The sequence below is a fragment of the Agrobacterium sp. K11 genome (genome assembly GCF_059429395.1).
The window spans coordinates 1-96,154 of the sequence record NZ_JCAHRB010000015.1; the positions used below are offsets into that span (position 1 = coordinate 1).

At 58.8% G+C, this 96,154-nt stretch carries 101 protein-coding genes, 2 tRNA genes and 1 pseudogene; 52 read left to right on the forward strand and 52 right to left on the reverse strand.

What is annotated here, in order from left to right; all coding sequences use genetic code 11:
• Nucleotides 1–52: 52 nt before the first annotated feature.
• Nucleotides 53–1,657: pseudogene (locus AC5SEO_RS24325) on the forward strand (OmpA family protein); the annotation flags it as partial.
• Nucleotides 1,658–1,859: 202 nt separating this feature from the next.
• On the opposite strand, the gene AC5SEO_RS24330 reads toward AC5SEO_RS24325, so the two are convergent.
• Both AC5SEO_RS24330 and AC5SEO_RS24335 read right to left on the reverse strand, forming a co-directional pair.
• A complete protein-coding gene (locus AC5SEO_RS24330) occupies nucleotides 1,860–2,783 on the reverse strand; it encodes a pseudouridine-5'-phosphate glycosidase (RefSeq protein WP_003516064.1) in 924 nt (307 codons plus the stop codon).
• 31 nt (nucleotides 2,784–2,814) lie between these two features.
• Nucleotides 2,815–3,756, reverse strand: coding sequence for a PfkB family carbohydrate kinase (locus AC5SEO_RS24335; protein WP_112497475.1), 942 nt, complete (start codon nucleotides 3,754–3,756; stop codon nucleotides 2,815–2,817).
• Nucleotides 3,757–4,002: 246 nt separating this feature from the next.
• On the opposite strand from AC5SEO_RS24335, the gene recA reads away from it, so the two are divergent.
• From recA to AC5SEO_RS24350, 3 genes are all read left to right on the forward strand, one after another.
• Nucleotides 4,003–5,094 (forward strand): recombinase RecA, encoded by a 1,092-nt coding sequence (gene recA, locus AC5SEO_RS24340; RefSeq protein ID WP_003516062.1) that lies wholly within the window; start codon nucleotides 4,003–4,005, stop codon nucleotides 5,092–5,094.
• 231 nt (nucleotides 5,095–5,325) lie between these two features.
• Nucleotides 5,326–7,989, forward strand: a complete 2,664-nt coding sequence (gene alaS, locus AC5SEO_RS24345; RefSeq protein WP_111799514.1) for an alanine--tRNA ligase — start codon at nucleotides 5,326–5,328, stop codon at nucleotides 7,987–7,989.
• A gap of 75 nt (nucleotides 7,990–8,064) precedes the next feature.
• Nucleotides 8,065–8,448: a VOC family protein gene (locus AC5SEO_RS24350; RefSeq protein ID WP_174068487.1), complete on the forward strand. Its 384-nt coding sequence runs from the start codon at nucleotides 8,065–8,067 to the stop codon at nucleotides 8,446–8,448.
• A 77-nt stretch (nucleotides 8,449–8,525) separates the two neighbouring features.
• Here the strand turns inward: AC5SEO_RS24350 and AC5SEO_RS24355 are convergent, their stop codons facing one another.
• A complete protein-coding gene (locus tag AC5SEO_RS24355; protein WP_003516054.1) occupies nucleotides 8,526–9,152 on the reverse strand; it encodes a glutathione S-transferase family protein in 627 nt (208 codons plus the stop codon).
• 335 nt (nucleotides 9,153–9,487) lie between these two features.
• Nucleotides 9,488–10,702: an NADP-dependent isocitrate dehydrogenase gene (locus AC5SEO_RS24360; RefSeq protein WP_174068486.1), complete on the reverse strand. Its 1,215-nt coding sequence runs from the start codon at nucleotides 10,700–10,702 to the stop codon at nucleotides 9,488–9,490.
• 216 nt (nucleotides 10,703–10,918) lie between these two features.
• Here AC5SEO_RS24360 and AC5SEO_RS24365 point away from each other — a divergent pair, with 216 nt between their 5' ends.
• The 7 genes from AC5SEO_RS24365 (at nucleotide 10,919) to AC5SEO_RS24395 (ending at nucleotide 17,542) form a co-directional block, all read left to right on the forward strand.
• Nucleotides 10,919–11,449 carry a hypothetical protein gene (locus tag AC5SEO_RS24365; protein WP_003516050.1) on the forward strand — a complete coding sequence of 177 codons (531 nt, stop codon included), beginning with the start codon at nucleotides 10,919–10,921 and terminating at the stop codon, nucleotides 11,447–11,449.
• Nucleotides 11,450–11,623: 174 nt separating this feature from the next.
• The gene (locus AC5SEO_RS24370; RefSeq protein WP_003516049.1) at nucleotides 11,624–12,466 is read left to right on the forward strand and encodes an RNA methyltransferase; all 843 of its coding nucleotides are present in this window, start codon (nucleotides 11,624–11,626) and stop codon (nucleotides 12,464–12,466) included.
• On the forward strand, nucleotides 12,450–13,271 hold the full coding sequence (gene murI / locus AC5SEO_RS24375) for a glutamate racemase (protein WP_080798285.1): 822 nt from the start codon (nucleotides 12,450–12,452) through the stop codon (nucleotides 13,269–13,271). Before AC5SEO_RS24370 ends, murI begins: the two co-directional genes overlap by 17 nt.
• Nucleotides 13,272–13,651: 380 nt before the next feature.
• Complete coding sequence (locus AC5SEO_RS24380) at nucleotides 13,652–13,891, forward strand: DUF1127 domain-containing protein (RefSeq protein ID WP_013636401.1); 240 nt, start codon at nucleotides 13,652–13,654, stop codon at nucleotides 13,889–13,891.
• Nucleotides 13,892–14,334: 443 nt separating this feature from the next.
• On the forward strand, nucleotides 14,335–14,973 hold the full coding sequence (locus AC5SEO_RS24385) for a LysE family translocator (protein WP_174068485.1): 639 nt from the start codon (nucleotides 14,335–14,337) through the stop codon (nucleotides 14,971–14,973).
• A 37-nt stretch (nucleotides 14,974–15,010) separates the two neighbouring features.
• On the forward strand, nucleotides 15,011–15,898 hold the full coding sequence (locus tag AC5SEO_RS24390; RefSeq protein WP_013636398.1) for an O-acetylserine/cysteine exporter: 888 nt from the start codon (nucleotides 15,011–15,013) through the stop codon (nucleotides 15,896–15,898).
• Nucleotides 15,899–16,024: 126 nt separating this feature from the next.
• Nucleotides 16,025–17,542 carry a helicase HerA domain-containing protein gene (locus AC5SEO_RS24395; RefSeq protein WP_025593912.1) on the forward strand — a complete coding sequence of 506 codons (1,518 nt, stop codon included), beginning with the start codon at nucleotides 16,025–16,027 and terminating at the stop codon, nucleotides 17,540–17,542.
• Nucleotides 17,543–17,580: 38 nt separating this feature from the next.
• On the opposite strand, the gene AC5SEO_RS24400 is transcribed toward AC5SEO_RS24395, so the two are convergent.
• Nucleotides 17,581–18,564, reverse strand: coding sequence for a TerC family protein (locus AC5SEO_RS24400; RefSeq protein ID WP_038491393.1), 984 nt, complete (start codon nucleotides 18,562–18,564; stop codon nucleotides 17,581–17,583).
• Between the two features lie 451 nt (nucleotides 18,565–19,015).
• On the opposite strand from AC5SEO_RS24400, the gene rpsD reads away from it, so the two are divergent.
• From rpsD to AC5SEO_RS24425, 5 genes are all read left to right on the forward strand, one after another.
• A complete protein-coding gene (gene rpsD / locus AC5SEO_RS24405; RefSeq protein ID WP_003516040.1) occupies nucleotides 19,016–19,633 on the forward strand; it encodes a 30S ribosomal protein S4 in 618 nt (205 codons plus the stop codon).
• Nucleotides 19,634–19,702: 69 nt separating this feature from the next.
• Nucleotides 19,703–20,632 carry a glutaminase gene (locus AC5SEO_RS24410; protein WP_003495341.1) on the forward strand — a complete coding sequence of 310 codons (930 nt, stop codon included), beginning with the start codon at nucleotides 19,703–19,705 and terminating at the stop codon, nucleotides 20,630–20,632.
• Nucleotides 20,633–20,695: 63 nt separating this feature from the next.
• Nucleotides 20,696–21,610, forward strand: a complete 915-nt coding sequence (ttcA, locus tag AC5SEO_RS24415) for a tRNA 2-thiocytidine(32) synthetase TtcA (RefSeq protein WP_003516038.1) — start codon at nucleotides 20,696–20,698, stop codon at nucleotides 21,608–21,610.
• A 16-nt stretch (nucleotides 21,611–21,626) separates the two neighbouring features.
• On the forward strand, nucleotides 21,627–22,454 hold the full coding sequence (locus AC5SEO_RS24420) for an inositol monophosphatase family protein (protein ID WP_038491388.1): 828 nt from the start codon (nucleotides 21,627–21,629) through the stop codon (nucleotides 22,452–22,454).
• A gap of 30 nt (nucleotides 22,455–22,484) precedes the next feature.
• The gene (locus AC5SEO_RS24425; RefSeq protein WP_003516036.1) at nucleotides 22,485–23,309 is read left to right on the forward strand and encodes an inositol monophosphatase family protein; all 825 of its coding nucleotides are present in this window, start codon (nucleotides 22,485–22,487) and stop codon (nucleotides 23,307–23,309) included.
• 72 nt (nucleotides 23,310–23,381) lie between these two features.
• On the opposite strand, the gene AC5SEO_RS24430 is transcribed toward AC5SEO_RS24425, so the two are convergent.
• The 4 genes from AC5SEO_RS24430 to AC5SEO_RS24445 all read right to left on the reverse strand — a co-directional run bounded on the left by AC5SEO_RS24430 (nucleotide 23,382) and on the right by AC5SEO_RS24445 (nucleotide 25,881).
• Entirely contained in the window at nucleotides 23,382–24,590 is a 1,209-nt protein-coding gene (locus tag AC5SEO_RS24430) for a multidrug effflux MFS transporter (protein ID WP_026331057.1), read from the reverse strand.
• A gap of 138 nt (nucleotides 24,591–24,728) precedes the next feature.
• Nucleotides 24,729–25,064: a Grx4 family monothiol glutaredoxin gene (grxD, locus tag AC5SEO_RS24435; RefSeq protein ID WP_003516034.1), complete on the reverse strand. Its 336-nt coding sequence runs from the start codon at nucleotides 25,062–25,064 to the stop codon at nucleotides 24,729–24,731.
• Nucleotides 25,065–25,201: 137 nt separating this feature from the next.
• A complete protein-coding gene (locus AC5SEO_RS24440; RefSeq protein ID WP_003516022.1) occupies nucleotides 25,202–25,633 on the reverse strand; it encodes a hypothetical protein in 432 nt (143 codons plus the stop codon).
• Nucleotides 25,630–25,881, reverse strand: coding sequence for a hypothetical protein (locus AC5SEO_RS24445; RefSeq protein WP_013636391.1), 252 nt, complete (start codon nucleotides 25,879–25,881; stop codon nucleotides 25,630–25,632). Before AC5SEO_RS24445 ends, AC5SEO_RS24440 begins: the two co-directional genes overlap by 4 nt.
• Nucleotides 25,882–25,990: 109 nt before the next feature.
• Here AC5SEO_RS24445 and AC5SEO_RS24450 point away from each other — a divergent pair, with 109 nt between their 5' ends.
• Nucleotides 25,991–27,139 carry a hypothetical protein gene (locus AC5SEO_RS24450; RefSeq protein ID WP_174068484.1) on the forward strand — a complete coding sequence of 383 codons (1,149 nt, stop codon included), beginning with the start codon at nucleotides 25,991–25,993 and terminating at the stop codon, nucleotides 27,137–27,139.
• Between the two features lie 136 nt (nucleotides 27,140–27,275).
• On the opposite strand, the gene AC5SEO_RS24455 is transcribed toward AC5SEO_RS24450, so the two are convergent.
• From AC5SEO_RS24455 to AC5SEO_RS24470, 4 genes are all read right to left on the reverse strand, one after another.
• Nucleotides 27,276–27,509 carry a BolA family protein gene (locus tag AC5SEO_RS24455; RefSeq protein WP_003516012.1) on the reverse strand — a complete coding sequence of 78 codons (234 nt, stop codon included), beginning with the start codon at nucleotides 27,507–27,509 and terminating at the stop codon, nucleotides 27,276–27,278.
• A 16-nt stretch (nucleotides 27,510–27,525) separates the two neighbouring features.
• Nucleotides 27,526–29,760: a phosphoribosylformylglycinamidine synthase subunit PurL gene (purL, locus tag AC5SEO_RS24460; protein ID WP_003516011.1), complete on the reverse strand. Its 2,235-nt coding sequence runs from the start codon at nucleotides 29,758–29,760 to the stop codon at nucleotides 27,526–27,528.
• A gap of 114 nt (nucleotides 29,761–29,874) precedes the next feature.
• Nucleotides 29,875–30,465, reverse strand: coding sequence for an acyloxyacyl hydrolase (locus AC5SEO_RS24465; protein ID WP_013636389.1), 591 nt, complete (start codon nucleotides 30,463–30,465; stop codon nucleotides 29,875–29,877).
• Between the two features lie 107 nt (nucleotides 30,466–30,572).
• On the reverse strand, nucleotides 30,573–31,991 hold the full coding sequence (locus AC5SEO_RS24470; RefSeq protein ID WP_003516009.1) for an aminotransferase-like domain-containing protein: 1,419 nt from the start codon (nucleotides 31,989–31,991) through the stop codon (nucleotides 30,573–30,575).
• A 93-nt stretch (nucleotides 31,992–32,084) separates the two neighbouring features.
• On the opposite strand from AC5SEO_RS24470, the gene AC5SEO_RS24475 reads away from it, so the two are divergent.
• Entirely contained in the window at nucleotides 32,085–32,390 is a 306-nt protein-coding gene (locus AC5SEO_RS24475) for a DUF1127 domain-containing protein (protein WP_003516008.1), read from the forward strand.
• A gap of 132 nt (nucleotides 32,391–32,522) precedes the next feature.
• Here the strand turns inward: AC5SEO_RS24475 and AC5SEO_RS24480 are convergent, their stop codons facing one another.
• The 14 genes from AC5SEO_RS24480 to AC5SEO_RS24545 form a co-directional block, all read right to left on the reverse strand.
• A complete protein-coding gene (locus tag AC5SEO_RS24480; RefSeq protein ID WP_003516006.1) occupies nucleotides 32,523–32,930 on the reverse strand; it encodes a hypothetical protein in 408 nt (135 codons plus the stop codon).
• 85 nt (nucleotides 32,931–33,015) lie between these two features.
• Nucleotides 33,016–33,687: a phosphoribosylformylglycinamidine synthase subunit PurQ gene (gene purQ, locus AC5SEO_RS24485; RefSeq protein ID WP_003516005.1), complete on the reverse strand. Its 672-nt coding sequence runs from the start codon at nucleotides 33,685–33,687 to the stop codon at nucleotides 33,016–33,018.
• Nucleotides 33,688–33,707: 20 nt separating this feature from the next.
• A complete protein-coding gene (gene purS, locus AC5SEO_RS24490) occupies nucleotides 33,708–33,950 on the reverse strand; it encodes a phosphoribosylformylglycinamidine synthase subunit PurS (RefSeq protein ID WP_003495372.1) in 243 nt (80 codons plus the stop codon).
• Between the two features lie 55 nt (nucleotides 33,951–34,005).
• Entirely contained in the window at nucleotides 34,006–34,770 is a 765-nt protein-coding gene (gene purC, locus AC5SEO_RS24495; RefSeq protein WP_003516002.1) for a phosphoribosylaminoimidazolesuccinocarboxamide synthase, read from the reverse strand.
• Nucleotides 34,771–34,953: 183 nt separating this feature from the next.
• Nucleotides 34,954–35,517 carry an alpha/beta hydrolase gene (locus tag AC5SEO_RS24500; RefSeq protein WP_003516000.1) on the reverse strand — a complete coding sequence of 188 codons (564 nt, stop codon included), beginning with the start codon at nucleotides 35,515–35,517 and terminating at the stop codon, nucleotides 34,954–34,956.
• 69 nt (nucleotides 35,518–35,586) lie between these two features.
• Nucleotides 35,587–36,894 carry an adenylosuccinate lyase gene (gene purB / locus AC5SEO_RS24505; RefSeq protein ID WP_025593893.1) on the reverse strand — a complete coding sequence of 436 codons (1,308 nt, stop codon included), beginning with the start codon at nucleotides 36,892–36,894 and terminating at the stop codon, nucleotides 35,587–35,589.
• Between the two features lie 107 nt (nucleotides 36,895–37,001).
• Nucleotides 37,002–37,538, reverse strand: a complete 537-nt coding sequence (locus AC5SEO_RS24510; RefSeq protein ID WP_013636387.1) for a hypothetical protein — start codon at nucleotides 37,536–37,538, stop codon at nucleotides 37,002–37,004.
• 61 nt (nucleotides 37,539–37,599) lie between these two features.
• On the reverse strand, nucleotides 37,600–38,277 hold the full coding sequence (rpe, locus tag AC5SEO_RS24515) for a ribulose-phosphate 3-epimerase (protein ID WP_003515995.1): 678 nt from the start codon (nucleotides 38,275–38,277) through the stop codon (nucleotides 37,600–37,602).
• Between the two features lie 132 nt (nucleotides 38,278–38,409).
• Nucleotides 38,410–39,489 (reverse strand): branched-chain amino acid ABC transporter substrate-binding protein, encoded by a 1,080-nt coding sequence (locus AC5SEO_RS24520; RefSeq protein ID WP_050923875.1) that lies wholly within the window; start codon nucleotides 39,487–39,489, stop codon nucleotides 38,410–38,412.
• An 884-nt stretch (nucleotides 39,490–40,373) separates the two neighbouring features.
• Nucleotides 40,374–40,793, reverse strand: coding sequence for an NUDIX domain-containing protein (locus tag AC5SEO_RS24525; RefSeq protein ID WP_003515990.1), 420 nt, complete (start codon nucleotides 40,791–40,793; stop codon nucleotides 40,374–40,376).
• Nucleotides 40,794–40,825: 32 nt separating this feature from the next.
• Nucleotides 40,826–42,340, reverse strand: a complete 1,515-nt coding sequence (locus AC5SEO_RS24530; RefSeq protein ID WP_174068483.1) for a DEAD/DEAH box helicase — start codon at nucleotides 42,338–42,340, stop codon at nucleotides 40,826–40,828.
• Nucleotides 42,341–42,559: 219 nt separating this feature from the next.
• On the reverse strand, nucleotides 42,560–43,876 hold the full coding sequence (locus AC5SEO_RS24535) for a peptidoglycan DD-metalloendopeptidase family protein (protein WP_038491369.1): 1,317 nt from the start codon (nucleotides 43,874–43,876) through the stop codon (nucleotides 42,560–42,562).
• 89 nt (nucleotides 43,877–43,965) lie between these two features.
• Entirely contained in the window at nucleotides 43,966–44,796 is an 831-nt protein-coding gene (locus tag AC5SEO_RS24540) for a DUF455 family protein (RefSeq protein ID WP_113291074.1), read from the reverse strand.
• 14 nt (nucleotides 44,797–44,810) lie between these two features.
• Nucleotides 44,811–45,278, reverse strand: coding sequence for a peroxiredoxin (locus AC5SEO_RS24545; protein ID WP_025593886.1), 468 nt, complete (start codon nucleotides 45,276–45,278; stop codon nucleotides 44,811–44,813).
• A 118-nt stretch (nucleotides 45,279–45,396) separates the two neighbouring features.
• Between AC5SEO_RS24545 and AC5SEO_RS24550 the strand changes: the two genes are divergently transcribed.
• Entirely contained in the window at nucleotides 45,397–48,780 is a 3,384-nt protein-coding gene (locus AC5SEO_RS24550; RefSeq protein ID WP_174068482.1) for a YhdP family protein, read from the forward strand.
• A gap of 45 nt (nucleotides 48,781–48,825) precedes the next feature.
• On the opposite strand, the gene tyrS is transcribed toward AC5SEO_RS24550, so the two are convergent.
• The gene (gene tyrS, locus AC5SEO_RS24555; protein WP_003515978.1) at nucleotides 48,826–50,079 is read right to left on the reverse strand and encodes a tyrosine--tRNA ligase; all 1,254 of its coding nucleotides are present in this window, start codon (nucleotides 50,077–50,079) and stop codon (nucleotides 48,826–48,828) included.
• Between the two features lie 151 nt (nucleotides 50,080–50,230).
• On the opposite strand from tyrS, the gene AC5SEO_RS24560 reads away from it, so the two are divergent.
• Nucleotides 50,231–51,352, forward strand: a complete 1,122-nt coding sequence (locus AC5SEO_RS24560; RefSeq protein ID WP_112154609.1) for an anhydro-N-acetylmuramic acid kinase — start codon at nucleotides 50,231–50,233, stop codon at nucleotides 51,350–51,352.
• Between the two features lie 114 nt (nucleotides 51,353–51,466).
• Here the strand turns inward: AC5SEO_RS24560 and AC5SEO_RS24565 are convergent, their stop codons facing one another.
• Nucleotides 51,467–52,144, reverse strand: a complete 678-nt coding sequence (locus AC5SEO_RS24565; RefSeq protein ID WP_003507952.1) for an alpha/beta hydrolase — start codon at nucleotides 52,142–52,144, stop codon at nucleotides 51,467–51,469.
• Between the two features lie 211 nt (nucleotides 52,145–52,355).
• Between AC5SEO_RS24565 and AC5SEO_RS24570 the strand changes: the two genes are divergently transcribed.
• The 7 genes from AC5SEO_RS24570 to sufA all read left to right on the forward strand — a co-directional run bounded on the left by AC5SEO_RS24570 (nucleotide 52,356) and on the right by sufA (nucleotide 59,471).
• Nucleotides 52,356–53,525 carry a cysteine desulfurase family protein gene (locus tag AC5SEO_RS24570; protein ID WP_174068481.1) on the forward strand — a complete coding sequence of 390 codons (1,170 nt, stop codon included), beginning with the start codon at nucleotides 52,356–52,358 and terminating at the stop codon, nucleotides 53,523–53,525.
• 200 nt (nucleotides 53,526–53,725) lie between these two features.
• Entirely contained in the window at nucleotides 53,726–55,195 is a 1,470-nt protein-coding gene (gene sufB / locus AC5SEO_RS24575) for a Fe-S cluster assembly protein SufB (protein WP_003507956.1), read from the forward strand.
• A 72-nt stretch (nucleotides 55,196–55,267) separates the two neighbouring features.
• The gene (gene sufC / locus AC5SEO_RS24580) at nucleotides 55,268–56,023 is read left to right on the forward strand and encodes a Fe-S cluster assembly ATPase SufC (protein WP_003507958.1); all 756 of its coding nucleotides are present in this window, start codon (nucleotides 55,268–55,270) and stop codon (nucleotides 56,021–56,023) included.
• Nucleotides 56,024–56,047: 24 nt separating this feature from the next.
• Complete coding sequence (sufD, locus tag AC5SEO_RS24585) at nucleotides 56,048–57,319, forward strand: Fe-S cluster assembly protein SufD (RefSeq protein ID WP_003515974.1); 1,272 nt, start codon at nucleotides 56,048–56,050, stop codon at nucleotides 57,317–57,319.
• Nucleotides 57,312–58,562, forward strand: a complete 1,251-nt coding sequence (locus AC5SEO_RS24590) for a cysteine desulfurase (RefSeq protein WP_003515973.1) — start codon at nucleotides 57,312–57,314, stop codon at nucleotides 58,560–58,562. The genes sufD and AC5SEO_RS24590 overlap by 8 nt, the downstream gene beginning before the upstream one ends.
• 23 nt (nucleotides 58,563–58,585) lie before the next feature.
• A complete protein-coding gene (locus AC5SEO_RS24595) occupies nucleotides 58,586–58,969 on the forward strand; it encodes an SUF system Fe-S cluster assembly protein (RefSeq protein ID WP_003515972.1) in 384 nt (127 codons plus the stop codon).
• A gap of 112 nt (nucleotides 58,970–59,081) precedes the next feature.
• Nucleotides 59,082–59,471, forward strand: coding sequence for a Fe-S cluster assembly scaffold SufA (gene sufA, locus AC5SEO_RS24600; RefSeq protein ID WP_174068480.1), 390 nt, complete (start codon nucleotides 59,082–59,084; stop codon nucleotides 59,469–59,471).
• A gap of 21 nt (nucleotides 59,472–59,492) precedes the next feature.
• On the opposite strand, the gene AC5SEO_RS24605 is transcribed toward sufA, so the two are convergent.
• From AC5SEO_RS24605 to AC5SEO_RS24620, 4 genes are all read right to left on the reverse strand, one after another.
• The gene (locus AC5SEO_RS24605; protein WP_003515970.1) at nucleotides 59,493–59,774 is read right to left on the reverse strand and encodes a hypothetical protein; all 282 of its coding nucleotides are present in this window, start codon (nucleotides 59,772–59,774) and stop codon (nucleotides 59,493–59,495) included.
• Between the two features lie 62 nt (nucleotides 59,775–59,836).
• Nucleotides 59,837–61,045 (reverse strand): ABC transporter permease, encoded by a 1,209-nt coding sequence (locus tag AC5SEO_RS24610; RefSeq protein ID WP_003515968.1) that lies wholly within the window; start codon nucleotides 61,043–61,045, stop codon nucleotides 59,837–59,839.
• Nucleotides 61,035–61,754 carry an ABC transporter ATP-binding protein gene (locus AC5SEO_RS24615; RefSeq protein WP_038491350.1) on the reverse strand — a complete coding sequence of 240 codons (720 nt, stop codon included), beginning with the start codon at nucleotides 61,752–61,754 and terminating at the stop codon, nucleotides 61,035–61,037. Before AC5SEO_RS24615 ends, AC5SEO_RS24610 begins: the two co-directional genes overlap by 11 nt.
• A 14-nt stretch (nucleotides 61,755–61,768) precedes the next feature.
• Nucleotides 61,769–63,067 (reverse strand): efflux RND transporter periplasmic adaptor subunit, encoded by a 1,299-nt coding sequence (locus AC5SEO_RS24620; RefSeq protein WP_174068479.1) that lies wholly within the window; start codon nucleotides 63,065–63,067, stop codon nucleotides 61,769–61,771.
• 236 nt (nucleotides 63,068–63,303) lie between these two features.
• On the opposite strand from AC5SEO_RS24620, the gene AC5SEO_RS24625 reads away from it, so the two are divergent.
• Nucleotides 63,304–63,459 carry a hypothetical protein gene (locus AC5SEO_RS24625; RefSeq protein WP_003515963.1) on the forward strand — a complete coding sequence of 52 codons (156 nt, stop codon included), beginning with the start codon at nucleotides 63,304–63,306 and terminating at the stop codon, nucleotides 63,457–63,459.
• A gap of 16 nt (nucleotides 63,460–63,475) precedes the next feature.
• Nucleotides 63,476–64,261 carry a DUF429 domain-containing protein gene (locus tag AC5SEO_RS24630; protein WP_313594894.1) on the forward strand — a complete coding sequence of 262 codons (786 nt, stop codon included), beginning with the start codon at nucleotides 63,476–63,478 and terminating at the stop codon, nucleotides 64,259–64,261.
• A gap of 7 nt (nucleotides 64,262–64,268) precedes the next feature.
• On the opposite strand, the gene AC5SEO_RS24635 is transcribed toward AC5SEO_RS24630, so the two are convergent.
• Together AC5SEO_RS24635 and AC5SEO_RS24640 are read right to left on the reverse strand one after the other, a co-directional pair.
• Nucleotides 64,269–64,345 (reverse strand) — tRNA-Arg (locus AC5SEO_RS24635).
• A 51-nt stretch (nucleotides 64,346–64,396) separates the two neighbouring features.
• Entirely contained in the window at nucleotides 64,397–64,702 is a 306-nt protein-coding gene (locus tag AC5SEO_RS24640; protein WP_003495468.1) for an ETC complex I subunit, read from the reverse strand.
• A gap of 265 nt (nucleotides 64,703–64,967) precedes the next feature.
• Between AC5SEO_RS24640 and AC5SEO_RS24645 the strand changes: the two genes are divergently transcribed.
• Nucleotides 64,968–65,044, forward strand: a tRNA-Pro gene (locus AC5SEO_RS24645).
• Between the two features lie 54 nt (nucleotides 65,045–65,098).
• On the opposite strand, the gene AC5SEO_RS24650 is transcribed toward AC5SEO_RS24645, so the two are convergent.
• Complete coding sequence (locus AC5SEO_RS24650) at nucleotides 65,099–66,241, reverse strand: ceramide glucosyltransferase (RefSeq protein WP_013636347.1); 1,143 nt, start codon at nucleotides 66,239–66,241, stop codon at nucleotides 65,099–65,101.
• A 582-nt stretch (nucleotides 66,242–66,823) separates the two neighbouring features.
• The gene (locus AC5SEO_RS24655) at nucleotides 66,824–67,093 is read right to left on the reverse strand and encodes a DUF982 domain-containing protein (protein ID WP_003515956.1); all 270 of its coding nucleotides are present in this window, start codon (nucleotides 67,091–67,093) and stop codon (nucleotides 66,824–66,826) included.
• A gap of 211 nt (nucleotides 67,094–67,304) precedes the next feature.
• Between AC5SEO_RS24655 and AC5SEO_RS24660 the strand changes: the two genes are divergently transcribed.
• Nucleotides 67,305–67,553: a BON domain-containing protein gene (locus AC5SEO_RS24660; protein WP_003515953.1), complete on the forward strand. Its 249-nt coding sequence runs from the start codon at nucleotides 67,305–67,307 to the stop codon at nucleotides 67,551–67,553.
• Nucleotides 67,554–67,612: 59 nt separating this feature from the next.
• Here AC5SEO_RS24660 and AC5SEO_RS24665 read toward each other — a convergent pair whose 3' ends face one another.
• Nucleotides 67,613–68,098: a DUF192 domain-containing protein gene (locus AC5SEO_RS24665; RefSeq protein WP_019567113.1), complete on the reverse strand. Its 486-nt coding sequence runs from the start codon at nucleotides 68,096–68,098 to the stop codon at nucleotides 67,613–67,615.
• Complete coding sequence (locus AC5SEO_RS24670; protein ID WP_013636345.1) at nucleotides 68,098–68,676, reverse strand: cold-shock protein; 579 nt, start codon at nucleotides 68,674–68,676, stop codon at nucleotides 68,098–68,100. The genes AC5SEO_RS24665 and AC5SEO_RS24670 overlap by 1 nt, the downstream gene beginning before the upstream one ends.
• 190 nt (nucleotides 68,677–68,866) lie before the next feature.
• Between AC5SEO_RS24670 and AC5SEO_RS24675 the strand changes: the two genes are divergently transcribed.
• The 3 genes from AC5SEO_RS24675 to AC5SEO_RS24685 all read left to right on the forward strand — a co-directional run bounded on the left by AC5SEO_RS24675 (nucleotide 68,867) and on the right by AC5SEO_RS24685 (nucleotide 71,608).
• A complete protein-coding gene (locus AC5SEO_RS24675; RefSeq protein WP_003515949.1) occupies nucleotides 68,867–69,307 on the forward strand; it encodes a VOC family protein in 441 nt (146 codons plus the stop codon).
• A 157-nt stretch (nucleotides 69,308–69,464) separates the two neighbouring features.
• On the forward strand, nucleotides 69,465–70,721 hold the full coding sequence (locus tag AC5SEO_RS24680) for a YcbK family protein (RefSeq protein WP_495364099.1): 1,257 nt from the start codon (nucleotides 69,465–69,467) through the stop codon (nucleotides 70,719–70,721).
• A gap of 143 nt (nucleotides 70,722–70,864) precedes the next feature.
• Entirely contained in the window at nucleotides 70,865–71,608 is a 744-nt protein-coding gene (locus tag AC5SEO_RS24685) for a glycosyltransferase family 25 protein (protein ID WP_174068408.1), read from the forward strand.
• Between the two features lie 11 nt (nucleotides 71,609–71,619).
• Here AC5SEO_RS24685 and AC5SEO_RS24690 read toward each other — a convergent pair whose 3' ends face one another.
• The 10 genes from AC5SEO_RS24690 to AC5SEO_RS24735 form a co-directional block, all read right to left on the reverse strand.
• Nucleotides 71,620–72,129, reverse strand: coding sequence for a pyridoxamine 5'-phosphate oxidase family protein (locus AC5SEO_RS24690; protein WP_236735813.1), 510 nt, complete (start codon nucleotides 72,127–72,129; stop codon nucleotides 71,620–71,622).
• A 527-nt stretch (nucleotides 72,130–72,656) separates the two neighbouring features.
• Entirely contained in the window at nucleotides 72,657–73,238 is a 582-nt protein-coding gene (locus tag AC5SEO_RS24695; protein WP_019567118.1) for a DUF1003 domain-containing protein, read from the reverse strand.
• Nucleotides 73,239–73,749: 511 nt separating this feature from the next.
• Complete coding sequence (locus AC5SEO_RS24700; protein WP_495364100.1) at nucleotides 73,750–74,799, reverse strand: tyrosine-type recombinase/integrase; 1,050 nt, start codon at nucleotides 74,797–74,799, stop codon at nucleotides 73,750–73,752.
• Nucleotides 74,789–75,031 carry a helix-turn-helix transcriptional regulator gene (locus AC5SEO_RS24705; RefSeq protein WP_174067251.1) on the reverse strand — a complete coding sequence of 81 codons (243 nt, stop codon included), beginning with the start codon at nucleotides 75,029–75,031 and terminating at the stop codon, nucleotides 74,789–74,791. Before AC5SEO_RS24705 ends, AC5SEO_RS24700 begins: the two co-directional genes overlap by 11 nt.
• Nucleotides 75,015–75,959, reverse strand: a complete 945-nt coding sequence (locus AC5SEO_RS24710; RefSeq protein WP_495364101.1) for a hypothetical protein — start codon at nucleotides 75,957–75,959, stop codon at nucleotides 75,015–75,017. The genes AC5SEO_RS24705 and AC5SEO_RS24710 overlap by 17 nt, the downstream gene beginning before the upstream one ends.
• Nucleotides 75,959–76,171 carry a hypothetical protein gene (locus AC5SEO_RS24715; RefSeq protein WP_025593854.1) on the reverse strand — a complete coding sequence of 71 codons (213 nt, stop codon included), beginning with the start codon at nucleotides 76,169–76,171 and terminating at the stop codon, nucleotides 75,959–75,961. Before AC5SEO_RS24715 ends, AC5SEO_RS24710 begins: the two co-directional genes overlap by 1 nt.
• A 58-nt stretch (nucleotides 76,172–76,229) precedes the next feature.
• Nucleotides 76,230–76,364, reverse strand: a complete 135-nt coding sequence (locus AC5SEO_RS24720; RefSeq protein ID WP_280113911.1) for a hypothetical protein — start codon at nucleotides 76,362–76,364, stop codon at nucleotides 76,230–76,232.
• A complete protein-coding gene (locus AC5SEO_RS24725; protein WP_495364102.1) occupies nucleotides 76,361–76,714 on the reverse strand; it encodes a hypothetical protein in 354 nt (117 codons plus the stop codon). Before AC5SEO_RS24725 ends, AC5SEO_RS24720 begins: the two co-directional genes overlap by 4 nt.
• Nucleotides 76,715–76,818: 104 nt before the next feature.
• Nucleotides 76,819–77,604, reverse strand: a complete 786-nt coding sequence (locus tag AC5SEO_RS24730) for a S24 family peptidase (protein WP_025593851.1) — start codon at nucleotides 77,602–77,604, stop codon at nucleotides 76,819–76,821.
• Between the two features lie 619 nt (nucleotides 77,605–78,223).
• Nucleotides 78,224–78,826: a S24/S26 family peptidase gene (locus AC5SEO_RS24735; protein ID WP_029658783.1), complete on the reverse strand. Its 603-nt coding sequence runs from the start codon at nucleotides 78,824–78,826 to the stop codon at nucleotides 78,224–78,226.
• A gap of 103 nt (nucleotides 78,827–78,929) precedes the next feature.
• Between AC5SEO_RS24735 and AC5SEO_RS24740 the strand changes: the two genes are divergently transcribed.
• The 11 genes from AC5SEO_RS24740 to AC5SEO_RS24790 all read left to right on the forward strand — a co-directional run bounded on the left by AC5SEO_RS24740 (nucleotide 78,930) and on the right by AC5SEO_RS24790 (nucleotide 85,924).
• A complete protein-coding gene (locus AC5SEO_RS24740; RefSeq protein ID WP_495364103.1) occupies nucleotides 78,930–79,274 on the forward strand; it encodes a hypothetical protein in 345 nt (114 codons plus the stop codon).
• Nucleotides 79,271–79,552: a hypothetical protein gene (locus AC5SEO_RS24745; protein WP_495364104.1), complete on the forward strand. Its 282-nt coding sequence runs from the start codon at nucleotides 79,271–79,273 to the stop codon at nucleotides 79,550–79,552. The genes AC5SEO_RS24740 and AC5SEO_RS24745 overlap by 4 nt, the downstream gene beginning before the upstream one ends.
• On the forward strand, nucleotides 79,552–80,655 hold the full coding sequence (locus AC5SEO_RS24750) for a hypothetical protein (protein WP_495364105.1): 1,104 nt from the start codon (nucleotides 79,552–79,554) through the stop codon (nucleotides 80,653–80,655). Before AC5SEO_RS24745 ends, AC5SEO_RS24750 begins: the two co-directional genes overlap by 1 nt.
• Nucleotides 80,656–80,714: 59 nt before the next feature.
• Nucleotides 80,715–80,915, forward strand: a complete 201-nt coding sequence (locus tag AC5SEO_RS24755) for a hypothetical protein (RefSeq protein WP_174011553.1) — start codon at nucleotides 80,715–80,717, stop codon at nucleotides 80,913–80,915.
• On the forward strand, nucleotides 80,915–81,142 hold the full coding sequence (locus tag AC5SEO_RS24760; RefSeq protein WP_174011550.1) for a hypothetical protein: 228 nt from the start codon (nucleotides 80,915–80,917) through the stop codon (nucleotides 81,140–81,142). Before AC5SEO_RS24755 ends, AC5SEO_RS24760 begins: the two co-directional genes overlap by 1 nt.
• Nucleotides 81,143–81,231: 89 nt before the next feature.
• Complete coding sequence (locus AC5SEO_RS24765; RefSeq protein WP_174011547.1) at nucleotides 81,232–82,047, forward strand: AAA family ATPase; 816 nt, start codon at nucleotides 81,232–81,234, stop codon at nucleotides 82,045–82,047.
• A gap of 182 nt (nucleotides 82,048–82,229) precedes the next feature.
• Nucleotides 82,230–82,814, forward strand: a complete 585-nt coding sequence (locus AC5SEO_RS24770; RefSeq protein WP_495364106.1) for a DUF669 domain-containing protein — start codon at nucleotides 82,230–82,232, stop codon at nucleotides 82,812–82,814.
• A 60-nt stretch (nucleotides 82,815–82,874) separates the two neighbouring features.
• On the forward strand, nucleotides 82,875–83,927 hold the full coding sequence (gene dnaN / locus AC5SEO_RS24775) for a DNA polymerase III subunit beta (RefSeq protein WP_495364107.1): 1,053 nt from the start codon (nucleotides 82,875–82,877) through the stop codon (nucleotides 83,925–83,927).
• Nucleotides 83,927–84,214, forward strand: coding sequence for a hypothetical protein (locus tag AC5SEO_RS24780; RefSeq protein ID WP_495364108.1), 288 nt, complete (start codon nucleotides 83,927–83,929; stop codon nucleotides 84,212–84,214). Before dnaN ends, AC5SEO_RS24780 begins: the two co-directional genes overlap by 1 nt.
• Nucleotides 84,215–84,455: 241 nt before the next feature.
• Nucleotides 84,456–85,385, forward strand: a complete 930-nt coding sequence (locus tag AC5SEO_RS24785) for a PDDEXK family nuclease (RefSeq protein WP_495364109.1) — start codon at nucleotides 84,456–84,458, stop codon at nucleotides 85,383–85,385.
• A 20-nt stretch (nucleotides 85,386–85,405) separates the two neighbouring features.
• Nucleotides 85,406–85,924 carry a sigma-70 family RNA polymerase sigma factor gene (locus tag AC5SEO_RS24790; RefSeq protein ID WP_495364110.1) on the forward strand — a complete coding sequence of 173 codons (519 nt, stop codon included), beginning with the start codon at nucleotides 85,406–85,408 and terminating at the stop codon, nucleotides 85,922–85,924.
• On the opposite strand, the gene AC5SEO_RS24795 is transcribed toward AC5SEO_RS24790, so the two are convergent.
• Nucleotides 85,921–86,472, reverse strand: a complete 552-nt coding sequence (locus AC5SEO_RS24795; protein ID WP_495364111.1) for a hypothetical protein — start codon at nucleotides 86,470–86,472, stop codon at nucleotides 85,921–85,923. The two genes, AC5SEO_RS24790 and AC5SEO_RS24795, sit on opposite strands and share 4 nt — an antisense overlap.
• On the opposite strand from AC5SEO_RS24795, the gene AC5SEO_RS24800 reads away from it, so the two are divergent.
• Together AC5SEO_RS24800 and AC5SEO_RS24805 are read left to right on the forward strand one after the other, a co-directional pair.
• Nucleotides 86,471–88,225 carry a DEAD/DEAH box helicase gene (locus AC5SEO_RS24800; RefSeq protein ID WP_495364112.1) on the forward strand — a complete coding sequence of 585 codons (1,755 nt, stop codon included), beginning with the start codon at nucleotides 86,471–86,473 and terminating at the stop codon, nucleotides 88,223–88,225. The genes AC5SEO_RS24795 and AC5SEO_RS24800 overlap by 2 nt on opposite strands.
• A 78-nt stretch (nucleotides 88,226–88,303) precedes the next feature.
• Complete coding sequence (locus tag AC5SEO_RS24805) at nucleotides 88,304–88,831, forward strand: siphovirus Gp157 family protein (RefSeq protein WP_495364113.1); 528 nt, start codon at nucleotides 88,304–88,306, stop codon at nucleotides 88,829–88,831.
• Here AC5SEO_RS24805 and AC5SEO_RS24810 read toward each other — a convergent pair.
• Nucleotides 88,828–89,463 carry a hypothetical protein gene (locus AC5SEO_RS24810; RefSeq protein WP_495364114.1) on the reverse strand — a complete coding sequence of 212 codons (636 nt, stop codon included), beginning with the start codon at nucleotides 89,461–89,463 and terminating at the stop codon, nucleotides 88,828–88,830. The two genes, AC5SEO_RS24805 and AC5SEO_RS24810, sit on opposite strands and share 4 nt — an antisense overlap.
• 194 nt (nucleotides 89,464–89,657) lie before the next feature.
• Here AC5SEO_RS24810 and AC5SEO_RS24815 point away from each other — a divergent pair, with 194 nt between their 5' ends.
• Genes AC5SEO_RS24815 through AC5SEO_RS24830 form a run of 4 tightly spaced genes read left to right on the forward strand, consistent with a single transcriptional unit; the run spans nucleotide 89,658 to nucleotide 93,572 of the window.
• Entirely contained in the window at nucleotides 89,658–90,203 is a 546-nt protein-coding gene (locus AC5SEO_RS24815; protein ID WP_495364115.1) for an MT-A70 family methyltransferase, read from the forward strand.
• Entirely contained in the window at nucleotides 90,203–91,591 is a 1,389-nt protein-coding gene (locus AC5SEO_RS24820) for a DUF4942 domain-containing protein (RefSeq protein ID WP_495364116.1), read from the forward strand. The genes AC5SEO_RS24815 and AC5SEO_RS24820 overlap by 1 nt, the downstream gene beginning before the upstream one ends.
• Nucleotides 91,588–91,962 (forward strand): DUF6511 domain-containing protein, encoded by a 375-nt coding sequence (locus AC5SEO_RS24825; protein ID WP_078054197.1) that lies wholly within the window; start codon nucleotides 91,588–91,590, stop codon nucleotides 91,960–91,962. The genes AC5SEO_RS24820 and AC5SEO_RS24825 overlap by 4 nt, the downstream gene beginning before the upstream one ends.
• Nucleotides 91,962–93,572 (forward strand): DNA cytosine methyltransferase, encoded by a 1,611-nt coding sequence (locus AC5SEO_RS24830; protein WP_495364117.1) that lies wholly within the window; start codon nucleotides 91,962–91,964, stop codon nucleotides 93,570–93,572. The genes AC5SEO_RS24825 and AC5SEO_RS24830 overlap by 1 nt, the downstream gene beginning before the upstream one ends.
• Here AC5SEO_RS24830 and AC5SEO_RS24835 read toward each other — a convergent pair.
• Nucleotides 93,544–93,732, reverse strand: a complete 189-nt coding sequence (locus AC5SEO_RS24835; RefSeq protein WP_025593806.1) for a hypothetical protein — start codon at nucleotides 93,730–93,732, stop codon at nucleotides 93,544–93,546. The genes AC5SEO_RS24830 and AC5SEO_RS24835 overlap by 29 nt on opposite strands.
• Before the next feature lie 20 nt (nucleotides 93,733–93,752).
• Here AC5SEO_RS24835 and AC5SEO_RS24840 point away from each other — a divergent pair, with 20 nt between their 5' ends.
• Nucleotides 93,753–95,996, forward strand: coding sequence for a bifunctional DNA primase/polymerase (locus tag AC5SEO_RS24840; RefSeq protein ID WP_495364118.1), 2,244 nt, complete (start codon nucleotides 93,753–93,755; stop codon nucleotides 95,994–95,996).
• Nucleotides 95,997–96,154: the final 158 nt, after the last annotated feature.

Here is a 96,154-nt window from a genome sequence, read left to right on the forward strand (position 1 = left end):
GCTATGCCTTCCGCGCCCTTCGGGCTGACCGCATTGGCCCGGAACAGGCTTTCCCCCGGCGAAACAGCGCGAGCCCGCCGCCGAGAAAAAGCCGGTAGAGGAAAAGGCGCCCGCTCCAGCACCGGAACCGAAATCGGAACCCGCCGAAAAGGCCGTTCCGGAGAAAAAGCCAGCGGCTCCTGAGCCAGCTGTAAAGGAGGCTCCTGTTCCAACGGAAGCGCCGACACCGGCACGGCCACCGGCTCCGGAAGCTCAGCCCAATCCTGCGCCCGGCCAGCAGCCTTCTGAAAAGCAGCCGGTAGAAGGCCAGGGCAAGACGGAGCCTGCAGCGCCGCTGCCGGGTGCTCCGACACCTCCGCCGCCAAGCGGTGCCACGACAGGACAGGCGCCTGCCGGCGAAGCCGTTCCCAATCAGGTCGCCATTCCGCAGACGGAAGCGCCTCCGACGACGAAGCAGGAACTGGACAAGGCCAAGGCTATCGCCAAGGACCCGTCCAAGACTGCCGACACCGTCATTCTGCCCGTCGACAAGGGTGCCGCCGTTCTCGACAGCGACAAGGAAGTGGAGCGCTCCGGTAACAACCAGGCACGCGAGCAACGCCGCCGCGAGCGTGAGCAGGCCGGTGACGTGAAGGTGCCGACTTCCGACGCCGAAGCGCAGCGCGCCGGTGCTGCCGGAGGCAAGGCTCCGCCGCCCGTGAAGATGGAGGCGATTACCTCTCAGCAGGGCGAGCGTGTCGACCGCCGTCCGCAATATGACCGGCCGGAAGGCGCGCGGGAATGGCAGCCGCGCGAAGGCGGCCGGCGCGATCAGGATCGCGATGCGCCGATCATCCTGCAGTTTGGCGACCGCGTGGTTGTGCGCGGCGACGACAATCAGCGCTTCATCCGCGATGGCGGCGAGCCCTATTACGAGCGCCTGCCCGGCGGACGTGTCCGCGAGACCGTCGAGCGTCGCGACGGCACGCAGGTGGTGACGATCCGCAACCGCTATGGCGACGTCATCCAGCGTTCGCGCATCGATGACCGTGGCCGGGAATATGTGCTGTTCTATGCGCCGGAACTGATGGACGAACCGGACCGTGAATATGTCTATCGCGATCCCGGCCTCGACCTGCCGCCGATGCGTCTGCGCATTCCGGTTCGTGACTACATCATCGACACGTCGAGCGATCCGGACCGCGATTACTACCGCTTCCTGGAGCAGCCGCCGGTCGAGCCGGTGGAGCGTGTCTACTCGCTGGATGAAGTGCGTTATTCGGCCCGTATCCGCGACAAGGTGCGCCGTATCGACCTCGATACGATCACATTTGCCACTGGAAGCGCTGATATTCCGATGGCGCAGGCCCGTTCGCTGCGGAAGGTAGCGGATGCGATCAACAAGGCGCTGGCAAAGAACCCGGCGGAAACCTTCTTGATCGAAGGCCACACCGATGCCGTTGGTTCGGATGAAAGCAACCTCGTTCTTTCCGACGAGCGTGCCGCTTCCGTCGCCAATGTCCTGACCGATGTTTACGGCATTCCGCCGGAAAACCTGGCGACGCAAGGCTACGGCGAGCGTTACCTGAAGGTTCAGACACTCGGCCCGGAACAGCAGAACCGCCGCGTCACCATCCGCCGCGTGACACCGCTGGTAAGACCGGTCGCCCAGAACTGATAAGGTTCAGGAACTGAAAAATGAAAGCCCGGAAAGCGCAAAGCTTTCCGGGCTTTTTTATTGGTAGCAAAGTTCCCAGTCCGACACATTATCCGTAACGCCGGACCAGATCCGGGGGCCAGCGTGATCAAATCCGGCATGACTGGGATGCTTCTCACCCTGCCATCATCCTCAAATTTGAGGATAATCCAGCCTCTAACGCTTAGTTAAGCGCCACAGCAATCTCTGCTGCGAGCTGGGCATTGTTGCGTACCAGCGCGATATTGGTCGCGAGGCTGCGGCCGTCGGTCAGGCGGAAGATATCGCCGAGCAGGAAGGGCGTGACGGCCTTGCCGGTGATGTCCTCGCGCTCGGCGTGGGAAATGGCGCGATTGATGTAGATTTCCATCTCCTCGCGCGGAATTTCGTCCTCTTCCGGCACGGGATTGGCAATCAGCATACCGCCATCGATGCCGAGCTGTTCGCGAGTCGTCTGGAAATTGGCGATGGCTGCAGGGCTGTTGAGGGACAGCGGGCTGGGAAGGCCCGAAGAACGCGACCAGAAAGCCGGGAACTCTTCCGAACCGAAAGTCACGACAGGCACGCCGTTGGTTTCGAGAACTTCCAGCGTCTTTGGGATGTCAAGAATGGCCTTGGCGCCGGCGCAGACGACGATCACGCCGGTTTTGGCAAGCTCGGTCAGATCGGCGGAAATATCGAAGGTCTCCTCCGCGCCCTTGTGCACACCGCCGATGCCGCCGGTGGCGAAAACGCGGATGCCGGCGCGGGCAGCGGCAATCATGGTGGCTGCCACTGTCGTGGCACCGGTGCGGCGCTCGGCAATCGCAAAGGCAATATCTGCGCGCGAGACCTTCATGGCGTCGGTGGTCTGGGCAAGCGCTTCGAGCTGCTCCTTCTCGAGGCCGATATGCAGCGTGCCGTGAATGACGGCGATGGTTGCCGGAACGGCTCCCTGATCGCGGATGATCTGTTCGACGCCTTCAGCCATCTCGATATTGCCGGGATAGGGCATGCCGTGGGTGATGATGGTCGATTCCAGCGCGACGATCGGCGCGCCGCGCTGTTTGGCAGCGGCAACCTCTTGCGAATAGACGATGGGCAGGAGCGGGGAGATGGGGCGGGTCATTCTGTTTGTTCCAGACTATAAAAAAACGGGTTCATGCCAGCATTTCGGCCTTGGGGACAAGCCCCAACATGGTCTCGACACTATCTTTTGACAGGTCTTGGGCGGTGGCGAAAGGCGATTGCACGGTGATGGCGGCCGCGGCGGCACCCAATCGCAGGGCCTCAGTGATGGTTTTGCCCTCCGTAATCGCCGCGAGATAACCGGACGCCATGGCGTCTCCGGCCCCGGTTACGTCTTTCACCTCGCGGATGATGGGTGGGTGGAGGCTTGCGGTTTGCGTTGCGTTGAAGGCTACCACTTCGCTTGCGCCACGGGTGATGACGCCGCCGGCAAGGCCTGCCCTGCGGAGAATGCCCGGCCAGTCGCGAACATTGTCTGCCGTCTGTCCCGTCAGCGCGCGCGCCTCTGCCTCGTTCATGAAGAGAATGTCGATATCGGCGAGCATGTCCTTCAGCTTCACCGCCTTGGCGGGCGAAATGGCGATGGCCGCGAGCGGCTTTTGGCAGGCGCGGGCAATGAGACCGAGCGCCTTCAACGTATCCTCCGGCAGATTGGCATCGCAAAGCAGAAGGTCGCTCGCGGTAATCGCGTCACGCACCGCGCGAACTTTGAGTCGGCGCGGCGAAAACAGCTTGTAAAGGTCCATATCCGCAAGTGCGATGACAAGATTGCCGTCGCGCTCCAGAATGGCGGTGTAGCTTGGCGTGCGGCGATCGAGGAAAACGAAGGGCGTATCTTCCACGCCCGCCTGCCTTGCTGCCTCCGCCACCGCTTCGCCGGTCACGTCGCCGCCGCGCGGTGCGATGATACGGACGGCAAACCCGAGCCGGGAAAGATTGCGCGCCGCGTTGAAACCGCCGCCGCCAGCCTCTTCCATCCATGAGCCAGGATTGCTGGCGCCGGGCGCCGTTTCAGTCTCGATCATGCCGCGCCTGTCTATATGCGCGCCGCCCAGAACGAGTATTTTCTTCACGCTTGTGTTTCCCTCTTTCGCGGATGGAAAAGGTGGACGATTCGTCCCAATCTTTTGTTTGTTCCCCTTCACATCCGGTCCGCAGCGATAGGCCGGACGCGGAAAAACGAAAGCAGAACAAACCACTTATCGCTATTTGTTTTCAATATGCTGGCTGCGCCTTGCGATATGAGAACAAATAGAGTACATCCTATTTCCATACTGCTTCATTGCCTGTGCGGCTTCAATAACCTAAAGGTGGATCGGATGGCACAAAATTCTTTGCGTCTCGTAGAGGATAAATCGGTGGATAAAAGCAAGGCACTGGAAGCGGCGCTCTCCCAGATCGAACGGTCGTTCGGCAAGGGATCGATCATGAAGCTCGGTTCCAATGAAAACGTGGTTGAAGTAGAGACCATTTCGACGGGTTCTCTCAGCCTGGATATAGCGCTCGGTATCGGCGGTTTGCCGAAGGGGCGTATCGTTGAGATTTACGGCCCGGAAAGCTCCGGTAAGACGACGCTTGCGTTGCAGACGATCGCGGAAGCCCAGAAGAAGGGCGGCATCTGCGCCTTCGTGGATGCCGAGCACGCGCTCGATCCGGTCTATGCCCGCAAGCTCGGTGTGGATTTGCAGAACCTTCTGATCTCGCAGCCGGATACGGGCGAGCAGGCGCTTGAAATCACCGATACGCTGGTGCGATCCGGTGCCGTCGACATTCTGGTCGTGGACTCGGTTGCGGCGCTGACGCCGCGTGCTGAAATCGAAGGTGAGATGGGCGACAGTCTGCCGGGCCTTCAGGCACGTCTGATGAGCCAGGCGCTGCGCAAGCTGACCGCCTCGATCTCCAAGTCGAAGTGCATGGTGATTTTCATCAACCAGATCCGCATGAAGATCGGCGTCATGTTCGGTTCGCCGGAAACGACGACGGGCGGTAATGCGCTTAAATTCTACGCCTCGGTGCGTCTCGACATTCGCCGTATCGGCGCCGTCAAGGAGCGTGAAGAGGTTGTCGGCAACCAGACCCGCGTAAAAGTCGTCAAGAACAAGATGGCACCGCCTTTCAAGCAGGTGGAATTCGACATCATGTATGGAGAAGGCGTTTCCAAGACCGGCGAGCTTGTCGATCTCGGCGTGAAAGCCGGTATCGTCGAGAAATCCGGTGCATGGTTCTCCTATAATAGCCAGCGTTTGGGGCAGGGGCGTGAAAATGCCAAAACCTTCCTGCGCGACAATCCGGAAATGGCAAGCGAGATCGAACTGGCGCTGCGCCAGAACGCCGGTCTGATCGCCGATCGGTTCCTGCAGAATGGCGGCCCGGAAGCCGGCGAAAGCGACGACGGTCCCGACGAGGGCTGATGCATTCGAAGGTCCGGGCGTTCGCGTCCGGTGGCTTTGCCGGCATGAGCCGGTATGGATCAAAAGGGTCGCGCGATTTTCCTCGCGTGGCCCTTTTTCTTTGCCTAGACGCCTTGGTGCGCCTCCATGGCTGGACAGGGCAGGATGCGGACGATAAAAGCCTTTGATTTTGCAAGATAGCCATCATTCGGGATGGCGGTGATGGACTCCAGCTGTGAGCGGTGTGTGGGCATGAGCGGTGTGAATGAAATTCGGTCGACCTTTCTCGACTACTTCAAGAAGAACGGACACGAGATTGTGCCCTCCAGCCCGCTGGTGCCGCGCAACGATCCGACGCTGATGTTCACCAATGCCGGCATGGTGCAGTTCAAGAACGTCTTCACCGGTCTCGAAAGCCGTCCTTATTCCACGGCCGCTTCCGCGCAGAAATGTGTGCGCGCCGGTGGCAAGCATAACGACCTCGACAATGTCGGTTATACGGCCCGTCACCATACGTTCTTCGAAATGCTCGGCAATTTCTCCTTTGGCGACTATTTCAAGGAAGAGGCGATTACCCATGCCTGGAACCTGATCACCAAGGAATTCGGCATCGATCGCAACCGTCTGCTGGTCACGGTCTATCACACCGACGACGAGGCTTTTAATCTCTGGAAGAAGATCGCCGGTTTCTCTGACGATCGCATCATCCGTATTCCGACCAGCGATAATTTCTGGGCCATGGGCGATACCGGTCCGTGCGGTCCCTGCTCGGAAATCTTCTATGACCACGGCGATCATATCTGGGGCGGACCGCCCGGCTCGCCGGAAGAGGATGGCGACCGTTTCATCGAGATCTGGAACCTCGTCTTCATGCAATATGAGCAGCTGACGAAGGAAGAGCGCATCGATCTGCCGCGCCCGTCTATCGACACCGGCATGGGTCTCGAGCGCATTTCGGCGCTGTTGCAGGGCAAACACGACAATTATGACACCGATCTGTTCCGGGCGCTGATTTCGGCCTCCGTCGAAGCGACCGGCGTTCCGGCAGAGGGCGAGAAGCGCGCCAGCCACCGCGTCATTGCCGATCATCTGCGCTCCTCCGCTTTCCTGATCGCCGATGGCGTCCTGCCGTCGAATGAGGGCCGTGGTTACGTTCTGCGCCGCATCATGCGCCGCGCCATGCGCCATGCCGAGCTTCTCGGTTCGCGCGAGCCGCTGATCTACAAGCTGCTGCCGGCGCTGATACAACAGATGGGCCGCGCCTATCCGGAACTGGTTCGCGCCGAGGCGCTGATCTCCGAGACGCTGAAGCTTGAGGAAACCCGTTTCCGCAAGACGCTGGAACGCGGCCTGTCGCTGCTGTCTGACGCGACTTCGACCCTGCACAAGGGCGACATGCTGGACGGCGAAACCGCCTTCAAGCTTTACGACACCTATGGCTTCCCGCTCGATCTGACGCAGGATGCGCTGCGCGCCCGTGAGATCGGCGTCGATATTTCCGGCTTCACCGATGCCATGCAGCGCCAGAAGGCGGAAGCACGCTCGCACTGGGCTGGTTCCGGCGATAAGGCGACCGAAACGGTGTGGTTCGAACTGAAGGAAAAGCTCGGCGCGACCGAATTCCTTGGTTACGACACTGAAACCGCCGAAGGCGTCATCCAGGCGATCGTCAAGGACGGCAAGTCGGTGGACAGTGCCGCCGAGGGCGAGACGGTTCAGATCGTCGTCAACCAGACGCCATTTTATGGCGAGTCCGGCGGTCAGATGGGCGATACCGGCATAATCTCTGGCGATAACGGCACCTTTACCGTTTCAGAAACCCAGAAGAAGGGCGAGGGCCTTTTCGTGCATTCCGGCACGGTGTCCAAGGGTGGATTGAAGCTCGATGACGCCGTGCAACTGACGGTCGATCACGACCGCCGCTCGCGTCTGCGCGCCAACCACTCCGCCACCCACCTGCTGCATGAGGCGCTGCGCGAGGTGCTTGGTACGCACGTCGCACAGAAGGGTTCGCTGGTCGCACCCGAGCGTCTGCGCTTTGACGTTTCGCATCCGAAGCCGATGTCGGCAGAGGAGCTGAAGGTCGTCGAGGAAATGGCAAACGAGATCGTCTTGCAGAACTCGCCTGTCGTGACGCGTCTGATGAGCGTTGACGACGCCATCGCCGAGGGTGCTATGGCACTGTTTGGCGAAAAATACGGCGATGAAGTCCGCGTTGTCTCCATGGGCACCGGTGTTCACGGTGCGAAAGCCAACCGTCCGTACTCGGTCGAGCTTTGCGGCGGCACCCATGTTGCCGCAACCGGCCAGATCGGCCTTATCCGCATTCTTGGCGAAAGTGCCGTCGGTGCGGGCGTGCGCCGTCTTGAGGCCGTAACGGGTCAGGGCGCGCTTGCCTATCTCTCCGAGCAGGATGAGCGCGTAAAGGCACTGGCCTCGTCGCTGAAGGTTCAGCCGGGCGATGTGCTGTCGCGTGTCGAGGGACTTCTCGACGAGCGCAAGAAGCTGGAGCGCGAGCTTGCGGATGCCCGCAAGAAACTCGCAATGGGCGGCGGCTCGTCGGATGCCGGCGCAAACGACGTACAGCAGGTTGCGGGCGTCAATTTCCTCGCAAAATCCCTGTCCGGCATCGATGCCAAGGACCTCAAGGGTCTTGCAGATGAAGCCAAGGCCAATATCGGCTCCGGCGTCGTGCTGCTGATCGCCGTGTCCGAAGACGGCAAGGCAAGTGCTGTTGCTGCCGTGACCGAGGATCTAACTGGCCGTTTCAGCGCCGTCGATATCGTCCGCACGGCCTCTGCGGCCCTCGGCGGCAAGGGCGGCGGTGGACGCCCGGATATGGCGCAGGCCGGCGGCCCCGATGGCGCCAAGGCACAGGACGCCATCAACGCGGTGGCGGCAGCGCTCGCGGCCTGATCTGGATGAATTGAAAAAAGGCGGGGTTCTACCCCGCCTTTTTGATTCTGGATGTTGAAATCCGAAAGGAACGTGATGCGCTTTGTAAATCCCATCCCTTTCGTGTGCGATATCAACCGCTCCAGGGAGTTTTATCGTGACAGGCTCGGCCTGAAGGTCTTGGACGATTTCGGAAATTTCGTCCTCTTTGAAAGCGGCTTTGCAATCCATGAGGGGCGTTCGCTCGAACAGACGGTCTGGCGGACATCGCCGGACACGGACGAACCTTACGGCAGACGGAATCTGCTGCTCTATTTCGAACATGAGGATGTCGATGCGGCATTTCGGAATATTGCGCCGCATGTGGAGTTGATCCATCCCTTTGAGCGGCAGGCATGGGGACAGAGAGTGTTCCGTTTTTATGATCCGGACGGGCATGCAATCGAGATCGGCGAACCACTCGCCCAGTCCAACGAATAAGCCCGCTTCCAAAATCCGTTTTGTGACCCTTGCGAGCGCTGGTGCTCCGCTGTCAGGCGAAATGCCTGTCAGTTTCTTCAACCCGCCGCCTGCATATCCTTCGCTGCCGCTTCATCAAGCTGGGTGGCCCGCTTGAAGGCGGGGCGGTCGGTCAGATGCGCCATATAGTCCGTGAAGGCCGGACGTTTTTCGATTGTGCCGAACTGCAGGCCCCAGCCGACATGGGCACCTACATAGACATCCGCCGCAGTGAAGTGATCGCCGGCAATGAAGCGGTTTTCGCTGACGGCACGTTCGAGCGTGTTGATCGCATCCGCATAGCTGCCGCAGCCAGCCATACGCAGCTTTTCCTGCGGCACCTCGAAACCCATCGCCTTCATGCTGGTTGTCATTTCCAACGGACCGGCAGCAAAAAACATCCAGCGGTAATAAAGTCCGCGCGCTTTCGGCGTCGGCGCAAGGTTGGCGCCCGGAAAGGCATCCGCCAGATAGGCGCAGATCGCTGCCGCTTCGGTGACAATGGTGTCGCCGTGTTTTATGGCGGGCACCTTGGCCATCGGGTTGATCAGCCGATAGGCCGGCGATTTCATCGACGTCGAGAAGCCCAGTATCTCTGTCTTGTAGGGAACGCCCACTTCCTCGAGCATCCATCGCGCAATGCGTCCGCGCGACATGGGATTGGTGTAGAAGATCAATTCACTCATTGCTTTGCCTCCCCAAGCAAAATTGCAAAAGCATCATTGAAAACCCGCGCGCAGTTCGCGCTGACACGGTGCGTTTTTATAGTCCACAGCATTATCTGTTTTCGCGAAGGATCGCGCTGTTAACCACATGAATTTTTGACTGTGCCGGACAAGTTATGTGTCGTTTTATGCTGTTTCAGCTATATATTTTTATTTTTCTGACTGCGGCACGCTGTGGAATCGAAGTCTGCGCCTAGTGCAACATCTAAGCAAGATACTGTGAACAAAAAAAGAAACCCGGCGTTGCGGCCGGGTTTCCTTTTGTCGATATTTCAAACGGGCAGTGCGCTGTTCTTTTAAGCCGCCATCGCCGTCTTGAGGTTTTCATCGATCTTGTCGAGGAAGGCGGTGGTGGAGAGCCAGGGCTGGTCCGGACCGATGAGGAGCGCGAGGTCCTTGGTCATGAAGCCGCTTTCGACGGTGTCGACGCAGACGGTTTCGAGCGTTGCTGCGAACTTTGCGAGTTCTGCATTGTCGTCCAGCTTGGCGCGGTGGGCGAGGCCACGGGTCCAGGCGAAGATCGAAGCGATCGAGTTGGTCGAAGTTTCCTGACCCTTCTGATGCTGGCGGTAGTGGCGCGTGACCGTGCCGTGTGCCGCTTCAGCTTCAACCGTGCGGCCGTCCGGCGACAGGAGAACGGAGGTCATCAGGCCGAGCGAACCGAAGCCCTGGGCAACCGTATCAGACTGCACGTCGCCATCGTAGTTCTTGCAGGCCCAGACGTAACCGCCGGACCACTTCAGAGCGGAGGCGACCATGTCGTCGATCAGGCGGTGCTCATAGATGATGCCGATTTCATCGAACTTCGCCTTGAACTCGGTCTGGTAGACTTCTTCGAAGATGTCCTTGAAGCGGCCGTCATAGGCCTTCAGGATGGTGTTCTTGGTGGACAGGTAAACCGGCCACTTGCGCATCAGGCCGTACATCATGGATGCGCGGGCGAATTCGCGGATGGATTCGTCAAGGTTGTACATTGCCAGCGCAACGCCTGCGCTCGGCGCGTCGAAGACGTCCTTTTCAATGACCTGACCGTCTTCGCCGACGAACTTGATCGTCAGCTTGCCCTTGCCGGGGAACTTGAAATCGGTTGCCTTGTACTGGTCGCCGAAGGCGTGGCGGCCGACGACGATCGGCTTCGTCCAGCCGGGAACGAGGCGGGGAACGTTCTTGCAGATGATCGGCTCGCGGAAGATGACGCCGCCCAGAATGTTGCGGATCGTGCCGTTCGGGCTCTTCCACATCTGCTTCAGGCCGAATTCCTCGACGCGCTGCTCATCCGGCGTGATCGTCGCGCATTTGATGCCGACGCCGTGCTTCTTGATGGCATGTGCCGCATCGACGGTTATCTGGTCGTTGGTAGCATCGCGGTTTTCGACCGAGAGGTCATAATATTCGATGTCGAGATCGAGGTATGGCAGGATCAGCTTGTCCTTGATGAGCTGCCAGATGATACGGGTCATTTCGTCGCCGTCGAGATCGACGACTGGATTGGCTACCTTGATCTTTGCCATGAATTCCTCACCTTCGAAGCTGTGGCGCCTGGTGACGCCGGTATTCGGAAAAATATCCGGTGCGGCTATAGCATCGCGCGCGCCTGAGGCAAAGCCATGGGGGGCGCTTTTTTGGCGCGGTGCAATAACGCTTTGCGCATTGCCAAACCATATTGCCGGAATACAGTCAGGCGAATCGCTTCGCCCGCGCGTCGGGCCTACCTCCGGGATCACATCATGCGGAATATTCTGCTTCTGACTGCCGCCGTCCTCTTTTCCCACAGCGCCCTTGCGGCCGGCCCTGCCGATCCCGTCCAGAAGGTGATGGACATTACCGTCAAGAACTGGTCCGGCGATGCGGAAAACTGGAAATACATCTTCGACGAGGACATGCTGACCAGCCTGTTCAGCAAGGACTTCGTTGCCCAATACCGCGAAGCTTCCAAGAAGCCGGCTTACGAGGCGGAAAGCGGCGAGACCGGCGATCCCTTCGGCTACGATGTGGTGACCAACTCGCAGGATGGCTGTCCGCTGGTGGATGTTTCGGTAACGCCCGGTGAGGTGAAGGACGGCGTGACTGACGTGACGGCGAAGTTCAAGCTCTGGGCCTGCATGGATGAGGCAGAGATGAAGGCAACGGTCGACGAGGTGCATTTCGATGTCATCGAGGAAAACGGCCAGCCTGTCATCAGCGACATTCACCGGGTTGGAGACGAGGGCAGGGATTCGCTGCGCGCAGAGATGGCGGCGATCATCAAGGGCGAATAACAGGGCGTTCTGCCTGCCCCGGCTTTGATTTTGGCGCCGATCTGTGCCAGTGAAGCGCGCTTTAGAGCATTTTCAGGAAAAGCGGCGACCGGTTTTCAGTCTGGAAATGCGCGAAAACCATAAAACGCATCGGCCTGAAAATCGATGCGGCGCTTCAGAAACTGGAAAACGACGATGGCAGGCACAAACAGCGAGCTTGAACTTGTGGCGGAAGGCCCGGCGATCATTCTGGTCGAACCGCAGCTCGGCGAAAATATCGGCATGGTGGCACGGGCAATGGCCAATTTCGGTCTTGCCGAACTTCGCCTCGTCAAGCCGCGTGACGGCTGGCCGAACGAGAAGGCGCGCGCCGCCGCTTCCAAGGCCGATCATGTCATCGACGGGACTAAGGTGTTCGAGACGCTGGAAGAGGCGATCAAGGATCTCAATTTCGTCTATGCCACGACCGCGCGGGAGCGTTACGGTTTCAAACCGGTTCGTGCCCCCGTTACCGCAGCCGGCACGCTGCGCGCGAAGTTCAAGGCGGGTGAAAGAACCGGCATCCTGTTCGGGCGTGAGCGCTGGGGCCTTACCAATGAAGAAGTGGCGCTGGCCGATGAGATCGTGACATTTCCGGTCAACCCCGCCTTCGCCTCGCTCAATATCGCGCAGGCCGTGCTTTTGATGTCCTATGAGTGGATGAAATCCGGCATGGACGATCTGGACGAGACGCTTTTCCAGCCCATCGAGCAGCGGCCCTCGACCAAGGAACAGGTCTTCGGCCTGTTCGAACACATCGAGGAGGCGCTCGATGCGCGCGGATATTTTCATCCGCCCGAAAAAAAGCCGAAAATGGTGGACAATCTGCGTGCAGTGCTGTCGAGACGCGGCTTTTCCGAGCAGGAAATCAGTGTTTTCCGTGGCGTGATCAGGTCACTCGATCGTTTTCCCCGGCAGTGGCCTAAGCAGGCAGGCCGGGCCGGAACGGCGGAGGGACCATTGTCGGAGAGGGCTGGGGAGAATGCTGAAGACGACTGAGGCTCTGGCCGATGTTCTCAAACCGGTGCTGGTATTCGATTCCGGCATTGGTGGGCTCACGGTACTGCGCGAGGCGCGCGTGCTGATGCCCGAGCGCGGTTTCATCTATGTGGCCGACGACGCCGGTTTCCCCTATGGCGGCTGGGAAGAGGAGGCGCTGAAAGCGCGCATTCTTTCGCTCTTCGAAAAGCTGCTTGAAAACTATAGCCCTGAAGTCTGCATCATTGCCTGCAACACCGCCTTCACACTGGCAGGCGCCGATCTTCGGGCGCGCTTTCCTGATATGACTTTCGTCGGCACCGTTCCAGCTATCAAACCCGCGGCCGAACGCACCCGTTCCGGTCTCGTTTCCGTGCTGGCAACACCCGGCACCGTCAAGCGCGCCTATACGCGCGATCTCATCCAGTCATTCGCCACGCAATGCCATGTTCGCCTCGTGGGATCGGAAAATCTGGCGCGTATGGCCGAAAGCTGGATCAGGGGCGAACCGATCTCCGATGAAGCCGTGCTGGCGGAAATCGAGCCCTGCTTCATCGATAGCGACGGCAAGCGCACCGATATCGTTGTTCTCGCCTGCACTCATTATCCCTTCATGGCCAATGTGTTTCGCCGGCTGGCGCCATGGCCGGTGGACTGGCTCGATCCGGCGGAAGCGATTGCCCGTCGCGCGCGCCACCTGGTGCCGCTGCCGCAGGATGCGGAGCATCCAGATGGTTTCGATTTCGCCGTCTTCACTTCCGGCAAGCCGGATTTCGCCACACGGCGGCTGATGCAGGGTTTTGGCCTCAGCGTCTCGCTGAGCTGAACGGCTTGTTGCATTTTTGCATCTATTCTGCCTGACTTTTGCAATTCGAGATTGCGACCTCTTGTCGCGTCCGGCATCTCGTGTAAGATGCATCTTGTCTGTAACCGCTATAAAAAGGAGGCGTGGAATGACTGACTATATGAATATGCGCCTTACCGGCATGTCTGGCTTTTCCGGCATGGTCGTCGGCGGTCACATGTCCCGAGGCATCGACCTCCGATAAGGCTTCCTGCCTGATTTCCCTGCCGTTTGGCATCTTCACTTCGTCTGACAGCTGAATTGTGCGTCCGCGCTACCGCGTGTTGCGCCCGCCGTTCGCGCCTGTCGTTTTATCATCGATAAAGGACCTGGCTGCTTCGCCGCGCCGGGACGGATTCCCCATGCAGAAAAATCAACCATTGGTAGCATATGCGCTGCCGGATGCGGTCGACCGCCTGTTCGTCACATTCGGCGTCTGGAAAACCCTGAAAGCGGTTCTCGTCGCGGCAATGGTGCCGCGCCCGCCGCCGACCGATCTTTCCGATCTGCCGGAGCGTCTTCTGGACGATATCGGCCTGGAGCCGTCCGACCGCAAAATGCGGCGGGAGTGGGCCCCTCCTTACTGGGCGCCGCGGTTTTGATGGCGACAGTCTCTCCGGCGAGAAAATGCCGGGGAGGCTCCGTCGTCCGTTTCCACATCTAATGATGTTCGAAATGCGCCTCCGTCATGCCGGACTTGACCCGTCGTCCACCCACGGCGCGTCTGCGAGGAGTTCATCGCCGCACTTCAGTTTTCCGTAACGGAAGCTGCGGAAAGGCCTGGCATATAGCGCGTTGCACTATCCTCCTGAACGTCCGGGCGGGCGTTACCCCTGATCTTGCCCTGCGGCTGGAGCGGGCAGGGGTCAGCGCGGCGCGGCATGGCTTGCCATGCCGTCAAATTACGATCTTGCGCAGGTGATGAAACGGCAGCAGCAGCCTGTTCGTCCGCTGGATGACAAAGCGGCATAGTCTCCGAAAATTTGGCTTGATACCGGGCGCTTTTGGTGGCTTGCTCCAAAGACCGAACGGGGGAGATTGCATCATGCCACTGGAGAACTGGCTGGCCTTCGTGGCCGCATCCGCCATCATGCTTGCCATTCCGGGGCCGACGATCCTGCTGGTGATTTCTTATGCTCTGGGGCATGGCCGTAAGGCGAGCACCGCGACGGTGACGGGTGTGGCGCTTGGTGATTTCACTGCGATGACGGCCTCCATGCTGGGGCTCGGCGCGCTGCTTGCGACATCGGCGGCCCTTTTTACCGGTCTGAAATGGATCGGTGCGGCTTACCTCATCTATCTCGGCATCAAGCTGTGGCGTTCGCCGGTTGGCGGTGAAGGTGGTGAAGCCGCAGGCGTGACCGGCCTTGACCGGCCGCTCAAAATCTTCCTGCATGCCTATGTCGTCACGGCGCTGAACCCCAAGAGCATTGTCTTCTTCGTCGCCTTCCTGCCGCAGTTTTTGGTGCCGACGCTGCCTTTCTGGCCGCAGGTGCTGATTTTCGAAGCGACATTCCTTGTGCTTGCCAGCTGCAATGCGGCCCTTTATGGACTTCTGGCAAGTGCCGCCCGCAACACGATCCGCAAACCCGGGGTTCAGCGCATCGTCAACCGCACGGGCGGCGGTCTCCTGATCGGCGCCGGTCTCATTACATTTGGCTGGAAGAGGGCGGTTTCGGCGTAAAACGCCCGTCGATCGCCTGAAATTCGGACATAACAAAATGGCGTTGCCGCACATTCTTCTTGCCCTGATCACCGTGTTTTTGTGGGGCTTCAACTTCGTTGCCATCAAGATCGGCGTCGCCGACATGCCGCCTCTGTTTCTGACGGGGGTGCGCTATCTGTTTGCAGCCGTGCCGTTGGTATTCTTCCTGCCCAAACCCAATGTGCCGTGGCGGCATATGATCGTTTACGGCATGGCGATGGGTTTCGTCCAATTCGGCCTGCTTTACCCGGCCATCAAGCTCGGCCTGCCGGCTGGGCTTGCTTCGCTCGTCATGCAGTCGCAGGCCTTCTTCACGCTGGCGCTGGCCGTGGTGTTTCTCGGCGAGCGGCCGTTGCCGTCACAGATCGTCGGCGCAATCGTTGCCTTTGGCGGGCTGGCGGTCATCGGCGTGGAGCGCATGACGGCTGCAGCGTTGATACCGCTGCTGATGGGCGTCGGCTCGGCCATTGCCTGGGCCTGCGGCAACATCGTCAATCGCCGCATCGGCCAGGTGAATGCGGTCTCCTTTGTCGCATGGACGAGCCTTGTTCCCGTTCTGCCGTTGGTGCTGCTTTCGCTGGTGGTGGAGGGACCTGATGCGATTGCGGAAGGGCTGCACAATGCGACGCCTACGATGGCTCTCGTGGTGATCTACATGGCCTATGGTGCGACCATCGTCGGCGCGGGTATCTGGAGTTACCTGCTTCTGCGTTATCCGGCCGGAACGGTGGCGCCGTTTTCGCTGCTGGTGCCGATTGTCGGTTTCGTCAGCGCCTATCTCGCTTTTGCGGAGCATATTACCGTCTTCGAAGTGGTCGGTGCCGCATTGGTCATCATCGGGCTGATGCTGAATGTGTTCGGCAGGCGGCTATCATTTTCGCGCGTCTCGTCCGGGGCCGCATAGATGTGGCGCAATTGCCTGTGCATTATCGGCACGGGGCAGACGCAATCGGTGATTTTTTGGTAAAGAGCATGTTCGGCCGCCGTCACGGGAATCGGCCGGATGACATGCAGCACGAGGAACGGAACATTGCAGGTCGGCATCGACATGGGAACCCTATCGGGCGGGCAGCAGGCCAAGCTCGATATTGAGGAATTGCTTGCAACGCGTTTGCTGGTGCAGGGCAATTCCGGGTCCGGCAAGTCACACCTTCTGCGCCGGCTCCTGGAGCAATCGGCGCAATGGGTGCAGCAGGTCATTATCGATCCCGAGGGTGATTTCGTCACGCTGTCCGACAAGTTCGGCCATGTGGTGGTGGATGGAGAGCGCACGGAAGCCGAGCTTGCGGGCATTGCCAACCGCATCCGCCAGCACCGCGTTTCCTGCGTGCTGACGCTTGAAGGTCTTGATATCGAACAGCAGATGCGGGCCGCTGCCGCTTTCCTCAACGGCCTGTTCGATGCGGATCGCGAATTCTGGTATCCCGTGCTTGTCGTTGTGGACGAGGCGCAGATGTTTGCGCCCTCCGTCGGCGGCGAGGTGACCGAGGATGCGCGCAAGGCGTCGCTGGGCGCCATGACCAATCTGATGTGCCGTGGGCGTAAACGCGGGCTCGCGGGCGTCATCGCCACGCAGCGCCTTGCCAAGCTTGCCAAGAACGTAGCGGCGGAAGCCTCGAACTTTCTGATGGGCCGCACCTTTCTCGATATCGATATGGCGCGCGCTGCCGATCTGCTCGGCATGGACCGGCGGCAGGCGGAAATGTTCCGCGATCTGCAGCGCGGCAATTTCGTGGCGCTTGGACCGGCGCTGTCGCGCCGCCCGTTGCCCATCGTCATCGGTGCGGTGGAAACCTCAGCGCGGTCTTCCTCGCCGAAACTCATGCCGCTGCCGGATGCACCGCAGGATGTGGAGGATCTGATCTTCACGCCGGACCCGGAAGAGTTCACGCGACCCGCCACGCGCCGCACGCCGCCAGCGCCGCGCCCGACAACCGATATTCTCGCTGAACTCTCCCGCTCCACCCCCGCCGCCGCCGGTCCTTCACCGGAGCAGTCGGCGCGTGCAGGTCAGCCGGAGCTGACGCCGGAGGAGCGCGAAGAGAAGATCGCGGCAGTGCTGGTCGAAATTCTCGACGATCCGCAATCGGCCTATCGTACCGACGCCGTGCTGTACCAGGATTTTCTGGTGCGCGCCCGCATGCGCCGTATTCCCGGCACGCCGATGACGCTGGCGGATTTCCGCCGGCAGGTGGCGATTGCCCGCTCCGGCGTGGATGCGGCAATGGCGGCCAGCGAAGGTTGGGAGAAGGCGCTGGAATTGTCGATGTCGGTCTCCGACGATCTGCAGGGGGTTTTCCTGCTGTTGGTCAAGGCGGCGCTCAATGAGGAGCCTTGCCCATCCGACGCCCGTATTGCCCGCGCTTACGGTACCCATTCCGCCCGCCGTGCGCGCCGTCTTCTCGGTTATTTCGAGGAGAAGGAGCTTGTGGTGGTACACGCCGATTTCTCCGGCAAGCGCATCGTGGCGTTCCCCGATCTCGACGCGAAGACCGCACCCGGCGATGCGGATGCGGCTGAGGATGATGCGAGGCTGGCGGCGGAGTAAGTTGGGGCAGGGTTTCCTGCCGCCAACATTTTCAGGTGTTACTCGATAGCCTTTGTTTCCTTGCGCGTCGCAATCAGCGAACCGATGATGCCGGTTGCGAGGATGGCGACGGTGACGCCGAGCGAGACGGCGGGCGGGATCTTGGCGATGCCCAGCATATCCGCGACGAAAATCTTCGAGCCGACGAAGACCAGAACTGCCGCCAGCGCGTATTTCAGATAGGCGAAGCGGTGGATCAGGGCGGCAAGTGCGAAATAGAGGGCGCGCAAGCCGAGGATCGCGAAGATGTTAGAGGTGTAGACGATAAACGGATCGGTGGTGATCGCGAAGATCGCCGGGATCGAATCGACCGCGAAGATGAGGTCGGCGATTTCGACCATGATAAGCGCCAGAAACAGCGGCGTCACGAAGGTCTTCAGCTTGCCTGTGGCAGCATCGGTCTCCTTGACGAAGAACTTCTCGCCATGCAGCTTCTCCGTTACCGGAAGGCGGCTGCGCATGAATTTCAGGATGCGGTTATTGCCGATGTCGTTCTCGTCATGGTCGGATGAAAACAGCATCTTGAGGCCCGTGAAGACGAGGAAGGCCGCAAAGAGATAAAGCACCCAGTGGAAGTTTTCGACAATGGCGGCGCCGCCGGCAATCATGATGCCGCGCAGAACGATCACGCCGAGGATGCCCCATAGCAGCACGCGGTGCTGATATTGGCGGGGAATGGCGAAATAGGAGAAGATCATCGCGATGATGAAGATATTGTCCATGGCGAGGCTTTTTTCGACCACGAAGCCGGTGACATATTCCATCGCTGACTGTTCACCGGACTGGTACCAGATCCATCCGCCGAAGGCCAAGCCGATGGCGATATAAAAGCCGGACATCAGCAAGCTTTCACGGATGCCGATTTCCTTGGAATTCTTGTGCAGCACGCCGAGATCGAGCGCCAAGAGGCCAAGGACGAGAGAAATGAAGACCGCCCACATCCATGTGGGGGTACCGAGAAAATCGTTGAGGAGGAACTCCATCAGTCAACCTTTAGCCGGACGAGGTTGGCTTTGCGGATGGGGACGCGTATCAGGAATAAACGTGGGCCCCAACCTTCAAGAGACTCGACATCGCGTGTTGTCCGGTAACACGCCAGAGGGGCCCGAGTCCTGATTACGGCTTAGAAGTGGGTGGGCCTTCCAGCTTTTCAAGGGGTGGTTCGAGAAAAAAGCGGCGGGCTTTGTTTGACAAATTTGTAAAACGTGTTTAGAAGCCGCCCCAACGCCGGGCAGTCATGTCCGGTGTGTTTCGTTGACTGCCTTGCAGTTTATAAGCTGACGTTCGGCGGTCAACATCACCGACATGTCCCGTGGTCTCTCCATTCGCATGTGAGAAACCTGTCAGAGGTCCTGAAACGGGCTTCAGAGGAGGGCGTGTTTCCTCAAACCGGTTTGGCAACAAACCGGCATAACCTATTGAGAAGGAAATACGATGAGCAAGCGCGAATCGGCTAAGTATAAAATTGACCGCCGTATGGGCGAAAACATCTGGGGCCGTCCGAAGTCCCCGGTAAACCGCCGCGAATACGGCCCGGGCCAGCACGGTCAGCGCCGCAAGGGCAAGATGAGCGACTTCGGCACGCAGCTGCGCGCCAAGCAGAAGCTCAAGGGCTACTACGGCGAACTGCGCGAAAAGCAGTTCCGCGCCACCTACGACGAAGCAAACCGTCGCAAGGGCGATACCTCCGAGAACCTGATCGGCCTGCTCGAGTCGCGTCTGGACGCCATCGTCTACCGCGCCAAGTTCGTTCCGACCGTTTTCGCATCGCGTCAGTTCATCAACCATGGCCACGTCACGGTTAACGGCGTTCGCGTCAACATCGGTTCTTACCGTTGCAAGCCGGGCGACGTTATCGAAGTTCGCCAGAAGTCCAAGCAGCTGGTGACCGTTCTCGAAGCTGTTCAGCTCGCAGAACGCGACGTTCCTGATTACATCGAAGTCGATCACAACAAGATGGTTGCGACCTATGCTCGCATCCCGGCTCTGTCTGACGTTCCGTACCCGGTCGTCATGGAACCGCATCTGGTCGTCGAATTCTACTCGCGTTAATCGGCGCGTTTCAGTATTGAGAAAGCCGCCCCTCGGGGCGGCTTTTTTGTTTGCTGGGGAAGGCTTTGCATGCAGGACATTCAGGCGATCGTCGATTCCATTTACGACAGCATGGTGCCGCGCCTGGGCGAGGGCAAAGTTGCGGATTACATTCCGGAACTCGCCAAGGTCGATCCGAACCAGTTCGGTATCGCCATCACCACTGTCGACGGAACCACCTATACAGCCGGCAATGCGCTCACGCCGTTTTCGATCCAGAGCATCTCCAAGGTCTTCATGCTGACTCTGGCGCTCGGCAAGGCAGGCGAGACGGTATGGAACCGGGTGGGGCGTGAGCCGTCGGGGTCGTCCTTCAACTCCATCGTCCAGCTGGAGCATGAGCACGGCATTCCGCGCAATCCCTTCGTCAATGCCGGTGCCATCGTGGTGACGGATATCGTTCTTTCCGGCCACCAGCCGCGCGAGGCGATTGGCGAGCTTCTGCGTTTCGTCCGTTATCTCGCTGATGATGACACGATCAGCATTGATGACACCGTGGCGAAATCCGAGCAGGCGACGGGTTTCCGCAATTTCGCGCTTGCCAATTTCATGCGGTCCTTCGGCAATCTGCATCACCCTGTTGAATATACGCTGGGCGTCTATTTTCATCAGTGCGCGCTGTCCATGACCTGCGCGCAGCTTTCACGGGCCGGTCTTTTCCTTGCCAATCGCGGCCGCAATCCGCTGAGTGGTCATACGGTTGTGTCAGACCGACGCGCGCGGCGCATCAATGCGCTGATGCTGACCTGCGGCCATTATGACGGTTCGGGCGATTTCGCCTATCATGTCGGCCTGCCGGGCAAGAGCGGCGTGGGCGGCGGCATCATGGCAGTCGCGCCGGGCAAGGCGTCGATTGCGGTCTGGTCGCCGGGTCTGAACAAGGTCGGCAATTCGGCGCTTGGGTCGCATGCGCTGGAAATGCTGGCGACGAAAACCGGCTGGTCGGTATTCGGGGCTTGATATTGCGGGCGGATGCGGGCATTTCCTGCATTGAAAATGGCTGAATGCCAGAGCGGGCTAATCATGAACATTGTCACCAGCATCGCAGATGAGGTCGAGGCCGATCAGGACCTGGCCGGAGAAAATGGCGCTTCGCATCCGCTGTTCGACGCGGCACCCCGTTCTGTCTCCTTCAACAAGCTGCGCAAGCGGCTGTTGCGCAATGTACGTCAGGCCTTCGGGGATTTTGGCATGCTGAACGGTCAGAAGCGCTGGCTGGTAGGCCTTTCCGGCGGCAAGGACAGCTACGGCCTTCTGGCGCTGCTGCTTGATCTGAAGTGGCGCGGCCTTTTGCCCGTGGAACTCATTGCCTGCAATCTGGATCAGGGCCAGCCGAATTTCCCCAAGCACGTCCTGCCGGAATATCTGGCGAAGATCGGCGTCGCACATCGCATCGAATATCGCGACACTTATTCCGTTGTGAAGGAAAAGGTGCCGGCGGGTGGCACCTATTGTTCGCTCTGTTCGCGGCTGCGGCGCGGCAATCTCTACCGTATTGCGCGGGAAGAGGGCTGCGACGCGCTCGTGCTCGGCCATCACCGCGAGGATATTCTCGAGACCTTCTTCATGAACTTCTTCCATGGCGGCCGTCTGGCTGGCATGCCGGCAAAGCTGATGAACGACGAGGGCGACCTGATGGTGCTGCGCCCGCTTGCCTATTGCGCCGAAGAGGATATGGCGAAATTCGCGGCGGCGATGGAATTCCCGATCATTCCCTGTGACCTTTGCGGCTCGCAGGACGGGCTTCAGCGCAATGCCATGAAGGAGATGCTGGCTGACATCGAAAGGCGTATGCCGGGCCGCAAGGACGTGATGCTGCGGGCGCTTGCCCATGTCAATCCATCGCATCTGCTCGACCCGAAGCTTTTTGATTTCTCGGCGCTTTCTGTCACCGGGGCGTCACCTGAAGAGCGTACGGAGGCCAGCCCTCCCTTATGAAGAAGTGCCCTTAGCGATGACCCTTTCCGATAAAGATATCGACTTTCTGATTTCCACCGTTGCCGCTGCCGGCCGCCAGGAAATCATGCCCCGCTTCCGCAATCTCGACGCAGGCGCGATTTCCGAAAAGACCTCTGCGGTCGATCTCGTCACCGAGGCGGATATTGTGACGGAAAAGGCGATAACCGCCGCTCTTCTGCAACGGTTTCCTAAGGCCCATATTGTCGGCGAAGAGGCCTATGACGCGGATCAATCCGTTATTCCTGCCCTTGCCGATGCACCATTTGCCTTCGTGATCGATCCAATCGACGGCACTTTCAACTATGCTTCCGGTTTCCCAGCTTTCGGCACGCTGCTCGCCGTCACCGTCAAGGGTGAGACGGTCGCAGGCATCATCCACGATCCTGTCATGGGTGATACCATCCTTGCTCTCAAAGGCGAGGGCGCTTATCTCCACCGCAAGGACGGCTCACAGGCAAGGCTCAAGGTTGCCGATCCCCTGCCATTGTCCGAAATGGTCGGCATATTTTCCTGGGGTCACAGCCATGAAGATCGCCGCCCGGTGATCGCCGCCAATATGGCCAAGATCAAGATGGCGCTTTCAATCAATTGCTCGGCCCATGAGTATTGGCTTGCCTCGACTGGCAAGCTGCACTTCATCGGCCATGAAAAGCTGATGCCCTGGGATCATCTCGCTGGCGTTCTCATTCATCAGGAAGCGGGCGGCTACACGGCCCGTTTCGACAATACGCCCTACCGGCCGGGACAGACGACAGGCGGCATCCTGTCGGCACCCGACAAGGAAAGCTGGAAGATGCTGCGCCGGGAAATCGTGGCCTTATAATATTGATGCTTAAATAGAAGGATATCGCCCATGGCTATCGAACTCGACATCGCCTCTCTCGCCAATGCGCTTCAGGAGGCGGCGGCAGTGGAAATCCTGCCGAGGTTCCGTAATCTGGGTGAGGGCGACGTCAGGATAAAGAGCGAGGCGATAGACCTCGTAACCGAGGCTGACGAGGCTGCTGAGCGGCTGATCCGCGCCCGCGTGCAGGAAATCATGCCGCAGGCGCTGTTCATCGGTGAAGAGGCCGTTGCGGCGGATGCCTCGCTGCTTGGCAAGCTTGCGGATGCGGATCTTGCCGTGGTGGTCGATCCGATCGACGGCACCTACAACTTCGCGTCGGGCCTGCCGCTGTTTGGCGTGATGATGAGCGTCATCTCCAAGGGCGAGACCGTTGCCGGTCTCATCTTCGATCCGATGGGCAATGACTGGGCGATTGCCGAAAAGGGTTCCGGCGCATGGCTTTGTGCCGCCGATGGTTCGCAGACGCAGATGTCCGTCGTGCCCGCACCGGCACTGTCGCAGATGGTCGGCATCGCCAACACCGGTTATTTTGACGTGGAGACCCGTCGCAAGATTCTCATGAACCTCGCGGATGTGCGGCTCTTCACCAGCTACCGTTGTGCTGCGCATGAATACCGCGTGTTCTGCGGCGGCCACATGCATTTCCTGATGTACAACAAGCTTATGCCCTGGGATCATCTCGCTGGCACCCTGCTTTCGCAGGAAGCGGGCGCCTACGCCGCCCGTTTCGACGGCTCGCCTTACCTGCCGCGCCACCTTGAGGGTGGCCTGCTGCTTGCGCCTGATCAGGAGACATGGGAATTGCTGCGCGAGAAGATTTTCACGGTTTAGTGAAGTTCAGCTTTTATCAACAAAAAGGGCGCGGAACCGAGTTCCGCGCCCTTTTTATTTGTCTGTCTGCCCTTAGTGCGTCGGCTTGTTGTGGGCCTGAAACAGCACGCCCTTTTCTCCGATCAGCACGAAGACGAGGCCGATAATGGAGACGGCGAAGAAGCCGGCTACCATTGGCAGCGCTGTGCCATCGAAAGCCTGACCGATAACGGCACCGATCAGCGAACCGCCGACGGTTCCCATGAAGCCAATAACGGACGAGGCCGTGCCGGCGACATGGCCGAGCGGCTCCATGGCGAGCGAGTTGAAGTTCGAGCCGATCCAGCCGAACTGGAACATGGCAAGCGCGAAGAACACGATGAAGATCGCAAAGGGCATCGGTTCCGGCCCGACCATCTGTACCACCAGCCACACGAAGGTGATGGCGATGAAGCCGAGCAGCGAACCGTGCGACAGCTTGCGCATGCCAAACCTGCCGACAAGCCTTGCATTGATGAAGGACGAGAAGGCCATGAACAGGGCGACGCCCGCAAAAGCGGCCGCAAACCATGCGCCCAGCCCGTAGATGCCCTTATAGACCTGTTCGGCGGAATTGATGAAGCCGAACAGCGCACCGAAGATAAATGTGCTGGAGAGCGTGTAACAGAGCGCGATACGGTTGGTGAGCACGATCTTGAAGCCACCGAGGATCGAACGAACCGTGAAAGGCCTGACGTCATCGGCATGGAGGGTTTCCGGCAGGCGGAAATACATCCAGGCGGTTACGACGGCGGCAATTCCGGCCATGAAGGCGAAGATAAGGTGCCAGTCACCGAAAAACAGCACGATCTGGCCAGTGCCGGGTGCGATGACCGGAACGACCATGAAGACCATCATGATCAGCGACATGACTTCCGCCATCTGACGGCCGCCATAGATGTCGCGCACGATCGAAATGGTGATGACGCGCGTCGCCGCAGAGCCGATGCCCTGAATGAAGCGCAGAACCAGCAGGCCAGTGAATGACGGTACGAAGACGACGGCAATGGCCGAGACGATGTAGATTGCCAGCCCGACGAGCATCGGCTTGCGGCGCCCGAAACGGTCCGAGATCGGTCCGTACAGAAGCTGGGCAATGCCGAAGCCTAGAAGATAGCTGGAAATGACGTATTGACGGTGGTTTTCATTCACGACGCCAAGTGACGCGCCGATTTCCTGAAGGCCGGGAAGCATGATGTCGATGGCAAGCGCATTCAGCGCCATCAGCATCGCGGCAAGCGCGATGAATTCCGTGCGCCCCATCGAAACGGCGCGCGAAGTTGTGGATTGTGAAAGTTCTGTCACAGGATTGCCCCAAAAAGAACGGCAAAGGCGTTGCATGAAGCAACGCCTGGCATAAGTTTTCTGACAATCAGGGTGGGCCGGATGAACCGGCCGAAATCAGGCCGCGCCGCGGACGCTGATACCCTGTTCTTGGAAGTGATTTTGAAGTTCACCGGACTGGAACATCTCTCTTACGATGTCACAGCCGCCGACGAATTCGCCCTTGACATAGAGCTGCGGGATGGTCGGCCAGTTGGAATAATCCTTGATGCCCTGACGGATGTCGGCATCGGCGAGCACATTGACGCCCTTGTAGTCGACGCCGAGATAATCGAGGATCTGTACGACCTGACCGGAAAAACCGCACTGCGGGAATTGCGGGGTGCCCTTCATGAAAAGAACGATGTCGTTGCTCTTCACTTCGCTGTCGATCATATCGTGAATGCCGCTCATAGGCCTATTCCTTTCACATGCGGTTCAAGGCCGCTGCTCTGACTTTGTCCCTAAATAACATGTCACGGCGCGATTTCCACCCGGGAAGCGTAAAAAATACGCTGGTGTGGTATCGCTAAGTGAAGGTCGCAACCCCGCTACCAGCGCGTCGTCCCGGGCGGGTAAGAAAAGTTGAGCATTATCTTCCCGATAGGCTCCCGCCGCCTGAAGACTGATTTTATTATCGGACCTGATCTGCCGTTATAAATATTGAGTTCCTGTTTGTTGTCGAACGTCATGGTTTCGTGCCCGCTATTCAGTGAGCAGTCATCCTTGCACTTGATTTCGATCTCGCTAGAGAAGCGACCCGCTTTGATATCGATAATTAGTTTTGGACTTTTCTGGTCCACCAGGCGGCAGGTGTTGCCGGTTTTGCAGAAGGCTGTGCCGGATATCCGATCAGCACCATCAAGCTCCACGACGAAGCCGATCTTGATCTCTTTGCTGCTCTTAACCTCGGCGGCACCTTGTAGCGGCCCCGAAATCGCCAACACCAAAAAGGTTGGAAGCACGCTGAGGTGATGCATCATCGAAGCCGCTGTCTGCTGCGGGCGGCGGCGGTGCGTCTTTTGCTCACCTGTTTTTTGGCCGGCTTGGGTTTGACGGCTGCTTTGATTGCCGCTTCCAGCACGGAGCCGACGATGCCGCCTGCGAGGGACGTGTTGCTTTTGGTCCGGCGGCGGATGCGGCGGGTTTTGCGAAGGCCTGTCTTGGCGAGGACTTCGGACAGAGCGCCTTTGACGACGCCGTTTAGCAATTGATCGACGATCCCAGACAAAATTCCCTCGCAACAAATAAATCATATTTCCGTCGCGTTTTTTACTATACGTGCATCGCCCACTGTATCAAGCGATCCTTTCGGGTGTCTCCAGCCCGAGGGTTTATGCATGCCGACCGTCAAGTCACGACTTGTTCTTTATTTCCCGGGCTTCGATCCGCTCGATGCGGCTGCGCATCATCTGCGCTATCAGCGGGCGGCAGCGCTTGCTGGCAAGACGTGGGATGTCAATTATGCCGTGGGTGCGCTGGAGAACTCGCCGGCTGGCGAAACATTCACGGTTGAGGCCTCGGCGGGCGATTGGCGGACGCGTTCCACCATCTTCGTCTACGACCACAATGCGGTGATATCGCGCCTGCGGGATGCGCCACTCTGGCGGCAGATCGCACTGGGCTTTGCGGCTGCGGCCGGTATCGTCGCGGAAGGTGGGGCAGGGCGTTACCTCCGTCATGCCTGGCGTTTCGGCCTGTTCTTCATTTTCCCATTTCTGCTGATGCTGGTGGGTGGTGCGCTTGCGGCGGGGATCGCGCTCTCGCCATGGCTGTTCGGTTTGCCGCTCTGGCTGCTTGCGATCAGTCTTCCCGCTGCGGCCTTGTTCTTCGTGAAGGCGTTTCTGCCTTTCGCCGAGCGGTTTCATACGTTGCATCTTTATGCCGACTGGCGCTTTGCGCTGGCCGTAGGGCGCGATGAGCCGATTGCCCGCAACTGGATCGAAGAGAAGGCAGCCCTCGTTCTCAAGGCGCTGGAGCAGCCGTCTGAGGAGGTTCTGGTCGTGTCGCATAGTATGGGCGCCAGCCTGGCGCTCGCCGTGATAGGCCGTGTGCTGGAACTGCGGCCAGATGCGCTGGATGGCCGGAAGCTGTCCTTTGCGACGCTTGGTGGCGCTGCGCTGCAATGCGCGCTGCTGTCGAGTGCGGACAGGCTTCGCCAGAGCGTCGGCGTGATTGCGCGTCACCCTGAAGTGACATGGTTCGATATCCAGTGCCTGACGGATCCGATCCACCTCTACCGCTGCAACACCGTGGCGCTGACCGGGCACAAGGATGCGCCGCAGCCGAAGATCGTGCCGATCCGTTTCAAGCACTCGCTTTCACCCGATCGCTACAAAAAGAACAAGCGCAACTTCCTGCGCATGCACCGGCAATATGTTCTGGGGCCGGACCGCAAGTCCGGTTACGATTTTACCCTGCTGACGGCTGGGCCGTTGCCGGCTGCCTCCTTTGCCGATCTGGAATCGCAGCAACCACCTGTTTTGTAAGCGGCACGCGCCATTTGCCGGAAAAGAAAAGGCCCGCGTGACTGTCTCACGCGGGCCTTTTTCAATCCATAGCTTCAAGCGTTGCCGCGGCAAGGACAGTGAAACCGTTCTGCCGGAGACGCTTTTCCGGGCGCAGTCATTCGGGAGCCGAGGTCTGCAGGGCAAGGGCGTGCAGAACACCGCCCATATTGCCCTTCAGCGCGTCATAGACCATCTGGTGCTGCTGCACGCGGGTCTTGCCCTTGAAAGCATCCGCGACGACTTCCGCAGCGTAATGATCGCCATCACCGGCCAGATCGCGGATCGTGACCTTTGCCCCGGGAATTCCCGCCTTAATCATGTCTTCAATGTCGCCGGGTTTCATGGGCATGGTGTATCTCCTTAATTCATTCTGCGGCGATTAGAGTTTCGCCATCCATGAATTGAGGGAACCACGATTCATAGGCCAAGTGCAATTCTTTAATCTCGATAGCGCGTGCCGTGCCCAGCTTTACGCTTGAGCCGCCGGTGACGCCGATCGCCGGGCAGGAAACGCCCGCTGCCTTCGCTGCCGCGCGCACTTCATCCAGATCGCTCTTCTTGACGGTCAGCACATAACGTCCCTGATCTTCGCCATAGAAGGTGAGGACGGGGTTATGGCCCTCGACCGCGTCGATCGTCGCGCCGATGCCGGAGGAAATTGCCATTTCGGCAACCGCGAGAGCCAGGCCGCCCGAGGAGCAATCGTGAACCGCTGTGGCAAGACCGTCTGCGATAAGGGCGCGGACGAAATCGCCATTTCTCTTTTCAGCTTCCAGATCGACATGCGGTGCCGGACCATCGATGCGGCCATGCACGTCGCGCATGTAGACGGACTGGGCAATATGGGTGCCAAGACCGGCAGGCGCGCCCGCCAGCAGCACGACTTCGTCCGCGGCGGCAAAGCGGATGCGCGCCATACGGCCCCAGTCCTTCAGCAGGCCAACGCCGCCGATGGTGGGGGTGGGCAGGATCGCCTGACCGTTGGTCTCGTTGTAGAGCGAGACGTTGCCGGAAACGATCGGGAATTCCAGTACGCGGCAGGCTTCGCCGATGCCCTTGATGGCATGGACGAGCTGGCTCATGATCTCGGGCTTTTCCGGATTGCCGAAATTGAGGTTGTCGGTGGCCGCGAGCGGCAAAGCGCCGGTTGCGGTGATGTTGCGCCAGCATTCGGCCACGGCCTGCTTGCCGCCTTCAAAGGCGTCTGCCTCGACATAACGCGGTGTCACGTCGGAGGAGAAGGCGAGCGCCTTCTTGTCATGGCCTTCAACGCGGACAACGCCGGCATCGCCACCCGGCAGCTGCAGGGAATTGCCCTGGATCAGCGTGTCATACTGCTCGTAGACCCAGCGGCGCGAGGAGTTGTTGGCCGAACCGACCAGTGACACCAATGCGTCGGCAATGTCTGCATCAGGAACGTCGTTCTCCGCAAGCGGAGCCTGAACCTTGGCGGGCGTCCACGGGCGGTCGTATTCCGGAGCCTGATCACCGAGATCCTTGATCGGAAGGTTGGCGACTTCCTCGCCATTGTGCAGCACGCGGAAACGCAGGTCGTCGGTGGTCTTGCCGACGATGGCGAAGTCCAGGCCCCATTTGACGAAGATCGCCTTGGCGACTTCTTCCTTGGAGGGCTCGAGAACCATGAGCATGCGCTCCTGGCTTTCCGACAGCATCATTTCGTAGGCCGTCATGCGCTCTTCGCGCACCGGTACGGCGTTGAGATCAAGTTCGATGCCGAGATCGCCCTTGGCGCCCATTTCGACGGCCGAGCAGGTAAGGCCTGCGGCACCCATGTCCTGAATGGCGATGACCGCGCCTGTTTTCATCAGCTCGAGGCAGGCTTCCAGCAGGCACTTTTCGGTGAAGGGGTCGCCGACCTGAACGGTTGGGCGCTTTTCTTCGATCGACTCATCAAATTCGGCAGAGGCCATGGTCGCGCCGCCGACGCCGTCGCGGCCGGTCTTCGCACCGAGATACACCACCGGCAGGCCGACGCCCTTGGCTTCCGAAAGGAAGATCGCATCGGACTTGGCAAGTCCGGCGGCAAAGGCGTTGACGAGGATGTTGCCGTTATAGCGGGGATCGAATTCCACTTCGCCGCCGACGGTCGGCACGCCGAAGGAGTTGCCGTAACCGCCGACACCGGCGACGACGCCAGCCACGAGGTGGCGGGTCTTCGGATGGTCGGGTGCGCCGAAACGTAGCGCATTCATGGCTGCGATCGGGCGTGCGCCCATGGTGAAGACATCGCGCAGGATGCCGCCGACGCCGGTTGCCGCACCCTGATAGGGCTCGATGTAGGACGGATGGTTGTGGCTTTCCATCTTGAAGACGACGCAGTCGCCATCATCGATATCCACCACGCCGGCATTTTCGCCGGGGCCTTGAATGACACGCGGGCCCGTGGTGGGCAGGGTCTTCAGCCATTTCTTGGAGGACTTGTAGGAGCAGTGCTCGTTCCACATGGCCGAGAAAATGCCAAGCTCGGTAAAGCTCGGCTCCCGTCCGATCAGGTCGAGGATACGCTGGTATTCGTCGGGCTTCAGCCCGTGGGATGCAACGAGTTCCGGGGTGATCTTGATGGAGTTTGGAATCGACATAGGTCTCACGCGGTTCGAGCCGAGGAAAGTTTCCGGTTCTTTAGCGCAAGAGGCCTCTCCGTGCGACAGGAAAATGCGCAGTTTTGCCAGCAAAACGCTGCTTTGTTGGGTTATTCAGAACTTGTAGCCGACCATAAGTCCGACACGCGTCAGCCCGTCATTGGGGCCATCGCACAGATTGGCATGGGAGGCATGTTCGATCTGGGTCGAAATATTCCAGTTGCTGTTGAAGCGATATCCGATGGCGGCATATTCATGAAAAAGCACGCGGCAACCGAATTCCGCGCCAGTTTCGCCCGGACCGTTTCGCAGCCTGCCGTCATGCCACAGGCCGCCAAAGCCGAGGTCGACGAAAATCTTCGGATTGAGATCGAAGGTCCAGTTGATACCGCCGTAAATGGTATTTGCTTCGCCCTCGGTGCCGATTTCCGCACCCAGATGCAGACGCGGTCGGGCAAGCTTTTCGCCAAAGGTGACCGCCGAGGCGCTCGCGAAAGGATCGAAATAGGCAGTGAAGGCCGGGAATACACCATCTTCGCCGCCACCATTGCGATCGGCGAGCGAGGTTGTGACCCCGAAACGCAATTCATCGAACACCGTGCCGTCTGCGGCGGCGGCCGGTGTCATGTCACCCAACACATATGCTGCGAAAACCATCGCGAGAGCAATAAATGCCCTGGCGGATATGGAACTGAATGCTGCCATCGAATCATTCCCCGCTCCGAAGTAGGGAAAGGATGGCAGATTCGTCGGCGTGGTAAATAATGAGTTACTGAATTAGGGGGCGTGTTGCAGGAAAGACTCGTTCCCGCTCACGCCTCGCTTTCGTAGCCGGCTGAACCATTGTCGAGCAAATGCCGCAGGATACCCAGGGCATGCTTCAGTTCTTCCTGGTTTGACGGCCCGGAAAGGCTGATGCGGACACGGTGGTAAACCTTCTCCGTGCGCCCGGCCTTGAACTCGTCCTCGTCGTCTATCAGCACACCTTCCTTCATGGCAGCGCTGCGGAAGGTTCCAGACAGCCACGGTTCAGGCAGCCTCAGCCACAGAAAGGCGATGTCCGGCAGGGAGTTGAATTCCAGCCCCGCAAAGATGCGTCTGGCGAGGGCCTCGCGCTGGTTGATCTCGGCGATACAGTCCTTGCGGATGTCGTCTGCGTCGCCGCTGTTGACGAGGCGTGCATTCAGTTCGGCCAGCATAAACGGCAGTCCGCCGGTTATCATCGAATGCGAAATGCGAATTCTCGAGGCGAATTGCGCCGGGCAGGCGACCCAGCCACCCCTGACGCCGGCGGAAACGGATTTCGACAGGCCGCCGACGACGAAAGTAAGATCGGGCGCGAATTCCGCAATGAGTGGGATCGCATCCCGCGTCATGGCGCCATAGAGATTGTCCTCCACGATCCATACGCCGTATCTGCGGGCGATATCGGCGATCGCCCGCCGCCGCTCCTCGGGCAGGGTGGCGCAGGTCGGGTTCTGGCCCGCCGACATCAGGAAGATCATCTTTGGATGCTGTTGGGCGCAAACGCGCTCGAAATCATCGGGGATAATGCCTTTCTCATCCACTTCCACCAGTGTCACCCGCCGTCCGGCAAGGGCGGCGCTGCGGCTGATATGGGAATAGGTGAGGGGTTCGAAAACGATACGGTCGCCCGGCGCGGTCATTGCCGTTACCACACTCATCACCGCAGCATGGGCGCCAAGCGTCGAAACGATGTTTTCCGGTTTCGGCGACCAGCCATTCTGGGAAAGCCAGCGAACGCCCGCCATGCACCAGTTGTCGGGAAAGGAGCGGGTGTAGTTGGAAATTTCGAACGGATGCTCTCTCGTCACGGCCTCGACGTGTTTGCTGACCAGCGCGCTCTGCCCGACATCGGGAGCAGCCGTGGTGTTCAGGCGGAATTCGGCGCTGGTGTCCACCGCGTAGCGCGTGCCGCCGAATGCCGATGCCGTCGGTTCCACGCGTGATAACGGGGCGGCAGCCTTACGCTCGTTGACATAGGTGCCACGGCCGACTTCGCCGCTGACGAGGCCGCGTTCGTGGATTAGGGCATATGCCCGGCTGATTGTACCGATTGTAACGCCCAGATCGAAAGCGAGATTGCGTTGCGGCGGCAATTTCGACCCGGCCTGCAAGATGCCATCCGAAATTGCGCCTTCGATCTTGTCCGCGAGTCGAAGGTAGATGGGGCCGTTGCCCTCGGTGATATCAGGAAGCCAATTTGTCATGGTGACAATTTATGCATTGTATCTGTCCGCAAGTCAATTGTATTTATCGGATGCAGTCAATGAGATCAAACGCACGGAGACAATAGGTGCAATATGCGCAAGATGGATCAATACCTTTCGACAGCGGATACGCTTTATCCTGACGGCTACGAACGGGAACGCGTGTTCCGCGATACCGGCGACATGGTCGCACCGTCGCCCTTTCCGGCCCGGATCGCTCACACGCTTATTGGCCGCCTGATTGCGGGATTGTCCAACTGGCATGGCAAACGTCAGGGACGGCTTGCCTTGCGGGAATTGTCCGACGATCTTCTGGACGATATCGGCGTTACGCGGGACGAGGCCTTGAAGGAGGCCGCGAGATCGCAGCTGTTTTCATGGCCGTCGCGGCCGCTTTGATTTTCTGCCGGAGAGCGGCGCCATCTTTCCCCGGTGCCTGAACAGCCATTCGGCAGGCCCGCCACGCCAGTCCCAACCGGCGTCGGCGGGTCTTTTTTGTATTTGGCCGGCTTTTAGCGCAGTTTTGCCCGATCAGCAGCCCTTGCCGCCATTCGCCCAGCGTTTGACGTCGGTTGCGATGCGGCCGGAGATGGCTTCGTTCATAACGGGGCCGAAAGCGTCGAGCTTTGCCGGGTTGCCTTCTGCCTGAATAACCAGCATCGGGCGCGATTCCGGGCTGTTGCGCGGTACGAGCAGAATGCGCGGACGGCCCGAGAAGGAGTTGAGTTCGGGCGCCAGGCGATAGGCCTTGAACGCCGGATCGCCCGATTTGAACCAGCAGGCATTGGCGCCAAGCGCGATTCGCTCCATCGTCGGTAATGCCGCACGGGATGCGGAGGACGATGCCGGTTGCGGCTTGGGCTGGCACGCAGCAAGCGCTGCTGCGGCGAGAAGCAATCCAGCGGCCTTCGGGGCGTGGGAACGGAGCAGGCGGTTCATCGCGTCATCCAAGGTAAGGGCCAAAAACTGGAGCCATAAAAAGCATCATCGGGAAGAGGGCAGGCGGGGATGGCCCGCCCGCTTGTCAGGCTGCGATAACGCCAAGCGCCGAGGCGAAGAGGCCACGGCCGTCATTGCCGCCATGGGCAGCTTCGATCAGGTTTTCCGGGTGCGGCATCATGCCGAGAACGTTGCCCTTGGCGTTGATGACGCCGGCAATGTCGTTCAACGAGCCGTTCGGATTGGTGCCATCTGCATAACGGAAAACGACCTGACCGTTGTCTTCGACGGACTTAAGCTCATCCGTATCGAGGAAATAGTTGCCATCGTGGTGGGCGACTGGGCAGCGCAGAACCTGACCCTTGTCATAGGCGCGGGTGAATTCGGTGTCGTTGTTGACGACTTCGAGTTTCACTTCGCGGCACACGAATTTCAGCGAGGCGTTGCGCATCAGCGCGCCCGGCAGCATGCCCGCTTCGACCAGAATCTGGAAGCCGTTGCAGACGCCGAGAACCTTGACGCCCTGTTCAGCCTTTTCGCGAATGGCCTGCATGACCGGCATCCGTGCAGCAATCGCACCGCAACGCAGATAGTCGCCATAGGAAAAACCGCCCGGAATGACGATCAGGTCGACATCCGGGATAGTCGTCTCCGTCTGCCAGATGGTGACGGGCGCCTTGCCGGAGATTTTCGTGAGTGCCGCGATCATGTCGCGATCGCGGTTGAGGCCGGGAAGTTGGACGACAGCGGATTTCATGGTCGGCGGCTCCTGCGGCTTTAGAGAATGGCGATAGAGTAGTTTTCGATAACCGTATTGGCCAGGAGCTTTTCGCACATCGCCTTCAGGTCGGTCTCGGCCTTGGCCTTGTCTGCACCTTCCAGTTCCAGATCGAAGACCTTGCCCTGACGGACATGGCCGACGCCACCGAAACCGAGGCTGCCGAGTGCGCCTTCGATTGCCTTGCCCTGCGGATCGAGAACGCCGTTCTTCAGCGTAACAGTCACCCGTGCCTTGATCACCTGATCTTCTCCTGATTTTACCTTGCTAGGCCGATATTATTTCACGAGGCCGAAATTACTTTACCAGGACAGGGCCGGTGCCGCGGATCGGTTCGTTTTCATTGATGATGCCGAGACGGCGTGCCACTTCGGAATAGGCTTCCACGAGGCCGCCCATGTCGCGGCGGAACAGGTCCTTGTCCATTTTTTTCTGGGTCTCGATGTCCCACAGGCGGCAGCTATCGGGCGAAATCTCGTCGGCGAGGATGATGCGCATCATGTCGCCTTCGAACAGGCGGCCGCATTCGATCTTGAAGTCGACCAGCTGGATGCCGACGCCCAAGAACAGGCCGGACAGGAAGTCGTTGACACGGATCGCCAGTGCCATGATGTCGTCAAGCTCGGCAGGGTTGGCCCAGCCGAAGGCCGTGATGTGCTCTTCGGAGACCATCGGGTCTTCCAGCTCGTCGGACTTGTAGTAGAACTCGATGATGGAGCGCGGCAGAACCACGCCTTCATCGATGCCGAGTCGCTTAGACAGCGAGCCGGCGGCGACATTGCGCACGACGATCTCGAGCGGGATCATCTCGACTTCCTTGATCAACTGCTCGCGCATGTTGAGGCGGCGGATGAAGTGTGTGGGAATGCCGATCTTGTTCAGATGCGTGAAGACATATTCACAAATCCGGTTGTTCAACACACCTTTGCCGTCGATGACTTCGTGTTTTTTCTTGTTGAAGGCAGTCGCATCGTCCTTGAAGAACTGGATAAGCGTGCCTGGCTCCGGACCTTCGTAGAGGATCTTGGCCTTGCCTTCGTAAATACGGCGGCGACGGTTCATAATGGCAGGTCTCTTGGTTCACGCCGATTCTGGTGGCGTTGCGTTTCTGTCTTTGAGCGGTCCCATAAAGGAAAAGAGTGCATTCTACAATGCGGCTCGCATATCTTCCCTTCAATTCTTGTGTCGGGCGGAAGAATGTTGCCCGGCCGAAAATCGACCGGCTTCAGCGGCTGGCCGCGATGGTCAGGGCTCGTTCACCTTGAGGCGGCTCAGGAACTGGGCAAATACCATGCCACCCTCGGGCCAGGGGCCATGGCCAGACTCGGCGTTGATATGGCCAGACATGCCTGCATCCACCAACATCGCACCCCAGGCGGCGGCAATATCGTCGGCATGTTCGTAGGATCCGAAGGGATCGTTGCGGCTGGCAATTGTGATTGCCGGAAACGGCAAGGGATCGCGCGGATAGGGACCGAAGGTCATCAGATGTTTCGGCCTGATATCGGGATTGGCGACATCCGGTGGCGCCACCAGAAGCGCGCCTGCAACCTTCTTGCCGATTTCCGGAAGGGCGTGGATGACGGTCGGCACACCCAGCGAATGGGCGACGATGACAACGGGCTTGGTCGAGGCGTTAACCTCTTCCACCAGCCGCGCGATCCAGTCTTCCTTCACCGGTTTTGACCATTCAGCCTGCTCGACGCGGCGCGCTGTCGAAAGCTTGCGCTCCCAGCGTGTCTGCCAGTGGTCAGGACCGGAATTGGTGTAACCCGGTACGATGAGAATATCTGCTTCTGAAACTTTCATGGGCCCATATCTGTGGTTTCATGCCGTCGCGATCAAGGTCGCGATGGCATTAACTTCGGGAGCCTCGCCTCAGGCGTTGCCGAAGACGCGGGCGAAGATCGTGTCGACATGCTTGGTGTGGTAACCGAGGTCGAATTTTTCGCGGATGACGCTTTCGGGAAGGGCGGCGCGCACTTCCTCGTCGCCCAGCAGTTCCTCAAGGAAATCCGCACCCTGTTCCCAGACCCTCATGGCGTTGCGCTGCACCAGACGGTAGGCGTCCTCGCGGGAAACGCCGGCCTGCGTCAGCGCCAGAAGAACGCGCTGCGAGTGCACGAGGCCGCGGAACTTGTTCATGTTCTTCAGCATGTTGTCGGGATAGATCACCAGCTTTTCGATGACGCCGGCAAGGCGGTTCAGCGCAAAATCGAGGGTGACTGTGGTGTCGGGGCCGATGGCGCGCTCCACGGAGGAGTGGCTGATGTCACGCTCATGCCAGAGCGCCACGTTTTCAAGCGCGGGAACGACCGACATGCGCACCAGGCGGGCAAGGCCCGTGAGGTTTTCGGTGAGAACCGGGTTACGCTTGTGCGGCATGGCCGACGAACCCTTCTGGCCGGGAGAGAAGAACTCTTCCGCTTCCAGAACCTCGGTGCGCTGCATGTGGCGGATTTCGATGGCGACGTTTTCGATCGACGAGGCGATGACGCCGAGGATGGCGAAGAACATGGCGTGGCGGTCACGCGGGATGACCTGCGTGGAGACCGGCTCGGGCACGAGGCCGAGCTTTGCGCAGACATGTTCCTCGACGCGCGGATCGATATTGGCGAAGGTGCCGACAGCACCGGAGATCGCGCCCGTGGCGATTTCCGCGCGCGCATTGACGAGACGCTCGCGGTTGCGATGCATCTCGGCGTAGAAGCGGGCGAAGGTCAGGCCCATCGTGGTCGGCTCGGCGTGGATGCCGTGGCTGCGGCCGATGCGTACCGTGTTCTTGTGTTCGAAAGCGCGGGTCTTGAGCGCCGCCAGCACGCGGTCCATATCGGCCAGCAGCAGATCGGCAGCGCGGACGAGCTGGATGTTGAGGGTTGTGTCAAGCACGTCGGACGAGGTCATGCCCTGGTGGATGAAGCGGCTGTCGGGACCGACGAATTCCGCAAGGTGGGTGAGGAAGGCGATGACGTCGTGTTTGGTGACGGCCTCGATCTCGTCGATACGGGCGACGTCGAAAGTCGCGCTGCCGCCTTTTTCCCAGATGGTCTGTGCGGCCGATTTCGGAATGACGCCGAGCTCGGCCAGCGCGTCACAGGCATGCGCCTCGATCTCGAACCAGATGCGGAATTTTGTTTCCGGCGACCAGATGGCGACCATTTCCGGCCGGGAGTAACGAGGAATCATGGCAATGACTTTCTTTGTGGAGGAATTTTGCTGCCCGTTTAGCAAAGTGTTCCGCGAATCTCAATCTATCAAGCCTTCGCATCGGCTCGATGCGTACATTCAAAATGCTAGAGCGTCCGGTGTACGTCCGAACGGACGCGTGGCGCTCTGTGCGCACGGCGGCAAAGGATGGCGCCTGCCAGCGCAAGCGGAATGGCGGCAAACGGAAAATAGAGGCCGAGGCCGAGAATGCAGAACTGGTAGATCGCGCCAAGCGAGGTGAAAAATTGCTGGAAAAACCAGATGCGGGAAAATGCCGGCGCGTGCCATTGCGCATAAAAGATGCGGTACTGGAGCGCGAAAAATGCCGCCGCGACCGCGATCGTGAAAAAAGCGATGGCAAGACAGCTTGCCGCAAAACGCAGCGGCAGGCTGGTGGATGCGGGCAGGAAGCGCAAGGCAACCATGGCCAGCGGCCAGCCCAGGAGACCGCCGAAGAAGAACAGCACGGCGATATCGGCGGCATGGTCGGTTTCCAGCCGGTTGCGGAGATAGAGGCCGAGGGTAGCGGTGGCTGCCGAGATGGCGGCCCAGACAAGCGGAGCGAGGAGCGAAAACAGCGCTGCCGGGATGACGTCGTGGAAATTCCGCCTGTCGCTGTTCATCAAAGCCCCCACCCAAACGTCCTGCCGTCCCGTCTCCGGTGTATCCGGCTGCTGTGGCGGGTCAGGACCGGGCGGCTTCCGACACCGAGCGCAACAACGAAACCGTCTTGCGATAGTCTGCGACGCCATCACCCTTGAAGACGGCCGAACCGGCCACCAGTGCGTTGGCACCGGCTGCGACGATGGCGCCGGCTGTCTCCGCCGTCACGCCGCCGTCCACTTCAAGTTCGATCGGCCGGTCGCCGATCATGGCCTTTGCCGCACGGATCTTGTCGAGCATGGCCGGAATGAATTTCTGTCCACCGAAACCGGGATTGACGCTCATGATCAGTACGAGATCGACATCGTCAAGCACGTTTTCGATGACCGAAAGCGGCGTGGCGGGGTTGAGCGTCACGCCGGCCTTCCTGCCGAGCGTGCGGATGGTCTGGAGTGAGCGATGGAGATGCGGGCCTGCCTCCGCATGGACGGTAATGCCGTCGCAGCCGGCCTTGGCAAAGGCTTCGAGGTAGGGATCGACGGGGGCAATCATCAGGTGGCAGTCGAAAAAGGCATTGCTGTGCGGGCGGAGCGCCTTGATGACGTCAGGACCGAACGAGATGTTTGGCACGAAATGGCCATCCATGACATCGAGGTGGATCCAGTCTGCTCCCGCTTCCGTCACATCGGCGACTTCCTGTCCCAGCTTGGCGAAATTGGACGCCAGAATGGACGGTGCAATCCGGATGGGCAGGGACATGGGGCAAACTCCTCTCGACGCGTTGCGTAAGCTGCCTTTAGCATCAAGTATCAGGGTTTGAAACGGCTTGTCGCGCGGTTGCCGCCGGTTTTCAGCCGCAGCTTACTGAATTTCCAGCGATACCGGCTTCACCTATTGTCTTTCGGCCTTGTCCGCCTGTTCGAAACGCTGGCCGTTCCAGCGCTGCAGGCGATAGGGATTGTCTGCAAGCTCATGCGAAGGGTTGAAAGCGATATCGCCTAGCACGGTTTTGAAGACGGTACCGTTCGCCAGTATCTCCGGTGCGGGTTTCCCTTGGGATTGGGCTGCTTCGGCAAGCGCCGCAGTCAGTTCCGCAGCCGCATAGGAGGGCAGGACGTAACCTTCCGGCTCGATATTGGCGGCACGCAATTCGCCGGCGACGGCCTGTGCCGAAGGCAATGTGTCATAGGCCGGGCGCGTGACCGCTAGCACATTTGCCGCAAGTGGCACGGGGTTGTTTGCCGCATTCATGGCGTCGCCGCTCATGATGGTGAGCGGAATGTTTTCGGAGCCGGCGTCTCTGGCGACAATCGCCACGTCGTTGCGTTCCGCGCCGATGAAGACATGGGTGATGCCGGTGCGCCCCAGCCGGCGTACAAGCGCCACCTGTTGCTCCTGTGCCGGGCGCAGCGTATCGGTGAGTGTCGGTTTCAGCCCGTTCTCCTCCAGCGCCGAACGGATGCGATCTACTAGATCGCGACTGAAGATCGTGCCGTCATCCACGAGCCCAATGGAATGTCCCTTCCAGTCGCGCAGGATGATTTCTGCGGCCCGGTCCGATTCGGCCTTGTCCGATGGCGCTAGGCGGAAAAGCGGCCAGCTGTATTTCAGAGCGTCTTCCATCAGGATCGGGGCACGGCTGGAAAGCGTGATTGCTGGAATGGCGGCTGACTTCAGAGGCGGCAGAACGCCCTGAAGCGTTTCCGTGCACAAAAAACCGATTGCCGCGCTGACCTTGGCGGCCACGAGACCATCGGCAATCGCGCCGCCGCTGCCGTCTTCGCAGCTTTCATGGATTTCGACGACATCTAGCCCGAGCTTGGCGGCCGCGGCCTTCGCGCCCTGCCTGACCTGTTGCCCCAGCAGTTCGTATGGGCCGTTCTGTGGGGCAACGATGCCGATCGACGCCGCGCATGCTGAGCCCGCAAAGGCAAAACCGGCGATGATCGTTAGCAGGCGAAGTGAAAGCATGACGTGCGCGAAATCCTGTTGTCCCGGTTTGATGTTTATCGGCAACAACTGGTTTTCCAAAGGAAAAATCGCTGATACCCATCATAATCGCACATCATCTGTCACGGCACGGCGGTTTTGATCGCAACTCATCCAATTTGAAACAACAGTCTACAATGACGCGTTATGGTTGTATATATTCAATATGATCGCGCGCGATTGTTTTTTGCCGAGATTCATCTCTTTTAAGGTCGGCAATTCACTCTGTAATTTCATAAGAGCGGAAGTACTGCTCGTCATGGTTTAGAGCATTTTTACTTTATAAAACTGTAACATGCAGTGCGTATAAGCACAGTTTTATAAGGGCGGGTTTGCGATTTTGCCTTTTATAGTGCACCCCAATAAAATGCACATTTTATTTCCACTCATCTAATTTATTGATATAAAAAGATAATATACATATTTCCCTGCGCTTTATTTGTGCTTTGCCATGTTTTTTTCGCATTTGCGAGAAGATCTGCTTGACGAAAAGTAAATGGTTAGATTAGATATAGGTGTTTCAGGGGACGACTGAAATTGGCTGTAACAAGCCTCGGAAGTGTTCCGAACGTAAGCACTGCCAAACTATATTACATTCTATATTCTATTATTTTCATTACGTATAAACCGCTTCGGGCAACCGGGGCGGTTTTTTATGTGATGCTAATTTAAGCAATTTTAAATTGCATTCGAAAAGCTTCGCGAAAAGATATTCTTCCAGCATTGGGTTTTCCGAAAGCAAATCGCGCAGGAGCGTCGCGTCTGTCGCAGGCGAGGCCTGTTTTTAGTGTAGCTCAAGACGCCTTTGAGTGCCGCGAAAAGCCCACGCCGGTCAGCGCTGATGCCGCTTCCGTTCGCTAGCGGCTTTATTTTGTCAGAGCAGCCAGCGCGTCTTTTGCAAAGGCAGAGATGGGTTCGGGAAGGTTATCGGGGTCGAACCAGCCGATATCGGAAAGCTTGTCCGGTTCTGTCAGTACCGGCTCACCCTGCGTGTCGCGGGTGACGAAGATCAGCGAGACCCAATGGTGCCGGTCTGCGACATTGATATATTCGCTATGACAGAGAAATTCGACCTTGCCGATTGTCAGCCCGGTCTCTTCTTCAGCTTCTCGCCGTGCTGCGGCGAGGGATGATTCAAGGTGATCGACTTTGCCGCCCGGAATATTCCAGTATCCGGCTTCCGGCGCTTTCAAGCGCCGGCATAAAAGCAGGCGGCCATCACGCAATATGGCAAGCCCAACGCCGACGCCTGGAAAATCTTGTCCTGGCTTGATCGTCGGCGTCATGCGTATTGTTTCCTGCGTCAGGCCGTCGGGGCTCAGCCCTTGGCGTTTGCCACGATCAGCATGAAAGCGGGAATGTCATCGCCGAAACCAACAGGCGTCGGACCATCGTCATGGTCACGGTAATGGCGGCGACGGTCGCGGTTGTCGTCATTGGCGTGCAGCGGGTTCAGGTTGCGGCTGTTGCGCTCGGAATTGCGCGGGGTCTTTTCCGGTCTGCGTTCTGCCTTCACCTTGTCTTCTCCGTGAGCCGCGATGTCCGTATCCACAGTGGTGGATTGTGCACCCTGATTGATGTTTTCGACCGGCGATGCAGGTGCATCGCGACGGGTTCTGTCGCGGCCTCTGCCGCCACGTTCCTTGGTGCCCCGGCGGCCGGTATTGCTTTCAAAGCTTTCCATGGGCGCGGGGAGGGAGGACAGGTCACCGTTCAGCCATTCGACCTTCTCGGTGATCAGCTTTTCGATCGCGTCGAGATATTTCGCATCGCTCTTGGTGACTAGGGTGAAGGCCTTGCCCGAACGGCCAGCACGACCGGTACGGCCAATGCGGTGGACATAGTCTTCGGCATGAATGGGAACGTCGAAGTTGAAGACGTGGCTGACATCGGGAATATCAAGACCGCGGGCTGCAACGTCGGAAGCGACCAGCAGCGTCAGCTGACCGTCCCGGAAGTTCTGCAGCATGGTCGTGCGCGAACGCTGGTCCATGTCGCCATGCAGCGCGCCAACGGAAAAGCCGTGACGATCCAGCGAACGGAAGAGGTCGGCAACGTCCTTTTTGCGATTGCAGAAAATGATCGCGTTCTTGAGTTCGGCTTCTTCAGCACGGACGAGATCGCGCAGGACAGCGCGCTTCTCATAGTCCTTGTTGTGCGAAGCGACGATGCGCTGGGTAACGGTCTTCGCCGTGGAGGAGGGCTTGGCAACCTCGATACGGGTCGGGTTCTGCAGGAACCTGTCGGCAAGCTTCTGGATTTCCGGCGGCATGGTGGCCGAGAAGAACAGGGTTTGCCGGGTAAAGGGAATCATCTTGGCGATGCGTTCGATATCGGGAATGAAGCCCATATCCAGCATGCGATCGGCTTCATCGATCACGAGGATTTCAACGCCGGTCATCAGGAGCTTGCCGCGTTCGCAATGGTCGAGAAGGCGGCCAGGCGTGCAGATGAGAACATCGGCGCCGCGCTCAAGCTTGCGGTCCTGATCTTCAAAAGAAACGCCACCAATCAGAAGGGCGACGTTCAGCTTGTGATTCTTGCCGTATTTCTCGAAGTTTTCGGCTACCTGAGCCGCCAGTTCGCGGGTCGGCTCGAGGATCAGCGTGCGCGGCATTCTGGCGCGTGCGCGGCCTTTTTCCAGCAGTGTGAGCATCGGCAGAACGAAGGATGCGGTTTTCCCCGTGCCGGTCTGTGCGATACCGCAGATATCACGCTTTTCGAGAGCGGGCGGAATTGCGCCAGCCTGAATGGGTGTCGGCGTCGTGTAGCCGGCATCTGCAATAGCGGAAAGAACTTTTTGGCTCAGGCCAAGATCAGAGAATGTTGTCAAAGGAAGAACTTTTTCCGTTCTGGTTCGGTAAGAATACCTGCGTGCCGCTGCGACACTTGCAAAGACTTGGCGCGGGGATATGCCCAAATTGCCAGAAAGTCAAGGAAACAACCGGAAATGCGCGCGAAACGGCGAGACGTTGGCGAGGCTTTTGAGCCTTGGACGCGGTTTCGGGCGATTTATCGCAAAAAGGGCGAAAAAAGCGTTAAAATCGGACTGCTATTTGAGATAGGTTTTAAGCTCGGCCCCGGCGACCAGAAACCGCATCGGATCAACAGGCGTGTCGTTGCGGCGGACCTCGTAATGTACGTGCGGACCGGTGGAGCGGCCGGTGCTCCCAGCACGGCCAACAATGTCGCCGGCCTCCACCTTGTCGCCGGCTTTGACCAGAATGGTGGAGAGATGGCCGAATCGCGTCGATACGCCCTGGCCGTGATCGATCTCGACCATATTGCCGTAGCCGCCGGAATTTTCCGCAACCGTTACCTTTCCAGCGCCCGTCGCCTTGACGTCGGCGCCTGTTTCGGCGCGAAAATCGATGCCGGTATGTAAGGCAGGCCGTCCAAGGAAAGGGTCGAGCCGGTTTCCGAATCGGCTGGTGATCGCCCTGCCGGGGGCCGGATTGCCAAAGGGCAGGGCGGTTGCGGTTTCCTTCACGATATCCAGCCGGTTGAGCGCATTGTCTAGATTGGTCAGAGACATATTGAAGGGATCGGTTTCATTCCCCTGCGGATCCGCATAGGGGCCGCCGACGCCGTCCGTGCCACTTTCGTCGATTTTCAGACCCGCCTGCCGGATGATATCCTGCATCGCGCTCGCCTTGTCCTCGGCGTCGCTGGTCAGTCTGGCGATCCGTGATATCTGCTGGCGTTCGATATCCTTCAGCGACAGCGTGACCTTGGAAAACACGCGGTCGGCGCGGTCGGAAGGCGTTTCGCCGTTTTCGGGCACATAGGACGCCCGCTTGTCGGTTCCGGCTGGCTTTTCCGGCTGCGATGGGCGGGGCGCCATCAGATTTTCTATGGCGGAGAGACCACCTGTCAGATCGGCGCGTTTTTCCGGCGCCATCGCGTTCGAGAGCGAGGAGGGCGCGGTTGGAATGGGGGCCGTGGCCGTGGAGGCGGCGATGCCGGAATTTTCCGCGCGCTCCAGCAATTCGCTCATGCGCCCGTGTCTGGACGTGAGTGCCGCCTGCTGTTGCAGCAGCTTTTCCACTTTCTTTTCAACCACCTGCTGGTCGAGCAATTGTCTTGAGGTAACGCGGTCCACCTGCGCCCTCAGCGCGGCGATACGGTCTTCGTAATCGTGCTGCATGCGGGTCTGGCGCGCCATGGTCGCGCCGATCAGGTCGTCACGCAGGATGAGATAGCCGGTGGCGCCCAGATAACCGAGCGAGAAAAGGCCGATCGTGCAGCCGGCAAGCGCCGTCATCCACGGCCGGATCGTCATGTGCCGGACCTTGTCACCGCTTGCCAGCACCAGAACGTGCTGCTGCCGCTTTTTGCCGAATACCCGGTTTTCCGCTGTATCAGTCAAAATCTCTCTCCGGACTGGCCGATTTCTCACAGGAAATCATACTTCGTTAAGGTTAACGAAGTTTTGCACCATGCGCCGGGCTGCGGGTGTCAGCTGCTGTTGCTGACAGCGGTGAGGGAGCGGTAAAAGGATGGGGTCAACCCGGCTTCGGCGCGGGCGAGGTCGTTGAAGGGCGGTTTCAGCGGTCCGCGGAAATTGGCACGTACCAGTTGCCTGAAGGTTGCTGCCGGGTCCTTCTTTTCACGGGCGCACAGGAAGCGAAACCATTTGGCGCCGATGGCGACATGGCCCTTTTCGTCATTGTAGATGACATCGAGAACGGCGGCGCTTTCAAGGTCTCCGGTTTCGCGCATCTTCGCCTGCAGGGAGGGCGTCACGTCCAGTCCGCGCGCCTCAAGGATGAGCGGCACGACTGCGAGCCGCGCGGTGAGGTCGTTGCGGGTTGAATGCGCCGCCTGCCAGAGCCCGTCATGGGCGGGCAGATCGCCGTAATCCGCGCCGAGGTTTCGCAGCCTTTCCCGCACCAGCCGGAAATGTTTCGCCTCCTCGAAGGCAACCTGCATCCAGCCGTTGAAAAAGGAATGCGGCACCGGCTCGCTGGCATAACGGGCGACGATGTCGAGCGCGAGGTCAACGGCGTTCAGCTCGATATGGGCGATGGCGTGCAGCAGCGCTATGCGACCCTTGACGCTGTGGAGGGAGCGGCGCTCCACGGCGGTCGGCGGAACGAGTTCCGGTTTATCCGGCCTGCCCGGACGTTCGGGCAGGGGTGGATCTAGGGGGGAGCGCAGCGACAGGCGGCGCGCGAACCATCGTGTCGCCGTTTCCTGCGCCAGTGCGGTTTTTCTGTCGAGATCGGCGCAGGCAATCGCCTCGGTGGCGCCGCCGCGCAGCGAGATGATCCTGAAGGTGGGCGTCACGACAGGGGCGTCTCTCAGAGCTTCCGTGCGGCGTCGAGAACGGCCTGTGCGTGGCCCGGAACCTTCACCTTGTTCCAGATTTCCGCGACCGTACCGTCAGGTGCTACGAGGACGGTGGTGCGTTCGACACCCATGTATTTTTTGCCATACATGCTTTTTTCCTTCCAGACGCCGTAGGCCTCGAGCGCCTTCCGTTCCTCGTCGGCGGCCAGCATCACCGAAAGCTTGTGTTTTGCAGCAAACTTGTCGTGGCTTTTGACGCTATCAGGGGAAATGCCGATGACGACAGTATTGGCGGCCTCGAATTCCGCGCCAAGGGCACTGAAATCTATCGCTTCGGCGGTGCAGCCGGATGTGTCGTCCTTCGGGTAGAAATAGAGAACGACCGCCTTGCCTCGCAGGCCGGACAATGTCACCGTTCCTTCACCGTTGCGGGGCAAAGTAAAATCCGGTGCAGGGCTGCCAATCGTCAGTTCTGTCATAATCATCTTTCTTTCGCCGGGATGTTGAGTGAAAGTCGCCACATTCGATATATAGCGAAACCGGGCGTCGTCCAGTGTTGAGGCGAAACAAAAGCTATTCAGGGGCAAACACGGGCGTATGGCTGAAGTAAGGGGTGAAAAGGTCAAGTTCAGCAAGCGCGATATCGTTGCGCTGCATGATCTTCCTTCGGCGCAGGCCGAAGATCCTCTCATCGTGCATTGCCCGGCGCCGCGCTCCATGGCGCGTGCTCTCATCAAGATTTTCGCTGCTCTTTTCGTACTGGCCTTCTTGTCCATCGGCGGCATCATTGTCTCCGTCGAAACCGGATCGATCGACAATGCCCTTTCCAGCCAGGCGCAGCAGGCGCTCGAACGGGCGCTCGGACCCCACTACAGCGCGCGAATCGGTTCTTCGGCCATCAGGTTCTCGACCGGGCTGCGGCTTGCGCTGGTGGCCGAGGATGTGGATATCGTCGAGAAGGAATCCGGCCAGCATTTGAGCCGCGCAAGGGCTATCGGCATGGCGCTCGATCCGCTCGCGCTTTTGACCGGACGCGTCTCCGTGCAAAGTCTCGAGGCCGACGGGATGGAACTCGATACGGCCCTACTGCCGAAGGGTAACGGTTTCGACCTCGCCAGCATCCGGCTGGACGCGGTGCCGCAGCAGTTGCAGGCGGCGTTTTCCCAGCTGGACAAATTGGCGCAGGCGTTTTTAAGCAGCGGAACCGAGGAAATCGATATTTCCAGCGTCTCGATCCACTTGCCGCCGAGCGAAGCCGGCAAGCCACGCGTCGTTGAAGTGCGTGAACTTTCGTTGACCCCTGACCAGCAGGGCGGATATTCGCTTGAGGGTGAAACGCTGTTTAACGGCGAAATCGCCAGCCTGTCGCTAAAGACATCGGGATCAGGCGGTGTGATCGACGGTTTCGACGCGCGCATCGACGGTTTCGACATCGGTCCTTTTCTGGAAAAATTCGATCCTGAAGGCAATCTTCATGAGGGGCTGAACGTCAAGACCGGTGTCAGCATCCTCGCCCGGCGTTCCATGCCCGGACATGAGCCGCGGCTGGAAATCTCGCTCGGCATGGGCAATGGAATGCTTCTTATCGGCGGCGAGGCTCAGCCCTTCACTGCCGGCACCGTCAACGCGCGCTACGATTTTCAGAAAAACAGTCTTGTCATCGGGAATTCGCGGATCGACCTTGGGCGAACGGCTATTCCGGTCACTGGGGAAATCACGGATACCCAAGAGGGCTTCGGTCTTTCGCTGCGGATCGACAATGCGGTTGCCTCGGCTGAAGCCTCTGGCGAAGACCCCGTTCCTTTCAGCTTGAAGGCGGATGGGCAATTCAATGTCGCGACCAGGCAGCTTGAGGTACCCTCGCTATACGTTACCGGCCCGCTTGGAGACATGGCAGGCTCGCTGAAAATCCGCTTCGGCCAGGGCTCGCCTGAAATCAGTTTCGCCGGACAGATTCCCAAGATGGAGGCCACGGCGGTCAAGCAGCTCTGGCCGTTCTGGATGGCGCACAAGCCGCGCGAGTGGGTGGTCTCCAATCTTTATGGCGGCACGGTCACGAACGGCTCGATTGCGATCTTCATTCCTCAGGGACGGATGTGCGGTCCCGGTTGCCCGCTGGTGCTGGGCGAGAGCGAAATGCAGATCCGCTTCGATATCGACGGTACGCGTCTCAATACCACCGGCGACATTCCGCCGCTGCGCGACGTTGATGCGCATTTCAATCTCGTCGGCAGCCGGATGAATGTCGATCTCAAGAACGCGACATCCTATTTCGCCTCCAATCGGTCGCTTGCGCTGGAGGACAGCCGGTTCTCCATGTCCGACGTCTATGCAAAGCCCCTGCTTGGGAATCTCGAGTTGAATGTTTCGGGCTCGGCCGATGCCGTGGCGGAGCTTGCGACGCTGAAGCCTATCAATGCGCTCAAGGATACGCAGTTCAAGCCGGATGACTTCACCGGCGACGTGACGGCGAATGCAAAGCTGACCGTCGGCATGCTTTCCAGCCAAAATCCACCGCCGCCGGTGTGGACTGCCGATCTCGATCTGAAGAACCTGTCGCTGACAAAGCCGTTTGCTGGCCGCAAGGTGACCGCGCTTGACGGTTTCATGTCCATCAACGACCGGCAGCTCAAGCTTGAAGGCAAGGGCCGGGTGGACGATGTGCCGATGTCTATCGAGATGACGGAGCCGGTGCGCAAGAACAGCGACGTTGCTCCAACGCTGTCGCTGAAAGCAACCCTGAACGAGACGCAGGTCGCCAAGCTTGCACCGGAGCTTTCCACGGTTCTTGGCGGCACGACCGTCGTGGAAATCGATGGCGCGGATACGAAAAGTCAGGAGATACAGCTCGATCTGGCGAAGGCGTCTATCATTCTGCCGGGGCTTGGATGGAGCAAGGGCGTCGGTATTCCGGCAAAAGTGACCTTTACCCTGGAAACCAGCGATGGCCGCACGACGATCAGTGATTTCTCCCTAACCGGGGACGGCTTCGGCGCGGCCGGAGATGTCACCTTCACCAAGAACGGGCTGATTTCCGCCGATCTCAGCCGCGTGCAATTGTCACCTTCCGACAATTACGCCGTCGCCGTCACTGCCTCCAAAAACGGATACAGCATCAACGCTTCGGGAAAATCTGCCGATCTCCGGCCTTTCCTCTCAAAGCTTCGCAGTTCCTCAGGGGCAGGTGACGGCACATCGCGTTCGCAGCCGTCCCTTGCCATCAAGGCGCAACTCGACAAGGTCTACGGCTTCAATGACGAGATCCTTTCCAATGTCAGTGCCGATGTCAGTGTGCGTGACGGCAAGGTCCGTTCGGTCGATTTTCGCGGCGTCACCGGCAGAGGTCAGGCGGTTGTGGCTCAGACGACCAATCGCGGCGCGACGGGAACCGTGACGCTCACCAGCAGCGATGCCGGTTCTCTTGCCCGTTTCACCAATATCTACACCCGCATTCGCGGTGGTCTTCTCAATCTCGCACTTTCGACCGTCAACGGCAGCGACTGGAGCGGCTCGCTCGATCTGCGCAATTTCGCCGTCGTCAACGAAGCGAAGCTTCAGGATATCGTCGCCACGCCGACGGGCGATGACGGCCGGAGCCTCAACACGGCGGTCCGCCGTAACATCGATGTCAGCTCGGAGAAATTCCAGCGCGGTTTTGCCCGGCTCGTTTACGTCAACGGCTCGGTTGCGGTGGAAAACGGCGTGGTGCGCGGCGAGCAGATCGGTGCGACGTTCCAGGGCCTGCTGAAAGACCAGAACGGCCGTATGGACATGACCGGCACCTTCATGCCCGCCTATGGCCTGAACCGGCTGTTCGGCGAGCTGCCCTTTATCGGCATCTTCCTCGGAAACGGCCGAGACCGCGGTCTGCTCGGCATCACCTTCAAGCTTTCCGGCCAGACGGACCAGCCGAAGCTGACTATAAACCCGCTGTCGCTAATTGCGCCGGGCGTCTTCAGGCAGATTTTCGAGTTTCAATAAAAAGGGCCGCTTCCGCGGCCCTTCATCTGATGATTTGCGCGGGTGTTACGCCGGGCGAACGAGAACGTGCTTCTTCTTGCCAACCGAAAGCTTGATGATGCCATCGCCGGTGATCTCGGCGGAACCGATCATCTGGCGATCGTCGGATACGCCCTTGTCGTTGATCTTTACCGCGCCGCCCTGAACGTGACGGCGGGCTTCGCCATTCGAGCCGGCAAGGCCAGCGCGGACGATGAGCGACAGGACGCCGACGCCGGCATCGAGTTCGGATGCCGGAACCTCGATGGAGGGCAGGTTTTCAGCAAGCGCGCCTTCCTCGAAAGTCTTGCGCGCCGTTTCGGCGGCTTCTTCGGCAGCAGCGCGGCCATGCAGGATAGCCGTGACTTCGGTTGCGAGGATTTTCTTCGCCTCGTTGATTTCAGATCCGCCAAGGGCGGCGATGCGTGCGATCTCATCCATCGGCAGCGTGGTGAAGAGCTTCGCGAAGCGAACCACGTCCGCGTCTTCCGTGTTGCGCCAGTATTGCCAGAAATCATAGACCGGCAGCAGGTCCTTGTTGAGCCAGACGGCACCGGACGCGGACTTGCCCATCTTCGCACCCGAAGACGTGGTCAAAAGCGGGGAGGTCAGCGCATAGAGCTGCGGTGTCCCCATGCGGTGACCGAGGTCGATGCCGTTGATGATGTTGCCCCACTGGTCAGAGCCGCCCATCTGCAGGCGGCAGCCGGTACGCTGGTTCAGCTCCACGAAATCGTAGGCCTGGAGGATCATGTAATTGAATTCGAGGAAGGACAGCGACTGCTCGCGGTCGAGGCGCGTCTTCACGCTGTCGAAGGACAGCATGCGGTTGACCGAGAAGTGGCGGCCGACGTCGCGCAGGAATTCGAGGTAGTTGAGCCCACGCAGCCAGTCGGCATTGTTGATCATCAGCGCCGGATTTTCCGCGCGATCGTAATCGAGGTAGTTGGCGAAGACGTGCTTGAGCGAGGTGATGTTGTCCTCGATCATGTCGATCGTCATCAGCTTGCGGGCCTCCTCCTTGAAGGAGGGATCGCCAACCATGCCGGTGCCGCCGCCCATCAGCGAAATCGGCTGGTGACCGGTCTTCTGCATCCAGTGCAGCATCATGATCTGGGTGAGGTGGCCGACATGCAGGCTGGAGGCCGTCGGGTCATAGCCGATATAGGCGGTCACGGTTTCCTTGGCGAACAGTTCGTCGAGACCCGACTCGTCGGAGATCTGGTGAATGAAGCCGCGCTCATCGAGCGTGCGGAGGAAATCGGACTTGAACCTGGACATAACCTTTTTCTTTCTGGTTGGACCTTTGCCGTCATTGTCTGTCAATGAACGCGGGGGGGCTTTACCATTGTTTTTTGAAAAGTGCACCCGTTTCGGCCATGAATAACGGCGATTCATCTCCGCATGATTCGATATTGAAAGGGAGCAGCGCGTGGGCGAGGTCAAAACGGCAATCGGGCTGATGAGCGGGACGTCGATGGACGGCATCGATATCGGCCTGTTGCGCACGGATGGCGAAAACGTGGTCCGGCATGGGCCGAGCGGTTATTTCCCCTATGATCCGGGCCTGCGCGCCACGTGGCAGAAGGCGCTGGTTACGGCCAAAGCCATTCGCGAACGGCGCGAGCGTCCGGGTGACCTCGCGGATGCGGAACGCAAGCTGACGCTTGCCCATGCGGCGGCAGTCAAATCCTTCCTCCACCGCCATCGGCTTGAAGCCAGCGATATAGACGTGATCGGTTTTCATGGCCAGACGGTGCTGCATCGGCCGGATGAGGCGTTGACCGTGCAGATCGGCGACGGCGCGCTTCTGGCCGAGGAAACCGGTATCGATGTGGTGTACGACATGCGTGCCAACGACATGGTGCATGGCGGGCAGGGCGCACCGCTCATTCCTGCGTACCACATGGCGCTCTCCGCCAATCTGCCTGATGGCTTCGAAACGCCCGCCGTCTTCGTCAATATCGGCGGCATATCCAATCTCACCTATATCGGCGAGGGAGGGCGGCTTGCGGCTTTCGATAGCGGTCCCGGCAATATGCTGATCGACCAGTGGATCGAGGCGCATACGGGCAAAGCCTTCGACAAGGGCGGCAGGACGGCGGCGGGCGGCAGCGTCGTTGCCTCGCTCGTCACGCGCTACATGGAAAGCCCGTTCTTCTCGGCCAATATCCGCCGCTCGCTTGACCGCAGCGATTTCGTGCCGCCGCAAAAGGGCGAGGTTTCGCTGGCGGACGGCGCACGCACGCTGTCGCATCTGACGGGTGCCGCGATCCTCAAATCGGCGAGCTATCTGCCGGAAGCGGCTAAGACCTATGTGATCTGCGGCGGCGGGCGGCTCAATCCTGTTATCATGGAAGAGTTTGCGAGCCTTGCTGCCAAGCAGGGTGCGCGGGTAATCGCGGCGGAAGAGGCGGGGTTCGACGGCGGGGCGATGGAGGCTGAGGCCTGGGCCTATCTGGCGGTGCGATCGCTGAAGGGGCTGCCGCTAACCTATCCGGGGACGACCGGTGTGAATGAGCCGGTTACGGGTGGGGTTTTGGTCAGGGCGTAATAGACGATGGCGGGCTTGGCTCACCCCCTCTGCCCTGCAGGTCAGAGGGGGTGAGCCAAGCCCGCCGTCGATCATTGTAGGTAGATCAACACTGACCTAAGCTGCGCTCCTAAATCACCGAATGCGCTTCGCTGCCGGTTCCGGAACCAGTTCGCCATTCAGGCGGCGGTCGAGGTAGTCCTCACATTCGCTCATCAGCTCATCAACCTTGCCGTTGAAGAAGTGGTTGGCGCCGGGAAGGGTGCGGTGGGTGATGAGAATGCCCTTCTGGGTCTTCAGCTTTTCGACCAGACCGTTGACGTCCTTCTCAGGCGCGACCTTGTCGGCGTCGCCATTGATGATGAGGCCGGAAGACGGGCAGGGGGCGAGGAAAGAGAAGTCGTAGGTGTTGGGCTGCGGCGCAATCGACATGAAACCTTCGATTTCCGGGCGACGCATCAGAAGCTGCATGCCGATCCAGGCGCCGAAGGAATAACCGGCGACCCAGCAGCTTTTCGAATCGGGATGCAGGCTCTGCACCCAGTCGAGAGCGGACGCGGCATCGGAAAGCTCGCCGGCGCCATGGTCAAACTCGCCCTGGCTGCGGCCGATGGAGCGGAAGTTGAACCGGAGCGTCGTGAAACCGCGCTTCTGGAAAAGATAGAAGAGCTGATAAACGATCTGGTTGTTCATCGTCCCGCCGAACTGCGGGTGCGGATGAAGGATGATCGCTATCGGCGCGCTCTTTTCCTTGGAGGGTTGATAACGGCCTTCGAGGCGACCCGCAGGGCCGTTAAAAATGACTTCGGGCATTGGTACTCCGGTCGTGTTTTTTCATTCTCCAACCGCATTCTTCCGACGAGAAGACTTGACGAACTGTGTCATCTTTTCTAGAACGCAGTTTAGAATAATTCGAAACTTTGCGTGTGCTTAAGCACTCGGACCGTGTCATAAGGCAAGCGCAACTGTAATTTCAAGAAAAATGCGTTTTGGCGCATGGAAGATTGAGCGAAGCTTTTCCGCGATGACGGTTTTGACGCGCACATATATGGACTGGAACGCCACGGCGCCGCTTTTGCCTGCCGTGCGGGATGTTCTTGTCCGCGCTCTCGATATCACGGGTAATCCGTCCTCCGTACACCGGGAAGGGCGCGCAGCCCGTGCGGCCGTCGAGGCCGCGCGTCGTGACGTTGCTGTGGTCTGCGGCGCCCAGGCGTCGCATGTGACCTTTACGAGCGGTGCGACCGAAGCGGCCAATCTGGTGCTTTCGCCTGAATTCAAGATGGGGCGCGCTCCCGTACGCTATGGTCGTCTTTACGTTTCGGCGATCGAACACCCCGCTTTTCGTGAAGGAGGCCGGTTCGGCAAGGCTGACGTTACGGAAATTCCCGTTACGTCAGCGGGTGTCATCGATCTTGCGGCCCTTGAGGCGCTGCTGTCAGTGCACGACAAGTCCACTGGCCTGCCGATGGTCGCCTGCATGCTGGTCAATAATGAGACCGGCATTCTTCAGCCGGTGGCTGAAGCGGCGCGGCTTGCACATGCAGCTGGGGGATTGATGGTCGTCGATGCCGTGCAGGCTGCCGGCCGCGTTCCGCTCGATATCAATGCATTGGAGGCCGATTTCCTTGTGATCTCGTCCCATAAGCTTGGTGGTCCGAAGGGTGCGGGGGCGCTGGTGTCCCGCGGCGAGGTGATGATGCCGAAGCCGTTGATCCATGGTGGCGGCCAGGAAAAGGGACATCGTTCCGGTACTGAAAATACCCTGTCGGTCATCGGTTTCGGTGCCGCCGCCGCTATTGCTGCGCAAAACCTCGAGACCGAAGCGACGCGTCTTGCAGCGCTGCGCGCAAGGCTGGAAGACGGCATGCGGGCAGTCGCGCCTGACGTGATCATCTACGGTGAGGATGTCGGCCGTGTCGGCAATACCACGTTTTTCACCTTGCCCGGTTTGAAGGCGGAAACGGGCCAGATTGCATTCGATATCGAAGGCATTGCGCTCTCGGCCGGTTCGGCCTGCTCTTCCGGCAAGGTGGGTGAAAGCCATGTGCTGACGGCGATGGGACGCGATCCCAAGCTTGGCGCACTCAGGATTTCGCTTGGTCATGCGACTGATGAGGCGGATATCGAGCGCGCGCTCGCAGCCTTTACGAAAATTGCCGGGCGGCGCAGGCTGACCGGTCAGGCCGCTTAAAATGCGGCAAAGAATTGCGGAATAGCAATTTTCCGCTTGCCGGGATGTGTGAAAAGCGCCATCCCGCACTTACATGGGTATAAGCTCCGCCCCGTTTATACGGGCCCGGATTATTTGCCCGAAGATGGATGAAGGCGGCTATCCGCCTTGATACGTTGACAAGCCACCGGACCTTGGCTCCGGCGAGATTGGAGAACGACATGGCAGCGGTTCAGGAAACGATCGATCAGGTTCGCCAGATCGATGTGGACCAGTATAAATACGGCTTCGAAACCGAAATTGAAGTCGACAAGGCCCCGAAGGGCCTTTCGGAAGAGGTGATCCGCTTCATCTCGGCCAAGAAGCAGGAGCCGGAATGGATGCTGGAATGGCGTCTTGAGGCTTACAAGCGCTGGCTGACGATGGAAGAGCCGACATGGGCGCGCGTCAGCTACCCCAAGATCGACTTCAACGATCTCTATTATTATGCCGCACCGAAAAGCACGCCCGGCCCGAAGTCGCTGGACGAAGTCGATCCGGAGCTGCTGAAGGTTTACGAGAAGCTGGGCATTCCGCTGAAGGAACAGGAAATCCTGGCCGGCGTGGAAAACCGTCGTGTGGCCGTGGATGCCGTGTTCGACAGCGTCTCCGTTGTCACCACCTTCAAGGCGGAACTGGCAAAGGCCGGCGTGATCTTCATGTCGATCTCCGAAGCCGTGCGCGAATATCCTGATCTGGTGAAGAAATATCTCGGTTCGGTCGTGCCGCAGACGGACAATTTCTACGCAACGCTGAACTCGGCCGTCTTTACCGATGGTTCCTTCGTGTTCGTGCCGAAAGGCGTTCGGTGCCCGATGGAGCTTTCCACCTATTTTCGCATCAACGAAAAGAACACCGGACAGTTCGAGCGCACGCTGATCATCGCTGAAGAGGGCGCCTACGTCTCCTATCTGGAAGGCTGCACCGCGCCGCAGCGCGACGAGAACCAGCTTCACGCCGCCGTGGTGGAACTGGTGGCACTCGACGATGCCGAAATCAAATATTCCACCGTCCAGAACTGGTATCCGGGCGACAAGGACGGCAAGGGCGGCATCTACAACTTCGTGACCAAGCGCGGCGATTGCCGTGGCAACCGTTCGAAGATTTCGTGGACGCAGGTTGAAACCGGCTCGGCCATCACCTGGAAATACCCGTCCTGCATTTTGCGCGGCGACGACAGCCGTGGCGAATTCTATTCGATCGCGGTTTCCAACGGCCATCAGCAGATCGACAGTGGCACCAAGATGATCCATCTCGGCAAGAACACGTCGAGCCGCATCATCGCCAAGGGCATTGCCGCCGGTTTCTCGGAAAACGTCTATCGCGGGCAGGTCTCGGCTCACCGCAAGGCGACCAACACGCGCAACTTCACGCAGTGCGACTCGCTTCTGATCGGCGACAAGTGCGGCGCGCATACCGTGCCCTATATCGAGGCGAAGAACTCGTCTGCTCATTTCGAGCATGAGGCGACCACGTCGAAGATTTCCGAAGACCAGCTGTTCTATTGCCTGCAGCGCGGCATCCCCGAGGAGTCGGCGATCGCACTGATCGTCAATGGCTTTGTGAAGGATGTTATCCAGCAGCTGCCGATGGAGTTTGCGGTTGAAGCGCAGAAGCTGATCGGCATTTCGCTGGAAGGTTCGGTCGGCTGATCGTCATACGAATACGCACTTTGAGTGCGCGGTTTCGCGCACCTTCGCTCACACTATTCTTAGGATAAAACCATGCTTGAAATCATCGACCTGCACGCAAAGATCGCCGATACCGAAACCGAGATCATCAAGGGCCTCAACCTTAAGGTTGCTGCCGGTGAAGTTGCGGCCATCATGGGCCCGAACGGTTCCGGCAAGTCGACGCTGTCCTACATCCTGTCGGGCCGCGAAGACTATGAAGTCACCTCCGGTGACATCCTCTATAACGGCGAAAGCATTCTGGAACTGGATGCCGCCGAGCGCGCTGCCAAGGGTATTTTCCTGGCCTTCCAGTATCCCGTCGAAATTCCGGGTGTTGCCACCATGCAGTTCCTCAAGGTTGCTATGAACGAGCAACGCAAGGCGCGCGGCGAGGCCGAGCTTACGACGCCGGACTTCATCCGTCGCGTCAAGGAAGCTGCCGGCGATCTGAAGATCGACATGGACATGCTGAAGCGTCCGCTGAACGTCGGTTTCTCCGGCGGTGAGAAGAAGCGCGCCGAAATCCTGCAGATGGCACTGCTGGAGCCGAAGCTCTGCGTTCTCGACGAAACCGATAGCGGCCTCGACATCGACGCGCTGAAGATTGTGGCTGATGGCGTCAATGCGCTGAAGTCGCCGGATCGCGCCACTGTCGTCATCACCCACTACCAGCGCCTGCTCGATTACATCGTGCCTGATAGCGTTCACGTTCTCTACAAGGGCAAGATCATCCGTTCGGGCGACAAGGCCCTGGCGCTGGAGCTGGAAAACAATGGTTACGCCGACATCATCGGTGAAGCGGCCTAAGCCAGAGGCCAGGAGGTGATGTCCATGAACATTCAAACGACCAATCGGCTGACGCCAGCGGAAACCGCGCTGATCGACGCCTATACCGCCAAGTTCAGCGAATTGCCGGGCAATGGTGCGGTTGTCGCCGCCCGTGACGTGCTGTTCGACGATCTGAAGACCGGCGGTCTTCCGACCCGCCGCATCGAGGCGTGGCACTATACCGATCTCAAGAGCCTGTTGCGTGCCATTCCCGAGGACCAGCCCGCACCTGTTATCGAAAAGCAGGCGTCTGTTGTCGCCGGCTCGTCCGTCGCCTACGTGCTGCATGGCACGGCCAATGTCGGCAAGATCGAAGATATCAGCGTTTCCAGCTTTGCCGAGAGCCTGCTTGACGGCTCGGCCGCCACAGGCCTTGCGGAAGCCAGCAAGGACGACGTGATCGGTCGTATCAACGGCAGCTTCGTGCGCGACGGCCTGACGCTCGACATTCCCGCCGATGCCGAGATCGAAAAGCCGATCGAATTGCAGGCGATCCATGGCGCAGGTCAGGTTCACAGCCGCTTCCCGGTGCGCTTCGGCAAGGGTTCGAAGGCGACCGTCATCGAGCGTCACCTTTCGGTGACTTCGGATGCCGCCCTGGTTTCCTCCGTCACCGACATCGTTGTCGAAGACGGTGCGGAAGTGACCTGGATCATCCTGCAGCAACAGGGCGCGGCCGATATTCATCTTGGCCAGCTGCGCATGAAAATCGGTGCGGACGCCAAGATTCGTCTGTTCGTCATCAATGCCGGCGGCAAGCTGGTGCGGCAGGAACTGCGCATCGACGTGGACGGCGAGGGTACTGACCTCACCGTTCGCGGCGTCAACCTGTTGGGCGGCGAAACCCATACCGACGTGACGATGGTTCTTGGCCACAACGTGCCGAACACGACCTCGACGGAAGTGTTCCGCAACGTGGTCTTCGACCGTGCAAAGGGCATTTTCCAGGGCATGATCCGGGTTGCCCCCGATGCCCAGAAGACCGATGCGAAGATGGCGTGCAATACGCTGCTGATGTCTGACGATGGCGAGTTCTCGGCAAAGCCGGAGCTTGAAATCTTCGCCGACGACGTTCAGTGCGGTCACGGTGCGACGGTTGCCGATATTGACGACAACCATCTCTATTATCTGATGGCGCGCGGCGTGCCGCGGGCAAAAGCGCGGGCGATGCTCGTCAATGCCTTCGTCGCTGAGATCGCCGAGGAACTGGAAGAAGAAAATCTGGTAGAGGCGCTAGAGACTATCATCTCCGGCTGGCTGGAACATCATGCCTGAGAGCGAACGCGCCGCATTGGCGGCCCCTTATGACGTTGAAGCCGTGCGGAAGGATTTCCCGATCCTGTCGCGCGAGGTCTATGGCAAGCCGCTGGTCTATCTCGACAACGGCGCGTCCGCTCAAAAACCGCAGGTGGTCATCGACGCCGTTTCGCATGCTTATTCCAATGAATACGCGAATGTGCATCGTGGCCTGCATTTCCTCTCCAATGCCGCAACCGACGCCTATGAGGCGGCGCGCGAAAAGGTGCGCCGTTTCCTGAATGCCGGTTCGGTGGACGAGATCGTCTTCACCAAATCCTCCACCGAGGCGATCAATACCGTTGCTTACGGTTACGGCATGCCAAAGATCGGCGAGGGCGACGAGATCGTCATCTCGATCATGGAACATCACTCCAACATCGTGCCGTGGCATTTCATTCGCGAGCGGCAGGGCGCCAAGCTTGTCTGGGTGCCTGTCGATGATGACGGCGCGTTCCATATCGAGGCTTTCGAAAAAAGCCTGACGGAGCGCACCAAGCTCGTTGCCATCACCCATATGTCGAATGCGCTGGGCACCATCGTGCCGGTCAAGGAAATCTGCCGCATCGCCCATGAGCGCGGCATTCCGGTGCTTGTCGATGGCTCTCAGGGCGCGGTTCACATGCCGGTCGACGTGCGTGATATCGATTGCGACTGGTACGTCATGACCGGCCACAAGCTTTACGGTCCCTCGGGCATCGGCGTGCTCTACGGCAAGGCTGACCGCCTGAGCGAGATGCGGCCGTTCCAGGGCGGCGGCGAGATGATCCTCGACGTGTCCGAAGACAATGTGACCTATAACGAGCCGCCGCATCGTTTCGAAGCGGGAACGCCGCCCATCGTGCAGGCTATCGGTCTTGGCTATGCGCTTGATTATATGGACAATCTCGGCCGTGCCGCGATTGCAGCCCACGAGGCTGATCTTGCGGCCTATGCTGCCGAGCGGCTGCGCGAGGTCAACTCACTGCGAATCATCGGCAATGCGCCTGATAAGGGCGGTATCTTCTCCTTCGAACTCGAGGGCATCCATGCCCATGACGTGTCGATGGTGATAGACCGGCGCGGCGTTGCCGTGCGTGCCGGCACTCATTGTGCCATGCCGCTCTTGAAACGGTTCGGCGTCACCTCCACATGCCGGGCATCGTTCGGCCTTTACAATACCCGCGCCGAAGTAGATCGTCTTGTCGAGGCGCTTGATTATGCGCGCAAATTTTTCGCCTGATATCAGGATTGAGGTTCAGGACCATGACTGCCGAAGCCACTGCAAAGACCCATGATGTGACCGAAGACGCTGCAAAGCCGTCTTCCATTGCGCCCGACGAGCTGGCGCGTCTTAGCGACGACGTGATCGCGGCGCTGAAAACCGTGTACGATCCGGAAATTCCGGCCGATATTTTCGAACTCGGTCTCGTTTACAAGATCGACATCGAGGACGACCGGATGGTCAAGATCGTCATGACGCTGACAGCGCCCGGCTGCCCGGTGGCCGGCGAAATGCCGGGCTGGGTGGAAAATGCCGTCGGCGCGGTCGAAGGTGTTTCCGGTGTCGAAGTGTCGATGACCTTCGATCCGCCGTGGACGCCGGACCGCATGTCGGAAGAGGCTCAGGTCGCCGTCGGCTGGTATTGAAACTGACGTGATTTTGACAGGCGTCATCCCTTGATGGCGCCTTCAAGCGCTATTAAATTGAAATCCATAAACATCGAGCCTTGAACTCGATTGTCGAAGGAGAATTAAGCCCATGGGCTTTGCGATCATGACCATGACCGGGGCTGCTGCCTCGCGCATTAAAGCAATCGTCGAGAATTCCGGCCCGGACGCCAAGGGTGTGCGCGTCGGCATCAAGAAGGGCGGCTGCGCGGGCATGGAATATACCATCGACCTCGTGACGGAGGCGGATGCGAAGGACGATCTGGTCGAATTCGATGGAGCCAAGGTGTGGGTTCAGCCCTCCGCCGTGCTCTATCTGCTCGGCACCCAGATGGATTTTGAAGTGACCAAGATGCGCTCCGGCTTCACCTTCAACAACCCGAACCAGACGTCCGCTTGCGGCTGCGGTGAGTCGGTGGAACTGAAGCCTGCCGATCTGGCGGCGCTGGCGAAGCAGCGCGAGGCTGAAGCCAGCGTTTGATTGGCTGCGCCATTTTTCCGATCAGCGGGATGATTGCTGTTTCAGCGTATCGATAAAATCTGCCAGCGGATGAATCGATGGCGTCGTTGTCAAAAGCGGCTCGAGAGCTGCTGCAATCTTCCCGCAATCCTCCTCGGCAAGTGGTCGAAGGCTGGAACTGACTTTGTTGTAGTCGGGCGTTCCGCGTGACGCGAGGGAGCGATTGATCACAAACAGTTCCGTTTGCCCGTCAATTCGTTCCACGAAGAGCGCAAGCGAACCGCCGTCTGCAGCAGCGGCGCTATCCGATACCGATTTGAACATCGAAACTCTCCGTAAATCATGAACCCATTCGGTCGAGGCCGTTGCAGCCTCGACGGCTCGTTTCACTCGTGTCGCAGCGCCTCGATCGGGCTCAAACTCGCTGCCCGCCGCGCCGGGAAATAGCCGAAAATCACGCCGATGGCAGCCGAGAAGGCGAAGGCGAGGAAGATGATCGACGGGCTGGTGACGAAGGGCACGTTGAGGAAGCTGACGACGCCATAGGCAAGGCCAAGGCCCGTCAAGATGCCGACCGTGCCGCCCAGGGCAGAGAGCATGACGGCTTCCACCAGAAACTGCGTCAGTACCTGTTTTTCCAGTGCGCCGATGGCGAGGCGAATGCCGATCTCGCGGGTGCGCTCGGTTACCGAAACCAGCATGATGTTCATGATGCCGATGCCGCCGACCAGCAGGCTGACGGCTGCAACCGCACCCAGAAGCCCGGTGAGCAGCGTTGTCGTGCCGGTCATGGCCGAGGCGATCTGCGTCATGTCGTTGACGGTGAAATCATCCTCGCGGCCAATGTTGATGCGCCGCCGCTCGCGCAGCAGGTTCTGCAGGTCGCTTTGCACCTTGGCGGTGGAAACGCCGTCCTGCGCGGAGACCATGATCGAGGAAATGGTGGTGGTGCCGCCAATGCGCCGCTGATGGATTTTGAGCGGCATGATGATCGTGTCATCCTGATCGTCGCCAAGGCCGGATTGGCCTTTTCGGGCGAGAACACCGATGACGGGGCAGGAGATGTTGCTGACGCGGATTGTCTGTCCGACCGGGTTTTCAGCGCCAAATAGTTCCTGCCGCACCGTTTCGCCGATGATGCAGCCTATCTGCCCTCCGCGATCTTCGGCCGGCTGGAAGTCACGGCCCAGCGCAAGCGTCCAGTCCTGTGCCACAAGATAATCATTGGTGGTGCCGATGACGCTTGTCTGGTGGTTCTTGCCGCCGAAAATGACCGTTGCGGCGGAGCTGCGGTTTTGCGGAGCAACGGCGCGCAGGCCGCTGATCTGGTTGCGGATCGCCTCGACATCGCGATCATCGAAACGTTTGGCTTCCGTGCTGGCGCGGCCGGGCCCGAACTGGCCGGGGCGCACGAACAGCATGTTGGTGCCGAGCCGCGACAATTCCGATTTCACCTGTTCGGTCGTGCCGTTGCCGATGGTTACCATGGCGATGACGGCGGCAACACCGATGACGACGCCGAGCACGGTGAGGAAGGAGCGGAGCAGGTTGCGGCTGATGGCGCGCAGCGCAAGACGCGACGTTTCAAAGAACATCGGAAGTCTCCTTGTTTTCCGCTGCGCTGTCGGAGGCGAGATGGCCGTCCACGAAACGCAGGAGGCGTCCCGCATGGGCAGCGATATCCTCTTCATGCGTGACCATGACGACGGTAATGCCCTTGTCGCGGTTGAGCGTGGTGATCAGCTCCATGATCTCGGCGCTGGTTTTGGTGTCGAGGTTGCCTGTGGGTTCGTCGGCCAGAAGCAGCGCGGGGCGGGTGACAATCGCCCGTGCAATGGCCACACGCTGCTGCTGACCGCCGGAAAGCTCCTGCGTCGTGTGGTGCTCGCGGCCCTTCAGACCCACCTGTGCCAGCGCCTCCATGGCGCGCGCGCGCCGTTCCGAGGCTTTCATGCCCCGGTACACGAGCGGCAGCTCGACATTTTCCACCGCCGAGGTGCGCGACAGAAGGTTGAAGCCCTGAAACACGAAACCCAGCATGTGGCGGCGCAGCAGCGTCAGATGTTCATTGTCGAAACCGCTGGTCGGCACGCCCTGAAACAGATATTCGCCCGATGTCGGCACATCCAGGCAGCCGATGATGTTCATCGAGGTGGATTTGCCGGAGCCGGATGGCCCCATGATAGCGACGAATTCCTTCTCGTGGATCGACAGGCTGACGCCGTCAAGCGCACGGATCGTCGCTTCGCCCCGGCCATATTGCTTGACGACATCGCGGAATTCTATGAGCGGCGGCTGTTGCATGTGGTTTTCCTCCGTCAGCCGGCGTTGCGGGCTGAGGCGTCGGTAATCACCAGATCGTCGGCCTTCAACTCGCCCGATTTTACCACGGTATGCTGGCCATCGGTGGAGCCGGTTTCGATCGAAACCGAGACGGGCGTGTTGTTACGCAGCACCCACACCGTTCTTTTGCCTGTCGCGGCCGGACCGGCATCGCGGTTCTGCGACCGGCCCATGCGGGGAGGGCGGAACAGGCTCATCAAGCCACCGCCACGGGAGGCGGATTCGCGCGGCGGTGTATATCGGAGCGCGGAATTCGGCACCAGCAGCGTATTCTTGATCTCCTCAACGACGATATTGGCGGTTGCCGTCATGCCGGGGCGCAGCAGCAATTCCTCATTGTCCACCGTCAATATGCCCTTGTAGGTCACTACGTTAGACACGGTCTCGGAGGCGAAACGCACGGTCTCTATTTCAGCCGGGAAGCTACGGTCGGGATAGGCATCGACGTTGAAGGTGGCCTTCTGCCCGGTTTCAACCTTGCCGACATCCGCCTCATCCACCGACACCTGCAATTCCATATGGCGCAGATCGCCAGCAATGGTGAACAGCACGGGAGCGTTGAGCGAGGAGGCGACGGTGGCGCCGGGATCGACACTGCGGGTGAGGATGACACCATCGATGGGCGAGACGATCTTTGCCTTGCCGAGATTGACCTCGGCCAGCCGCAAATCCGCTTCCGCCGAAAGCACGGTCGCCTCGTTGACCTGTAGCGTGGCGCCGGCGGCATCGTGGTTGAACTGCGCGGCATCCAGATCCTGCTGGCTGGAGACCCGGCTCTGGACGAGGGACCGCAGACGCTCCATCGATGTTTTTGCCGAGCCGAGGTCGGCGCGCGCCTTCAGCACATTGGCCTTGGCGGAGGCAAGCTTGGCGCGGGCGCTCTGCACGTCGGCCTCCAGCTTGTTGGTGTCCAGTTCCGCCAGAATATCGCCTGATTTGACCGGACTGTTATAGGTAACGTTGACCTTGCGAATGGTGCCGGACAATTCGCTCGATATGTCGACCTGATCGGTCGGCTGGACTGAGCCGGTGGAGGTTACGATGACGGAAAGGTCGCCCTGTCTCGCCGCTTCCGTGGTGTAGGTATAGGCGACGCCTGCGGCACGCGACTGGTAATAATAACCAAGGCCCCCGCCGATCAGCGCCACGGCTGCTGCGGCATAGAGATAGCGGCGCGACTTCTTCTTTCTACCTGACCTGCTGGTACCCAGAATGTCCCGCAGATCGGGCTGGCTGTTTTCCGTGTCGCGGCCATTGGTGTTGGCGTCATTCATTTTCGTCACCCGCAAAATTCAAAATACCACAGAGGATTGTTTCCAACCCCTGTTTCCGGTCCGTCTGTCGCTGTTTGTATTCCTCTGATTGTGGGAAGTGACATAGCTTGCCCAAAGGGGGAAGTGAAAACTTGGTAATATTTATGATAGCTCTGGTCTGCTAGAGATAAATCCGAAAAGGCCGATGTCATTGATGTGGCGCCGGTTTCAGCAGCGACATGCAGGACGATGATATAATGAACGACAATGTGGTGAAGTTCCGCAAACCGGCGCCCCCGAAAAAGCCGCGCCAGCCGCTTGGGCCAAAATCAAAAAAAGCCCTGACGATCGCCGCCATCATCGCTTTTTTCGCCGCCGCCTGGGGGTATTTTACGCTGTTCGGGCAGGGGTGACGCTCTGAAAGCCGTATTGGCTATAGACGCCGCATGGACTGTTACCCAGCCAAGCGGGGTCGCCTTGGTCATCAACGATGGAACAGGCTGGACGCTGCGTGCCGCCGCATCTTCCTACGTTGGCTTCCTTGCCTGTGGAACCGATATCCCGGTTCTCGCTGATCGCCCCAGGGGATCAGTTGCCGAAGCATCGGCGCTTCTGGCGGCCGCAGAAGCCCTTACGGGATGCAAGATCGATCTCGTTACGATTGATATGCCGCTCTCGCATCAACCGATTACTGCCCGCCGTGCTTCGGACAATCTGGTGTCTTCCGCCTATGGTTCCCGGCAATGCGGCACCCACACCCCAAATGCAATCAGGCCCGGCAAGGTCAGTGATGACCTCAAAATGGGGTTTGAACTTGCGGGATATCCGTTATTAACCAGGGAAATCAGCAGTCCCGGTCTGCTCGAAGTCTACCCGCACCCTGCGCTCGTTGAACTGACCAACGCCGCGAAACGGCTTCCGTATAAGCAGGGAAAAGTCGGCAGCTACTGGCGGTCGGATACGTCCGCAGACCGTCGCGCCAAACTCCTCGAGGTCTGGTCTTTCATCATCGCACATCTGGATCGACGGATAGGTGGGGTTGCCGATGCACTCATCATTCCCGCGACGAACGCAAAGGGATGGGAGATGAAGGCTTTTGAGGACAAGATGGATGCCGTCGTGTGCGCCTGGGTCGGGATTTGTGCTTTGGAGAGTGAAGCAGTGCCGTATGGCGACGACATTTCCGCGATCTGGATCCCGAAAGCGGCAGTTTAGATGGAGATGGCGACCCCTGCAGGATTCGAACCTGCGACATTCGACTTAGAAGGTCGACGCTCTATCCAGCTGAGCTAAGGGGCCGTCGTGCCGGACTATTATTGCTCCGGCTGAAAATCGTTCAGTGCGTCTTCTTCAATGCGTCCAGGGCTGGGTGCGGTTGAAGCGGAAATTATCCGTGTAGGATACAACCTTGCGGGTTGCTTCCTTTGGCTGGATGACGCGGTATTCGATGCCCTTGCGCTGCGCATAGGCTTCGGCCTGTTCCTGCGTCTCGAATGTCAGCTTGACCTGCTGCTTCATGTCGGATGTCGAGGTGTATCCCATGATCGGATCGATCTTGCGCGGGACCTCAGCGTCGAATTCCAGAACCCAGACATTGGTTTTCGCCTTGCCGGATTGCATGGCGGTCTTTGCAGGGCGGTAAATCTTCGCAGACATGTCGAAACTGCTCCGGTTGGGCGGTGGGGCATGCGCCCCGGATTACTATTCACGTACCTGAATAGAATAACCAAATCGTGTCAGGAACGCTGAATTTGAAATGGACCGACTCCATGTGAGAGTCAAGACGATTATCCCTTGCGGCCTCTTAACGGTCCCACCGCGTTGCATGAGTTTTCAACAATCGAGGCAATGGGCTCAACAAAGATGAATTTCCCTGTTGCGGACTGCGGGTGAACCGTGTATTCCCCAGCCATCGCCTCGGCGGAGTGTAGCGCAGTCTGGTAGCGCATCTGGTTTGGGACCAGAGGGTCGGGAGTTCGAATCTCTCCACTCCGACCATTTAAAGCGAAACATTCGCTTGTAGGTGTAACCCCTTTAAATAATAGCTTCCGTTCAGTCCGCTGAAGGTCCGGCCAATGTGCTTTCGGCCGTGCCGATCGTCATGACATTGCCGCGCCATGCAACCGCGCTGCCGATCCAGCTGCGTACCCAGACGAATGGCATGATGACATCCCGCGCGACCATTGCCGGAAGGGTATAGAGGGATACCGGCCACCGGTTGAGAGCTGCGAGCGCCAGTTCCGGGCCGTACATGATGGAGAGTACGGCAATCGCGGTGACGGCAAGGTTCGCATCCGCGGCAACGGCGGCGGCGAGCGCGAAGAGGAGCGGGGGAAGCGCGCCGGTGAGGATTTCCGGGGCGAAATATTGCGGGAAGGTGACGCGCCGCAGCCGCGCCCAGCGGGTCTGCCGCGACCAGATCTCACCGGCATGGCGCTGTCCGAGCGGCTGCTCGAACGGGGCCGACACCAGATGTACCTTGCGACCGGCGTTTCTGACCAGCTTCGTGGAAGCGGCATCTTCGGCGATTTCGGCGGCGAGCGCGCGGATGCCGCCGCGCTCTTCCAGGAACGGCTTGTTCCACAACATCGATTTGCCCTGCGCGAAGCCCATGCCGATGGCTTCCGCCGCATATTGCCAGCGGCCTTGCGAGCCGTTGAGGAAGGCGCATTCCACGTGCGCCCAGAAGCCATCCGGCCGGGAGCCGAGCGGTGGCGAGCAGACCAGTCCGCTATCCGGCCGCCAGGCCGACATCATGGTTTCGATATAGGATTGCGGCATCAAGACATTGGAATCGGCCAGAATGACCCATTCGTGTCGGGCAGCACGCCAGCCCTTGACGCAATTGTTCAGTTTGGGATTGGCGCTGATGCGATCATCGCCGATGAGCAATTGCGCTGAAACTGCGGGGAAGGCCGCGCTTGCCTTGCGCACTTCCTCGATCACAGGATCGAACTCGTCGGCGACACAGAACAGCAGCTCATAGTCCGGCCAGTTGAGCTGGAAGGCGCGCGACAGCGTCAGCGGCGTGAAAGTTTCGATGCCGCGCAGCGGTACCACCAGCGATACCGGCGGTTTCTGCCGGACAAGTGCGTTGTCCGTATCGCGTCTTTTCAGCCGCCAGCCTGCCAGAACGACGCCGAGAAGATTGAAGGCGAGGAGCAGAATTGCGCAAAGGGCAAAAACAGTTTCCATGTTGGCCAGTTCCACTCCCAAGCTTTCAGCGGTTTACCCGCCAACCGATTCCATGGAATTCGTCATTGCGGATTATAACGTTTGCATGACAGTTACATGTCATGTTCCGCAGGCAGGATCCGACTTCGGTCGTTCATGCGCCCCTGGCGCACGGGTCGATGCCGCGTTTGTTACCGAGAAAGCGTGAACGGTTTTTGCAGGCTACCTGTTCGCTAGGGGAGACGGTTGTTTGCCTGGTTGAATGCCATAACGACGAAGCGGGCGTGTCGCGCTATCAGGAATAGTCACGTCGAAACACCGATTGTAAGAACGAAATCTATCCGAGTATTCACTGCCGGTGCATGAGGAAAATTGAGACGGTGTATCTCACAGCAACCTCCCGATCCCTGTGCGCCCGGCCATTTGAATAGGACGAAGCTCAGGCTTCAATCAAACGAGCGATCCACGCAGGTGGATTGCCCGTTGTTTTGACCCCTGGAGCCATGTTGATGACGGCAGATCGACTTGCCGCTCATCCGGTTGTCATCACCTTAAGTGATTGATATTTAGTCGATAATATTCACAAAGCCTTCCGCGTGACGACTAGTGGATGTTCAGAATATGCGCGTGGCTGCTTGCGACCAGAAACGATTCCCGCGCTTTTTCGATGTCGCATTTTCCGGCGATAGCATCGAGACAGTTTCTGCGTGCGTCCTCATATTCCGGTCCGTGTTCATCCGGCCAGCGGTACATCAGCATGTCCAGCGCCACCAGAGGGCTGTAGATTTCCACCGCTGCGGATAGCGGCAGGTGGATAGCCACCGGCTTCATCCACGAGGCGTGGTGACACGGCTCCGTTTTGTTAATCAGCATGTCATTCTCCTCCCTGTTTCATGCGCCTTGACGGCAGATTTCACTCCCATGCGCGAAATGCTCACCTCACGAAATGGTTCCCGATCACCTAAAATGTGATCGGGCAGGGGGTTCCAATTTGCCAAGATGAATGGAAGATGAACGAATTGATGAACCGGAGATGAACAAAACCGTGATTCGGGCGTTGTAATAGCCAAGAAGGAGAACGCACATGTTCAATTTGTCAGGCATTCAGGAAAGCTTCTTTGGAGACCGCATGGCGGGTGTATGCGAGGCCATCACCTCTGCACTGGCTTTCGAAAACGGTCTCGAGAAGTCGCGGATTTCCGCAACCGTCGAAAATGACGTTATCTATCTTGAAGGGACGGCGGATTCGGTCGAGGCAATCGACATTGCCATCAATCTTGCCGCATCTATTTCCAATTGCCGGATTTTGAGCCATATCGAGCCGGTCTACTGAGATCTTGCCGGCCGGGCGAAACGTCGTCCGGCCTTTTCAGACGCAGTAACGCGGCAATGTCATTTCCGGTTGCCGATTTGTGCACTGCGAACCACATCGCCCGGTTTGATGCCGTAGCGTTTGGCAGTGCCGCCATTCAGTTCAAGCACGAATTTGACCGACCCACGGGAGCTGATGATCGCTTCCGAGTGTGGCACGGCGTTCTCGTGGATATGGGTTATGCGCCCGTCCCGGGCGATGAACAGCATGTCGAGCGGAATGAGAGTATTCCTCATCCACATGGCCACATCCCGCTCCTTGCCGAAATCGAACAGCATACCGCTTCCAAGCGGCATTGACTTGCGAAACATAAGGCCCTGTTCGCGCTGGGCGTTGTCCAGCGCCAGTTCCGCAACAAATTCGTGGGTTTCTCCGGAGGCGGTCTCTATCGTCAGCGGTTCGGATTGAAACGTCTGCTGCTGTTGAGCCTGTGCTGCGCTTGAGAGCGTGAAAAAAAGAAGCGCCAGAACGGCGCTCTTCATCAAGTTGCGAAACACAGCGGCCATCAGTGCGACATCCCGATCGGGGCCGGGTTGTCGGGGTGGATTTCCGCCGCCATCAAACCCTTGTCGCCATCGCCAAAGCGCACCAGCACCACCTGGCCCGGACGCAGTTCCGTGAGGCCGAAGCGGCGCAGCGTTTCCATATGCACGAAAATATCTTCCGTGCCTTCGCCGCGCGTCAAGAAGCCGAAACCCTTGGTGCGGTTGAACCACTTGACGATTGCACGCTCAAGCCCGCTTGACGGCGTGACCTGCACATGGGTGCGAACCGGCGGCAGCTGCGACGGGTGAACGGCGGTGGACTGATCCATCGACAGGATGCGGAAGGCCTGAAAGCCGCGGTCACGCCGCTGGATGAGGGCAACGATGCGCGTACCCTCGAGAATGGTCTGATACCCATCGCGGCGCAGGCAGGAGACATGCAGCAGCACGTCCTGCATGCCGTTGTCAGGCACGATAAAGCCGAAACCCTTGGCAACGTCGAACCATTTCACCGCGCCGGTGATTTCGGTCAGATCCACGGCGTCGGCCGAAAGGTCCTCGACATCGACTATCGTTTTCGATGACATCCTATCAGCCATATCCTGCCAACCCCTCGATTACGCGCCACACACCGGTCAACTGATTCCTGTGTACCAGATTAACATCTTGGTAACGGTTCCACGCAAGCCCTAGTTTTTGATTTGCGTAGCTGCTTTTATGTCGCCGTCCTTGTCCGGGGCTTGCGATCATGCGTTTATGGCCCGGAAAAGCGTATTGGAGAGGAAGAAAATGCGGTATCTGCACACGATGGTTCGCGTCAAAGACCTTGGCGAATCAATGAAATTCTATTGCGACCTGATGGGTCTCGAGGAAATACGCCGGATCGAAAACGAAAAAGGCCGTTTCACTCTGGTTTTTCTTGCAGCGCGCGACGATATCTCTGCGGCGCGGGAAAAAAAGGCGCCTTCCCTTGAACTCACCTACAATTGGGACACCGAAGATTACACCGGCGGCCGCAATTTCGGGCACCTGGCCTATGAGGTCGACAATATTTACGACTTCTGTGCCCACCTTCAGCAAAATGGCGTCGTGATCAACCGGCCGCCGCGTGACGGTCACATGGCCTTCGTTCGTTCGCCCGACGGTATTTCTTTCGAAATCTTGCAGAAGGGCGAAAGCCTCGCGCCAGCCGAACCGTGGATATCTATGCAGAATACGGGTTCCTGGTAGGGGTTTTCCCGACCAGAAGCGACGATTTCGGTCACTCTTGCCTTGTCCGGATGGGTTGAGGCATAGTCCGCGAATCGAAACGGCATGTCCTGTTTTGAAAAAGCAGACGATTCCGTTCCCGTGCTGCTGTTGTAAATGCAAGATACGGAGGCCACCCATGAAAGCTGTCGATAGCGCGAAAGGACGCGTTGCCTGTCAGCGTCTTGTTGTCGCGGTTTCGTTGCTCGGGCTTGCCGGATGCGTTTCAGCGGTGACGGATGACGACATGGCTGCCAACAGCAAAAAGCCGGCGATTTCCGCCGAGCAGAAGGTGCAGGCGGCATCGGCGGTTCATAATCCGGCCGCCAAACAGCAGCAGGGGCATTACGTGGATCCCGCCGTGGCCTCCGCAACCGGCGGGGCCGTTGCGGCCCAGCCGCAGGCGCCCGGTGGCCCAGCACAAGGCTACGGTGCCGCCGCCGATATTGGCGGCCTGACGACGCAGCCGACGGCGATTTCCGCGGGTACATCAAGCATATATTCAAGCAGACCTGCCGTTGCGGCGGGAGCTACAGCCGCCGCGGGTGCACCTTCCCAGGGGATCGCGCCCGCCGTCAGCAGCGTCTACTCGGCACCAGTGCAGGCGACACAGCCGCAACCGGTATCCGCAACGGGACAAGTGCCGACTGCCGTGCCGGTACCGGCAGAACAGCACAGCGAAAACCGTCAGGCGGTTCCCGTACCAGCGCCGCAAAATGCGTCGGAACAGCTCGCAGCTGCTTCAGCGCAGTCTTCTGGAGCCGGGAAACGGGCAGGCGAGGGGCAGGAAAGTGAGGGCACAGTCGTGCCGCTGGCAGCTTTCTTCGCCGGTGCGGCCAAGAAGCGCCTTCCGAAAATGATCGAAAACGGTACGGCGGAGAATACGCAGGTTGCCGCGCTTTCCGGCGGGTCGGACAGGACGATGGGTATATCGCTTTCTGGCCGTTCGATGATGTCTGACGAATTCGACGATGCGCATCTCGAAGACGAGGATGACCAGCCGGCCGGCCTGATGAAGCTTGCCTCGCTCTCCGGCCTCACCCGAGTTTCTCCGAACGGGCTTTTCCTGCAGACCGATCATGTTGAAGTCGGTTGTTTCAAGCCGGAACTGGTGCGCATGATCAAGGATGTCGAGCGCCACTACAACAGCCCGGCCATCGTTACCTCGGGTTATCGCCCGCCAAAGGGCATAAGGCAGGGTTCCAAGCACTACACCTGCGATGCAGCCGACATTCAGATCAAGGGCGTTTCCAAATGGGAGCTTGCGTCCTATCTGCGCTCGATGCCGCAGCGTGGTGGTGTAGGCACCTATTGCCACACCGAATCGGTTCACATGGATACCGGCGAAGCCAGAGACTGGAACTGGCGCTGCCGTCGCACCGCCCCGCGTAAATAATCTCGCGCCGCATTCTCGAACCATCAAAGCTTGCGCGTTGCTCGCCCGAAATTCTGCCGGCGTGGAAATCACGGCATGCAGACAGGGTGCGCCACATGCTGTAGGAGACGGTTTCCCGACCCTATGCGCATGGTGCTTTCCGAATGCTGCCGATATCCGCTTTTCCCGTTTACATCATCTCCATCGCCAGAGCGCGCGCCCGTCTTGAAAAGATTCTGAACGGAGCATCAGGTCTTGGGCTGGATTTGCGCCCGGTGGAAGGTGTTGACGGTAAGACCATTCCCGCTGCCGAATGGACGGATTTTAACAGGCGCGGCTTTGAGCTTCGCAACGGCCGTCATGCCTTGCCTGGGGAGTATGGCTGTTATGCCAGCCATATCAAGGCACTGGAGATTTTCCTCGCCACGGATGCGCCGGTTGCCGTGATCGTTGAGGATGATGTTGCCTTCACGCCTGACTTCTCCGATCGGGTCAAGGCAATGGTCGCGATCATGCCTGAGAATTCCATCGTAAAGCTGACCAATCACCGCCACAGAGGTTTCAGAGCCAGGAAGACCAGCGCTCTCGGAGACAAGCTGGGGCGCTGCATATACGGGCCACAGGGATCGTCGGCCTGCTATATCATCTCACGCGGTGGAGCGGAGAAGTTTCTGAAAGCGGCAAGGGTGATGACGCTGCCTTTCGACCGGGCGCTGGAATGCGGCTGGGGTTACGGCACGCATGTCTACGTCACCGAAAAGGATTTTCTGCCTTTCGGCGATCCGGACACGCTGGTCGGCACGCGCGCGGAATATCGCGGCAGCAAATTTGCCCGGTTGAACCGGGTGCCAGCCTATCTCTCCAGTTTTTATGACAATATCGCGCGGTATGTGTACGCCTATCTGTAGAGGTAGGCCGCTTAACGCACGAAATCTTCCCTCTGGACCGCTTTGCGGCCCGTGAGGCTTTCTTTTTGGATGCTGAAGAAAATCGGCTTGGTGGAGTCCGTTCCATTTTCGTGCGGATGGATCGTTGAGCCTCCCGGCTCCCACCAGTTCGGGTGTTTCTGGATCAGAGACCAGGCGTAGATCCGCTCGCTTTGCCATTGCTCGTTATCTTCAAGCTCCTGATAGAGGCCATGGAGAATTACGCTTGTCCATGTGCTGGTGTTTTTGACCTCATCGACCTGAAGGCAAACATGAGGGTTCAGGCGCATATTCTCTATCTTGGCTCCCATCATCGAGAAGCTGTAGACTCCACCCTCGTGAAACACGAAATGGATCGGCACCACATAGGGCCTGTCATGATCGATACAGGCAAGATGCCCGAAGCTCATCCGGGAAAGGAATGCGATGCATTCCGCCGATGTCATTTCTTCCAGATGGACACTTGACGCCATGATGATCACTCCGTTCTGGGCAGGCGACAACGATCATCTGATCGCGCCGCCTTCATTTTCCCATGTCTCGACAGCCGGGCTTCCGGATTTTTGGGTAGACTGAAATATTTCCCGGTTCTTATGGTGAGGAGCCGACGCAGCCGGGATTGGTTTACGCCTGCCGGAACCACCTCGAATGGCGGCGATCAGAACTGGCCTGCACGCGTCGAATTTCGACGAACCGCATAACGTTGCAGCACCCTTTTCAAGCCTGTCGATCGCCTTGACGAGCAGTGGCGCACGATCTGGATCGACATTTCGTTTTCGATTGATGGAAGACATTTCGTCCTCCTTTGGTTGGGGCCAAGGCAGATGCACCTTTACACAACAGCGCCCGCTTCAAATGCTGCCATTGATTTATTCTGCGCTCTATATGAGGGATGCGCAAGCACATAGCTTGTCTGGAAACCATCCATGAAGTGCTGCAGCTGCTACTGTACGACCGGCACACAAAGCGCGTTCCGTTGCACATGGAATCGGCGCGCGGGCGCGATTTTCCGTATTCTGACGTAAATTTTCTAGCCTGTTTGTTTCAGCACGAGTTTTGTCAAAAGGTCGATCTGCTGCTGCTGTTTATCGACGAGAGCTTTCAGCTCGATAGAGCGCATCCGATCGAACTTATCGTGCAGCGCCATGATTTCGATCTCTGCCTTCAGATTGACCTCGTAGTCATGTGCGGCGTCGATCCGATCCTTGGCCGCATGGCGGTTCTGGCTCATCATGATCACCGGCGCCTGAACCGCTGCGAGCATGGATAAGATGAGATTGAGGAAAATGAACGGGTAGGGATCGAAGGCGTTCGAAGTCGCGATAATGTTTGCGCTCAGCCATATCGCAAGCAAAGCCGCAAATATAAGGATAAAGGTCCAGGAACCACCGAATTTGGCAACCGCATCCGCAAGCCGCTGGCCGGGCGTCAGTCTCTCGTCGAAAACCGCATTCGCGTCAGTCGAGATGGTGCGCCTTGCTGCAAGACGACGAAATATTGCTTTTTCCCTGTCTGGCAGCAGCTCAAGCGGTTTCCCCAGATAACGGCTCGCTCCCTGCGCCAGGTCCTGAGGTATGAGGATGTCACTGTCGTCTTCGATATGGGTTGCCATTGTTCTTTCTCCCTTGGCTCGCGCCAATCCGACAACCGACTCCGGACCGAAGGCCGCCCCTACACGGATCAGGTATTAGCACACGCCATCGTACCATGCTTTGCATTGAGCGGCCTTATCGGCCGGTTCGCGAGCCAGGGGACGGCGTGTCGGGGAGGGCGGCGATTTGCGTTCTTCTGGGGGGCAGTTTCAGGGACGAGGTCTGTCGGGACGCAACTTCATGTCACGCGGCGCAAGCGCATATCGTTACCGCCAGCGAACATATCGATGAGCATTATGCGTCTTAACTTACTGATATCTTTGATGAAGGTGGTGAGAGCGCAGGGATTCGAACCCTGGACCTACTGATTAAAAGTCAGGCTTTTATGTAATGTTTTTAAACCGCTTAATTTCAAACTGCATCTTATAACGTACATCGAGTTTCAAAGACTTACAGTAAGTCTGCAAACTGAAAAAGCGACTGAATTTTTCAGTCGCCTTACAGTACGGTTACATTCAGGGTTGCGTCAAGCTACTTCTTTTTGCCCTGATAATCCTCCAACTTGGCGATGGCTTGTTCTGCGAGTTCAGCTCGTCCGCCCAGATAGTGAGCGTCAAGGATAGCGTCGACGTCGCGCAGGCTGTGGCCGGTGATTGACGCGATTTGGCTGTTGTTGCAACCCGCCATGGCCAGACGAGTGACCGCAGTTCCGCGTAGATCGTGGAACGTCAGATCATCGATGCCAGCCTTTGCTTTTGTTTTCTGGAACGATGTGTCGAAGCCATCCGACGTCCAAGGGATCTTCTTTTTCGTGTTGGTGAGAATCACCGTCGACCGTCGCGGCATCGCGTCCAAAATCTGTTTCAGTTCGTTGCCGCACGGGATTTTTACGCGCGCGCCCGTCTTGCTCTGCTTCACCTTGATGGTCTTGCCGTCGTAGTCGCTCCATGGGGCAACCAGCAGGTCGCCTTTGCGCTGGCCAGTCCACAGGGCGAAGATAACTGCAGCCTTTATCTCCGTCGTCGCAATGGCGAACAGCTTCTGCAAGTGCTCTTCTGTCCAGATGTTTTCGGTGCGGTCGGCGGAATAAAGGCGGCCGCCTTTCTCCGCAATGTTCACTGACAGCCTGCCGCGGTCCTTGCCGAAGGAAAGAATGCGGGCAAGGGTGGTCCACGCATAATCCGCTGTACGAGGCTTGTCCGCCATGCTGTCGCGCCACTTCTTGAGCTCGCCTCGGTAGCGCGGATCCTGGAGCATGAAGAATGGCGCTTTGCCGAACTTCTCTCGAATTAGATCGAGGTACCGGTCATATTCGCGGCGTGTCTTGTCGGCTTTCGATAGGAACTCGGTCGACGCCCTATATTCGGTAATGAGGGCTCCCAACGTTTCGCTTGGGTCAACGTGGCGATCCTTCGTCGCGTCCGAAAACGCCTTGATCAACATGGGATCGCCCGGCTGCATTGGCTCGCCGCTCTTTGCTTTGAGAAGCGGACCGCCGCGCCAGGCGTAGCAGTAATAGATGGTCTTGCCGCTCGCGAGGGTCTTTTTGACCTTCATCAGCCCTTTGAGCTTAACTCGCATTTTCCCTCATCCATTTCTCATATGGGTCTTCGTTGTCATTGGCTGACAAGCCGCTCAGTTCGTCAAGGCGAGCATCGATCGCCTTTTTGTCCCATCTTCTGGTGCCGGCGATCGGCTGCGGCATCTTGAGAGTGGCCACCCACATCGAGAACGTGGACTCGGCTATGCCAAGATATTCTGCAGCCTCCTTGCGGCCGACGAGGCGAGGGGAGTTGTCATTGGCTGGTGACATTGCCACCCTCCTGCTTTGCGGGTGCTGCGGGGAGATCGTTGGCTCTACGGCGGAAATACAGTTCCTCGTGATTGCTGAACCTATCCCAGCCCGCATCAGGGGTGTTTACCCTGCCTCGATCTGTGTCGATTTCCCACCCTTCGCCGTCCGGCCAAACGTCGGCATGACTTGTGCCCGACTTCCTGCAGGTTTCAATTGTTAAGCGCTCCCACCCCGTCACATCCAGCATCTGTGTGGCAAGTTCGTTGACAAGAGAGACAATCGAGATGCCAGTGGCAGACCACTTCCTTCCGAGCTTTTCACAAAGAAGTTTCTCCACGTCTATAACTTTGCAGTATCCATTCTGCTCATAATCGTCGTGCACCTGTGCGGAGATGGCGGAGCGGATGCGGGCCTCGTAGTCGGATTGGGCGGCGGCTTTGGCTTCAGCTAAACCACCGTCTACGATTGACCCATGCCCCTGTTTCCAAGGCGACCAGCAAGCCGTGCCGTTGATTTCCCAAACGCTGTAATGACCAAAAGGGCTTTCTGCTATTTCGGTATAGGTTCCGGGATGGCCTTCCACCCACTCCAAAGCCTTCACGGCCACGCATGGCGCGGGAGGGGCGGCGTAGAGCGGGATGCAAGGGAAGAATTTTGCCTGATCTTGCGAATACACGATATTAGTAAGCCAAGGTTCGGCGGCTGTCATCTGCTCCCATCTGCGAGCAGGCAGCCATGCTACAGGCTCCGCAGCGGACAGGGCGGCTTCGAGGGCGGCAAGTGCGGCATGAGCGCGGCGGACATCGCCGAACGTCATTGGCAGCGGGCCTTCCGTTGTCCAGCCGACACTGTCCTCGTCAGCGTCATTCATTTTCAAAGCGCCAGTTTCCTCAGCAATAATGCTGAGGAGTGATCGCAGATCGGAAATGCTCTCGGCGGCGCCCATTATCTTCTCCTCCCATTGTCATTCGCCGCGACGAGCTCACGCAGCTTGGAGGCGATGACGCGGTTGCGGCCATCCTTCCTGCGCTCGTGCCATTTGGCGACAGCGACAAGGACGGCCGTCGGTGCGGTTTCGGGTGAAAGGTTGGCTACGACTTCAAGGCCGTTGCCGCCATAAGGGGCAGGGGTGTAGGTGGTGTCGCGTCTTCTCGACATTTGTGTCTCCTCGGATGTGGTGTGGTGGTGGGTGGTGCCTTGTTTGGTAGGGCGGTTATTAAGCCCAGATCAGCACTGCGGCAATGAAGAGCGACAAAGCCAGAAAACTGGCGATGTCCTTCATCAGGTCGGCGTGCAGTGTAAGGATGATCTGCTGAACGGTGACCGGTTTTTCGACGACAGCCGTGCTCATTCGTCGGCCTTAAGCGCCTCGACGCTGCCGACGCGGACGAAGACTTCGAAGGTGCCGCCATGCTCTTTCTGCAGGCGTGCGGCTTCAATCAGGGCGGAATCGTAGGAGGGGTGCTCGAAGGGCCACATGCAGGGACGGATGCGTCCAGTGCTGTCGCCACGGCGGAATACGAAGTGGCCGCCGCCAACTTCCTCGCCGTTACGCGGCTTTTTGGGGAAGCGGCGCATGTACTCATATTTCGTCTTGGGCTTGCCGTGCTTCTTGGCCTTGTGGTCCGGGCGCAGCATGGGCTCATCGGACTGGGCGGCAACGGCGACGTCGTCAAACTCTTCGGGACGTGGTCTGTACATGGTGTATCTCCTCTTGTGGTGGCCAGCTTGGCTTGCTGGGTACAACAGGAGATATAGGCCTACAAACTTTCATCGTCAATCACAAAGTTTGTAATTTTGTGAATTTAATATTTGCCAGCGAGAACGATCGGGTGAGTCGTTAGGACCTCATTGACGTCAAACTGGATTTCGATCGGCGGATTGTACTGCCGGAGAACCAGGTTGTTACCCTGACGGCCAACGTACTCTTTGACGTAACCCCAAGGCGGAGAGCCATCGTCTTCTATAGGTTTAAGCTGGACAATCACGTCGTCGCCTCGACGAGCTGGCTTTCCCGGGTGAACCCACACTGTCTCACCAGCCTTGAAGCGCGGAAACATCGACTCGCCATCTATATAGACCGCATAGGCACCCGCTACGTTCTCTAGAGAGGGAGGGCAAACGACATAGTCGATTATGCTACCGTTGAATATGTAGCGGCCATCCTCCCCACCAACTGCCATGCCTAGGACGGGGAGCATTTTGTTGGTCGTAACTACTTGAGCTGCAGGCATTATTGTTGCATTTGGAGCAACAATTGTGCTTGGCTTTTGGGGGTAAGGTATTCCAAGGTCGTCTAGGATCGCCGTCGTTCCTGCCCGATACGAAGCGGTATGCGGAGCGGCGGGATCACCGTTCCAAACATAATGATCTTGACCGCGCGCCTCGCGAAAAAGCTCTTGCATTTTCCTGTGTGGAATACCTAGCGCATCGGCCGCCGCCTTCCAATAATGAGGACGAAGAACGTCTCCCTTGATGAAATTACTGATGTTCTGTTGGCTTGTTCCCACGACCCGGGCGAGTTCGCTGGCGTTGCCGTCAAACTTTTCCTGGAGTTTTTCATTGAGGAGGCGTGTAAGGGCCGTTTCCATCGTTCTCATTCCTCATGGTTCACAATTATTTAGCAAAAAACACGCATTCATACAAACAAACTTATTGACCTAATATTTGTTTGTGATAATTTGTGAATCAACAGCGGCCAAACAGAAGCCGGCAGGGCAAAAGACCCGAAAGACGAAACTGCAAATGAAAGGGAATGCACGTGATGAAAGACTCCGAAAGAAGACGGTCCACGACCCAAGCGATGACCGCGAGAAGAAGATGGGTGCATGAGGCGCCTGAGCGCAGAAGAAGATGGCGGCCAGTGACCGGGCCGCCGTAACCGCCAGAAACCAACTGGCGATAACAAAATCAATAATGCCAGAAGGGGAGACGACTATGAGAAAGACCGCAAACAATGACTTCGAAAACTTAGCGCCGGTGGAGCATGAAGCTCTGCCGGCGTTGTCGTGCATGCAGCATAAAACGAAAAGGGGCGTAATGAGCCGGCACCACCCGTAACTCCGCCCCTTCTCCGTACTAACACGCCGAGGAGACCTTCGCCGTAAGGCGGGATCAAAGCGCGTGTTCCATATCCGACACCACATCGGACACACAATTCCTACACAAATTTGTAGGAATTGTCAAGTGGCAATACGGGTTACCAACCTGCTATGCCGTCACCACCCGCTCCGAAAGGACGATCACATGTACAGCTTCCACGTTCTTCACTTCAAGCTGCGAGCCATCGTAGCGGCTAAGCTGAACAGCGCCGTTGCTCATTCCTTCAAATCGTCCGATCCAAGCGGATCCGCCCGAATGTGCGAGCACGTCGTCACCAACGGCTGGCCAGCGGGAAGGGTCAAGCCACGCTTTCACGCCGACGTGGAAGACGGGCTCCATCACTTTCGTGTCGATGACGATTGCGTACCGGCCCTCGGGAATACGTTTGCGACCGTCGTTGATGGGCTCGAATTTGAATTTGCCGGCCTTGCGGTCGGAGATCTTGCCGTAGGTGCGGGCAACCGTAATAGGCGTGATGGAAGGAGCGGTTTCTGCCGCCTCGCGAGCCATCTCTGCCACGTCATCTTCGGAGACACCCAGGAAGGCGGCAATCGCCGGGAATTGCCTAGGTCTTGGAATGACGCCAGCCTTCCAGGTGCTGTAGGTCTGCTGAGGCACACCTAGCTCTTCGTACACAGCGCGATCCTTTACGGCTCTCCGCTTCTGTTCTTTCAGTATCGACTGCAGGAGGCGCGACTTAACTTCAGGCATGCATCCACCTTGGTGAAATCTTGACAAATTTGTAAAAATAGTTTAGTTTCATAACCCTGCTGCTTTGTCAACCACAAGGCGGCCACCACGCAGAGGAGACGACATGACACTTATCACCAGCACAATGCTGGCGGATATGCACGCGCGCCGTGAAAACGGTGAGAGCGTCGCAGATATTGCCGCCAGACACAACGTCAAGCCGATGGCCGCATACCAGCGGCTGCGGCGCGCATACGGCCTGCACAAGCAGCGCGCCTTCATCCCAGCCAATGACAACAATCCAGACCGCACTACGCACCTGGCACCGCACAACGGCGGTTGCTCCACGCTCTCCGGCCTTATGCCGGTTTCACTGCCGCGTGTTCTTACCGCCGCAAACGACAATGCTGACGATCTGGCAGCCGGGCAGGCGGTCAACGACTACGCGCTGCGTGGGGTGGCGGCATGACCTGCGACTGCGAATTCTTCAATTTCGGCGATCCAGTCCGCAATCGACAAAACCCTCATCTCACTGGCGTCGTCATCGGCGATCGCAACTGGGGCAGCGAGTACCAGGTGCGCCTTGCTGACGGCGCGACGACGATCTGGTGGCACGGCTTCGAGATCGAGCACGATCCGGATGGCGAACCGCCAGCAAAAGAGGACGACGACACCAACGTCGTCGAGGTGGACTTCATACAACGGCGCGCGATGACCGCCGAAACAACAACGGAAGGAGCGGCGTGATGGGTGAGCAGAGATACAAGGTTGGCGACTGGGTTCGCGTGAAGGACAATCGCGGCGCTCCACTGGACTACAAGGTCGGCGATGTGTGCCAGGTCAGCGCCGTGCGCGACGATCTAGTCTTTTCGAATAAAAAGCCCGGAATGTTTGCCAAGCGCTTCGAACCCTGGCAGCCGCGCGTCGGAGAGCGGGTAAGGGTCGTTAGGGCCGAACTCTCACATAAGGCCGACCGCATTGGCCTTGAGTTCAATGTAACCCACGAAGCCTACAAGGTATGCAACGGGGTGCAGACTTGGGGCGGAGACAACGCGGGAGGCTATGTCTGGCGCGCGGACGAACTTGAGCCAATCCCCACCACCCCAGAACAGCCCGCCACTATCAAGATCGAGGCTGGCAAGTTCTACAAGACGCGCGACGGACGGAAGGTCGGGCCGATAGTCGAAGACAAGTGGCACGATCGCCAGTATGGCTGGACAGTAGGGCACGAATTCAACGCCGAGTACGGCAAGGCGTGGCGCGGGGATGGAACGTTCCATCCCGACGTTGACACGAAACATGGTGCCGACCTCATCACCGAATGGACCGACGAGCCTATCGCTAAGGCCAACAACGACAACGGCAAGCCGAAGTTCAAGGTTGGCGATCGGGTTGTTTGCCCCATGGGGTGCGGCTTGGCTACCGTTACTACAGTCAGGGCCGACGGAAAGTACCTCGTCAACTGGGATGACGGTCAAGTCGGTGATGTCTGGTGGAGTGATGAAGACTTTGAACTCGTCGCGTTGCAACGCACCACCGCCATCGTCGCCCTCATCGAGAACGGCCAGCCCAAGCCATCCTCAACGCCGCACGTTCACACGTCCACCGGCGCGGCCGAGAAGGAAGCCAAGCGCCTTGCTGCAAAATACAAGGGCCAGCAGTTCGGCGTGTTCACGCTGACCACCACCCACGAAGAAGCCGCGCCGGTCTATGACCACAAGTGGCAGAACATGGCGTACCTAGGCCTCAAGATTGATGCCATCAAGGAACTGCGAGCTGTTGCCGGCCTTACTTTGAAGGGTGCCAAAGACGCCGTCGAGGCATGGATCGAATACGAGAACGCAGCCTAACCAGCGCTAGCGGCTGGCCACCAACCAGCCGCACTTCACCATACATTGAGGAGACTATTATGAAGGATGCTTTTGCAATCCTCGGCGCGACGCTCATCACGCTTGTGCCGCTCAGCGCTGTCGTTGCTGCAGTCGCAGCTTGGGTAACGCACGTCTACGTATGTATTCAGGGAAGCTCGTGGATCCTGCTTGCTTTCGGTTGTGTCGTCGCGCCGGTCGGCATCATCCACGGCGTCGGTGTTTGGCTGGGGGCGTTCTGATGACGTCCCCTTGGTACACCGAATCCATCACCGCACCTCCGCTCGACCACGTGCCGGTCACGCCTACGCCACGCAAATACGTCCTTCGCGGACTGAAGCGCGGCGGCATTGCTGCGGTGACAGCAGCGGCGGCAATCGCCCTCATCACGCTGTTCCCGTTAGCGATCGTGGCAATCGTCGTGCTTGGCACCTTCTGGTGGCTCTTTTGCCTCCTGTTCGCACGCTGATCGCTCATTGGCGGTGGCTCATTGTCTTTGCAGCCGCAGCCTACATCGCAGCCATCATTTTCACCGCACCACCACACTGAGGAGGCTTAATGGCTATCAAATGGGATGAACTGAAGGACACTTCAGACACCGATCCACCGATCACCACCCTTTACGGCGGCGCAAAGCTGGGCAAGACGACCTTGGCGTCTGAATGGCCGGCTCCGTACTATTGCCGCACTGGAGAAGGCGAGAGACAGAGCGCAGGCACGCCGATGAAGTCTTTCGGCGTTTCCGAGAACTATGAAGATGTCGTCGACCAAATCACCTACATCCTGGAAGCAGAACACGATCGTCGCACGTTCGTCCTCGATGCGCTCGACGGCATGGAGGTCTTCGTCAATGCCGAGGCTTGCGCTCGAAACGGCTGGGCAGACATCGAGGAGCCAGGATTCGGAAAAGGCTACGCGGCGGCCCACTCGGTCTGGCTGGAGTTTATCAAGCTTTTGCTGAAACTGAAGAAGGCCGGATACTACGTCGTACTCATCTCGCACGTGAAGGCCAAGACCGTACCCGGCGTCACGACCGACAGCTACCCTCGCTACATGCTCAATCTGCGCGACGACGCGGGTAGCGCGATATGCGATGCCTCGGACCTTATTGGCTTCCTGCATCAGCGCGTGTCGATCGCAAAGGAAGATCTTGGCTTCAAGAAAACTGCAAAACGCGGGCAGGGCGGCGGCGAGGTCAATATCGCTGTGCAGGAACGTCCAGGCTTCATCGCTGGCAACCGGTACCAGATTGCAAAGCCCATTCTCGAATACAAGCAGGGGCAGGGCTTTGCCGCTCTCAACCAATACTTCCCTCCGCAGCCTGACATTGTGACCGCGGCGGTTTCTGATGAGCAGGAGGAGGAGGCGGCATGACCATGTTCCGCGGAGAGTCGTGGTTCGCGTGGCACCCCGTAAAGGCGCGCACTCGCTCCGGCCAGTTGATCTGGGTCTGGCTCACTTATGTCTGGCGCGACCAGGCATCGACGCAATTCGGTAGCGGGCCTTTCCGCTACTACCTCCGCTAAGGCACCCCAACACACCACAGGAGACTACGCATGGCCAAGATTGGCGTAAGAGTCGAAGCGACCGAAGAGAACACCCAGCAGCGCGATTTCACCAACCTGCCGAATGGCGACTACCAGCTTGAGATCAGCGCGTCCGAGATCAAGGAAAAGAACAAGGATACCCGCGACCACGCCATCAATCTGAGCGTGACAATCGACGTCCTTGCTCCCGAGGAACTCAAAGGCCGCAAGGTCTTCAACAACTATAATCTGCAGCATCCAAATTCTCAGACGCAGGAGATCGGCCAGCGCCAGTTTGCCTGCCTCCTGCGCTCACTCGGCCTCAATGAGGCTCCTGAAGATTCTGATGAATTGCATTTCATCTCGTTCTTTGCCCGCATCGGAATGGGCAAGGACAGCAAGGAGAAAAACGCCGACGGTACCCCGAAGTACGCGGCCCGCAACGAGTTGAAGAAGTACTACTACCCAGATGAGGGCAACCTGCCTGAGCCGAAGGTTGATGCTGCGCCACAGCCAGCAGCAGCAAACGACAACCGCCGCACTGCCGCCAGCAACGACAACAAGCCCGCCGCTGCGGCCGCTGGCACGACGCGCCGGCCGTGGGGCAGCAAGTAACCGTCAACGCGGGCTGTCTCACCAGCAGCCCGCTACTTCACCACATTTGAGGAGACACCCATGCACCTTGTCATCCACAAGGAAGACCTGACGCGTGCGCTTGCGGCCACGACGAAGGTCGTCGAGGCGAGATCCACCATCCCCATCCTTTCGAGCGTTCAGCTTGCGGCTGCCGGCGACGGGCTCGCGATCACCGCGACCGACCTCGATATCAGCGCCACCGCAGGTGTCCCTGCTGAGGTCAGCAAGCTAGGGAACATCTGCGTCAGCGCAAAGCTGCTCAACGACATCGCGCGAAAGGCAACCGGCGACATCACCATGACACTGGATGGTGACAAACTTCTGGTGAAGTCCGGACGGTCGCGCTTTTCTCTTGCCACGCTGTCAGCAGATGACTTCCCAACGCTCGGCGACGACAAGTTCGACGCTGAATTCGAGATCGATCTGGCAGGACTGTTCGCACCAGTGTCGTTCGCCATTTCGACCGAAGAAACGCGCTATTATCTGAACGGCGTGTTCTTCAAGGGCGACGTCAAGTCGGAAGCCGTAGCCACCGACGGCCATCGTCTCGGCCGCCACTACGGTCCAGAGCTGCCAGCCTTCGACGGCATTATCGTGCCGCGCAAGACCGTTGGCCTGTTGCCAAAAGGCAAGGTGCAGGTGGCTGTGAGCCAGCAGAAAATCCGCATTGTCTCGGACGACGTGCGCATTACCTCAAAGCTGATTGACGGCACATTCCCAGATTACGAACGTGTCATTCCGAAAAGCAACGAACGCGTCGTGACTGTAGATCGCGATGCACTGATGAAGGCGTCCGATCGTGTGTCGACGGTGTCGTCTGAGCGTGGCCGCGCCGTTAAGTTCAGCATCGCGCCCGGCAGCATCGCGCTCGCTGTTGCAGCTGGCGAGGCGTCGGCAAATGACGAAGTTGAGGCGGAATACAGCGGCGAGCCGATGGATATCGGGTTCAATGCGGCATACGTCCGCGACGTGCTGAATGTGTTGCCAGCTGGTCCGGTCAAGCTGGCCTTGCAGGACGGCGGCACGCCGGGGCTGATCACGTCCGACGGCTTCGAGGGGCTGACGCTCGTTTGCATGCCGATGCGCGTCTGATGAGCGCCGAGAACCAGAACGGCGGGCTATGGAGGCCCGCCAACTCCACCGAAGGCGCAGATTTCGAGCGCAGCTGGTGTCGTCACTGCCGCAGTGATGAGGGCGAAAACTGGGAAGACGAGTTCGGCAATGACGTCCCTGGCGTCTGTGTAATCCGAGCACAAGCCCTTTGGGGCGGCCAGCCTGACGAATGGGTGCGCCGTGATGGCATGCCTTGGTGCCTGGCCTTCACGCAGGATCCCGACAAGCCAGCGCGCTGCCTGTTTACGAAGGAGATGGATGTATGAAATCGTTTATGGGAATGCCCATCGTCACGAACCGACTCCTCACTGTTCCGGCAGAGGATTGGTCACGCGTTAGATCGCCAAGCCGCGCGCGACGCCGCATGCGTCGAGGTTTCCGACAGAACGTCCGATACTACGATGCGCCCACGCCCAAGGCGATGGTTGTCGGTGGCGTGATGTATGTGCACCCTGACATGCTTGCTGCAATGATGAAACGCGCGCACGAAGCGGGGTCGTTCGTCTAATGGCCCCACTACCCAAAGCAGAATCCAGCACAGTCAGAGCTATCTACGCCGCCTACGAAGCCGCAGCCTCGTCATGGGATAGCCTCGGTATCTCCGTCGGCGAGGCCAACAATCCATGCGATCGATCGCTCTGGTATGCGTTTCGATGGGCAACTCAGCTCGAAAAGCACCACGGCCGTCAACTGCGACTATTCGAAACCGGCAACATTGAAGAAGACCGGCTCGTTGCCGACCTCGAGCAGATCGGTGTCGATGTCTACGGCCAGCAGGACAAGATCAGGCTGGTGCAAGGGCATGTACGCGGCAAATGCGACGGCAAGGCCATGGGCGTTGTTGAGGCGCCAAAGACTGAGCACCTGCTTGAGTTTAAATCAAGTAATGCCAAAGGCATGAAGCTGATTGTTAAAGACGGATGCGAGAAGGCCAAGCCGCTTCATTATGGCCAATGCCAGCTCGGAATGCATGCCTTTGGACTGTCACGCTGCCTCTACCTCGTCAACTGCAAAGATGACGACACGCTCTATGCCGAGCGCATCGAATACGATCCGGAGTTCTGCCTGCGTCTGCTGGCGCGGCTGGAGCGAATTATCAACTCGCCGGAGCCGCCTTCACGCATCAACGAGGCACAGGACTGGTTCGAATGCATGTTCTGCAAGCACAAGCCTGTCTGCAAGGAGGGCGCTTGGCCCCGCGTGACGTGCCGGTCCTGCATCCACTCTTCACCGGAGATGGGCGGCGATGGTCATTGGTCCTGCGCGCGCTGGGCGAAACCGATCTCGTTCGACGAGCAGAAAGAAGGCTGCCCTACGCATCTGACAATTCCGGCTCTCGTGCCTGGCGAACAGACGGATTGCGACGAGGAGGCAGAGACGATCACTTACGTGCTGCGGGACGGCACGAGATGGATTGATGGCGCCACCACCGCCTAACACCACTTGAGGAGACAATCATGCCACCTATTGCGGCGAATGATAACAACCCGCGCAGTCCCGAGTTCGACCGCAAGTTACTGGCCTATGAGCCGGCACTGCGAAGACTGGCGCGCAAGATCACCAGGAACGAAGACGCGGCCGACGAGCTGTTTCAGTCGGCGATGGTCGTCATGTTGCGCCGTCATCGCGAATGCCGCCTTGAGACATTCTGGACGTGGGCCGTAATGTGCGTGCGCGGGACGGCGCAGGATTTCATTCGCACCAACTCGACCAAATCCCGCACGGCTGAAGTTTGCAGCCTTTCAGCCTTCGAAGAGATGCCGGGCTCGACTGATCCCGCCCAAGAGGAGGGCACCGACCTGTCGCGTGTCGTTTCCCTGCTGGACGGCCGTGACGGCACGGTGCTGATGCGCAGGGCGATGGGAGAGACGCTCGAAGCCATCGGCAACGATCACGGCCTCACCAAGGAGCGCGTGCGGCAGATCGTCATCAAGGAGCGGGCGAGGGTGCTCGGGTTGCTGCGGGAGGCGGCTTAGTCCAGGACGTCGAAGCCGGTTGAGGCAAACGCAACGCGAATATCCTTTGATCCATGCATACGATAATGGACGGTAAATCCTAGAACGAACCCACCTTGCTTGGATTTATCGGGAAAGTTTACGTTGAAAATGCTGGTGGATATGGCTGGCATATCGCTGGAGAACCGCCCGGAAAGCCGAAATGGCACGTCAAATACGTAGTCTTTCTTCCCTTGGACCACGACATCATAAATGGCAGAAACGAGGTCACGAACCTCCTCAGCGCCACGATGAACAACCGCCCAATCCGGGTAGTCGAGCTTGATACTCAGCACATAAAGCGGAAGCCGATTGTGGTTGACTATCTCGATAGCGACCCTGTGCCGATAGCTCTTGCCGTCATCTGGCAACTGGTAAGCGCTGAAAACTGGCTCCAAGTCGCCCAGCACTGCGTCCGCCTGCCGTTTTGCCTGACGGGCTGACGAAAACGCAAACACAGCGGCAAGTATTGCCGCAACTGCAGAAAAACCTGCAACCCAATCGTTCATATCAAAGTCTGGAATTTCCATGCTCCAACTACGCCACTATCAAGAAGAAGCAGAAAACGCTGTTTTCGACTATTGGTCAACGACGGCTGGCAATCCGCTCGTCGACCTTGCGACGGGCTGCGGCAAGTCTCTCCTGATGGCTTCGCTTATCAAGAGACTGGTCGAAGGCTGGCCTGACATGCGGATACTCGTGGCAACCCACGTGGCGGAGTTGATCGAGCAGAATTACCTTGAGCTGCTCGGCATATGGCCGTTTGCCCCTGCCGGCATTTTTTCGGCCGGCCTTGGTCGTCGTGACGCGCGCAGCCAGATCATTTTCGCGGGTATTCAAACCGTGCACAGCAAAGCTGCGCTTATCGGCCATATCGACGTGTTGATGGTCGACGAGTGCCATTTGATACCCGCCAACAGCAACACGATGTATGGTCGCTTCATCGCGGCCCTGCGTGCTATCAACCCGGACATGAAGATCCTGGGGCTAACCGCTACGCCCTACCGGTTGGACACCGGCAGGCTAGACGAGGGCGACGATCGTCTGTTCGACCAGATCGTTTACACTTACGGCATCGCCGACGGTGTTGCTGATGGCTATCTGGCGCCGCTTTCGTCCAAGGCGACCGCCACAACGTTCGACATGAAGGGCGTTGGCAGGCAGGGCGGCGATTACAAGCAGTCCGCGTTGCAGGCTGCCGTGGACAAGATGGACGTAACACGGTCTGCCGTTGATGAGATTTTTGCGAAGGGCGCCGACCGTAAGTCATGGCTTTGCTTCTGCTCGGGCGTCGAGCATGCTGAGCACGTGCGTGACGAGATCCGTTCGCGCGGCATCTCCTGCGAGATGATTAGCGGCGAAACTCCGAAGGATGAACGCCGGCGCATCATCGAGGACTTCAAGTCCTACAAGATCCGTGCTCTGACCAACAACTCAGTGCTGACCACAGGCTTCAATCACAAGGGCGTCGATCTGATCGCAGCCCTTCGCCCGACGTTGTCGGTGTCGCTATATGTGCAGATGATGGGTCGCGGCACTCGCGTCATTTACGCGCCTGGCATGCCTCTCGACACGCCTCAGGAGCGCATAGCTGCAATCAAGGCTGGTCCGAAACCTTCGTGCCTCGTGCTAGATTTCGCCGGGCTCGTTGACAAGCATGGACCGGTCGACATGGTGCAGCCAAAGACGCCCAACAAGGGCGACGGCGAAGCACCTGTAAAGGTGTGCCCGTTCGACGTCGAAGACAAAAACGGTCGCTTCGGCTGTGGTGAAAAGGTGCATGCCTCGGCGCGTACATGCTCTTGCTGCGGATATGAGTTCGACATCGACGACAGCCCGAAGATTACGGCGACGGCCGCAGACACGCCGATCATGTCGACGGCTGAACCAGAACCCCGCACCGTCACGTCGCGCAGCTTTTATTACCATGAGGGGAAAGGCGACAAGCCGCCGTCCGTTAAGGTCAGCTACATGTCCGGCATGACGGCGATCAATGAGTGGATTTGCCCGCAACATAGCGGATTCCCGAAGTCAAAGGCCGACCGCTACTGGCGCGCGCATGGCGGCAAGATGCCGTTTCCCAAAACCGTGCTGGAGTGGATCGAGCGGCAGTCGGAACTGGCCGAAACGGTGGAGATAACGGTTAAGCCACGTCAGAAATACTGGGATGTTGTGGGTCATGTGGTCGGGGCCGCCAATGACAACCGCGTGTCACCGGCTAACGACAACGCGCCGGAAGAAGAGGATTGGCGGGCCCTTGTCGAGGACGATATTCCGTTCTAATCTTGACAAATTTGTAAAAACGGTTTAGTTTTGAATACTGCGCCACACCAATGGCGTCACCACATTGAGGAGATGAGAATGAGCGAGAGAAGATCCGCCAACGACAACTACTTGGCCGCTGACGTCGCCAACCTGGAAGCGCTTTTCGCTGACATGCTGGCCGCTTTTCCCGAGCTCGAAGCGGACGAAGAACTGCGCGCCGACATGCTGGAAGGCGAGACCAACTTCCATGCCGTCCTGACGCGTATCGTCAACAGCGAGCGCGACGCAGACAGCCTGGCCAAAGCAGTGGCCGGTCGCATCTCCGATCTGCAAGCGCGCAAGTCGCGCGCCGAGCGCCGCAAGGACGCAATGCGCGGGCTGATGTTCAAGCTGCTGAAAGCCGCTGGCGTGCCGCGCGTTCCGCTGGCTGAGGCGACGATATCCATCGGCAAGAAGGCTGCATCGGTCGAGATCATCGACGAAGCGCTGTTGCCCGCTAATGTCGTGAAAATCACCACGGCGCCGGACAAGAAGGCAATCGCTGACCTTCTCAAGGCTGGCACAGACGTGCCTGGGGCTAAGATGGGTGAGACGGGTGAGCAGTTGTCGGTGAGGGTGGCTTAGGTTTTGGACCAATTAAAGTGCCTATACAGTCCACCAAGATCTTTCGGACGTATATCTGAACCCTGCATTACCTCGATCAAAAAACCAGGAGGCAACTTCTCTGTGCTGTTCATGTTGTATTTGCCACTTACGTCCAGTCGCTGAGAAATCATATCCAGCATGTGCCACACGAAGTAGCATTTTGCGGTTGCAATCCGGATTCTTCTGTAGGCTTCAATCGATGATCTTGTTCTAATTGCCTCCTCTATCTCTCTCCTATGCGCCGACACGGTTGACCCGAGTAGAGGATTTATTGTGTGGAGGGTGGCGGCGTAGATCGGCGTTTGGATAAATGGGGAGGGTTGCTGAACCGTGATCATTGAGGATCCCAATGTTTGGCTGAGCAGTAAGACGGCGTCCCTAAACTCATCGGCCACGATCGAGCAAGCCACCATTGAAGCTTGTTTATTTTTTGCGTCCTCTAACGCGAGCGTAGTAGCAGTAGAATGTCGGGCAGCAATTAACGCGAAAGCGCCAGCAGCGACCGCAAGCGCGCCAGCAATCAACGTCTGATATGGGGAAACCCATTTGAGAAGAATTACCCACCGAATGCCTCTCCAATATTCAGAAAAGCATTCGGAGTAGAAGAACATCCCACAACTGCTCTCGTAGTGCCAAGATACGAACGCCAGCAACATCCACGCGGACAACACGACCCACCAGTACCGTCTGAATATTTCCACGAATTTACCGACCCCGATTCCCCGTCGGCGACATTACCACACCACCCGCCGCGCACCAACGCGGCTTCCGCTTAGGCGGGAACACCACAGTCTGAGGAGACATTATGAACCCGCTACCAGAGGGGCGCTTCGGCGCGGTCCTTGCCGACCCGCCGTGGTCATTCAGAACCTATGCCAACGACAACGTCGCGCCCGCTCGGGGTGCGCAGCCTTATGCCGTGATGTCGCTAGCCGATATTGCGGCGCTGCCAGTTTCCGAAGTCGCGGCGAAGGACTGCCTGCTCTTCATGTGGACCGTCAGTCACCTGCAGCGTGAAGCTTTCGACGTAGCCGCAGCGTGGGGCTTTAAGCCTGTCTCGCTGGCATTTATCTGGGATAAGGGCCGCATGGGCATGGGCTACTGGACCCGGCAGGAAGTCGAGGTGTGCCATCTCTTCAAGCGCGGCAAGCCTCGTCGCCGGTCGCGCGGAGTGAGGTCCGTTATCCGCGCGCCTCGTCGCGAGCATTCTCGCAAGCCCGATGAAACCTACGACCGAATAGAGTCGCTGGTTGCTGGGCCGTACCTCGAGCTGTTCGCGAGGCAGGCGTGGCCGGGTTGGACGGCCTGGGGCAATCAGGTCGGGAAGTTTCATGTGGCGGAGGCAGCTTGATGAACCAGATAGCAAGACAACGAACCGTGGCTGACCTCATCGACGAGTACGAAGAGAAGCTTGCGAACGCTCCTGCCGCTATCGAGGCGGTTAAGGAATCGTGGCGTCTTCTCGAAATGGCTGCCAGCATCGGCGGTAAGTTCGGCGGCAGTATATCCAGGCACTCGCCGCATGTTAGCGATCACGATGTAAAGTCCGCTCTGCTGAAATCTGGATGGCGCGCGATCTATGACCGTTGCCAGATTGACCAGATCGCCAGCGCTGACGACAAGCGGCTATTTGAGCGCACATTCGAGAACCCGCCGGAACTGACCTTTGACAACGCGAAGGCGACATTCGGTGATTACTTAATGCGGCCTCGGTTTCATATCTTGCGCGGTTTGGCAGAGGTATTCAGCCAGCTCGATCACGCCTACAAATCTCACAGCAAGGTCAAGGTAGGCGTCAATGGTTTGCCGAAGCGTGTCATCGTCTCAAACGTCGGCGGCTATGGCTCATATGGCCGTGACAAGATTAGAGACATTATCAATGCCTTGGCGGCATACCGAGGCGAGACACTGGCGACGCATGCCGAGATAGCCGCCCTGGACGCATACCACAGTTACGCGAACGGGCCGAAGGCTGGAGAGATTGTCTTTGATGGCTCTCACTCCGTCACGAAAGACAAGGATGGCGTAGAGACCAGAGCGCCTAACCGAGGACTGACTATCCGCAAATTTCAAAATGGCAATGCTCATGTCATCTTTGATAAGCACGCCTTGCTCGACATCAACAGAGCGCTTGCAGAGTTTTATGGCGATGTTTTGCCAGATGCGGAAGAAGAGGAAGCAAAGCCTCAAGCAAGCACGGCTGTTTCCAAGGATCTCCAGTTCTATTGGACGCCCGAGAAAGTCGTGGAGGAAGCGCTCAGCTTCGCCGGCCTGTACGCTCCACGGCACTATGAAGAAAACCCAGTTCGCCACCGAGTCCTTGAGCCGTCGTGTGGTGATGGAAGAATTCTTGATGGCATTCGCAAGCTCGGCCATTTCGGTTTCGGGATCGAATACCATGCAGGACGGGCCGCTGAAGCGAGGGCCAAGGGGCATTCCGTCCTTACGGGGAACTTTCTTGAGCAACCGGCTCGTGCCGAGTTTGATTTCGTCATCATGAACCCGCCGTTCTACGGTCGTCACTACGCCAAGCATGTCCGCCACGCTGAGAAGTTTTTGAAGCCAGGTGGGATACTCGTTGCAATCCTCCCTTCAACTGCTCGCTACGATCACGGCGAACTCAACGGCTCGTGGCAAGACCTGCCTGTCGCAAGTTTCTCTGAGGCTGGGACAAACGTACCGACCACGATGTTGAAGATCAGGGCAGCGACCAATGACAATTGCCGGAGGGCAGCATGACCAAACTCCCAACAACCCCTCGCCAGCACACGCCCACGGTCGACGCCGACCATAACCCAACAACCTGCTTTGTCTGCGGGATGCACGCCTTCGGTATCGGCGTGAACGCCAACGGCCGCGACAAAGACCCTCACTACATCTGCAGGAGGTGCGCCGTGGGCATCGACAATTATAAGAAGATCGATCGGCTCGACGACTACGAGCTGCGCGCTTTGGACGCCGGCGTTGATGCCGTCGGCGAATACATCGCCGAGCATGGCGTGACGGACCTCGCGCACTTTGACGAACTCATGCAGCGGATGATGGTCAAGGCTGCGTGGGAGGGCTGCGCTCGGGGGCTTAGGGCGGCTTTGTCGGAGGCGCCGTTTTGATGGAGGGCAAGATGCAGCATGCAAATGATAACCACACTGGCCTACGCTTCCTGTCCGTGTGCAGCGGCATCGAAGCCGCCTCTGTCGCTTGGCATCCGCTTGGCTGGCAATGCATCGGCGTGGCAGAAATCGAACCTTTCCCTGCTTTCGTGCTAGCGCACCACTATGGCGCAGGGCGCCCAAAGTACATGCCTAACCCTGGAGAACCGGGCATCAAGCTGAAGGATCAGCGTTCGCGAAAAACTGCCCTCAAGGCAGTGTCCCGGTTGCCGGTCGAGTCGGTTCTGACCAACTGGGGCGACTTCACCAAGATCGACCCCCACAAGCTCGGCCGCGTCGACATCCTGGCCGGAGGCACGCCTTGCCAGGCATTCAGCGTGGCCGGGCTTCGCCAATCTCTCGCCGACGCGCGAGGCAACTTGTCACTCGAATTCGTGAGGCTTGCGCATGAGCTTGCAGCTAACAATGGACTTCGGAATGTCGTCTGGGAAAACGTCGTCGGCGTTCTCAGCACCAAAGACAATGCCTTCGGCTGCTTCCTCGCCGGCCTTGTGGGCGCTGATACCGCCATCCAACCACCGAGAAGAGGAAAATGGGCGCGTCACGGTATGGTCTCTGGACCTAAAGGACGGGCCGCGTGGGCTGTCAAAGATGGGCAATTTTTCGGAGTGGCCCAACGACGCCGACGTGTGCTCGTTGTCGCAGATTTTGGAAACGGGGCAGATCCCGCAGCGGTTCTTTTTGAGCCCGAAAGCATGTTCAGGGATACTCCGCCGAGCCGAGAAGCGGGGAAAGACATTGCCCCTACAATTAGCGCACGCACTAAAGGCGGCGGCGGGCTCGGAACCGACTTCGATCTAGATGTTGGTTTGGTGGAAAGCGTGGCATTTGCGCAGAACACCAGAGATGAAGTCCGCTTGATGGGTGGCGATGGTCAGATCGTTGGCGCCATTGCCGCGCAGCCAGGTATGAAGCAAACGACGTATGTGGCCTCCTACGCCCCAGAAATAGCGCGTTGCGACGCAACGCGCGAAGGCTCGTCGCAGGATTACGAAACTACGACCATAGTGTCTGTCGATGTCTCCCCCACGGTACGCGCTGGCGGCAACAGAACTGGCGGCGACCGTCCGTATGGAACGGACGTCGATACATGCGATAGCCTCGCTGTTGTTCACGCCATACAAGCCGGCGCTCTTCGCACCAATCCAAATAGCGGCCCAGATGGTGTCGGTGTTCAGGAGGGTGTTGCGTACACGTTGGAGGCACGTGCTGAAGTTCAGGCGGTGGCATTTTCCGCCGAGATCGCGCCTACACTTGGTAAGGAAAGCTACAAACCAATGAAATCCAGTAGCGGTCAGATGGTGGATTTTTCCATCGCCACAACATCAGCCGTTCGCCGCCTAACCCCAGTAGAATGCGAACGCCTTCAGGGCTTTCCCGACGGCTACACCGACATCCCTTGGCGTGGTAAAGCACACTCGCCTGACGGCCCGCGTTACAAGGCACTAGGTAACAGTTGGGCCGTTCCGAAATTCATCTGGCTCGGCGAGCGAATTCAAAAACTGATGCCCGTCGCAAACATCAGTGAACCGGTCCAGATCGCCGCTTGACGTAGAGATAATTCAGCAGGTCGACCAGATCGTCGGCCTGCTCCATCTCCAGTCCATCTTGGGGAACGTCGTTCACCTCCGCTGGCTCGCCAGTAAAGATGTCGAAGACGGTCCATGTTTCGTCTTTCTCCTTGCGCATGTCGTACCGATTTTTCTGCATGCCGATACTCCGGAGGTTTCATGCCCGAACATACCACGCCTCTGAGGCCGCTTGAACTAGCGCAACACTACGTCGCCCAAGGCTGGCCCGTGTTTCCCTGCCGCTCACACGCTGAGGAGCATGGCGACCAGGCAACCGGCGAGATCATCACGCTTGGCGAAAAGACGCCTTTGACGCCCAACGGCTTCAAGGGAGCAACTCGCTTTCCGCGCATCATTGAAAGATGGTGGTCGGACTGGCCAAATGCCGCCGTTGGCCTGCCCACGGGCGAGAAGACAGGCTTCTTCGCGCTCGACATCGACAACAAGCCGGGCGGCGCCAATGGCTTCGACTGGCTGGCTGAGATGGAAGCAGAGCATGGTCCGCTGCCCGACACGGCACGCGTGACAAGCCCGAACGGCGGGCTGCATATCTACTTCAAGTATGTCGTGGGCACGCGCAACCGCGGCGCGCTAGGTGCTGGCGTGGATATCCGCTCTGAAGGTGGGTACGTGCTCGCCGCCGGCAGCACGATGGCCAATGGCCGCTCCTACAAGTGGGAAACGGACACGCGCGAAATCGCAGACGCGCCGGCGTGGCTGCTCGACCTGCTGCTGCCGAAGTCGGCGCCCGCTCACACGCAGTACAGTCTGTCTGCTGCGACCAACAACGCCTATGTGGATGCCGCCGTGGACCGTGAGCTGGCGGACCTTGCTGGTGCGCCCATGGGCAGCCGTAACAATGCACTGAACGATGCTGCCTTCTCCATCGGTACCATCGTCGGAGCAGGTGCGATCGGTGAAGCGGAGGCACGCGCGCTGTTGCAAGACGTTGCACGTGGCTGGGGCAGGGACTGGTCACGTTGCTGCAAGACCATTGAAAACGGCCTCAAGGCTGGCATTCAAAACCCGCGCCATATTCCGGAGCCAGAATTCCTGGTGCAGGACAACACGCGCCTCGTCGATATTACGCGTATGATCCAGCGCGGGCTGGAGAAGGGGCGCCTGCGCGAGCAAGCGGCACGGGTCGATGCAGACCTTACCGTACAGGAAGACGTGTCGCAAAACGGCACGGATATTCCCGAGCAGGAAGTCGTATCACCTGCCGGCGACATGGGGCCAGCGAACGACAACGTGCCACAATCGCCGATCACTGCGACGGCATTCAAATGGATCGACCCAAAGACATTGCCGCGCCGCGAGTTTGCCTACGGCTCCCATTTTATCCGCAAGTATGTATCGGTCACGGTATCTCCTGGCGGCCTTGGCAAGACGTCGGCTAGCATCGCCGAAGGCCTTGCCATGGTGTCGGGCAGGGCACTGCTCGGCATCAAGCCACCCAAGCGCTTGCGCACGTGGATATTCAATGCCGAAGACCCGCGTGACGAAATGGAGCGGCGCATCATGGCGGCGTGCATCCACTACAAGCTGAAGCCTGCCGACCTCGAAGGGCATCTGTTCCTCGACAGCGGCCGCGAGCAGGAACTGTGCGTCGCCATCGAAGACAAGAAGGTCGGCGTTCGCATCCAGCAGCCGATCGTCGAAGCCGTGGTTGAACAGATCGAGCGCAACGGCATTGACGTGATGATCGTCGATCCATTCGTGTCCACGCACGGCGTGAACGAGAATGATAACGGCGCGATCGACAAGGTGGCGAAGCTGTGGGCGCAGATCGCCGACTACACCAACTGCTCGATCGATATCGTGCACCATCTGCGCAAGGTCGCCGACCGAGAGGCTACCGTCGAAGACGCTCGAGGTGCCGTATCGTTGATCGGCGCGGCGCGATCGGTGCGCGTCCTCAACCGCATGTCGGAAGAGCAGGCAGGTGAGGCGGGTATCAACAAGGAGGACCGCTTCGGGTACTTCTACACCACCTACGGCAAGTCGAACCTGACGCCGCTTTCGCACCGGGCGGAGTGGAGGCATTTGGTGTCGACGCCGCTTGGCAACGGCACAGGCCTCGCCCAGCCGCAGGACTTCGCGCCAGTGGTTACAGAGTGGCATTGGCCGAGCGCCGAGGATGTGGCGGGAGACCTGACGGAAGACCAGCGTGCGTCCATTCTGGCGGCCGTAAGCGCATCTGACTACAAGAAGTCACCGAAGGCCAAGAACTGGGTCGGAAGCGCTGTAGCGTACGCTGTGGGGCTGGATTTGGACGACAACGTGCAGCGCAAGCGAGCGGCCGGCCTTGTGAGTGCCCTGATGCGAGAAGGCGCGCTTGTCGAGAGGGAGGAGCGCGATCCAGTGCGGCGGGAGCTGGCGGTATTTGTGAGGGCGGGTTAGGATCTGCCGTATGTTACGAAAAATAAAGCCGCGAGCCCTCTTTGTGGGGTCGGCGGCTTTTTCTTTTGCGATACGAACCTCAATTGGGTTCTTTCGTTTCTCTGTAAGCCCACGGTGAAGGCCGTCTTGCGATGACGGCCTGCTGACTGCCAGTCCTA

Coding starts and splice junctions, on each gene's coding strand:
- AC5SEO_RS24330 (WP_003516064.1), bottom strand. CDS start 2,783: ATGACCCGCCCCATCTCCCCGCTCCTGCCCATCGTCTATTCGCAAGAG.
- recA (WP_003516062.1), top strand. CDS start 4,003: ATGGCACAAAATTCTTTGCGTCTCGTAGAGGATAAATCGGTGGATAAA.
- alaS (WP_111799514.1), top strand. CDS start 5,326: ATGAGCGGTGTGAATGAAATTCGGTCGACCTTTCTCGACTACTTCAAG.
- AC5SEO_RS24350 (WP_174068487.1), top strand. CDS start 8,065: ATGCGCTTTGTAAATCCCATCCCTTTCGTGTGCGATATCAACCGCTCC.
- AC5SEO_RS24355 (WP_003516054.1), bottom strand. CDS start 9,152: ATGAGTGAATTGATCTTCTACACCAATCCCATGTCGCGCGGACGCATT.
- AC5SEO_RS24360 (WP_174068486.1), bottom strand. CDS start 10,702: ATGGCAAAGATCAAGGTAGCCAATCCAGTCGTCGATCTCGACGGCGAC.
- AC5SEO_RS24365 (WP_003516050.1), top strand. CDS start 10,919: ATGCGGAATATTCTGCTTCTGACTGCCGCCGTCCTCTTTTCCCACAGC.
- AC5SEO_RS24370 (WP_003516049.1), top strand. CDS start 11,624: ATGGCAGGCACAAACAGCGAGCTTGAACTTGTGGCGGAAGGCCCGGCG.
- murI (WP_080798285.1), top strand. CDS start 12,450: ATGCTGAAGACGACTGAGGCTCTGGCCGATGTTCTCAAACCGGTGCTG.
- AC5SEO_RS24380 (WP_013636401.1), top strand. CDS start 13,652: ATGCAGAAAAATCAACCATTGGTAGCATATGCGCTGCCGGATGCGGTC.
- AC5SEO_RS24385 (WP_174068485.1), top strand. CDS start 14,335: ATGCCACTGGAGAACTGGCTGGCCTTCGTGGCCGCATCCGCCATCATG.
- AC5SEO_RS24390 (WP_013636398.1), top strand. CDS start 15,011: ATGGCGTTGCCGCACATTCTTCTTGCCCTGATCACCGTGTTTTTGTGG.
- AC5SEO_RS24400 (WP_038491393.1), bottom strand. CDS start 18,564: ATGGAGTTCCTCCTCAACGATTTTCTCGGTACCCCCACATGGATGTGG.
- rpsD (WP_003516040.1), top strand. CDS start 19,016: ATGAGCAAGCGCGAATCGGCTAAGTATAAAATTGACCGCCGTATGGGC.
- AC5SEO_RS24410 (WP_003495341.1), top strand. CDS start 19,703: ATGCAGGACATTCAGGCGATCGTCGATTCCATTTACGACAGCATGGTG.
- ttcA (WP_003516038.1), top strand. CDS start 20,696: ATGAACATTGTCACCAGCATCGCAGATGAGGTCGAGGCCGATCAGGAC.
- AC5SEO_RS24420 (WP_038491388.1), top strand. CDS start 21,627: ATGACCCTTTCCGATAAAGATATCGACTTTCTGATTTCCACCGTTGCC.
- AC5SEO_RS24425 (WP_003516036.1), top strand. CDS start 22,485: ATGGCTATCGAACTCGACATCGCCTCTCTCGCCAATGCGCTTCAGGAG.
- AC5SEO_RS24430 (WP_026331057.1), bottom strand. CDS start 24,590: ATGGGGCGCACGGAATTCATCGCGCTTGCCGCGATGCTGATGGCGCTG.
- grxD (WP_003516034.1), bottom strand. CDS start 25,064: ATGAGCGGCATTCACGATATGATCGACAGCGAAGTGAAGAGCAACGAC.
- AC5SEO_RS24440 (WP_003516022.1), bottom strand. CDS start 25,633: ATGATGCATCACCTCAGCGTGCTTCCAACCTTTTTGGTGTTGGCGATT.
- AC5SEO_RS24450 (WP_174068484.1), top strand. CDS start 25,991: ATGCCGACCGTCAAGTCACGACTTGTTCTTTATTTCCCGGGCTTCGAT.
- AC5SEO_RS24455 (WP_003516012.1), bottom strand. CDS start 27,509: ATGCCCATGAAACCCGGCGACATTGAAGACATGATTAAGGCGGGAATT.
- purL (WP_003516011.1), bottom strand. CDS start 29,760: ATGTCGATTCCAAACTCCATCAAGATCACCCCGGAACTCGTTGCATCC.
- AC5SEO_RS24465 (WP_013636389.1), bottom strand. CDS start 30,465: ATGGCAGCATTCAGTTCCATATCCGCCAGGGCATTTATTGCTCTCGCG.
- AC5SEO_RS24470 (WP_003516009.1), bottom strand. CDS start 31,991: ATGACAAATTGGCTTCCTGATATCACCGAGGGCAACGGCCCCATCTAC.
- AC5SEO_RS24475 (WP_003516008.1), top strand. CDS start 32,085: ATGCGCAAGATGGATCAATACCTTTCGACAGCGGATACGCTTTATCCT.
- AC5SEO_RS24480 (WP_003516006.1), bottom strand. CDS start 32,930: ATGAACCGCCTGCTCCGTTCCCACGCCCCGAAGGCCGCTGGATTGCTT.
- purQ (WP_003516005.1), bottom strand. CDS start 33,687: ATGAAATCCGCTGTCGTCCAACTTCCCGGCCTCAACCGCGATCGCGAC.
- purC (WP_003516002.1), bottom strand. CDS start 34,770: ATGAACCGTCGCCGCCGTATTTACGAAGGCAAGGCCAAGATCCTCTAC.
- AC5SEO_RS24500 (WP_003516000.1), bottom strand. CDS start 35,517: ATGAAAGTTTCAGAAGCAGATATTCTCATCGTACCGGGTTACACCAAT.
- purB (WP_025593893.1), bottom strand. CDS start 36,894: ATGATTCCTCGTTACTCCCGGCCGGAAATGGTCGCCATCTGGTCGCCG.
- AC5SEO_RS24510 (WP_013636387.1), bottom strand. CDS start 37,538: ATGAACAGCGACAGGCGGAATTTCCACGACGTCATCCCGGCAGCGCTG.
- rpe (WP_003515995.1), bottom strand. CDS start 38,277: ATGTCCCTGCCCATCCGGATTGCACCGTCCATTCTGGCGTCCAATTTC.
- AC5SEO_RS24520 (WP_050923875.1), bottom strand. CDS start 39,489: ATGCTTTCACTTCGCCTGCTAACGATCATCGCCGGTTTTGCCTTTGCG.
- AC5SEO_RS24525 (WP_003515990.1), bottom strand. CDS start 40,793: ATGACGCCGACGATCAAGCCAGGACAAGATTTTCCAGGCGTCGGCGTT.
- AC5SEO_RS24545 (WP_025593886.1), bottom strand. CDS start 45,278: ATGACAGAACTGACGATTGGCAGCCCTGCACCGGATTTTACTTTGCCC.
- AC5SEO_RS24550 (WP_174068482.1), top strand. CDS start 45,397: ATGGCTGAAGTAAGGGGTGAAAAGGTCAAGTTCAGCAAGCGCGATATC.
- tyrS (WP_003515978.1), bottom strand. CDS start 50,079: ATGTCCAGGTTCAAGTCCGATTTCCTCCGCACGCTCGATGAGCGCGGC.
- AC5SEO_RS24565 (WP_003507952.1), bottom strand. CDS start 52,144: ATGCCCGAAGTCATTTTTAACGGCCCTGCGGGTCGCCTCGAAGGCCGT.
- AC5SEO_RS24570 (WP_174068481.1), top strand. CDS start 52,356: ATGACGGTTTTGACGCGCACATATATGGACTGGAACGCCACGGCGCCG.
- sufB (WP_003507956.1), top strand. CDS start 53,726: ATGGCAGCGGTTCAGGAAACGATCGATCAGGTTCGCCAGATCGATGTG.
- sufC (WP_003507958.1), top strand. CDS start 55,268: ATGCTTGAAATCATCGACCTGCACGCAAAGATCGCCGATACCGAAACC.
- sufD (WP_003515974.1), top strand. CDS start 56,048: ATGAACATTCAAACGACCAATCGGCTGACGCCAGCGGAAACCGCGCTG.
- AC5SEO_RS24590 (WP_003515973.1), top strand. CDS start 57,312: ATGCCTGAGAGCGAACGCGCCGCATTGGCGGCCCCTTATGACGTTGAA.
- AC5SEO_RS24595 (WP_003515972.1), top strand. CDS start 58,586: ATGACTGCCGAAGCCACTGCAAAGACCCATGATGTGACCGAAGACGCT.
- sufA (WP_174068480.1), top strand. CDS start 59,082: ATGGGCTTTGCGATCATGACCATGACCGGGGCTGCTGCCTCGCGCATT.
- AC5SEO_RS24605 (WP_003515970.1), bottom strand. CDS start 59,774: ATGTTCAAATCGGTATCGGATAGCGCCGCTGCTGCAGACGGCGGTTCG.
- AC5SEO_RS24610 (WP_003515968.1), bottom strand. CDS start 61,045: ATGTTCTTTGAAACGTCGCGTCTTGCGCTGCGCGCCATCAGCCGCAAC.
- AC5SEO_RS24615 (WP_038491350.1), bottom strand. CDS start 61,754: ATGCAACAGCCGCCGCTCATAGAATTCCGCGATGTCGTCAAGCAATAT.
- AC5SEO_RS24620 (WP_174068479.1), bottom strand. CDS start 63,067: ATGAATGACGCCAACACCAATGGCCGCGACACGGAAAACAGCCAGCCC.
- AC5SEO_RS24625 (WP_003515963.1), top strand. CDS start 63,304: ATGAACGACAATGTGGTGAAGTTCCGCAAACCGGCGCCCCCGAAAAAG.
- AC5SEO_RS24640 (WP_003495468.1), bottom strand. CDS start 64,702: ATGTCTGCGAAGATTTACCGCCCTGCAAAGACCGCCATGCAATCCGGC.
- AC5SEO_RS24650 (WP_013636347.1), bottom strand. CDS start 66,241: ATGGAAACTGTTTTTGCCCTTTGCGCAATTCTGCTCCTCGCCTTCAAT.
- AC5SEO_RS24655 (WP_003515956.1), bottom strand. CDS start 67,093: ATGCTGATTAACAAAACGGAGCCGTGTCACCACGCCTCGTGGATGAAG.
- AC5SEO_RS24660 (WP_003515953.1), top strand. CDS start 67,305: ATGTTCAATTTGTCAGGCATTCAGGAAAGCTTCTTTGGAGACCGCATG.
- AC5SEO_RS24665 (WP_019567113.1), bottom strand. CDS start 68,098: ATGGCCGCTGTGTTTCGCAACTTGATGAAGAGCGCCGTTCTGGCGCTT.
- AC5SEO_RS24670 (WP_013636345.1), bottom strand. CDS start 68,676: ATGGCTGATAGGATGTCATCGAAAACGATAGTCGATGTCGAGGACCTT.
- AC5SEO_RS24675 (WP_003515949.1), top strand. CDS start 68,867: ATGCGGTATCTGCACACGATGGTTCGCGTCAAAGACCTTGGCGAATCA.
- AC5SEO_RS24680 (WP_495364099.1), top strand. CDS start 69,465: ATGAAAGCTGTCGATAGCGCGAAAGGACGCGTTGCCTGTCAGCGTCTT.
- AC5SEO_RS24685 (WP_174068408.1), top strand. CDS start 70,865: ATGCTGCCGATATCCGCTTTTCCCGTTTACATCATCTCCATCGCCAGA.
- AC5SEO_RS24695 (WP_019567118.1), bottom strand. CDS start 73,238: ATGGCAACCCATATCGAAGACGACAGTGACATCCTCATACCTCAGGAC.
- AC5SEO_RS24700 (WP_495364100.1), bottom strand. CDS start 74,799: ATGCGAGTTAAGCTCAAAGGGCTGATGAAGGTCAAAAAGACCCTCGCG.
- AC5SEO_RS24705 (WP_174067251.1), bottom strand. CDS start 75,031: ATGTCACCAGCCAATGACAACTCCCCTCGCCTCGTCGGCCGCAAGGAG.
- AC5SEO_RS24710 (WP_495364101.1), bottom strand. CDS start 75,959: ATGGGCGCCGCCGAGAGCATTTCCGATCTGCGATCACTCCTCAGCATT.
- AC5SEO_RS24715 (WP_025593854.1), bottom strand. CDS start 76,171: ATGTCGAGAAGACGCGACACCACCTACACCCCTGCCCCTTATGGCGGC.
- AC5SEO_RS24720 (WP_280113911.1), bottom strand. CDS start 76,364: ATGAGCACGGCTGTCGTCGAAAAACCGGTCACCGTTCAGCAGATCATC.
- AC5SEO_RS24725 (WP_495364102.1), bottom strand. CDS start 76,714: ATGTACAGACCACGTCCCGAAGAGTTTGACGACGTCGCCGTTGCCGCC.
- AC5SEO_RS24730 (WP_025593851.1), bottom strand. CDS start 77,604: ATGGAAACGGCCCTTACACGCCTCCTCAATGAAAAACTCCAGGAAAAG.
- AC5SEO_RS24735 (WP_029658783.1), bottom strand. CDS start 78,826: ATGCCTGAAGTTAAGTCGCGCCTCCTGCAGTCGATACTGAAAGAACAG.
- AC5SEO_RS24740 (WP_495364103.1), top strand. CDS start 78,930: ATGACACTTATCACCAGCACAATGCTGGCGGATATGCACGCGCGCCGT.
- AC5SEO_RS24745 (WP_495364104.1), top strand. CDS start 79,271: ATGACCTGCGACTGCGAATTCTTCAATTTCGGCGATCCAGTCCGCAAT.
- AC5SEO_RS24750 (WP_495364105.1), top strand. CDS start 79,552: ATGGGTGAGCAGAGATACAAGGTTGGCGACTGGGTTCGCGTGAAGGAC.
- AC5SEO_RS24755 (WP_174011553.1), top strand. CDS start 80,715: ATGAAGGATGCTTTTGCAATCCTCGGCGCGACGCTCATCACGCTTGTG.
- AC5SEO_RS24760 (WP_174011550.1), top strand. CDS start 80,915: ATGACGTCCCCTTGGTACACCGAATCCATCACCGCACCTCCGCTCGAC.
- AC5SEO_RS24765 (WP_174011547.1), top strand. CDS start 81,232: ATGGCTATCAAATGGGATGAACTGAAGGACACTTCAGACACCGATCCA.
- AC5SEO_RS24770 (WP_495364106.1), top strand. CDS start 82,230: ATGGCCAAGATTGGCGTAAGAGTCGAAGCGACCGAAGAGAACACCCAG.
- dnaN (WP_495364107.1), top strand. CDS start 82,875: ATGCACCTTGTCATCCACAAGGAAGACCTGACGCGTGCGCTTGCGGCC.
- AC5SEO_RS24780 (WP_495364108.1), top strand. CDS start 83,927: ATGAGCGCCGAGAACCAGAACGGCGGGCTATGGAGGCCCGCCAACTCC.
- AC5SEO_RS24785 (WP_495364109.1), top strand. CDS start 84,456: ATGGCCCCACTACCCAAAGCAGAATCCAGCACAGTCAGAGCTATCTAC.
- AC5SEO_RS24790 (WP_495364110.1), top strand. CDS start 85,406: ATGCCACCTATTGCGGCGAATGATAACAACCCGCGCAGTCCCGAGTTC.
- AC5SEO_RS24800 (WP_495364112.1), top strand. CDS start 86,471: ATGCTCCAACTACGCCACTATCAAGAAGAAGCAGAAAACGCTGTTTTC.
- AC5SEO_RS24795 (WP_495364111.1), bottom strand. CDS start 86,472: ATGGAAATTCCAGACTTTGATATGAACGATTGGGTTGCAGGTTTTTCT.
- AC5SEO_RS24805 (WP_495364113.1), top strand. CDS start 88,304: ATGAGCGAGAGAAGATCCGCCAACGACAACTACTTGGCCGCTGACGTC.
- AC5SEO_RS24810 (WP_495364114.1), bottom strand. CDS start 89,463: ATGTTCTTCTACTCCGAATGCTTTTCTGAATATTGGAGAGGCATTCGG.
- AC5SEO_RS24815 (WP_495364115.1), top strand. CDS start 89,658: ATGAACCCGCTACCAGAGGGGCGCTTCGGCGCGGTCCTTGCCGACCCG.
- AC5SEO_RS24820 (WP_495364116.1), top strand. CDS start 90,203: ATGAACCAGATAGCAAGACAACGAACCGTGGCTGACCTCATCGACGAG.
- AC5SEO_RS24825 (WP_078054197.1), top strand. CDS start 91,588: ATGACCAAACTCCCAACAACCCCTCGCCAGCACACGCCCACGGTCGAC.
- AC5SEO_RS24830 (WP_495364117.1), top strand. CDS start 91,962: ATGGAGGGCAAGATGCAGCATGCAAATGATAACCACACTGGCCTACGC.
- AC5SEO_RS24835 (WP_025593806.1), bottom strand. CDS start 93,732: ATGCAGAAAAATCGGTACGACATGCGCAAGGAGAAAGACGAAACATGG.
- AC5SEO_RS24840 (WP_495364118.1), top strand. CDS start 93,753: ATGCCCGAACATACCACGCCTCTGAGGCCGCTTGAACTAGCGCAACAC.